This is a genomic window from Chroococcidiopsis sp. TS-821, from assembly GCF_002939305.1.
Lineage (GTDB): Bacteria > Cyanobacteriota > Cyanobacteriia > Cyanobacteriales > Chroococcidiopsidaceae > Chroogloeocystis.
Genome location: NZ_MVDI01000009.1, coordinates 1 through 115,343, shown reverse-complemented (window position 1 = coordinate 115,343; position 115,343 = coordinate 1). Strand labels below are relative to the sequence as shown.

Here is a 115,343-nt window from a genome sequence, read left to right as displayed (position 1 = left end):
CTTCGAGCGCACCACCGAAAAAATTTTAGATTTTCTCAACCAATGCGACACGAACCCACAATTGTGGCAAACAATTTCCGAGCGGGCGATTCAGCGCATAGATCGTCACTGCAATTGGCGAAATCATGTGAAACAATTACTGTTGTTTGCTAGGATCTACGGGTTTTGGGATTATATTTCGCGCAGCAGTCGAGAAGCACTGCAATGCTATCTCGATGCCTTATTCCACTTATTGTATAAACCTAGAGCCGCGCAAATTTTAGACGAGCATAAGCAGCGATAAACGGGCAGAGGAGTAAAAAATGAGTCAGGCGGTCAGTCAAATTCTAGGGGAAACTAGCGTTCAAGCACCGATACCCTCAAAAACTAACAACCTGCTGTATACCGACTGGGTTCTGATCGAGCGAGGCTTTGACCCAAACCAACTTCATGCAAGAGAAACCGTCTTCACGATTGGTAACGGTTACTTGGGGACGCGCGGCAGTTTTGAAGAAGGCTACCCGCGCGCAATGCCTGTGACATTAATTCAGGGTGTTTATGACGCGGTTCCTGTAATGTACACTGAACTCGTCAATTGCCCCGACTGGCTGCCTATAACGATTACGCTCAATGACGACCCAAGACGTAGCGAACAATTTCGCCTCGACCAAGGTGAAATATTATCCTACGAACGCCGACTTGATTTGCGCTACGGATTGTTGCGACGTTCAATTCGCTGGCGTAGCCCCAGCGGCAAAATACTCGACCTCCAATTTGAACGGTTTGCCAGTTTAGCCGATCCTCATGTTTTAGGATTGCGCTGCTTGATTACACCTATCGATTGGGAAGGGGCGATCGCCGTTCATGCAAGTATCAATGGCTACGCAGAAAACCAAGGTTTTAATCACTGGAATTTGTTGACCCAAGACCAAACGGAAACGAGTCTCCCCGAAGATCTGCACCTCGAACCTGCTATTTGGCTAGCGGCGCGTACTCGTCAATCTCAAATAGAATTAGGAATGGCAGCCAAATTAATGATTCAGGGTGTAGCGGCAACATTTCAACGCGAAAGCGCACCAGGCTATCCCACGCTCACTACATCGTATCAAGCCGTCAGGGGACAAACGGTGTTAGTGGAAAAAATGGTTACTGTTTATACTTCGCAAGAAGTCGAGCATCCCCTCAAGGCGGCGCAGAGTAAATTGATGACGTTGCCCACTTATCCAGAATGTTGGGAACATCACAAACAAGCGTGGGACTCAGCTTGGGACACGAGTAATGTCATTATTGAAGGTGATATTCGAGCGCAATTAGCAATTCGCTATAGCGTGTTTCAACTACTAATTAGCGCTCCCTGGCATCACCAGCAAGCGAGTATTCCGGCAAAAACGTTATCTGGCTTTGGCTATCGAGGTCACATTTTTTGGGATACCGAAATTTTCATTTTGCCGCTATTTACGTTGACGCAGCCAGAACTAGCCCGCCGTCTACTGACCTACCGCTATCACACGTTAGAAGGCGCGCGGCGCAAAGCCCGCAGCTACGGCTACAAAGGTGCAATGTATGCTTGGGAAAGTGCGGATACAGGCGATGAAGTCACGCCCCGCTGGGCATTACCCTCCGATCCGTATGCGAGCGATATCCGCATTTGGTGTCGCGATCGCGAAATTCACATTAGTGCCGATATTGCCTACGCGATTTGGAATTACTGGCAAGCGACGGGCGACGATCTTTGGATGCGCGATTATGGTGCCGAAATCATTCTGGATACCGCCGTATTTTGGATGAGTCGAGTAGAGTGGAATAGCCAATTTGAACGCTACGAACTGCGCGAAGTGATCGGCGCGGATGAATACCACGAGCATCACGTGAATAATAATGCCTTCACCAACCGCATGACGCAGTGGCATCTAGAAAAAGCGATCGCTGTCTACGCATGGCTAGAACGCACATTTCCCGAACATGCTGCGGCACTCGCCCAAAAACTCGAAATCACGCCTGAACGTCGGCAACGCTGGCAAGATATCGTCGATCACCTTTGGATTCCGTATCGCTCAGAAACAGGTTTCATCGAGCAGTTTGAAGGCTTCTGTAACTTAGAAGATATTGACTTACAAGACTACGAACCTCGCACTCAATCGATGCAAACGATTCTGGGCATTGATGGGGCAAATAAACGACAAGTTTTGAAACAGCCTGATGTTTTGATGTTGTTATACTTAATGCGGCAGTTGCAGGAGTTTCCTTACAATCCGGAGAGTTTAAAAACGAATTGGGACTATTACGCTCCCCGCACTGATATTACCTATGGCTCATCGCTTGGACCTGCAATTCATGCAATTTTAGCTGCCGATTTAGGTGATAGTCAAACTGCGTACAAACACTTTTTGCAAGCTGCACTAGTAGACTTAGAAAACACGCGCGGTAACACTGCCGAAGGCATTCACGGTGCTTGTGCCGGAGGCGCGTGGCAAGCGATCGTTTTTGGCTTTGCCGGGATTCGCTTCCAAAACAATCAACCCGTCGCTACCCCCCACCTTCCCCCTCACTGGACGCGACTTGCGTTTAAGCTGCACTGGCGCGGAACGTGGCATCCCTTTGACATCACTCATTCAGCAACTGAAATGAATTCGCACCATCCATCCCCATCACCAGAAATGCACGAAGCTTCTACCATTAACCTACGCGGCGCGATTTTTGACCTCGATGGCGTGTTAACCGATACCGCAGAGTATCATTACCGCGCTTGGCAACGTTTAGCCGACGAAGAAGAATTACCCTTCGATCGCCAAGCGAATGAAGCATTACGCGGTATTTCTCGCCGCGAGTCGCTGCTTAAAATTGTCGGCGATCGCACCTATAGCGAAGCCCAACTCGAAGAAATGATGGAGCGCAAAAATCGCTACTATCAAGAATTCATCGAGTCAATGTCACCCAATGACTTACTACCAGGAGTCGAATCACTACTTACCGAACTTCGCCAACAGCAAATAAAAATTGCGATCGCCTCGGCAAGTAAAAACGCGCGCACTGTTATTGACAAACTAAACATTACTGAATTAGTGGATGCGATCGCTGATGGATACAGCGTAGAACGCCCTAAACCTGCCCCCGATCTCTTTCTCTACGCCGCGAATCAACTCAAGCTTCCTCCTACTGAATGCGTTGTGTTTGAAGACGCAACCGCAGGTATTGAAGCCGCCCTCTCCGCAGGTATGTGGTCAGTCGGTCTAGGTCCTGTAGAACGCGTCGGAAACGCTCATGTTGTGCTACCCAATTTCGCTGACATCTCTTGGTCAGATATTCAATCCAAACTCAATCAGCACCTGAGTTAATACCGTTTCATAAGGCTTGAACTGCACGCAATCTTTATTTTGCCAGTGCAAGAATCCTTTGAGCAGCAGCTTCATCCGCAATTAGCCCTGTAATTAACTTGCCACGCAGCGCAGCTAAAATAGCTTCTGCCTTTTTTGCACCACCCGCCACACCAATAATCAGCCGCTGCGCGGGTTGTTCGAGTGGTACGCTTGCAACACGACGATTCGTACCTTGTTGCAGTATCTCCCCGTCGCGATTGTATGCCCAACCTGCGACTTCCCCAACTGCTCCGAGTTCTAGTAACTCAGCGACTTCTTCATCATTGATAAAGCCTTCTCGATGCAATGGTGCATTCCAAGCAATGTCGCCAATTCCGACAAAAGTGGCTTTAGCTTGTTCTGCAAGCGTCTTTACTGTTATGAACGATCGCTGCGTCTGCAACAGTTCGCGTTCTTCAATACTCGTTGCAACAACCGGAGTTGGTACAGGATACGCTTGCGAACCGACGCGATCCGATAAATGGATGACAACCTCGTTGCGTCCTGCACGCCCGCAATGCGACATATTGCCAATAATTGAGACAATTTTATGCTGCGGTTGGTTCATCGCAGGAATTTGCTCGACCATTAATCGCAATGTGCGTCCTGAAGAAAACGCTAGTATTGTTGGGGTTTTTGCCATTAGGTAGGTTTCTAAATGCGTAGCAGCACACACGCCGATTCCGTCGAAGGTGTCATCCGTTGGCACTATTTCACACAAAGACAGCGCGAACTTGTCGCGTAACGACTCAGCCAGCGCAATGCATTCACTTAAAGGATGATCGAGGCGAAATTTAATCAGTTTTTCACTCACGGCAAATGCAACTAACCGTTGCGCAGCTTGTCGAGAGACATTAAGCTTTACAGCAATCTCTTCTTGAGTATTTCCGGCAATGTAATACAGCCAAGCAGCACGGGCAGCAAGATCGAGTTTGCGATCGCGCCGCTCTACTAGAGGTTCTTTCATATCGTACCTTGACGTAAGAAAGCAGAGGAGCAGGGGGAAATTGTTTGTATCGCTCGTTGCGTGAAGTGTAACTACCAAAAGGATGATTTATTTTTTAAGCAAATGCTCACAAAATTATATATTGCTCAGAATTTGAAAAGCGATCGCGCTTTTATTGCCCGCCAGTAATCTCTAGATTAAATCCTGTAATATAACTTGCCTCTTCACTCATCAAAAACGCTACGCCATTTGCAACTTCTTCTAAGCTTCCTAAACGACGCATTGGCACTGAGTTAATCATCTGCTGCTCAACCACCTTCGGGTCGCTATCAAAATACTGCGATCCTACTGCTGCTTGTAATTCCGTCTGGCGCGTCCACATAAAACCAGGACCAATCAATGAAGGCGATAGCGCATTGACGCGAATACCATGAGGGGCAAGGTCTTTTGCTGCGGTTTGAGTCATGCCAACAACTGCAAACTTAGAAGCCGCGTAAGCTAGCATATTCGGTGGACCTACGACCCCTGCGAAGCTTGCCATATTAACTATCGCGCCTCCACCGATATCGCGTAGATGCTGCGCCGCAGCCTTAAGAATGCGAAAAACACCGACAACGTTGATATCAATAACTTTTTGAAAGTCATCTTCAGGATACTCGTCAGTCTTGGCAAACGCGCCTTGATACCCTGCATTGTTAAAAACATAGTCAATCTGCCCAAACTGCGCCGCAGCCTCCGCAAAGGCTTGACGAACGTCGTTAGCAGACGTAACGTCACAGCGAAATGTACTCACTCGAACGTCATACTCTTTGAGTTCTTCAGCCACCTTCGTCATTCCCGCTTCATTGAGATCGAATAGCACGACACCAGCACCATTAGCCGCAAAACGGCGGGCGGTCGCCTTGCCAATTTCTCCCGCACCACCGGTAATCAAAATCGTTTTACCTGTAAAGTCATAAGTTGCTTTTGCTGTCATCATTTTCACCTTGTATTGAAGAAATGTTGCAAATTCGCATGAACTTCTCAGTTTTACAACAAAGCCAAGTATGATTTCTATTATCGAGCTTTTGCCCAAAATTAGAGCATAAAATCAAAAACTTAATGTATTTTGTTAACAATTAAAAGGAGCCATGCGATGCGTATCCCCCGCTTCGCTAAAGTGCTAGCGGCATTTCTTGTAGGAGTGACGCTAGTGCAATTGCTACACGCCTGTGCGCCTTCGCAAGCCGTACAGAAAACGCGACTGACGATCGCCACCGTTAATAACGGTGACATGGTAGTTATGCAGGATCTTTCGCGCCACTTCGAGGCAGCAAATCCTGATATCGAACTGCGATGGGTTGTTCTCGAAGAAAACATCCTGCGCCAACGCACAACTACAGATGTTGCCAGCCAAGGCGGACAATTTGATGTTTTAACGATTGGTTCGTATGAAACACCGATTTGGGCAAGACGCGACTGGCTGCTACCCTTACAGCTTCCTGCTAGCTACGACGTAGATGATTTACTCACACCGATCCGCGAGGGACTTTCCCACGAAGGTCAACTGTATGCGGTTCCCTTCTATGGCGAAAGTTCGATGCTGTATTACCGCAAAGACTTGTTTGAAAAAGCAGGAATTGCCGTACCCGAACAGCCAACGTATGCGCAGATTCAACAATGGGCAAGCCAAGTCCACGATCCGGTGAATGGAGTTTACGGTATTTGCCTGCGCGGTAAACCTGGTTGGGGAGAAAACATGGCATTTCTCTCGACGTTGGTTAACACCTTCGGCGGACGCTGGTTTGACATGGAGTGGCAACCGACGATTAATACTCCCGCATGGAAAAACGCAGTTAGCTTTTATATCAATTTACTCAACAACTATGGTCCCCCAGGCGCGAGTTCCAATGGATTCAACGAGAATTTAGCATTGTTCTCAACAGGTAGATGCGGAATGTGGATCGATGCTACCGTTGCTGCCGGATTGTTATCGAATCCGAAAGAATCGCAAGTCGCCGACACCGTTGGCTTTACCCGCGCGCCGATCGCCGAATATCCTAACGGCTCAAATTGGCTGTGGGCTTGGGCACTCGCCGTTCCTAAAACCTCAGAATCACCCGAAGCAGCGCAAAGGTTCGTTGCGTGGGCAACATCCAAAGAATATATTCAGTTAGTCGCCAACGAGAATGGTTGGGTTGCAGTACCGCCTGGTACGCGAACATCAACTTATGAAAATCCTAACTATCAACAAGCTGCACCGTTTACAGAAATTGTGCTGCGATCGATTGAATCGGCGGATATTACGCGCCCAGCAGTTGAACCGACGCCTTATACGGGAGTGCAATACGTTGATATTCCAGAATTTCAGGCGATCGGCGCGCAAGTAGGACAAACGATTGCAGCCGCATTAACTAACAACATCAGCGTAGAGCAAGCGTTAGAACAATCGCAGCGATCGACAGAACGCTTCATGCGCCACACCGGATATATCAAGTAAAACTCTTATCACTTCTTGAGGCTATGTCTTCTACACTCGTTGTCAAGCCCCGCCACAAAACGCCACGCCTTAAGCAACGCAAACGACAGGTATCGACCTTACCGCTGGTTGCACCTTCGGCGATCGCCTTGTTGCTGTGGATGATTGTGCCGCTGGCAATGACAGTATGGTTTGCTTTTCAGCGGTATAACTTGCTTAATCCTGATGTCCGTGAATTTATCGGTATTGAAAACTTCACGTTTATTTTGACCGATCCAGGGTTTTGGAGTTCGATTGTCACAACAGTGATTCTCGTTGGTGCAGTTTTAGCAATCACGATTGGGCTAGGAACTTTACTCGCGGTACTGTTTGACCAAGACTTTTTTGGGCGAGGCGTTGCGCGGGTACTCGCAATATCGCCATTTTTTGTGATGCCGACGGTCAGTGCGCTGATTTGGAAAAATATGCTGATGCATCCCGTTAACGGGCTATTTGCGCAGATTACCACAGGCTTGGGATTGGGGGCGATCGATTGGTTTGCCGATTTTCCCTTACTGGCAATTATTATTATTGTTTCTTGGGAATGGTTGCCGTTTGCGTTGCTGATTCTCCTTACGGCAATTCAATCTCTCGATCGCGAACAGTTAGAAGCAGCCCGCATGGATGGTGCGAATCCTGTGGCCTTATTTCGGTTTGTCATGTTGCCACATCTTAACCGCGCGATCGCAGTCGTGGCAATGATCGAAACAATCTTCTTTTTGACGATCTTCGCCGAAATTTTTGTCACCACAGGTGGTGGTCCTGGATTAGCAACCACGAACTTGGCGTATTACATCTTCCTCAAAGCTTTGTTGGAATTTGACGTCGGCGGTGCCTCTGCTGGAGGATTAATTGCCGTAATTCTTGCCAACATTGTGGCGATCTTTTTGATGCGTAGTGTTGCTCGTAATTTGGATATCTAAATCATGGCAAGTAATTCTCGTCGTTGGCTATTTACATTACTCGGCTGGCTGGTCGCCTGCATCTTGTTTTTCCCAATTTTCTGGATGTTTCTGACCAGTTTTAAAACGGAAGTTGCGGCAGTGGCAACGCCTCCGCAGTTGTTTTTCCAGCCGACTTTAGAAAACTATGTAGCGATTGAAGCGCGGGCAGATTATTTCAATTATGCGTTTAACAGCATTGCTGTATCGTTGGGTTCAACAATTCTAGCACTGTTACTCGCGATACCTGCGGCATATGCGATGGCGTTCTTTCCCACAAAACGTACCAAGGGAACTTTGTTGTGGATGTTATCTACCAAAATGCTACCGCCAGTTGGCGTGTTGGTACCAATCTATATCTTGTCGCGCAACTTTGGGTTATTGGATACGCGGATCGGCTTGATCGTCATCTATACGCTGATTAACTTACCGATCGTCGTTTGGATGATCTACAGCTTTTTTAAGGAAGTTCCCAAAGAGATTTTAGAAGCCGATCGCATGGATGGCGCAACCACGCAACAAGAACTCGTTCACGTTTTGTTACCTCTTGCCTTACCTGGAATTGCTTCGACGGCGTTACTATCGATTATTTTGTCGTGGAATGAAGCTTTCTGGAGCCTGAATTTAACCACGGCAGATGCTGCGCCATTGACGGCGTTTATTGCTTCATTTTCAAGTCCGCAAGGATTGTTTTGGGCGAAACTTTCCGCAGCTTCAACGATGGCGATCGCTCCGATTTTAATCTTTGGTTGGTTAAGTCAACGGCAATTAGTCCGAGGTTTGACGTTTGGTGCGGTGAAGTAATGGTTCTGCTGGATTTGGGAGAAACGGAAACACAAAGGAGGGATGTCTAGGGGTTTTTGTGTTGAGTTTGAGTTGATTATTTACACAATGGAAGCTTTTTATGTCAACAGTTGCTTTAAAAAATATTCACAAAACGTATGCGGATAGTGAGGTTATTAAAGGTATTGACTTGGATGTAAATGACCGCGAATTTGTTGTTTTTGTCGGTCCATCCGGTTGTGGCAAGTCTACTTTACTCCGCATGATTGCTGGACTTGAAGAAATTACTGCTGGTGAATTGCTGATTGATGGCAAGCGAGTGAATGATGTCCCGCCGGATAAACGCGGTTTGGCGATGGTGTTTCAAACGTATGCGTTGTATCCACACATGACGGTTGCGGAGAATATGGCATTTAGCCTCCGACTTGCTGGTGTTCCCAAAGCACAACGACTGCAACGCGCGCGTGATGTTGCTCGCATTTTACAATTAGAGCCGCTTTTAAACCGCAAACCACGCGAACTATCGGGAGGACAGCGCCAGCGGGTAGCGATCGGTCGCGCCCTCGTTCGCAATCCTAAGGTGTTTTTGTTTGACGAACCACTATCTAACCTTGATGCGGCGTTGCGGGTGCAGATGCGTATTGAACTTGCGAGTCTGCATGATAGTTTGCAATCAACGATGATTTACGTAACGCACGATCAAGTTGAAGCTATGACGCTGGCGAATAAAATTGTCGTGTTGCAAAACGGTATTGTCGAGCAAGTAGGATCGCCACTCGAACTGTATCATCATCCGCGCAATCTATTTGTTGCTGGCTTTATCGGTTCGCCGCGGATGAACTTCATATCAGTGACAGTTGCAGGTGTTAATGATTCGGGTACGACTGTGAGACTTCCTGATGATGTGAGTGTGACGATTCCCGTCAAACCTGGAAGTTTAGCCGTTGGCGATCGCGCCACGTTGGGAATTCGTCCTGAACATCTCCGCTTAGACCGAACGCAAGCAACTATCAATGGCGAGGTGCTAGTTGTTGAACGACTTGGTGGTGAAACTTATCTCTACGTCAAGATTGCCAATGGCGATACTCTGATCGTGCAAACCGATGGAGATAACACCAGTCAGTTACACGATCGCGTTCCGATTCATATTAATGGCGAGCTGTGTCATTTGTTTAACCAACAAGGCGAAGCCATTCCTAAAGTCCGTCGTCATCACCTAACTCTTAATTAAGACTATGAGCAATATCAGTACCCGTTCAGCCATTAAGCTGAATCAAGCCGCTTTATCGCGTTTAGCAAATCGCGTTCGCGTACCGAGTTACGATCGCCAGCAAGTTACGAATGGCATTGTCCATATTGGTGTTGGTGGATTTCATCGCGCGCATCAAGCGTTGTATCTTGACGATTACTTGCATCTCAATTCTACAAATGAATGGGGAATCTGCGGTGTGGGGCTATTGGAATACGATCGGCGGATGCGCGATGCACTACATGCGCAAGACTGTTTGTATACGCTTGTTGAACGATCGTCAGAGGGCGATCGCGCGCGGGTTATCGGCTCAATTACGCAGTATCTATTCGCACCAGACAATCGACAAGCCGTCATTGACGCTTTAGCAAATCCTAACTGCCGGATTGTAACGCTGACGATTACCGAGGGCGGTTACTACTACATTGAAGGTAGTGGCGAATTTGATGTCAATCATCCCACAATTCAGCAAGATTTGCAGCATCCTGACCAACCAATTGGTGTCTATGGATTTTTAACAACTGCGCTCGATCAACGCCGTAAACAGGGCTTAGAGCCATTTACCGTGTTATCGTGTGACAACTTGCAAGGTAACGGTAATATTGCTCGTAAAATGTTAACGAGTTTTGCCGAATTGCAAAATCCTCAATTAGGGCGTTGGATTGCTGAACGCGTCACGTTTCCCAACTGCATGGTCGATCGCATCACTCCCGCGACAACTCCACCTGATATCGCAATGGTAGCAGAATTTGGTATTGACGATGCTTTCCCTGTTGTGGCAGAGCCTTTTATTCAGTGGGTTGTGGAAGACGATTTCTGTGCTGGTAGACCGAACTGGGAAACGGTTGGCGTCCAAATGACGGATAACGTTCATCCCTACGAAATGATGAAGATCCGGCTACTCAATGCGAGTCACTTGTTAATTGGCTATCTCGGCTCTTTGGCAGGTTACACCTACGTTCATGAAGTCATGGCAGATCCATTATTCAAGCAAGCCGTCATTCATCTTATGGAAGAGGTGACGCCTACGCTAGAACCTGTACCAGGAATTGATTTGAGTGATTACAAACAGACTCTTGTCGAACGATTTGCCAACCCCAAAATTTGCGATCAACTGCCGCGTCTTTGCCTCAATGGTTCTGCAAAAGTGCCAAAATTTATTCTAGGTTCGCTCCGCGATAAACTTGCGCAAGGTGGCGCGATCGACTATATAAGTTTAACCATTGCTGCTTGGTTCCGCTACTTGAACGCACAAGACGATCGCGGTAATGCGATCGCAATTGACGACCCGATTGCAGATATTCTGACTCAACAAGCCCGTAGAGGTGGTTCTGATCCGCAACCGTTGCTCAGCTTATCGGAAATTTTTGGCGACTTATCACAGTCATCGCATTTTGTTGCAGCGGTTCGTAATCAACTAAACAACTTGTCGACGCTTGGTGCTAAAGGAACACTCCAGCAGTTGTTGAAATCTTGCTAACAATAGCAGAGGTCAGGTCTACGATAACAGCTACAAGACAATGCTTCTATGCTTCTATTTAAGATGCTTGTGGATCAATTCTAGTCACCCTTTACCACTTTTATCATCACAAGTCAACTAGATTTAGTCTGACTTTATTCAATTACTTTTCTTCGCGTTGCTTTGATGCGCGATCGCTTACTTTTACTATCAAGGCGTTTTTGCTGAGAAAGATACGACGGCTTAGTTGGTTTGCGCTTCTTAGGTACGATTGTCACGCTTTGAATCAACTCTTGTAAGCGTTTTAATGCTTCCTCGCGATTTTGCTCTTGGCTGCGGTGTTCTTGGGCTTTGATGACAATTACGCCTTCTTTGGTGATGCGTTGATCGTTGAGTTTCAATAGCCGCTGTTTATAGATATCAGGTAATGACGAAGCAACAATGTCAAAGCGTAGATGAATCGCTGTTGCCACTTTGTTGACATTTTGACCACCCGATCCTTGAGAACGAACCGCGCTGATTTCAATTTCGCGATCGGGAATGGCAACTGTTTTAGAAACCTGAAGCATAGTTCTACTTAGCAGTTCGTCTTACTATATCCTCCCCTAAGCAAGTTAACACGATTCATCAAAGGACGAGAAAAATAAAGTTAAACTAGCGTTGTGCTAATCTCAAGTGATACAGATATTTCAACTATAAATACAGTTGGCTCAATTCTTAATATTGGTTCTCTTAATATTGGTTCGTACGAAATCTATCTTTATTTCATAATCCATAATTCGTAATTGATTAGCAATACGACCATGACAGTTGACCTGAACCCTGCTATAGCAGGCATTATAAAGCCCTAGCATAATGCCAGGGCTTTGGTTGTACATATTAAGTTCAGTATAGAGTTTAGATAAGCAAGGCGATTATAACGCCTATACATATATCGGTCTAAGAAGGAAGAATTATGCAATGAGTTATCTAATTATTCAGAATATTTTTAGGCAAACTTGAGATCCTCTAGTGACTTGCCTAGGGGCGCCTTGCCTTTAACTCTGATCTCCGATTTTTGAACCCTGACTTCTATTATCATGCAGTAACTGGACAATTTCCTTGACTAGCACGTCAGGTTCAATCGGTTTAGTAAGATGTCGTTGAAAACCAGCTTGCAGCGCTTGTTTTTGGTCAAACTCGGCAGCATATGCCGTTAGTGCGATCGCTAAAATATGTCCTCCTTGTTCTGGTGACAGCGCGCGCACTTTTCGCATTAGCATATAGCCATCAATTTCTGGCATGCCAATATCACTCAAGAGAATTTCTGGCTGAAAAGATGCTAGCGTTGCTAAAGCTGCTGTGGCATTCGCCACACTTATAACTTCAGCACCCGATTGCTTAAGCACAAAACTCACCACCTCGCGCATATCTGCATCATCATCGACAACAAGCACTCGAATTCCTGTCAATTGCTCCTCGCTTGTGGTAAATAATGACGGTTGAGGTGCCTTCGGCGCTGTTGCTGTTGATAATGGTAAACGGACAGTAAAGGTGGCTCCGCGTCCTTCTCCTGGGCTATCTGCGGTTACTGTACCGCCGTGCAGTTCGACTAAGTGACGCACGATCGCAAGTCCCAACCCCAATCCACCAAACTGCCGCGTTGTCGCACTGTCTTCTTGGCGGAAGTAGTCGAACACGTGTGGCAAAAACTGCGACGCAATCCCTTTACCCGTATCGCTGACGCGAATTTCCGCTTGAGTTCCAACGCGAGTTAAGCATACCGCAACCTGCCCACCGGAGGGAGTAAACTTCACCGCATTAGAAACAAGGTTCCACACCACTTGCTGCAAGCGGTTTGGATCTCCTGCAACTTCTATGTTGGCATCGCAAGTTGTTTGGATTGCAATTGCTTTGGTAGTGGCGGCTAAACTCACAGTTTCGATCGCAGCTTCTACTACCGACACTAAATCAATAGGACGAATATTGAGCGTAAGTTTGCCTTGGAGAATCCGCGACACATCGAGTAAGTCATCGATGAGTTCTGTTTGCAGCTTGGCGTTGCGTTCGATAGTGGCGAGTGCTTGTGCGGTTGTATTCGCGTCGAGTTTACCTGATTGCAGTAACTTTGTCCAACCAAGAATTGGGTTAAGTGGCGATCGCAACTCGTGCGAAAGTACAGCCAGAAATTCGTCTTTGATGCGATTTGCTTTTTCTGCTGCTTCGCGTGCGGCTTGTTCTTGTTGCAAAATTCGTTCGCGATCGCGCTCTAGTTGGACGCGTGCCGTAATATCATTGGATATCCCAATCAACCCAATAACTTCACCAGCTTCGTTGCGGTAAGGCACTTTTATCCCTAGAAACGTCCGCACTCCATCCGGAGATTCTTCGACAACTTCTGTTTTTCCCGATTCCATAATCCGTTGGTCGTTATCGGTGACGATTGCCCCTAGTTCAGGCAAGGCGTATAATTCGCGATCGCGATAGCCGATGACTTCCGCAGCCGATTTGTTCAATACTGCCAGCGTAGCTGGATTGGCGTAAATAATGCGTCCTTGGCGGTCTTTGACAAAAATTGGTGTGGGCGCTAATTCGTTAATAACATCTAAAATTGCATTTTTTTGCCGCAGTTCGGCTTCAGTGCGTTTGCGCTCAGTAATATTAGTACAAAGATTCACGATGCCATCAGGAGTTGGATACACGCGGTTTTCAAACCAGCGATCCCAAAGCGGATAGTAATATTCAAATTGCACTGGAACGCGATCGCGCATGACTTGATGCAGGCGATCGTAAAATGGCGTCCCAACCAAATCGGGAAATAGCTCCCACATATTCTTATTTAAAGCATCTTCCCGCAACATTCCCAAGTCTGTAGCAGCTTGCTCGTTAAGATAGACAATTCGCCAATCGCGGTCAAATAAAACAAAATCTTCGCGAATGCTTGCTAAAACCTCTTGCAGTTTAGATTCCGCAGCTTCAGCAGCCGAGCGTAAGGCTTGTTCGCGTTGCAGCAGTTGCTCGCGTTCTATCTCTGCGTGTTTGAGCGCGGTAATATCCATTAACACCCCCCGCGCTGCCAGCAGAGTGCCACTTTTGTGATGAGAACAATCACCCTTTGCTAAAATCCAACGCACGGTACCATCTGCCCAAAGCGTTCGATATTCAACTTCTGTATGTATTTGACCTGCTTGTAACGCATTCATTACTTTTTGGACGCGATCGCGATCGTCAGGATGCACTGCTTCTAGAAAAACCTGCATCGACATTTGAGTATCCGCAGGCAAACCAAACATAGCTTTTGCGCGGTCTGTCCAAGTCAGCGTATCGTTGGCGACATCCCAGTACCACATCCCCAAATTGGCACCTTCTGTCGCTAGTCGTAGGCGTTCTTCACTTTCCCTTAAAGCTTTTTCAGCTTGCTTGCTTTCGGTAATGTCTTGATAAATCAGTAAAATCTTGTTGATGCCTTTGCTGTCCTCATCGAAAGGAGCCGCCGAAATGCTAACGGCTATATGCGAGCCATCGCGTTTGCGGCGATAAGTTTCGATATTAGTAAACGTGTCTCCATGGAGAATTCCTTGGCGGATTCGATCGCATTCATCCAGTTTTTCTTCTGGTACAATCGGCAGTGGTTGATTCAACACTTCTGCTTCATTCCAGCCAAATAACTGCTCTGCCGCTGGATTCCAAAGCTGGATAGTATAGTTTGTATCAAGTACAACGATCGCTAAGGGTGATGCGGCAAGAAGCGTTTGCAGCGTTTGGTTTTTGCGTTGCAGTTCTGCTTCGATTTGTCTGCGATCGCTAATATCAACAACACAACTAATAAATCCTTGAAGTTGACCATCCGCGCCAAACGAAGGATTTGCGACATTGATTACCCAACGATATTGACCATCTTGACGGCGCAAGCGGTACTCGATGTGAAATGCCTCACCGCGTTTGCTGGCGTCGAGAAAAGCAGTTTGAGCAGCACCGCGATCGTCGGGATGCACTGCATCGAGCCAGCCGAATCCTAAACTTGTCTGTTCGGTTAAACCAGAAAAATCGTACCAGGTTTGGCTTAAAAAGCTACAGTAGCCAGTGAAATCTGTTATCAAAACGATCGTGGGAGCATAATTTGCCACGTCGTCGTGCCAGCGTTTCTCGCGATCGCGCTTGCAGATAATATTGGCAACTTGAGCGCCGAACCTTGCTAGCTGAACTTCCCAATCACTCGGCGTCCGCGCTGCGTTGCAGCACAGCATAAAAAACCCTAGTGGTAAATTATCATTACCTAACACAGGTACAGAATGATACGCTAAAATACCGTGCGCTCGGCATAAATCGCGCCAGTTTGCTGTATCGTTACACAGGTCGTGAATTGAAGTATTTTTGATTCCTTGCGCGAACGACGGTGGCAAATCTGGAGCGATCGCACTCTTAAATGCCTGTTGCGCATCAACGAGTAAAAAGCAAGCGCGTGTATTTGGATTGAGCTTGGGTACACTCGCACACAGCGCGAAGAGACACTCTTCTAAGGGACGTCCTAAAGCAATGAGTTCTAGCAGCTTTTTCTGCTCAACTAGCAGCAGTTCTGCCTGTTTGCGAACGGTGATATCACTCAGAACAACCGTTAGTGTTGGTGAAGGATAAATGCGATGCTCGTACCAACAATTCCAAGGCGAGTAAAAATAGTCAAACTGAAGCGGCGTTTGTTCGCGGATTGCGTGCTGGAATTGCTCGTAAACATCCGTGTTAACGGCATCTGGAAATAAATGCCAAATGTTCTGTCCTAGCAGCGATGACTGCGGCATTCCTACCATTTCACAGTAGCGATCGCTAACGTAGGTAAATCGCCACTCAGGATCGAGAACATAAAATCCATCACTAATACTTGACAAAATCGTTTCAATTTGCCTATTTGCTATTTCAGCTTCTAGTAGCGCCTGGCGATGCTGCGCTTCTTGCTTAGACAAAACAGCCGCCAGTAATCCAGAACCCAAGCCGATGAAAAACAAAAGCATTGAGGCGAAATGAAGCTGCGAATTCAACAGTAAGGTTAGCCCTACGGCAACAGTAACAGCACCAATCGCATGATAGGGAAGTAGTTGAACACCGCTGAAAACTTTTCTAGTCATTCCCTCAACGCTCACGTTTTTGCTCTCCTGCCATAGAATATGTTGAGAATAACAACTTGCTTGAGTGCCAAACGTGTTGGTGCAGCGTCTTTCTGCCAACTATTACTCGTATATCGGCAAATTTTTCCTGAAACAGCTTTATTGCTCGTCGCAGTTCTCGAATCAAATTGTCTTTCTCCAAACAGCTAGAAAACCCTACTCAAGCTATCTAGTACTTTACCCACTACCACCATCAATTTTTACGGCGCTAGAACGCTTTATGTTTTAAGCTCAAAAGCACGGCTCTTTGTTAAAAATAAGCTAAGTCCATCGTTAATCATTAATTACAAGAAACGGTCTTTCTCCCAAGTGCGCGATCGGGAATTTTACAGACCTTTACAACATCTCTCATTATTGATCGCGTTCTGCACTGATGACTAGCAAATTGCCTGTGTTACTGCTAAAAAGCGTACTTGTACCTATTTAAGAGAACCGCGATCGCTTCAGACGTGGTGCGTAATTGCCTCTAGAAATCGTCTTCATTCTGAGTGAACTAGGATCGAAGGGTGGATGCTAGTCGAGGTAATGATGCAATTGTTAGCTCAAGATCTCATGCTTCTAGCACTCGATAATGAAAAAGGACGCGTTGTTTCGTCTGCTGCTGCATCTCTTCCTTACGGTTTAATTGGCGCAGCGCAGTGCTGAAGCACTGATTAGCTTGATTAAAGCTTGTCACCTAACGCAATATCTATTTGGACGAGCAGAACGACGCGAAGCGCGGCGGCGAATTGCAGCGATCGCCAAAGGCGAACAAATGGGTAAAGCAGTTTCTGATACGGTTGTAGATGTACAAACCGCAGTTAATGCAGGAATAATTAGTGCGATCGCCGCCTCTACAGCTTCAACCTCCTCGAATTCCTAGAATTGTAGATGTCCAAAGATTTAGTACTATTCGCGATTGTCAGGCGTCAAAATCGCTGGATCGATGTTATAGGCTAAGCAGCGATCGTAAATTCGGCGGTAGTAGGGTAAGAAAGTTTGTACCGTTGCTTCAGAAGATTGAATCGCGGGTAAGATTTGATGGTGTACTTCGCAGATTGCTGCAATCAAAGCTTGCTCGTTCACTTGAGTCAACTTACTGTCACGCATCACAGCAACGCCATCGACAACAACTAAATCAACAGCAGCACCTGTTTCTGCATACACGAGTTGTCGTAATGGATGATTCAACGGTACAAACGATAGCGCATCGAGTCGGTAGCCGACAAAATCAGCTTTGTAGCCTGGGGCAATTTTTCCGAGTTGCGCAACGCCAAAGGCTTTAGCCCCACCTACTGTTGCCAACTCAAACGCTTCTTCGGCAGAAATCCAGTGTTCTGGAGCGGTTGTCGGTGACTTATTGAGCATCGCCACCGCCTGTACGACAGAGAGCATATTGAGACTATCTCGCGATCCGCAGCCATCACTCGCAAGCGCAATATTCACTCCTGCATCTTGAATTGCCCGTACCGCCATTCTACCGCTACCGAGTTTGAGGTTAGATAGTGGATTGTAAACAACACTCGCTCCTGATTCAGCAATCAGTTCCACGTCATGTGGTGTTAGCCAAACACAATGCTGCAAAGCAACGCGATCGCTTAAAAAACCCAAATCGGCTAAATACTCGGTCATCGAACGCTGGTAAAATAATTGACCCGTAACCGCTTGCAAACGCGTTTCGAGTAAATGCAGCATGAGGGGTAAATCGTACGTTTTTGCAAGTTTTTCAAGCTCAACGAGAAAAGATTGACTACAACGCTGCGGTGCTGAAGGTGCAACGATATACCCGACTCGGTGTTGATTTGGATGGCGCGTTTGTGCTAGGTGTTGCGCAATATTTAATAGGCGATCGCGATTCGGTAACGCTTGGCGATCGAGTTGTTCGCGCAGATGCACTGGCATTTCTTCATCAAAGAAAGGTACGGTACGGTAAAACGGCAGATCGTATAAACTCACGCTCACTAATGCGCGTAGCCCGATATCTTCATAAGCTTGAAAAACCGCATCAATACACTCCATAGAATAATGAGGAGCGTGATTGACATCATCAACAACAAACGTTGTTCCTGTGCGAATTGCTTCGATCGCGCCGATCGTCGTTCGCAGATACACTTGCTCTGGTGTGAGTGGTGGCGGTGCAATTGGCGGACGCACAAAGTGCATCCACAACTCAAGCGGTAAGTTGTCAAATCGTCCTTTATGAAAATGTTCGTGCGAATGAAAGTGTCCATTAATCCAACCAGGAGCGATTAATAGCCCTGTTGCATCAATGACGGTACAGCCTGGAGGAATCGCTATATTCGTAGCAACGGTGACAATCGTTCCTTTGTCAATTAAAATATCTGTCTGCGATCGCGCTGGTGCATCCCCTGATGCTAGTACCAAAGCATTTTTAACGAGCAATTTATCCGTTTTTGGCGTGCTCATTAGTTAAACCACAACTTCACGGTTGAAGCGTTCAATCCACGTTGGCAAGTTTTTACTGATTGTTTGCCAATCAAGCGGCACAAGCTTATCAACAACTGCTTCAGTTGTACTACCTAGTCTTTCAGCAATGAAACCAGAAATTTGAGCTTTGCTATTCGTTGGTACAAAATAATAAGGTGCTGATGCCATTTGCGTTTGTACCTCTGGGCTAATGGCTGCATCAATGTACGCAGCAGCGAGTTCGCGTTCTCTGGGATTCCTGACAATGTGCATCGACGGGCTAATCAAAAGCGCGCCTTCTTGCGGAACAACCCAATCAACTGGAGTTCCTGCGGCTGTAAGCGGAGCCATATTGTTTAAATAATGCGGGGCAATATCAATTTCACCTTGCTGAAACAAAACCGAAAGCGCACCAGGATTAGACGCAACCGCAGCAACGTTGGGTAAAATTTCGCGAATTGCCTCAAAAGCAGGTTCAATATTGTTTTCCCCACCACCGCGCATCCGCGCAAGTTGCACCATAAAAGCTGTTCCTACGGTACTTTGCATGCTCACAAGCCCAAGACGACCTGCGTATTCTGGCTTCCATAAATCTTCCCACGATGTCGGCGGTGTAGAAATGCGATCGGTGTTGTAGCCAATGCCAATTGCTTGCACAGCTATTGTCGGTCCCCATTGATCTGCTTTTGTTTGATACTCTGGTAACAGATCTTGAAAGTTTTCACTCAGGTCAACGGGAAAAGGTTGTAAAATTTGCTCGACTGGAGCATTGCGAAATGGTCCTTCATCTAAGAGCGTCACGTCGTACGGCGGGCTATTTGCTGATGCTGTGAGTTGTGCAACTTGGTCAATCGCTAGTTGTGGTACTAAGTTGACTGTAGCTCCCATTTTTTGGGTAAAATAAGGCACTAAAATCGTTCGGTGTGCTTCTTCCCAACTTCCGGTAAAAGTTGCGGCAACAAGTCTACCACCGTTGCCTTGCGAGGCTTCGTTTCCACCACAACCTTTGAGTAATAAGCTTGTTCCTGCAAAAAGTCCAGCACCCAAAAGAGCGCGACGCGACATCCGTATTAAATCAGACATAAGTCGTTTTCTGAGCGTTCCAAAGTAAGCATGAAGATACAGCTTGGCAGCAGGAAAGTTAGTAAAAATAACGACAGTATGGCAATCAGATTCTTTAATGTGTCCAGAGACAATTTGCTATAGCAATTGATATTCACACTTCGTTATTGCTGTAGACTGTATGCAATTTGTTTATCGCTCAACAACGCTGAAAATTTTGTTGTCTGTGATACATCATGCTTTTTTGTATACAGTATCCTAGTCAATCATTAGTTTAATATTTCTGTTGAACGAATACACAATCTGCACAAAGTAAGATGTCGAATTATTGCAAATTATATTGCGACGCTGATATAAACCCTACTTAGTGTAAATAAATCATGGAATCGGTAAAGCATATTGACTTAGTCACCAGCCCTGTTCCAGTTCAATCTCGTGAAGTCTACTCTGGTCATAGCTTAGCGCTTGAGGAGATCGTGCATCGTTTTGGAGACATGGTGGCGCTGCAAGATATTCATTTGAATATTCAACCAGGTGAATTCGTCTCCTTACTAGGTCCAAGTGGTTGTGGTAAAACAACGCTGCTGCGAATTATTTCTGGCTTTCTCAAACCAACTTCTGGCAGAATTCTGATCGATGGTCAATCGGTAGGCGCACTTTCACCCAAGCAGCGGGGTGTAGGAATTGTCTTTCAAAACTACGCCTTGTTTCCCCACATGAGTGTTTGGGACAACGTGGCATATGGCTTGCGTGCTAACCGCGTGCCGCGTGGTAGAGTTGCCAATAAAGTTGGCGAGATGCTCGAACTTGTGCAACTCGGTCATCTTGCCAAGCGGTATCCGAGTGAATTATCCGGCGGACAACAACAGCGAGTTGCGATCGCGCGGGCTTTAGCCGTAGAACCGAAACTGATGCTCTTAGATGAGCCTTTCAGCGCATTGGATAAAAATCTGCGCCTTGATATGCAAATTGAAATTCGTCGTTTATTCAAAGAACAAGGAATTACAGCGATTCTGGTGACTCACGACCAAGAAGAAGCCATGAGTATGTCGGATCGCATTGCAGTTATGTCGCAGGGAACCATTCATCAATTTGGTACTCCAAGTCAAATCTACGACCAACCTGCCACACTGTTTGTCAGTACCTTTGTGGGTACGTGTAACCTTCTACCAGGTAAACTTGTCGAACGCGATACTTCAGATTGCGTGGTAGAAGTTCCAGGCGGCGGAAAACTACGAGTTGCCAATCACGATACATTACAATCGCATAACGATGTCTTGCTCGCAGTCCGACCAGAAAACTTGCGAATTCAAACGCAACCTAGTACGCATTCTCTACCAACCATCGTCGAAATGTGTTTACCGTTAGGGGCTGTGATGGCATACGAGGTGCAAATCGCACCTAACACCAAAGTTAAGGTGACACAACCGCGCCTTCCTGGATCGCGTCCGCTGCAACAAGGACAACAAATTTATCTGGAACTCGCATCGCCGCACGCTTGTGCATTGTTTCCCGCAGTGAGTTGAGCGTAGCTATACATTCTTAGTTATTCAACTGAAATCTATGAATCATCTCTAGACGCAAGTTTCATGGCAGGTATGGCGATGACAGGATAAGGAAGCAGTAATTCATTGCCGGTAACTGGGAAGATGCCCACCAAAGTATTTTAGTACCAGTTTGACGAGTACGAAACGTTTATCTATCAAGATGGGGCAACGTCTCAACAGCGATCGCAATGGATTGAGCGCTTTAACCGAGAAGTTACAGTTGAAAAACCATGCAAAACCAGAGAATGCTCGTCATGAGTCGTCGAGCCATGCTAGGAACAAGTTTGTTTGCAGGCGCAAGTTTACTGCTTAAAGCTTGCGGTGGAACAACGACAACAAGTGATAGTAATACAAGTAGCAGAATTATTGCGACGTGCTTCGCTGGTAGCTGGGAACAGTTTTATCGCAATGTTCTGATTCCGGCTTTCACTCAAGCGCATGGCGGCGAAGTGAGCTTAGTGCCAATGGTGTCGCTAGAGCAAGTCGCGCAACTCACTGCATCGCCTAACAATCCGCCGTTTGATGTTGTTTTACTTGATGAAGGACCGTTTAATGCTGCACCACAAGAACAGTTATTTGTCAAGCCTAACGTTAATTTAATTCAAAATTACGCTGATGTTTTACCAGAGTTGCAAAATCCTGATGGGTGGGCACCAACGACAGGCGTTCAAGTTATGGGTATTGCCTATAATCCTAAAACGGTAGCAACGCCGCCGACATCTTGGGAAGATCTGTGGGATTCTCAGTATCGCAATCGCGTATCTATGCAAGGAATGCAGACGACTCAAGGGACTTCTTTGATGGTGCAAATTGCGAAAATGCGCGGCGGAGATGAAACTAATATAGAACCAGCGTTTGCTGCACTTCAAGACTTAAAACCAAATTTAGCAGGAATTGCTGCGAATGCAGGGGCGTTAGCGACACTTTTTCAGCAAGAGGAAATTGATTTAGCACCGCACGATTTGAATAACGTTGTAGCGCTGCGATCGCGCGGTGTCAATATCGATTGGGTAATGCCGCAAGAAGGCGGAATTGCTTTACGTCCCGCGCAGCAAATCGTCAGAAATACAAGTGTCGAGCCAGAATTAGCAGCGGCGTTTATTGATACTGCGCTGAGTACTGAGGTACAAACGGCGATGGCATCGGAGCCTTACTACTTTTTACCTTCTAATCGCAACGTTGTCTTATCAGGGGTGTTGGCAGAAAAACTAGGTAATAGCTCAGCAGAGGTTTTAGATAAATTAGTACTCCTTGATTGGAACGCCATTAATAAACAGCGTACAGCTTGGATTGAGCGTTTTGACCGCGAAGTGCAAGTTTGACGTGAAGATAGCCTGGCGACTGAAGTCGCGGCTGAAAAACAAAGTCCACTTGCGCGGACTCATGAAATCAAGGTTGTATAAGCCGAAAATTCATCCATTCGTACTAACAATAATTAATTGTTCCTCTGCTCCTCTGCCCCTCTGCCCCTCTGCTCCTCTGCTCCTCTGCTCCTCTGCTCCTCTGCCCCTCTGCCCCTCTGCTTCCATCTACTGAAAACACTATGTATCACAGACCTACCACTAAAATGACTCGCCGCGCCGTGCTTGGTGCAGGACTTTTTATTGGTTCTAGTTTGATATTAAAAGGATGTCAAAACGCAACAGATTCGGTATCAAGTACGCAAGAATTAATTGTGACAACTTATGGTGGTTCTTGGGAAGAGGGGCATCGTCGCGAACTTGCAAGTTCATTTACAAAAGCGCATAACGCGAATGTGCGCGTGATTTCTGAACCAGGTTTAGAAGCTGTAGCTAAAGTGATTGCCGCGCGGACATCACCGCCGTATGACGTGATTTTGATTCCTGAAGGACCAATGTTTACGGCACAAGCAGAAGGCGTTCTGCAAGAATTTCCGCAAGATGCAAGTCAAAATTATGCCAGTATTTTGCCGCAGTATCGCAATCAAGGATTAGCCCCAATGGTGGCGTCGCAAGTTTTGGGAATTGCTTATAATCCCGAACGAATAAAAAATCCACCGCGATCGCTATTAGAACTTTGGCATTCAGAGTATCGCGATCGCGTCGGGATTCCTTCGTTAGAAAGCGGGTTGGGAACGACGTTTTTTGTCGAACTGGCGCGCTTAGAGGGGGGAAGTGAAAATGACGCGGAAGGTGCCTTTCGCAAGTTAACGCAGCTTCGTCCGAATCTAGCGGCGGTTGCGCCCAATCCAGGAAGTTTAGCAACGTTGTTACAACAGGGTGAAATTGATATCGCGCCGCATTGGTTCGACTATGTAAGCGGTATTCGTAGTAAAGGAGCCAGTGTCGAGTGGGTTGCTCCTACCGAAGAACTAGCTTCATCGAGTTCCTCATTGCAAATTGTGAGAAACTCCGGCGCGACGGAACTTGCAGCAGCTTACATTGATACAGCACTTTCGTTAGAAGTGCAAAGTGCGATGGCGCAGCCACCTTATAACTTTGTTCCCACGCACCAAGACGCGCCGATTCCAGAAGAACTCGCGCAAAAATTGGGGAAAAGTCCGAGCGATCGCTTAGATGAAGTGGTCTTTATTCCAGATTGGCAAGCAATTAACCCTAATCGTTCAGCTTGGATTGAGCGTTTTGATCGAGAGGTAAAAATATAATATGACTGCAAAGTTATTTGCCCCACGAGAATGGCAACTAGCACTACCACTCGCCATTTTCTTACATTTATTCTACGTCGCGCCTTTGGCTGTTTTACTGGCATCAAGCTTTCAAACCGCGCCTGATGTCCCTAGCTTTACTTTGGCGCAATATTGGCAATTCTTCCAAGATGCTGTAAATCGCAAGGTTCTACTCGATACGTTTTGGTTAGGAGTGCAAGTAACACTTGCTTGTTTGTTGTTTGGCTATCCTGTCGCGTATATTTATGCAAATGCACCCGCGAAGTGGAAAGGACTTTTGACTTTTTTGATTCTGTTACCGCTGCTTACCAGTTCGGTAGTGCGGACTTTCGGCTGGGTTGTCATTTTAGGAAGACAAGGACTCGTCAATTCGCTGCTACAAGGCATAGGGTTCATCGAAGACCCAGTTAGGTTACTGTTTACGCATCAAGGAGTCGCGATCGCCATGACGCAAATTCAGCTACCTTTGATGATTTTGCCCATCGTTGCATCGCTAGCACAAATCGACCCGCGACTCGCCGCAGCATCAGCAAGTTTAGGTGGCGGCGCTTGGCGGACATTTTGGAAAATTACTTTTCCGCTGACATTACCTGGAATCATTTCCGGTTGCTTGCTTGTATTTGCCATTACCGTCAGTTCGTTCGTGACTCCCTCGATTATTGGTGGCGGGCAAATTATGTATATGCCAACGCTGATTTATCAGCAAGGTGTTGTGCTGTTAAACCGCTCGTTTGCAGCAACTATCTCTGCAATTTTACTTGTCATGGTCTTAATTGTTGTCTTTGGACTCAGTAGTTTGGGTCAGAAAAGTCGTGATTACGTTCGCTAGGAGTTAACCTGTGTCAAATACCACAACAGTACGCGCTTCCTCAAGTCAGGCTGATAAATTAGACCGCGTATCTTTTAATTGGGTCATGTGGGGCATTGCGATTTTTAGTCTCATTGTTCTCACAATGCCAACTTTAGTTGTCTTAATTGCTTCATTTAGTTCAGCGCAAACGTTACGCTTTCCTCCCACAGGTTTTTCATTGCAGTGGTATATCGCGTTGTTCGACTATCCAGAATTATGGTCGGCTGCGATAACTAGTTTTCAAGCGGCGTTGTGGACAACGTTAATTTGTATCGTACTCGGTGTTTGTGCTTCTTTAGCAATGGCAGGCAGTCGCGCCCGCTGGGTAGCCGCAATGGATGCACTCGTGATGTCGCCTTTGGCGTTACCTGGTATTGCCGTAGGCTTGGGAATTCTGACTTATTTCAGTTTACTGGGAATCAGACTTTCCTTAATTACGCTTGTGATTAGTCACGTTGTCATTTGTATTCCTTACTTGCTGCGCACAACACTCGCAAGTTTGATTCAACTGGGAACATCGCTGCGCGAAGCTTCAACTGTACTAGGTGCAAGTCCCGTGTATACCTTCTTTCACGTCACGCTACCGCTGATTAAACAAGGGGTGATTACAGGCGCATTTATGGCATTTTTGACTTCGTTTGACAATATTACGGTTTCCTTGTTTTTATCCGATGCGCGTACCGAAGTTTTACCAATTCGGATGTGGTCAATGATTGAAAATGATTTAGATGTCCGCGCCGCCGCGATTTCAGGAATTTTAATCGCGATCACGGCGTTGTTGATGGTATTGATGGAGCGGGTTTCGGGTTTATCTAAGTTCTTGGTTAAGTCTTAAAGGAAGAGGGAATAGGTAATGAGTAATTGGTAATTGGTATTACAAGACTTTACCATTCACTCAGCAACTTCGCAGTAAAGCAATCCTTTTCTCTACTAATTCATTCTTCTTGAAGCGCTTTTATGGCTGGTGGAATTTCAATTCATGTTGTTGATGTGACGCGGGGATTACCGGCGGCTGGAATGGTAGTGGAGATTTTTAAAGTTGGTGGCGATAAGATTGCGGCAGGTGTGTTATCGCACCAAGGCGTGTTAGATCATTCTGTGGTTCGTGGTGAAAATGTTGAGCCTGGTAACTACGAAGTTGTCTTTCATATCGGTGAGTTTTACCATCAGCTTGATTACGCTTTATCTGAAGAATTTCCATTTTTAGATGTTCGTTTCGCTTTGGCGTTAGTGACGTTGAGCAACATTATCATCTTCCACTTAAATCACCTTGGGGTTTTTCGCTGCTTCGCGGTGGATAGTTAATGTCGTTTTTACAAGTTGTTTAGATTAAACATATGTCAAGGTTATTTGCTCATCAGTTTTCGCGTCGTACTGTCCTCGGTGCTGCTATGTTTGCAGGAGCAAGTTTATTGCTCAAAAGTTGTGCTACTGATACAGCTACGGATACATCGTCACCCACTCAAGGTGGCGGACAGTTTGTGACAGCAGCGTTTCCCGGGACAACCGAAACATTGACTCGCGAAAAAATCGTCCCTGAGTTTACTGAGGCTACAGGAACGCAAGCAAGTATTGTACCGTTATTAGCATTTGAGCAAGTCGCGCGTCTCAAAGCATCTGCAACGAATCCACCGTTTGATGTGGTGTTGCTAGATGATGGACAGACGAATATCGCCATTAGCGAGGGTTTAATTCAAAAATTTCCCGCAGATGCGAGTGAGAATATTAAAAATATTGAGTCTGCGTTTCTGAGTCCTGAAGGTTTTGCGCCTATTTTTTATGCGCAAGGAGTTGTGCTGGCTTACAACACAGAAAGAATCCAAACTCCACCAACATCTTGGGAAGCTTTGTCGAACAGCAATCTTGCTGGTAGTGCTGGCTTGGTGAGTATGAATAGCGTACTTGGAACGAGCTTTATGGTCGAGTTAGCACGCACGCGGGGAGGCGGTGAATCGAATATTGAACCCGCGTTCGCTATGCTCAAAGAAATTTTACCGAATGTGAATGGTGTTGCCGCAAATCCTGGCGCATTGTTGACGTTGTTTCAACAAGGAGAAGTTGACATTGCACCGATGTGGCATAACGATGCTGCGTATTTGAAAACTCGTGGTATACCAATCGAGTGGACAGTTCCCGAATCCGGACTTGTTGGGGCACGTTACAGCATGAACGTTGTGAGCAATCCCCGATCGGGTCTAGATGTAGCGGTTTCGTATATTGATGTAGCGCTTTCTGACGAAGTGCAGTCGTATCTTGCGAGTAGTCCCTATTTCTACGTTCCGGCAAATAGAAATGTACAGTTAGCACCTGAGATTGCTGAACAGCTACAAGCAAATACATTAAGTGAGTTTATGCAAAGGGTAAGTATTTTAGATTGGAAAACGATTAATACGCAGCGATCGGCGTGGATTGAGCGGTTTAATCGAGAGGTACAGGCATAATGATTTCTTTTGTGCCTGAAGAAATGGAGCCTCGCGCTCCTTATCATTTACTAACTAGCATTGTTGCACCGCGTCCGATCGCATGGGTGTCCACAATCAGTAAAGATGGTAAACCGAATCTTGCCCCTTATTCGTTTTTCAATGCGGTTGCGGGTTTTCCCCCTACAATCATGTTCTCGGTTTCGTATCGGCAAACAAAGGAACCTAAAGAAAAAGACACGTTGCGTAATGTACGCGAAGTTAAGGAGTTTGTTTGTCATATTGTCGATGAAACAATGGCAAACGCGATGATTGAAACCGCTGTTGATTTACCTTATGGGGTGAATGAATTTGAAGTGGCAAAACTCAATACTATTTCTGCAACTGACGTGCAGCCGTTACGGATTGCTGATGCTGCGGTGGCGATGGAGTGTCAAGTCACGCAGATTGTTCCTGTGGAAGGTGCTACGAATGTTATGGTGTTAGGTCGTGTTTTGCGCTTTCACGTACGCGAAGATTTGTATCGTCCTGAAATGGGATTAGTTGATACTGTTCGCATGAAGCCGATTACGCGGTTGGGCGGTGCGGTGGAATATACCAAGATTGGTGAGTTGTTTTTCTTGGGGAATCATTGAAAAGCAGAGGGAGCAGAGGACGCAGAGGACGCAGAGGAGAAATTATTTGTATTTTTGACTTTGTGAAGTATTACGATCGCCCACATTATGACAGATTACCCAACTGCTCAAACTATTGTTGAAGAGATGCAGCAGGGTAGTGCTGTCAAAGTTCTTGAAGCATGTTTGGCGCGGATTCGCGAACGAGAACCTGTAATTGGGGCTTGGGAATACCTTAATCCTAATGCGCTTGTGCAAGCTCAATATTGCGATCGAGTGCGATCGCAAGGTAAAGTATTAGGGACACTGCATGGTGTTCCGGTTGGCATTAAAGATACGTTTGCAACCGTTGATATGCCGACGGGATGGGGAACGCCAATTCATCAAGGACGCCAGTTTGGGTATGATGCAGCAGTTGTTGAACGCCTCAAAGCAGCGGGTGCGGTAATTGTGGGGAAAACAGTTACGACGGAGTACGCGATTGCTCGCCCGAATAAAACTCGCAATCCTCACAACCCCGAACACACTCCTGGCGCAAGTTCAAGTGGTTCAGCAGCAGCAGTGGCTGATGGAATGGTGCCGATCGCAATTGGTACGCAAATGGTTGGTTCCACATTACGCCCTGCGGCTTACTGCGGAATTTTTGGTTTCAAACCTAGTTTTGGCGTGATTTCACGTTATGGTTTGATGCCAAGCAGTCGCGAACTCGATTGTGTTGGTATTTTTGGGCGTAGTATTGCAGACATTGATTTAGTATTGAGTGTGTTAGCTGGAATTGATCCGCGCGATCCTGATTGTTACGGTACGTTGATTACTCCACCACCACGCAAGAATCATCTTAAGTTTGCACTTATTCTGAGTTCACAATGGTATCAAATCAAAGACGAAGCAAAACAAGTACTTTTCGATAGCGTCACAACACTGACTGCGGCAGGTGCAACGGTTTCACAGGTAGATTTACCGTCAGAATTTGATGCGTATCTCGATCGTGTTGATATTCTCTGTGCGACAGGTATTGCGGCAAATCATGGCGCAGATTACGATCTTTATGCGCAGAAGATGTCTTCTAAGTTGCAGCAACTAATTGTTAGAGGACGAAACGTAGATGCGATCGCATACTCTCAAGCTCGTCATGCTGTTGTTGAATACAACATCACACTGGCAAAAATTTTCTCAGAATTTGATGCTATTTTGACACCAGTGACAACGGGTACTGCACCCTATGGACTAGAAAATACTGGTTCTCCCGTCTTTTGTGCCTTATGGACATTGTGTGGATTACCTGCAATTAGTATTCCAGTAGGGATGAGTAACGGTTTGCCTTTGGGTATTCAGCTGGTTGGAAAACGCTTGTGCGATCGGGAATTACTTGAAATAGCCCAGTTTCTTCACTCGCTTGCCTAATTCTAAAGGGTATCTGGATCGATTCCCCGTTCTTTTAATCTGGCAATCAGTTCCTCTGTCTTGCGTCGCTCCTGTTCTAGCTGCTGATAAGCTTGTTCTGCCCTTTCATCTGGTGAGGGCAATCGGTTTCCCTCTGAATCATACCAGTACAACCACTCGCGATTCCACCCCCGGTATGTTCCCTGCGCTCTACCAATCCCTAAACCAATTTCCGGCATCCAAAATGGTTCGCCCGATTGCAGTACATACGTCCCATGCACTAAACGATACACCTCAAAGGGACTATGATTGTGACGAATGTAATACTCTGGGTTGTAAACTGCGTAGTAGGTCACGCCAAGATTTGCATAATCATCTTTCTTCGTGTCGTACTCTCCGCCGTAAGTTTTAGACACATACTCTAGGACGAAAACGGGAATTTTACCCTCTTGCCAAACTACATAACTTAACCTACCGCCTTGCTTTACCAGCCGCTCAACTCCTAAGCATAAAAAGCCATCTGGGACAATGGGCGGCTTTTGCAGGTCATAGTAGACACCCATGTTTATACCCCAAAACCAGTCTGTGCGGTGACGGAAGACCCAGGATAGAATATCATCTAGCAGGGAAGCAATCAGAACTTGGAGTTGACTATCCACAGGCTTATGGTCAGTTTCAGGCAGTTCTTCCTCGGTGGGAAGGAATTGTAACGGGTTGTACTGTACCATAACGACCCTCTCTGAAGACGAACTGCTCAGATCTTAACGTGCGCCACTGTAACCCAGAAACAGCAAATTCTGGATTACTGTCTAAAGTGGGTGTGCATAGTTAAATATCACATACAATAATTGTCGGGTAATGGGTAATCGGTAATGGAAAATAGATATTCTTACCAATTACCAATGACCAGTTACCAACCCTTAAGTATTTATTTGTCTTGAGCAGATTTTACCCAGCGAATAATTGTATTATGATTCACACCTGTGATTCGCTCAATGTCGCGAAATCCCATGCCGTTGTTGTGTAAGGTTATGCACTTCTGTTGAATTTCTGCTGAGTAGCGCGATGATTCATAGGTAGCAAGAAACTGCCGTCTACACTGTTTACAAATATAACCTTGTTTACCCATGCGCCGTCCGTTGCGGCTTACCTCAAAAGATAAGCACCGAGGGCATTGTAGCGCTTCTTGTTGAGGAATCGTTTCTGCTGACGACGTTGTTAAATGCGATCGCTCGAATATTTCTATAATTCGCTGCTGGCTTGCTGTGAGATGATGCGTGATGTATTTTACGGCGGCTGGTGCATCGCGATGGGCGATCGCTTCATACACTTGTCGATGTTCGCTGTGGATGTTTGTAATGTCGGGTTCAGTTTGTAATGTTTGAGTTCTGAGCAGTCGAGTATGATTTGATAGACGATCCAATAGCGGTACTAACCAAGGATTATCTGAACTTTGGGCAATTAAACGATGAAAGTCAAAATTCAGATCGAGTAGTTTGTCTTGCAATTGCTTGTGTCCTTGCTGTGCTAAACTTTCAGCTTGGACAAGTGTTTGCTCAATTGCTTTTAACTGTTCGGTGGTAGCGTTTTCACAGGCTCCTACAACACTTAGCTGTTCTAGCGCAATTCGGCAATCGTAGAGTTTAATGGCATCGTGTAACGAAAGCTTAGTAATGTATAGTGCCCCATCACCATCCGACGCTAGTAAGTTTTCTTGCTGCAAGCGGCGAATTGCTTCGCGTACTGGAGTTCTACTTACTTGAAAACGTTGTGCAAGTTGACTTTCGATGAGTCGCTCATCTACAGAAATTTCACCTGATAAAATTGCTGAACGCAAGGCTAAATACGTTTGTTCGTATAGCGGCTTACTACGTTGTGGCAATTGCGAAGTCAATCTTACATCTCCTGTGTAGCGGATAGCCTTCTTTTAATTTAACGTCCATGATGTCTACTGTATTTACACAAAGCTTCTCGCCCCCTAAATCCCCTAATTTTAGGGGACTTTGAACTTTATGCGGTTTGCTAGGAGGAGTAAATAATTATGAATTGATTAAATGTAGTTTGGAATACAGTTTCTATCATTATTTTTGTATACAGTAATTCGATAATTTCATGTATTGTTGTGCAAAAAAATCAGGTTATTTTCGTAGTAAGTAGGCGGGCATAATTAAACATTACACTTGACATTTGTTGAGTAATGGGTAGTCGGTAATGAGAAAAAAGATATTTACCAATTACCAGTTACCAACTACCAGCCCTTAAGTGAGATTTATTTTTACCCACTTATTTACACTTTTGAGCATCGCATCAGTGTACTGTTTTCGATTTATGCGAGTCATGCATGGCTAAGCGAATTCTGTTAGGAATGCTTACTCCTTCTTCTAACACTGTTCTCGAACCAATAACGAGTGCAATGGTGAGTAGCTTGCCTGAAGTTTCAGCACATTTTGGGCGGTTTCGCGTGACAGAGATATCGTTGCAAGAGCAAGCGTTACAGCAGTTTGACAACACGCCACTGGTTGATGCTGCGCAACTTTTAGCTGATGCTAAAGTGGATGCGATCGCCTGGAATGGCACATCCGCAGGATGGTTAGGATTTGAGGCTGATATACAACTGTGTCAGCAGATTAGAGAAACGACAAAAATTCCGGCAACAACTTCGGTGTTAGCACTTCTAGAAATTTTGCGATCGCGCCACATCACCAAGTTTGGACTTGTTACGCCATATCTTACTGATGTCCAAGAACGAATTATCGTCAACTTTGCCGAAGCAGGGTTTCATTGTATTGCTGAACAACACCTCAATTTATCAGTTAACTTTGATTTTTCGGAAGTTACCGCAGATAAGCTAACTTCAATGATTCGCACTGTAGCGGCACAACAACCACAAGCTATTTTGACTTTTTGTACTAATTTGCGGGCTGCACCATTAGTAGCTGAATTAGAACAAGAACTTGGGATTCCAATCTACGACACTGTTGCAGTAGCCGTTTGGAAATCGCTTTGTATTGCTGGCGTTGATGCTAGCCGCGTTGAGGGATGGGGTAGTTTATTCTCGCACTCAATTGGTAAGTAGGGGATATGACAGAATTTGATTTAGTCATTCGTAATGGCAAAGTAGCAACAGCAGCGGATGTGATGAATTGCGATATTGGCATTCGTCAAGGACAAATTGTCGCACTTGCAGCGGAACTTCCCAAGGGAACGCAAGAAATTGATGCTACCGATAAACTCGTTTTACCTGGTGGTGTTGACGCGCACTGTCATATGGATCAACCGATGAATGACGGATCGGTGATGGCGGATGATTTTTACACTGGTACTCTCTCAGCCTTGTGTGGTGGTACGACGACGGTGATTCCCTTTGCGTGTCAAATGAAAGGAAATTCTCTTTTAAAAGCAGTAGAGGATTATCATCAACGTGCCACTGACAAAGCAGTCATTGATTACGCGTTTCACTTGATTGTCACCGATCCTACACCACAAGTTTTAGATGAAGAACTTCCTGAACTTATTGGGAAGGGTTATACGTCATTCAAAGTCTACATGACTTATGACGATCTGAAATTGAGCGATCGCGCTTTACTTGATGTCTTAGCTGTAGCGCGTCAAGAAGGTGCGTTTGTGATGGTTCACGCCGAAAACAGCGATTGCATCGCTTGGATGGTACAGCGATTAGCACAACTCGGTAAAACCTCTCCACGCTATCATGCTACAGCCCGTCCGCAGGTTGTCGAACGCGAAGCAACACATCGGGCGATCGCCTTAGCCGAACTTGTAGACGTACCCATTTTAATTGTTCATGTTTCTGGTGCAGAAGCTGTCGAGCAAATTCAATGGGCGCAAAATCGCGGATTACGCATCTATGCAGAAACTTGCCCGCAATACTTATTTTTAACCGAAGCTGATTTAGATCGACCTGGCTTTGAGGGCGCGAAGTGCATTTGTAGCCCCCCACCACGCGACAAAGCAAATCAGCAGGTGATTTGGAATGGATTGTGCAATGGTGTCTTTCAAGTCATTTCCTCAGATCACGCACCATTTCGTTATGCCGATCCGCAAGGTAAACAAATTTGCGGTACGCACGGTTCGTTTCAATACGTTCCTAATGGTATTCCTGGCATTGAAACTCGATTACCGTTACTATTTTCGGAAGGTGTAAATCAAGGACGGATTGATTTAAATACTTTTGTTGCCCTCACTGCAACGAATCCCGCCAAACTCTACGGGTTGTATCCGCAAAAAGGCACGATCGCAATTGGTTCGGATGCCGATCTTGTTATTTGGGATACGCAGCGACAAGTCACAATCGCAAATGAGATGCTGCACCACAACGTAGACTATACCCCTTACGAAGGTATGTCACTGCAAGGTTATCCTGAAGTGACAATATCGCGGGGTGAGATTGTATATCAGCAAGGGGAAGTCATGGTGCAAAAAGGGCGTGGTAAGTTTTTACCGTGTGGTTTATCCAGTTTCGCCCGTCCTAAAGTTTAGCAGAGAGGCAGAGGGGCAGAGGGGCAGAGGACGCAGAGGGGCAGAGGGCGCAGAGGACGCAGAGGGGCAGAGGGGCAGAGGACGCAGAGGAGAATAATAATTACGAAGTACGAATTATATGATTCATCGGTTAACGGCGACAGAACTTGTGCAAGCAATTCAAAGTAAGCAGATTCGAGTTGTTGAGGCAGTTGCTGCGTGTTTTGAACAAATTGAACAACACAACGATCGCCTTAAAGCAATGATTACAACTTGCCGCGATCGCGCCCAAACAGAAGCAAAGCAAGCTGATGCTGCGATTGAACAAGGGCAAACTCTTGGAATTTTGCATGGTGTTCCTTTTACAGCAAAAGACTTGACACCAACTGCGGGAGTGCGCACAACGTTTGGTTCAGTCATTTATCAAGATTATGTTCCCCAACACGATGAACTGTGCGTTGCGCGATCGCGTTCTTGTGGCGGTATCTTACTTGGTAAAACAAATACGCCTGAATTTGGTTTAGGCGCGCATTGTACGAATTCACTGTATGGACCAACGGCTAACCCTTACAACCCCAATTACACATCGGGCGGATCGAGTGGCGGTGCAGCTGTCGCTGTCGCAACGGGGATGTGTTACTTAGCCCAAGGCACTGATATGGGTGGATCGGTACGAACTCCGGCAAGCTTTTGTAATATTGTGGGATTGCGTCCTTCGGCTGGGCGGATTCCGCGTCGTCGCAAGATGTTGCTGTGGGATTATCTAGATACCGATGGAATATTGGCGCGTACGGTAGAAGATGCTGCATTGATGCTAGCGGCGATCGCCGGTGAAGATTGGGGCGATCCAATATCGGTAGGTAGTCAGTGGCATATACCAGACTTTTCACCGCAGATATGCGATCGCTTATCGAAAAGCGTGCGAGTTGGCTTCAGTGCTAATTTAGGAATTGCTACGATTGATGCTGAAGTTGAGGCAGTTTTTCAACGGGCGATCGCCCAAGTTGCAAGTTTATGTCCTCAGGTAGATGCTACACATCCTGATTGTTCGATGGCACAATTTGCCTTTGAAACACTACGCGCCGCAACGTTGTTACACAAACAAAAGCATCATTACGCAAAGTATGCCAGTTTACTTTCAGAAAGTGTGCGTTGGAATATTGAACGCGGTCAGGGAATTTTAGCAGCGGATCTTTTACAAGCAGAAGCCGAACGCGATCGCCTGTATCTTAACTTCTTAAACTTCTTTGAAAAATACGATATTCTTGCAACTGTCAGTGCTAGTATTCCACCATTTCTACACGCGCAACCAGAGATTTTAGAAATCAATCGCACTCCACTGCGTAATATTATTGACTACTTGACAATTACCTACACAATCTCATTAACTGGTTTACCTGCGATGTCAATTCCCTGCGGTTGGACGACATCAGGTTTACCAATTGGAATGCAATTAATCGGCAAACCAAGAGGAGAAGCTGAGTTACTTCAATTTGCCTATTTACTCCAAGAGCGATTGAACTTTCGCCATCGTTGGCTTTAGCAAAAATGCCTATCTAACGAAAAAATACTGTTGCAAATTAATAACTTGTTTTATCTGATACAGTTTTTTGATGAAAAGACTTTTAGGCTAAAAAATAGCTTAGCTTGGCGTGGCTAAAGCTTATAGGTAAGGCGTCTGAGAACGCTAGCGCAACACCCCTGATTGAAGCCAGCCGTCGAGCTACTATGAGGAATTCTATAAAATAAGCAATTAATATTGACAACAAAAGAAGAAATCAAAAAGATTTGAGTTCATTCAATTTCTTCTTAGCAAGACTAGCCAAATCTTGAGCGTACTTCAACAATTGAATTGACAAAAGTCTTATGGACTCATCATTAATTCGTGGCAAATATGTAATTTGCAAAGCACTGAGTAGAACTGATGTTGAAATTATTGAAGACGGCGCTATTTTTCAACAGAATGGCAAAATTATTGAAGTTGGAAAATACACAGATCTCATCGAGAAATATCAACCCAATCAAATCATTGGTTCATCCGAAGATATTGTTTTACCTGGATTAATTAACTGTCATCATCACGTAGGACTGACACCATTTCAACTCGGTTCGCCTGATTACCCTTTAGAGTTGTGGTTTGCAAGTCGCCTGGCAGCGCGAAATGTCGATCTTTACCTCGATACCCTCTACTCTGCATTTGAGATGATCGAGTCAGGAGTCACTACGGTACAGCACATTCATGGTTGGCGTCCAGGTCCTGCATCAACGTGGTTGGGAATTGCGGATCAAGTGTTGCAAGCATATCAAGATATTGGGATGCGATCGTCTTACTGCTTTGCAGTCCGCGATCAAAATCACTTTGTTTACGAAGCCAATGAGGAATTTGTCAAAAAGCTACCTGCGCATATTGCCCCAGAAATGGCTGCAATTCTCAAAGTGCAAGAAGTACCACTACAAGATTACCTCGACTTTTTCGAGCATCTCTGGCAAAAATGGAACCGCAGCGCAGATGGACGCATTCGCATTCAACTTGCACCAGCTAACTTGCATTGGTGTTCAGACGAAGCTTTAGAAAAACTGCAAACTTATTCTTTGAAGTATGACGTCGGGATGCATATGCATTTACTGGAAACACCATACCAGAAAGTTTATGCTCAAAAACGTACTGGTAAAAGTGCCGTTCGTCATCTTCACGATTTAGGCATTCTCGGATCGCATCTTACGCTAGGACACGGTGTTTGGCTTAGCGAAGACGACATCGATTTGGTAGCAGAATCAGGCACAATGATTTGCCATAACGCGAGTTCTAACCTGCGGTTGCAAAGTGGAATTGCGCCTCTAAATCATTACGTCAAACGCGGTGTCACCGTAGGTATGGGGTTAGATGAAGCCGGAATCAACGACGATCGCGATATGTTGCAAGAGATGCGCCTCGTCTTAAAGTTGCATCGCGTTCCTGGAATGGATGAATTCGTACCAACATCACCACAAGTCTTTCAAATGGCAACCGAACACGGGGCAAAAACAACCGGATTTGCACATGAAATCGGCACGATAGAAGCAGGTAAAGCAGCAGATATCGTCATCATGAACTGGCAACATATTGCCTATCCCTATCTAGATAAGGCAATTCCCATATTAGATGCCGTACTCCACCGCAGCCGTACTTCAGGAGTAGAGACAGTCATAGTTGCAGGAGAAGTGATTTACAAAGAAGGCAAATTCACCAAAGTCGACAAAGCCGAAGCACTAGAAGAATTAGCAAACTCACTCAAAGTCCCTCTAACTCCCGCAGAAGAACGTCGTTGCGTACTAGCGCAAGCAATTTTTCCTTATGTCAAACAATTCTACGATGGTTGGCTAGACCACAGCCATTGCCATCCATTCTACTGTCAAAACGCCCGACATTAGAGTACTCAACTTTTTTCAAGGTTAATACGTATGGGTAGCAAGGGAGCAGAGGAAGCAGGGGAGCAGGGGAGAATCAATGATGATAAATGAATCTGTTGACTCGCTCAAAACTCATCGCTATTCACTAGTCACTAACTACTCGCTCCTATTCCCTTATTGTGACCTCACACAAGAACTCTCCAAAACACTTCTTCCTTTGTGTCCTATGTGTCTTTGTGGTTCGTTTAAATCATCAAACATTCAGTTAATACAGCAAAAACATTATGCTAGGAGTCATTAGCCATCTACCATTGAATATTCGCCCCAACCGCCGCCGCTTCTTAGGAATGGGAATAGCAGCAGCGATCGCCCCCATCTTACTCAATGCGTGCAGTAACAATCAAACTAACACAGGTAATCGCACCATTAGATTTTCGCACGGTAGCGGACTTTGCAACTTACCCTTGTTCTACGCTTCCGAAAAACAACTCTTCGAGAAATACGGTTTTAGTGGCACAACCGCCTTAACACCTTTTAATGCAGACATTGCCGCACAGCTAGCCACAGGACAAGTCGAAATGGCAGTCATTCCCTTTACAAATGCGATCGCGGCTTACACGCAAGGTGCATCTTTTCAAGTTGTTGCTGGAAGTGGTATTGAAGGCTTAATTGTCGTCGCTAAACCAGAATTCAAAAGTTTCCAAGACCTCAAAGGTAGAAAAATCGGTACATTTCAAGCCGATACTTTAGACATCATTGTATACGATTATCTGCAACGCGAAAACATGAGCTACAGCGATGTAGAAATGGTTTACTTTGGCGATTCAACCGAAGTTCTCAATGCTTATTTAGCCGGACAAGTTGATGCTATTAGTAGCATTGAACCTTATGCAACTAAAGCTAGAACATCAACCAACGGTAATGTACTCGGAGACGGAACCGATATCTACGGTGCTGGATATCCTGATTGCGTAGTAGCTGCACGAAATGAACTGATTCAAAACGAACCAGAAGTTGTTAAGAACGTCATTCGCACTTTTTTTGAAGCGCAATATTTAATCGAAAACAACTTTGAAGAAGCAGCACAAACAACAATTGATAAATACTATAAAACAGATATGGCAAGCTTACTGCAAGCCGCACAAGCGCAACCCCCTGGCGTCGATATTCGTGGCAAACGCGATTTTATGTATTCGCGTGCAGAAAGTATGATGGCGTTGAACTATATTAATCAAAAACCGGATGAAAACTTTGTGAATTTTTCTTTGTTAGAGCAAGTTATTCAAGAAAGTCCAGAATTATGGCAGCGCGTGAGAGTGAAAACAGAAGCAGCTTAGGGGGAGCAGAGGACGCAGAGGGGCAGAGGACGCAGAGGGAGCAGAGGGGCAGAGGACGCAGAGGGGCAGAGGGGCAGAGGAGAATAATAATTACGAATTAGGCGTTGTTTCATATGAATTGATAATAAATTATGTTGAAATCAAAACAAACTCAAGCAGATACTGATAGTCAATTTACAATAAAAAATAACTCAAATAAACCGCGTTCTAAACTGCGACATAATTTAAAAGAATTCGCTATTAATGCTGGATGGTGGATTCTTTCTATCGGGTTATTTATTGGAATTTGGGAACTGTTAACACTAATGGGGCTAGTTAATACGCTGATCTTGCCACCACCGCATCAGTTTTTAGCAGAAATTGGCAATCAACAACAGTTTTTGACACCAAGAATTGGAGTAGAACGCACAGGCGCTAATTTTGTTGCCTTAACTGCGATCGCCGCCACCCTCAAGCGCGTACTTATCGGAATTTCGCTAGGCTTTGTTGCTGCACTTGTTTTTGGTTGTCTAGCGTCTTACTTCCAGATCTTTGGTAAGCTAACGCTCCCAATTATTACCCTTCTTGCCCCAATTGCGCCGGTTGCATGGATACCCTTAGCAATTCTGGCGTTTGGCATTGGTGATAGTGCGGCAATTTTTGTTGTTTTCGTGGGGATTTTCTTTATTCTCACACTCGGTACGATTAACAGCATTAATAAAGTCGAGCAAATATACATCAACACGGCGCGGGTACTCGGTGCAAATCGCAGCCAAGTGATGCGTCACATTATCATTCCGGCGATTATTCCTGATTTATTTGTGATTCTGCGGATGAACTTATTTGGTGCGTGGATGGCGGTACTAGCCGCAGAAATGGTAGGCGTCAATACCGGATTAGGTGCGATCGTCATGGTAGGGCGACAGATGTTTAATGCGCGACTCATGTTTTTGGGAATGGCAATGATCGGGATTGTCGGATACCTGCTAGATACCGGATTTGCGCAAATTCAAAAGCGCGTGCTGTGGTGGAAGAGTAATGCTCAAATATAGATGAGGAAAACACCAATGGGTGAAATTGTCTGTCAGCACGTTAGTAAAGCGTGGGGAATGGAAACAGATGAAGTACTCGCACTTGATGACATTAGCTTTTCTGTCGATTCAGGCGAATTTGTCGTCATTATTGGACCAAGTGGCTGTGGCAAAAGTACGCTACTATCAATGATTGCTGGCTTAGAAAAGCCTACGAGTGGCACGATTCTGCATAATGGCGAACCCATCAAAGCACCACAAAGCGATCGCTCGTTAATTTTTCAGCAACCTTCACTATTACCCTGGTTGTCGTTAATTGATAACGTTGCTTTTGGACTTACTTTAAAAGGAATTAACAAAAAAGAACGCTATCGACGCGCGCAACACTTTTTAAGCGAAGTGGGTTTACGTCACTTTGCGAATAAATACCCGCATCAACTTTCGGGTGGAATGCAACAACGTGCTTGCATCGCGCGGGCTTTATGTTTAGAAGCTGATATTATTCTCATGGATGAGCCTTTTGCCGCTTTAGACGTGCAAACTCGATACAATATGCAAAAGTTTTTGCTCGATATTTGGCAAGGCACAAACAAAACTGTCATATTTGTAACGCACCACATTGATGAAGCCGTTTTTTTAGCAGACCGCGCGATCGTTCTCACAGCGCGTCCAGGCAGGGTGCTAGAAAGTGTCAAAATCAATATGCCACGTCCGCGAGATGTCATTAGTGCAGAATTTGAACGTCATCGCGCGATGTTTGTCGAACACTTACGTTCAGAAGTTACTAAAGCATTCGCCGAACAAGAATTAGCTGAAATGCTCGATACTCGAATTAAGTAGTGGGTAGTTATTTAATTACAGAAACTATAAAATTGCAGATGCAAAAATCACTTCAGTTACTACAAGACGTTGCTAAACGAGTAACAGGACTTACACTTACAGAAAAACCAGCGATTGATATTTGGCAATACGCTGAACCTGCGCATGAAGAACCAAATCCACAAAAACGCAATATCTTGCAATGGCGGAGGTTAATTACCTCAGTCAAAGATCCCTTAGAAACATTTCCTGGCGAACCCGTCGATCTCATAGGATTCGTACAGCAAACAACATCACTAGAGCAATTTATTCTCGCACGCCACGTCATTCGCTGCTGTTTAGCCGATACAGTACCCCTTGGATTACCTGTATATACACCCCATGCAGCAACCTTCACTCCCAACTCCTGGCTGCGGGTACAAGGTAACTTCGCAGTTCAAAACATCCAAGCCAAACCAACTTTAGTCATTATTCCCAAACAAATTAAATCAATTTCTCAACCCAAAAAAAAATACATCAACGGCGTATTTTAAATATTGATTTTAGAAATACGCACAGCGATCGCACAAAATTACAGTTGCACTTAGTACGCCATAGAAATTACTTTTTGGTTTGCAAGATCGCACCTTGATAGTAAACTTTTGCCTATGTATAGCTACAATAATTTGTGCTGTACCTTACTTGGTCAGGATTACCAATCTTTAGTCAAGGCATTGTAACAACAAATTGCTTTTTATCTTCAGCACAAATTTGTTGAATGATGTTCCGCCCTGACATTGCTACAATCGGTACGCTGCCACCTGGTTCAACCCATTGACCAATCATGTAGAAGTTGCGTAACCTTGGTAATGTTTTGGGAATCCCTCGAATCATCAACGGTAGTGTTTTTTTTGTTAATAGCCATCCGCAGTTTGAACCCTGCCAGTTGCCCGTATACCTTTCGTAGGTCAAGGGTGTTGCAACATCGACAAACTCAATATCGCCTTTGATACCAGGGTAAAAATGCTCTAGCTGGTCAATCAAAATGCCAGACTCTTGAATCTGCTCTGTATGGTAAACCGATCTTCCATAAATTCGCTGCCAATAGTCGTAGGGCGTAGACAGCATCACGGTCAGTACCGACTTACCAACTGGAGCCAAGGTAGGATCGTAGCAGTAGTGCTTGACGTTGATCTCATGTCGTTCTTCACCTGCAATAAGTAGAGGGCGATCGAGCAGGTAGGTTGTCCAGTGGGGTGTATGAGATAAATTACGCTTGACACCTAGCGACACTTGAATTTGAGAATGGGTGGGGAGATGCCCATCATATAAACGCTTGATGCGATCGCCTGCATAATCGGGCAGTAGATTGAACAACACCCCTCGACCATCACAAGCAGCAATCACCCGTTGAGCGTAACATTCCTCATTGTTGTAGAGCCGTACACCAATTGCCTGTTGTTTGCTAAGGTCAGATTTAACGAGAACTCGTTCAACTTGAGATGAAAAGTGAATTTTGCCGCCCAGATTTAAGTATCGTTGGGCGATCGCACGCGCAAAGGCAAGGGAACCACCGACTGGCACACCTGCATTACGGTTATGAGAGTAAGCCAGCAACGACATCCCTACCATGAGTGGAATATCCTTCCAAGCAAACATTTGAGGAATTGCTCGTCGAAGAAAGGGATCTTGGAACTGCGCGCCAAACTCTTGGGCAGAAATATTTCCCCACTTTGCTAGATGTCCTACAAAAGGCAACAGCTTGAACCCCAACCGCAGCCAATCTCCTGCTCCCATTAACACCTTTGGTTTTTGGTAGAGCAACGACATATCGAAACGAGTAAATCCCCGAATGCCATCGCACAGATCCTCAATTAGCCAGCAATCAATTGGAGAAAGTCGTTTAAGGTGTTGTTCGAGGCGATCGGGGTTGCTATACACAATCAAGGTTTGCCCAGTAGGCTCCTTAACTCTGATGAACTCATCGTGATGGATAAACTCTCTATCTTGAATGGTTCCCAACTCTTCCCAGAGGTGATGGAAAGGTTGTCCTGTTCCAGAACCAAACAGATAATAGAGGCAACCATCGAAGATATATCCTTCGCGTTCCCAGGAGGTACATAGTCCGCCAGGTAAGTTATGTAACTCAAAGATTTGGGTGCGATAACCATTCATCTGAGCGTAGCATCCCGCCGCCAGTCCAGCAATGCCTGCACCGATAATAATGATGTCACTAGATGAGTCAGACATAGCTGCAATGATCGTGGTTGAGGTTGATTATGTAAACTTAGGGGAATCAACAGTTGCAGGACGACGAGTGTCATATCCATTTAGCTTCAAGCAGGTTAAATTCTACTAGGCAGAATCCTCCGCAGCTTTGTGGCAATTAAAGGAGCAAGTGCAACTAAGACTAAACCAAAAGGCATTAAACCACCTTGTATCAGGTTATAATCCGCTATAATTCGACTCCAGGAATAACCTAGAATAAAGCGTCCTAGACAAATTTCAAACCCAAGAGTCAACACGAGCCAGAGTAATCCAACTTGGATCAATTGAGAACGTGAGGCATGAAGCCAGGGGATAAACAAAGTGGCGATCGCCAGTATCAGAATTGAGGCGCTCATAAAAGCGACTTGATGCGCTCGAATGTCACCCAAAGCAGGCACCAACCAAAGCTCGCGAATCACCCCATTTAGGCTCTCAGCAGTAATAAATATCAGCCAAATGACAATCGCTTTGAAAAAAAGCATGGTTAACTCCGGTGAGATTTGTCAAATTTTGAAGGTTTTGGTGACAAGCGTCGGGTCAAGATCGGGAGGCGCAGGCATCATATCGAGGGGGCGAGGGGAAATCGTTTTTCCTGGAATGTCGGGTAGTCCGTAGGAAAGATCCTGAACAGTCAGTTGAATTGGTTGGGGCGATTGAATCGTCAATGTAATATCAATACCCTCTTGGGGTAAGTTGTAGTAGGAAAATGTTAGGCGATCGCGTTGCTGTGGAGGTAAAAAACTTAAATCCATTACCTCACCGTTGACAGTAGCGGATGTAATTTCAGCACGGGTCACGATCTGCATCCGAGCGTTGATAGCTTGACGAGGAGAGAACATCCGTAGGCGAAGATTGCGGATATTGCCGTTGACAGTATCACTCATTATCCTAACTTCGGGTGCAGCCAGCGCCACAGGCAACGCCGAACTCGTGAATGCTTGCGATCGCCTTCCTGGGAACGATTCATGTTCACTTCTATGCGCTGGCGTGGAAAAGAATTGGGCAGTCCAAGAATCTAACTTTGCATCTGCGCTGACCCAGGTAGCTTTACCTGTATCTGCATTTAGCTCATAGGCGATGCGATTGGGTCTGGGATGGTTAGCATCAAAACCTGACATAGCTGTAGCAACACCCAAAATTAGCAAACTGATGAGCGCCAATGTTCCAGGCAAATACCATCGGTTACTCTGGCGTGTTTGACGATTAGGATGGTGGTTGAAAGTATTAGTCAGGAAATCAATATGCGGAATGAGTAAGCCCATCAGCAACGCGATGAAGATTAATGCCAGTGCTAAAAAAGGCAGATTTGTAAATGTCTCGAATCGAACCATCCAGGCTAAATTAGGGTAAAGCATGGCTGGAATTAATAAAAAAATTCCTGGTACTGCGGCAAACACAAGCGCAACGACGTAAGTCCAGGAACCGAACAGAAATTCCCGCTTCAGCATCATCCAACCCAACAGCAAAAGGTTAAATAGCAATGGAATGGCGAGTAGGTAACTAGCTCCTGGCATTGCTGCACTACTGAAAAACATTAAAACAGTCCAGACGAGCAACGCACCAGCCATGCGATTCGTTAAGCTGACTTTCCTCTGCAACCAGAGGTGAAACACAACCATGAGAGTCATTGTGAAGAACACCAACCCCAGAAAGTAGGGCAGTGTCTTGTAATGCCCTACCATGAATACCTGTAAGTTGCTGTTGAAGGTTCTGATGCCCCACCAGACTAGGGCTGTCAGTAGGACAGAGGCGATCGCACTAAAACTGAAGGCAATTGCTCCTACTCCAATCCCCTGCAATGTCAATTGCCGTCGCCGTAATCCCACTCCAGCCACTCCCAGGTATAGCAGACCTACGGCAAGCGCAAGTGGTAGTACCCAGCTAGTAGGATAATAGAGCGTCAAATTTGGTAAAACGTTGAAATAAACGGCACCCTGAGACGATTGCAGCGCGTTCAGATTCTGATTGCCGAAGTAACGTGCCAAAGCAAGCGCATAGGAACCGTGATGTTGAATGCTGCGGCGATCGATCTCCTGCACTCGATCCAGACGGGTATGATAGCCAACGGTGTTACTGGCGATGACAAACCCCAAACCTGGAATGTCCCGATCCATATATTCTTCAAGATCGCAACCGCCTCGCTGTGCCGGAAACAACCGAACAAAATCTGATGCAAACGAAGAGGCAAGTGGATAGGGAGAGGCATGGACAAAGCCTGCAATCATCGGTAGATTATTACGATTGGCACTGTATAGAACACTGGCACCCCGATTTCCAGTCGCCTCAAAATTGAGCGCCAAACGCACGTCTTTTGCCCAGGGGTGCTGGGTAACAAAGGCACGCGCCCCCAAATCGCTGTTTTCTTCACCATCCGAAAAGACAAAAATTACGTCGTTTTGCAGCGGAGGACTCGCCCGCAGCGATCGCACAGTTTCTAGTAATGTGACAACACAAGAACCGCAGTCTGCTGCACCGTTTGCCGTAGAGCCAGAGTCGTAATGCCCGTTGAGCGCGATCGCCCCTGTACTCTTCGTACCAGGTAGACGCACTAGCACATTCTGTACTGTACCAACCTCAAAGCGAGTTGAACCCTGCCATCGCTGTACAACAGTCGTCGCTTGTACCTCTGGTTGGAGTCCCATTGCTTCAATTTGTTGAATGAGATACTCTCTCGCAGCAGCGTGACCTAGAGAACCCATTGCGCGAGGCTGACTGGCAATGATTTCCAGCGACTGCATGGCGCGATCTGCGGAAAATTCTGTAGTGGGTGCGGTTGCGGGATTAACTTTGGGGGGCACTAGTTGAGCCAATGCCAGCAGGACAAGCAGGACAAGAAACCCAATCAATGTCAAGGTTTTAACTTTTCTAGAATTGGGTCTGGCAATTTGGTTGACTTGGCGTTTAGAGGTAACTGTCATCAAACGTCATTTTCAAATGACAAAGCGATCGCTTTACCTCTTACCTTAGATAACAAAGTTGAGGAGAATATGAGGGTGAGAATGTCCTAACGCTATTGACTAGGGCTATAAAATGTTGCCCAAACAATCAGTCTCCCTAGCTAGTAAATAGCCGATTAAGCTCTTTTCTATTGAATTTTAGGAGTATTTATTTAGTTGCTATATCAAAAATGGAGCTAAGCGGATTCGAACCGCTGACCCCCTCAATGCCATTGAGGTGCTCTACCAACTGAGCTATAACCCCTTGAGCGTATCGTATTATCACTGAATAATGCTGATATTGTCAAGTTAGCACTTGTCATGAGGCACTCAACAGATACGTCATACAGTTACCCATGAGAAAATAGACTACCAGCATCGCTGCTGCGGCAAGCGCAACTAAAGTTCCTGCCAACATCAAAGAGAACTCTTTGTGGTAGAACGCTTCTTCCATCAAATGCAGTGACCAAGCCACTAACGCTACGTCGAATATGAGAATTGGTATCAGCATTTTTGAAAAAATTAATTCTTATTCATATATCTTAACAAGAAAATTTACAATGTGTCCGAATAGAAATCTGAGTAAATTGTTAAGCTGCTAAGCGGATAGGACAGCCGCGATCGCTTAAGTAATCCTTAATTTCCCGAACACTCAACTGACCGTAGTGTAACAACGATGCAAGTAACGCAGCTTCCGCTTTTCCTTGAGTCAGCGCTGCATGGATATGTTCGCAGTTACCCGCACCACCAGAGGCGATAACAGGAATTTCAACCGCTTCCGCGATCGCCCGCGTCAATTCCAAGTCATATCCCGCTTGCGTCCCATCCGCATCCATACTCGTTACAAGTAACTCACCCGCCCCCCGCTGGGCAACTTCTTTCGCCCAAGCAAGCGCATCGATGCCAGTATTTTCCCTGCCACCACGTACGTACACATCCCAGCCAGGGTTAGCTGCATCTTGCCTCCGTCGTGCATCTATAGCAATGACTATACACTGATTGCCAAAGCGATCGCTAGCGCGGTCAATCAAATCAGGTTGCCTGACAGCAGCCGAATTGATACTGACTTTATCGGCTCCGGCTCTTAACAAACTTTTAATTTGTTCTAAGGATTGAATCCCACCACCCACTGTCAAAGGCATAAACACTTGCTCCGCAGTACGATAAACCACATCGATAATAATGTCGCGGTCTTCATGCGTTGCGGTAATATCGAGAAACACGAGTTCATCCGCCCCCGCTTCGTTGTAAACTTTGGCAAGTTCAACCGGATCGCCCGCATCTTGTAGATTGACAAAATTAACTCCTTTAACGACTCTCCCTGCTTTGACATCCAAACAAGGAAGAATTCTTTTTGCTAGCATTGTCTGCTCCTGTGTTAGTAGTGTAACGATCAAAGCACAATTAATTTATATGACCGATTTTTAATTTTCTAATCATGGCGATAATTTCTTCTAAGCAATCTCACTCGGAACCCGAACGCCGCAATCCTCGAACCACACGCCCGCGTGAGGAACTTTTACAACCAAAAGCGATGGTAGATGAGCATGGTAAACAAGAAGAAAGCATTCGCCCCCAAAGATTTGCTGATTACATTGGTCAAAAAGACCTAAAAGAAGTTCTCGATATTGCCCTAAAAGCGGCAAAAGCTAGAGGTGAAACGCTCGACCACTTGCTATTGTATGGTCCCCCTGGGCTAGGAAAAACCACAATGGCGCTGATTTTAGCCGCAGAAATGGGTGTCAATTGCAAAATCACTAGTGCGCCAGCCTTAGAACGTCCACGAGATATTGTAGGGCTTCTTGTCGGGTTGCAGCCAGGCGACGTGTTATTTATCGATGAAATTCATCGGCTATCGCGCATGGCAGAAGAAATTTTGTATCCGGCGATGGAAGATTTTCGCGTCGATATTACGACAGGTAAAGGTGCGAGTGCCAAATCGCGCAGTATCCCCTTGCAACGGTTTACTTTAGTGGGGGCGACAACACGCGCTGGTTCGCTATCATCTCCATTACGCGATCGCTTCGGATTAGTGCAACGATTGCGGTTTTATCAACCCGACGAACTCAGTCAAATCGTTTTGCGCACCGCACAGCTACTGCAAACAGCAATTACCGAGGATGGGGCGCTAGAAATTGCCCGGCGATCGCGCGGAACCCCAAGAATTGCCAATCGCTTACTCAAACGCGTCCGCGACTACGCTGAAGTAAAATCTGCGGGGACAATCGACCAAAATGTTGCAGCCGAAGCTTTAACGTTATTTCAAGTCGATCCTTGCGGTCTCGATTGGACAGATCGCCAAATGCTTACCGTGATGATTGAACAGTTTAATGGAGGACCTGTAGGAATTGAAACAATGGCAGCAGCAACGGGAGAAGATACGCAAACAATTGAGGAAGTATATGAACCGTATTTGATGCAAATCGGTTATCTTCAGCGAACACCTCGCGGTCGAGTTGCTAGTCCAGCGGCTTATCAACACTTGGGTTTTAACCCACCCAACGAGCAGCTTTCTTTACTACCATAAGCATTGATATAAAGCGTGGTAATAGGTAATTGGTGCTTAAATTGAATTATCCACAAAATGCTTGTCATAAGACTTCTAAAATGAATTTAGCGTTTGTGGGATAGGCATCTTGCCTGCTCAAAGTTTAAATTGGTTCTTTCGCCAGAGATAGATTATTCAATACCGATAACTTTTAGATGATACGACTCATTGTAATCTTCTTAATACTTTTGTTTGGGGTAACTGAGCCAGTATTAGCGCAATCCCAACCACAAATTACAGCAGAACAATTTCAACAACTTGACAGCTTAGCCCAACAAGCTTTAAATGCTACGAATAGCGGAGATTTTGCCACTGCTGAAACTTACTGGACGCAAATTATTGACTTGTTTCCTGATAACCCTGCTGCTTGGAGTAATCGAGGAAACGCGAGAGTTAGTCAAAACAAGCTTGAAGAAGCGCTAGCCGACTACAATAAAGCCGTAGAATTAGCCCCAAATGCACCCGATCCTTACTTAAATCGCGGAACGGCGTATGAAGGCTTAGGACGATGGGAACTGGCGATCGCCGACTACAATCGCGTTCTCGAAATCGATCCAAATGATGCAATGGCGTACAACAATCGCGGTAATGCTGAAGCTGGGTTAGGACAATGGGATCTGGCGATCGCCGACTATCGTAAATCAACCGAAATCGCGCCTAATTTTGCCTTTGCTCGTGCCAATTATGCCTTAGCGTTGTATCAAGTTGGTAAAAAAGACGAAGCCATCCGTAATATGCGTAATATTGTCCGCAAATATCCTAGCTTTGCCGATATGCGTGCTGCCTTAACTGCGGCGTATTGGGAACAAGGTAAACAAGGCGAAGCCGAAAGTAATTGGGTATCAGCTGTAGGACTCGATCGACGCTATCAAGACATCAACTGGGTAGCAAATATACGTCGTTGGCCTCCCGTTATGGTAGCCGCATTAGAGAAGTTTCAAAAATTGAAATCGTAAAAAAAACTCATTTGGTAATAGGTATTTGATTCAATGTCCGATTACCAATTACCAGTCACGATGAAGTATTAAATTGACATGACGCATTTTGGTCTTCTTTGCCCTAGTTCTCCTGGACATCTCAATCCGATGACGGCGTTGGGTAAGGAATTGGTGCAACGCAAACATCGTGTCACTTTGATTCAGGTTCCCGAACTCGAATCGCAAGCATTAGCCGCAGGGTTAGAGTTTCAAGCAATTGGGGAAAGAGAGTTTCCCCCTGGAGTACTCGCACAAAAATTTGCACAACTTGGTCAACTTAGTGGCTGGCGGGCGATCGCGTTTACGCTCGATCTAATCAAACAAGGTGGCACAATTATTTTGCGTGACGCTCCAGAAATTATCGCATCAACTGGCATTGAAGCACTGTTAGTCGATCAGGTGTCGCCAGAAAGCGCAACTGTCGCAAAATATTTAAATATTCCTTTCATTACGATCTGCAACGCGCTGATTCTCAACCAAGAACCTGGAATTCCGCCGTTTGTGACACCATGGGAACATAACACGGCTTGGTGGGCATTACTCCGCAATGGTATCACTTATGCAGTGTTAGAGCGCATAGCACAACCTGTGCGCCAAGTATTAGATGAGTATCACCATAAGTGGAATTTACCGCTTTACAAAAAGGTTGCTGATTCGTTATCTGATTTAGCACAAATTAGCCAGCAACCCGCAGAATTTGAGTTTCCTCGAACGCGCTTACCCCAATGTTTTCACTTTGCTGGACCTTTTGTCGATCCCGCAGGACGTAAACCAATCCCGTTTCCGTATGAGAAATTAACCGGACAACCATTGATTTATGCTTCAATGGGAACGTTGCAAAATCAACAGCAGAGAATTTTTCAGGCGATCGCTACTGCGTGTGCAGACTTAGACGTTCAATTAGTGATTTCCCTCGGCGGTGGAAGTACTCCCGAAACCTTACCTGCACTTCCTGGAAAACCGCTGGTGGTACAATATGCACCGCAACTCGAACTTTTGCAGAAAGCAACATTAACAATCACGCACGCAGGATTAAATACGGCTTTGGAATCATTGAGTCAAGGCGTCCCCATGGTTGCGATACCAATTACAAACGATCAACCAGGTGTTGCGGCGCGGATTGCTTGGACAAAAACAGGAGAATTTGTACCGTTATCAAGGTTGAGTGTTCCTAAACTCAAAGCTGCAATACAACAAGTACTAACAGAAGTATCTTACAAACAAAACGCACTCAAACTACAACAAGCCATTCAGCAAGCGGGTGGAGTGCGTCGCGCTGCGGATATTATTGAACAAGCGATCGCCACTGGAAAACCTGTAGTTCGTCACACCAGTTTTTGAATTTCACGAGGAGTTAATTGCTGTACATTGTCAAAAATAACTTTCGCGCCTGCAACTTTGAGCGTTTGTGCATACGCATCGCGCCGTTGCGGTGATTCTTGAACGTGTGGCGGTAAGACCCCAACACCTATCCAAACGCGATTTGGCGCAAGCGATCGCGCTTTTTCTACTGTGTACATATCTGCAACTGTATCTCCCACGTACACCACAGGAGTAGAATTGTCAAGTGTATTGTTTGTGAGTTGTTGCACTGTGGCGATTAACCCTGTGGGATCGGGTTTACTCGGTGCATCTTCCATCGCGATTAAAACCGGAGATTGCAAACCTAAGCGCTTTTCTAACACGTAATTTGCCGAACCTCGCGTCGCACCACTAAAAAATCCCCAGGCGATACCGGCGCTACTTAGTTCGTTTAGATAATGACTTTGTAGTAGCAGCGGTTCATTACAGATGTACCCTGTCCAATTTTCGGGGTCGGAACCGCGGTAACGAGATTGAAAGAATCTAACAATTTCTTGGTAATCTAGCGCTAGCGAATTGCGTGGTTGTCCTTGCGCCTCAAAGTAACGATAAATCAACTCCTGCGACGCTTCCCAATCATTATTCCAGATACCTTCGGATTTGAGTACGTCAATATCAGCTAAGGAGGGACGATACGCGCCTTGCGTGAATTGTTCTACAGTATCTGCGATCGCCCGTCGATAGGAATTACTGACATCGCGTACCACGCCATCAATATCAAAAACAACAATTGCGGAAACGAGTAATTGAGATTGTTGTGTCATCGTTATCCCGTTTAGGGATTATTCCCTTGTGAGCCTCATCATTTTACCTTATCTATATCATCCTCCAGTTGTACAAAATTCTGACGCCTAACCTTTGACCCCTTTAAATTCATTTCAGCAGATGTTATAGCATTGCGTTAATATAAATGGTTGCACAGTTAGTAATTTTTGCCTGGTACTGCCTCGGAGGTTTGATTGTCAAAGTTTATTTTAAAAGTTCTCTGGCTAGACGAAAATGTGGCGCTTGCGGTCGATCAAGTTGTAGGTAAAGGCACAAGCCCTTTGACTCGTTACTTTTTCTGGCCTCGTAACGATGCTTGGGAAGAGTTAAAAAACGAGTTAGAATCAAAAAACTGGATTACCGACCAAGAACGCGTCGAGTTGCTCAACAAAGCAACCGAAGTCATCAACTACTGGCAAGAGGAAGGCAGAAATCGCCCAGTTGCTGAAGCACAGGCAAAATTTCCGGAAGTCACCTTTACCGGAAGCGCCTAGCACTATTCGTGCAAACTGGCAAGATTTTTTGCTCAAAAGTTACAGTAGAACAAACCATCCTTGTAAGATTATCATCAAGGGTGGCTTTTCAATATTTTACCAGCATCATATCTCGTCTTGCTTTAACTAGGCGATCGCAGTAGCTATCTGTTTTAGTCATAGAAGCTATTCATATAAGATTTTGTTTACTCATCCGTCCGTTGATATGCTGCTAAGAAAAATATCAACAAAGAATGGATTTAATCGCTGCTATTTTAGTTTCTTTTATTTGCATAATATTTAGCATCACTCAAGGTTACTTTATTGCCTATCCCCTGATAATTTCTTTAATTATATTTACCATCATCCTTTGGCGTAGAGGATTTGCGTTAAAAACTTTATTGTCTTTAGCGATAGCTAGTAGCAAAAAATCTTTTTCTGTTATTTACATTCTCTTGCTTATTGGTGCAGTGACAGCCGTTTGGATGGCAGCCGGAACAGTCCCTGCACTTGTGTATTATGGCGTTCAATTTCTTCATCCTCGGTATTTTATTTTAGCAGCCTTTACTTTAACTAGCATAGTTTCTGTACTCCTTGGCACTTCCTTTGGAACTGTGAGTACTATTGGTGTTGCTTTAATGATTATGGCAAGAGAAAGCCCCGTTAATACGCACTTAGTAGCAGGTGCGATTATCGCTGGGGCGTATGTAGGCGATCGCGCTTCTCCCATGTCTTCTAGCGCAAATCTAATTGCCACAATTACCAGCACTAAATTATATGTCAATCTCAAGAATATGGTAATAACTGGCTGGCTGCCTTTACTTGTGGCTAGCATTATTTATTTAGGGTTATCAATTAGTAATCCTGTAGGTGTTGCTAACAGCACTTTAACTACCGAAATGCCACTTTTTTTCGATCTTAGTGCTTATGTATTATTACCAGCAGTTGTTATTTTAGTACTTTCCTTCTTACAAGTTGAAGTTAAGCTGACTTTACTATTGAGTATAGTTGCAAGTTTAGTAATTGGAGTAACTCTGCAAAACTACTCGATATTTCAAATTACTAACTATGCTGTATTTGGGTTTGAATTAGATGAGACAACTGCTTTAGCTTCTATCCTCAAAGGAGGCGGTATTGTTTCTATGCTTAAAGTTTCAATAGTTGTTATTATTTCTACAGCTTTAGCAGGAATAATTGGTGGAACAAAAACTCTAGAAGTGATTGAAAGATTTCTCCGAAAGGCACGCACAAGAAGTCGATTATTTTTTGGCACAATTCTTGTAGGAACTGCGGCAGCAGCTTTTGGTTGTACTCAAACTATCGCGATTCTGCTAACGCAACAAATTGTACAAGAAAGCTATCAGCATAAAAAGCTAGATAAGTATCAACTAGCAATCGATTTAGAAAATACAGTTGTTGTTCTATCTCCTTTGATTCCTTGGAATATTGCAGGGCTTGTACCCGCAACAATTTTAATGACTGATGTAGGATTTATTCCCTACGCATTTTATTTATATTTGTTGCCACTTCTGTGCTTGATTAAATTTGATAGATGGTAAGTTTTCAATTCGATTGATACCAGCACCGCAACCGAGCGCAGATTAGTTAACGGTACTGGTATTGCTATCAGCTATAGTAGCTACCTTAGGTAACTGCTGAAACCTTAGACAAACGCAAAAGCAGGAGCAGTAATAGTTAGATCGGCGGAAACGTTAGATAAGATACCAATAAGTTCGCCTCTTTCCGTATCACCAGGATCGTAAATTAAAGCAGCATTGATCGTATTATCAACTGTGAAAAAGTCTAGGCTATACTGCTCAGCTAAGCCATGTAATTGAATAGAATCTTGGCTAGCGTTGAAGTCGGCGATTAAAGCATAGTCAGATTCTCCTGTAGTGACAGGATTGTTATCGCTGTAGAAGACGCGGTTTTGATCTCCTAAAACAAATACATCGCCGTCTCCTGATCCAGCAAGAACATCAATTTCACCTGTACCGAAACCACTAGAGGTGTCAACACCAACTACGCGATCGCTTCCCGCACCGCCATTGAGCGAATCGTTACCCAAGCCACCAAAAAGACTATCCGCACCAGCTGCACCCAAGAGCGTATCGTCTCCTCGTCCACCAAAAAGACGATCTAAATTAGCACCGCCGTTAAGGTAATCGTTACCTTCTCCACCATCAAGAGTATCGTTGCCATTTGCACCATTAATTGTATCGTTGCCAGCTTCACCTAAAAGGCGATCTAGACCGTCGCCACCATTAATCGAGTCATTACCGTCGCCACTGAGGATGCTATCGCTACCACCTTGACCTAATAAAATATCATCGCCATCGCCACCGAAGATTCTATCGTTACCAGCGCCGCCTTCAACGCTATCATCGCCTTCGTCAGCAAGAATCAAATCGTTACCAGCACCGCCAAAAACTGTGTCTTTACCTGCTAATGCTTGAATAACATCATTACCAGCAAGACCGAAGATGCGATCGCGTCGATTAGTACCTGTAATGACATCATCACCTGCAGTACCAGTAATTTCATTCGGCGGTCCTAGTTCGCTAAGGGCTAAAGGCATTAAGCCGACCGTTGGCAACGACTTTACCATCTAACGCAGCCAGTGGATCGACATTTAACAGTAGTTCTTTGACTTCTTGCGTGCTGAGGCTAGGGTCTTCTGACCATAGTAAACTCGCAACTCCTGCTACGTGAGGTGTCGCCATGGATGTTCCGCTGTAGACAGCATACCCATTTCCAGGAACCGTACTGAGAACATCTTCTCCTGGTGCTCCGAGATCGACTGTTGTTGCTCCAATATTAGAAAAATAGGCTAGTTGATCGTTATGGTTAGTTGCAGCGACGGAGATGACGTTATCGAGGTCGTAAGTCGCAGGATAAAAAGGATTTGTGTCATTGTCGTTACCGTAGCCATTACCAGCAGCTGCGATAAATAATTGTCCTGCTTGACCTGCGGCGGCGATCGCATCATACAATCCTCGGTCGTAGCCACCACCACCCCAGCTATTGTTAGTGAGATTAATGTTGACTCCGTGGTTTTTCTTCATCAAGGTGGCGTATTCTACTGCTTGAATCGCATCGAAAGTATAGCCCCAACCGTCATCGCTTAGGAACTTCAACGCCATGATTTTGGCATTCCAGTTTACGCCGACAACACCTTGATTGTTGTTCGCTTCAGCAGCAATGGTTCCAGAGACGTGCGTTCCATGACCGTAGACATCCATCGGATCGCTGTCTTCATACACGAAGTCATAACCGTAGACATCATCGACGAATCCATTACCATCATTGTCAATGCCATCTCCAGCAACTTCGCCTGGATTCTTCCACATGTTGTCGTTGAGGTCTGGATGAGTATAATCGACGCCTGTATCGATAACTCCCACAACGACATCACTTCCTGTTTGAGTATCCCAAGCTTCAGGAGCATCAATATCGGCATCTACCTTACCACCTGTTTGTCCTGTATTGTTGAGTCCCCAAAGTTCGTTAAAGCGCGGGTCGCTAGGAATTGTTGCTGTGGTACGAACGATAAAGTTAGGTTGGATGTACTCTATGCGCGGATCGTTACCAAAACTCTCGATCGCTTGTCTGACACTTGTTCCGGAAATCGACCAGCGTTGAATTCCTAGGGTTTTAGTTGTTTCTAGAACTTCTGCACCTAGTTTTTCGCGTAGCGTATTAGCTTCGCTGCTACTGACTCCAGGGTTCAGCTTGATAATGACCTCGCCTTGTGCATAGTCTCTTCCTTCTATCAATCCCTCTAGTTGGACTAATGGGTTCGTATTTTCAGGAATAGGACTTTCACTTGTATCGTCATCTACGATGGGTTGTGCAGCAAGCGTTGTCGCAGTTGCGGTGGGATTAGGCGCCTTTCCTTGTAAAATTGCGATCGTCTCTCCCCTGGCTGTCACGCCTGGATCGTAGATCATCGCTGCATCTACTCGTCCTTCTGGAGTAGTAAAGTAGTCTAGTTTATACAGATTATCTGCACCATAACGTTCTAGAGTATCTTCGCTAGCGTTGTAATCGGCAATCAAAGCGTAGTCAGATTCTCCTGTGGTTAGTGGATCGCCATCGTCGTAGTACACGCGAATGTTATCACCAAGCACAAAGGTATCGTTTCCTGCACTGCCAGATAGGGTATCGATTTCACCAGTACCGTATCCAGAGGGAGTACCAGCAACAACAGGAAGGTGAACGCCAACAAGGCGATCGTTTCCGGTTCCACCATCAAGGCTATCGTTATCAAATCCACCTACAAGCGTATCTGCGCCCGCATCACCGCTGAGACTATCATTACCTCTACCACCAACAAGGCGATCGCTTCCGGCGCCACCAAAAAGTAAATCTACGCCATCTCCACCGTCAACAATATCATTGCCGCCTTGACCAGCGAGCGTATCATTGCCTGCTTGTCCGAGTATGCGATCGCTTCCGACTCCACCCTCAACTGAGTCATTTCCCTCACCACCGAGAATATTGTCGTTTCCTTCATTTCCCAGGAGGATATCATTACCGCTATTGCCAGAGATCGTATCGTTACCCAGTCCACCTTCGGCTCGATCTTTACCATCTCCGCCAGTAATGAGGTCATTACCACTGCCACCAAAAATCAGGTCATTGCCACCCAACCCTTGTAAAATATCATCACCACCAAAACCAGAAATTGTGTCGGGACCTCTACCACCCGTTAGAATATCATCTCCCTCTGTACCATCGAGTTTGAGACCTGGCGGAATCTCATAAAGGTAAATTTCGTAGTCTGAACCATCGTATCCGCTCCAAACAACCTTATTACCGGAGATTTGGGGGCTGTAATCGTAGGTATTATTATCAGTTATTTGGGTAATATCGCCATCATAGAGATAAATTTCGCTATCATTACCTTCGTAGCTTGACCAAACTATTCTATTGCCATCTATCTGTGGGTCACTTTCATAAAAATTATTGTCAGTAATTTGGATGGTTTGAGTGCCATCGTAGAGATAGATTTCATTATCATTGCCGTCGGACCCTAGCCAGACTACATTGTTACCAGAAATCTGTGGGCTGTAGTCGTAGGTGTCATTATCTGTTAGTTGAATGATTTGAGTGCCATCGTAGAGATAGATTTCATCATCATTGCCGTCGTAGCCTGACCAAACTATTTTGTTGCCATCTATTCGCGGGCTATAGTCTGATTTGTCATTATTGGTGATTTGAATAGTCTGCGTGCCATCGTAGAGATAAATTTCATCATCATTGCCGTCGTAGGCATACCAAACTACATTATTACCTGAAATCTCTGGACTATAAGCTGATGTATTACTGTTAGTTAGCTGGATAATTTTAGTACCATCGTAAAGATAGACGTTACTATCAGTAAAATTCTGATTATAGGCATACCAAACAACTTTGTTACCATCTACCCTTGGGCTATAGTCATAGTTCTTATCTTTAGTAATTTGGACAGTATTTGTACCGTTGTAGAGATAGATTTCATAATCATAATCATCACTACCATCATAACCCGACCAAACTACGTTACTGCCTGAAATATCCGAAGGATACTCGTAGTAATTGTTATTAGTTACTTGAATAATCTTTTGACCATTATAGAAGAAAATTTCCGAATCCCAATCCCATTCAGGATAATAGGCATACCACGTAACTTTGTTACCCGATATTAATGGACCATAATCATCATAGTTATTATTGGTTAATTTGGTAACATCATTAGCTGGAGAGTTCTTATCCATAGTTTTGAATCTCCTATTTAAAGTAAATTTAAACTTTTTGCACGAAAAAATAACAGAAATCTCTTGTTCCTGTATTAATAGGCTTATTACTATCAGCAAAACTACTCTGACAGGAAGAGGGTTAGATTATTGTTAAAAGATCTGAAAACTATTGCATAATATGGTTTTTCCTTATTGCATAACTAATTTCTATAGGTTATAGAAAGTCTTATTTAAACAATGTAGTATTGTACTGTTTTCAGGTTATGAGAAGATTGTGAGGAAGTTGTGAGGAAAATAATTAACATTTTGACATAGTTTATAGAAGAAACTATTGTTTTACTTACTAGCTCTTACATCTGTAGATAAGATAATAGCAGTACATTCAATTTTTAATGTTTTCTTAATAAAATAATTGACGATTTTGTTTTCAATCCTTAATCTAACTACTGCAATAAAATAAGTATTTTTAAGAAGAATTGGGTTGTAGATTTAACATGAAGAAAATCAGTATTATAGGGCGATCGCCTCATTTATATAGGTGGGTTATAAAAACCTATATTTCTTCGCTTCTGTATTAAACAACTACTACAAACATTAGTTTGATACTGATGTACTTAGGTGCGTAAACTTCTCACACATGCTCTAAATTACGTTGTTAGCTATGAGTCAAGAACTATTCGATTTAACAGAGAAAGTAGCAATTGTAACAGGTGCAGCAAGAGGATTGGGTAAAGCGATCGCGCAAGGATTAGCTGATGCTGGTGCGGGTGTAGTTATTGCCGATATTGACTATACAGAAGCTGAAGCTACAGCGCGAACAATAGGCAATGCATTAGCTTTGGGTGTTGATGTTACGATACGCGAAGCGTGTCTGCAACTAGTAAATCAGACAGTAACGCACTATGGCAAACTCGATGTTATGGTCTGCAATGCTGGAATTGACATTATTAAACCAGCAGAAGAGTTAACAGAGAATGAATGGGATGCAATTATTAATGTTGACTTGAAAGGTTATTTTAACTGCGCTCAAGCAGCCGCCAAACAAATGCTACAACAAGGCACAGGTGGTTCAATCATTATGAATTCATCAATTGCCAGCGTTGTCGGAATTCATGGATTAGTCGCTTACGCAGCAGCTAAAGGAGGTGTAAATCAGTTAGTAAAAACAATGGCAGTTGAGTGGGCAAATAAAGGAATTCGCGTTAATGGTTTCGCTCCAGGCTACTTTGAAAATATCATGCAAGGCGCGGGTGATGTTCACGCTGATCTTAAAAAGCAAGAACAAATTAAAACGTTTACACCGATGGGGCGTCGAGGAAAACCTGAAGAACTCGCAGGATCTGTAATCTTTTTAGCTTCGCAAGCGTCTTCTTACGTTACAGGTACTATCTTAATGGTTGATGGTGGATATAGCGCGATGTAAATGATCGCTTTGCAAATGAATTCGCAGCTAAATAAACTTTATCCACATTTGCAGACTATAAAACATACGTTACCTCCTCAACACTCCTATAGGTAGCCGCGACTTTAGTCGCAAGGCTTTTTAATAGAAATTGTAAGTGGATACGTCCTCGAGGAATTGAAATGTATGTAGATTACCTAAATCAGATGGTAAACAAACTCAAAGAGCAACGTGCTATACACTCAATTGAAGTAGAAAATGCCTTTCGCAAAGTTCAACGCCATAGATTATTAGAAACATTTTATCTTCCAGGTGACTTGCAACCGATTGCACATAACCCATATAACCCAAATCCAGAACACCTAGATCTAATTTATTCTGGCAATTCTCTTGTCACTCGTACAAGTGATGGAAAACCATCAAGTTCAACGTCCGAACCGATGTTAATTGCCTATATGCTAGAGTTGCTGGCACTCACTCCAGGGCTTAAGGTTTTAGAAATTGGAGCGGGTACAGGTTATAACGCAGCTTTGATAGCAGAACTGGTTGGCGACCAAACTCTAGTCGTTTCTGTAGATGTTCAAGAGGATGTCATTGTTCAAACTCAAAGGTTACTCGCTGATGCAGGCTACCCAGACATTATTTTGGTGTTGCGTGATGGCTTTTATGGTGTTCAAGAAAAAGCACCGTACGAGCGAATTGTTGCAACAGTTGGATGTAAAGATATCTCACCTTACTGGGTAGATCAGCTTTCACCTTCGGGCTTTATGTTGTTACCACTAACTCATGGAGGCTGGACTCCCTTGGTCAAAGTTTGGCTCCAAGAGGGTACGCTTCAAGGAAAAATAGTTGGTTTTTCTGGTTTTATGCTCTTTGAATATCAAGAGTCTGTAGATGACCCTTGGTATATTTCTGCGATAGCTTCACTTGGGCTTGAAGAGGCTGAGGAACTTCCCGTTTTTGAGGGGATTGAAGTTGAGCATACCCGTAGCCCTCTCATGTGGTCTGCTTTTCCAGTTAGCTTCTACTATTTTATGGCAATGAAAGACTGTCGTGCCTTTTGGAGTCTCACTCCTCCAGGTTATGGTCTTTATGACCCACAACGTGACACAATTCTCATCTACCCGCAAAAGAATTGCATACTCCTCAAAGGCGATCGCGAACTATACAAACAACTGCAAACAATATATGAAGCTTGGACACAGTTAGGTAAACCCAGCCCCTTCGACTATACAATTGAGTTTGTCCCACGTACGCAAGTAATGTCATCACCTCAGCCAAGCTGGGTAATTGAGCGTAAGTTTTATCGCCAGGTTCTGTCTTTATGCGAGCATTAGTCAATTCTATTTGCACTCATCTAGATAACAATGACAGTCGGGCTTTTCTATTAACGATTCTGCCAAAGCATTGAGTGCGACTGCTGCAAGTAATCCACCACCTAGCGTTCCTTCAGTCGTAATAAAGGGAATACGCGATCGCATTAATCTACGTTTAGCTGCGGGCGCATGACTAAAACCTATGGGCATTCCGATAATCAACGCGGGTTGTATGCCATTTTCTACCGCATCACACGCTGCCATGAGTACCGATGGTGCGTATCCTACAACTAAAATACATCGATCTTCAAGTTGTTGTAATTTGCATTGATGTTGATTCCAGAAAATTTGTTCAGCGTCAGCCGCACTGGTAATGTGAGGATCGTCAATAAGTGTTGTTACTTGACAGCCGAGATGTTTTAGACGGGTACGATCGAAAGCAGCAACGACAGCAGGAACATCGCCGACAACTTGGCAATTTGATGATAGAGCATTTCTGGCAGCCGCGATCGCTTGATTTCCCAACCGCACAAAGTTGACTAAACTCACATCACCGCACGCTAACACCAGCTTGGAAAGTAAGTCGGCTTCAATTTCAGAACGATTCGACAAATCGGGTAACAATCGCTGTAACGATTCAGTAAAGGCTTCAGGATGATCGTGCGTTGCAGCATCCCAACTATCCCACAACTGTTCTAATTGTCCTAATCCATCTTGCGTTTCGACTTCTAAAAGTCGCAGTTGGGCAATTGCTTCGGCTTGCAAATTTTGACACGCGCGATCGCGCCCTAATAAACCTTCTAAGGCGGCGGCGGTTTGGCGCAACCGTGCTAATTGTTGCATCACTGACTGATATTGTTGTTGTAGTTGCGTTGTCAGCGTATTAACTTCTGATGCAGAATCAGTTTCGAGTAACTGGCGAATGTGCGATAGTTGAAAGCCTTGTTGTTTTAGTGCAACTATGCGCCGCAATTGTTGAACGTCTTGTTGTGTATATAGACGGTAGTTGCTGTGCGATCGCATCGGTTGTGGTAACAAACCCAGTTGATGATAATGCCGTACCATGCGTGGCGTCATATTACCACCCACAGTTTCGGTAAGTTCTTTGATTGTTAAATACTCATTTGCCATTTTTGCAAAAAGATGCTAATTACACTTGAGCTAAAACTTGAAGATATTGACAAAAGATTTGAATATCCTTTCGTAAATTTTGATAACAATCGGGCAACTGTTTTGCTAAGTCTTGAATTCTTTCTGGCTTGAGTTCAAATGCATATAAGTGAGAGGCAACGTGCCGAAAACCTCTATAATCTGTATCTAACATTCGATAAGTTTCACTTGATAAAACCGAAGGACGTACATCTCCATTTTCTAGTACCATTTGTTGGAGAAGTTGTTTATGCCAGTCTGAACCACTGGGTAAGTATGCATCAATCTCTCTAGCAATATCTATAAATAGGCGTTCTGCTCCCATATAAAACTTTTGTAAGTTCAAGGTTGCAGCATCATAAAAATCGCTATCTTGAGTTATTTGAGCTTTTTGAATTTGCTGTGCAACTTTTTGAACTGTACGGTCAATATTAGCAAGCTCTTGATTGAGTCGAGCAATCAATAAGCTGTACTTGCTCATAACTCGATTCCTTGTGCGATCGCGCTTTTGATATACGAATAGGAATTATCAGTTTCTACCAAATCTACAGCAAAAGTAGAATCAATTTCCTGTAACCTTGCAACAGCCTGAAAGTAATATTTAGAGTCTAATCCCCAAACAGCTAAATCAACATCAGATTGAAGATGCATGCGTTGCTGATCTAACAATGATCCAAACACAACTACGCGCTCAGCCCCAAACTCCCGCTTGAGAATCTCCGCCGCTTCCCGCGCCACTTCCCAGCCACGCTGATAACGTTGTACCATTTGCTCAGCCAATAGCTGTTGTTGCTGTTGAGCATTACGAATGTAGGCTTGCATTCGTTCATTGGTTATGCTGGGAATTGAAGAAAGTTCTAACAATTCCTCTGCTGTACCAATCCAGCCTGCTGCTTTCAAGCGTTGACACTTCGCTAAATCCATTGTCAAGACTCTTTTTCTAGATTTCGTCATACCGCTTTTTATATATTTTTACACGAGCAACATCACGATTATGGAATGCAAAGCTTGACATTGACATTAATGTTAAGGTTTAGCGTAGGGTAGTCACCTGATTCGATGACTACTGTGATGGTTCATTCGCTTGCAATTCCTCACCTCAAAACATTGAGAGAACATCCCGATGCACTCGCTGCTGTTGCTTGTGGCGTTCTTTTATTTTGCGGTTGGTTGTCGTTGTACTGGGGTTGGTTGGGTTTAGGATTGTTACTTCTGTGTGCAGCCTATGTCATTGGTGGTTACGAAAGCGCGCGTGAAGGATTGACAACTTTATGGCAAGAAAGAGAACTCGATGTTGACTTACTGATGATTGTCGCCGCGTTAGGCGCAGCAGGATTGGGTTTGTGGCGACGGGAGTATTACTTGATTGTTGATGGGGCGGTATTAATCTTGATTTTTGCGATCAGCGGTGCGTTAGAAGGTTATGCAATGCAGCGTACCGAACGCGATATTCGGAGTTTGATGAGTTTAAGTGCCGATACTGCAAGAGTATTGTTGCACGGACAAGAACAAATGATTCCGGTGGCAAAATTACAAGTAGGCGATCGCATTCTGGTAAAACCTGGAGAATTGATTCCTACAGATGGCATCATTATTGAAGGTTACACGACGCTTAACGAAGCTGCAATTACAGGTGAATCGCTACCCGTAGAAAAGACAGTTGGAGATGAAGTTTTTGCAGGTACGCTGAATGGTTACGGTGCATTGCAATTACGAGTTCATCAGCCACCAGAAAGTAGTTTAATTCAGCGCGTCATTCAACTTGTCAAACAAGCCCAAACCGAAGCCCCGCCATCGCAGTTATTTATCGAACGTTTTGAACGCGGATATGCAAGGGTGATTGTTTTATGTGGGATTTTGCTGGCGATTGTACCACCGTTGATTTGGAGTTGGAATTGGGAAACGACGATTTATCGCGCTTTGATTTTTTTAGTTGTAGCGTCACCGTGTGCGTTGATGGCGGCGATTATGCCTACTTTACTATCGGGAATCGCCAATGGGGCGCGTCAGGGGATTTTGTTTAAGAGTGGCGCGCAGTTGGAAATGATGGGAAAAGTAAAGGCGATCGCGTTTGATAAAACAGGAACTTTGACGACGGGGAAGTTGCAGGTTATAGCGGTGATTCCCGCAAAGGGAGTAACAGAAGAGGAAGTATTGCACTTAGCGGCGGCGTTGGAGGCTTATTCGGAACATCCAATTGGGGAAGCGATTGTTAAGGCGGGGAAGGAACCACAGCATACACAACAAAGAGTAGAAAATGTGCGTTCGCATCCTGGATTGGGAATTAGTGGAGAGGTTAATAATCAGAAAGTTTTAGTAGGAAAAGCGTCGTTCGTGTGTGAGAAAAGTCTTCTTTCCCAAAGGTTGAGGGAATTCAGTCAGCAACTTGAAGCCCAAGGCAAAACTGTGGTGTGGGTAGCGAGAGAAAATCAAGTGTTGGGAATTATCGCGGTAGCGGATACGGTGCGATCGCAAGCTTTTCAAATTGTGGCGCACTTGAAGCATTTGGGTGTTGAGCAGGTTGTGATGTTGACGGGAGATAATGAACGCACAGCACGTAATATTGCCCAAGATATTGGTATTGATCGAGTTTATGCGGGGCTTTTACCGGAAGATAAAGTGAATGTGATTCGCGATTTACAGAAACAATATCAAACTGTGGCAATGGTGGGTGATGGTATTAATGATGCACCCGCACTTGCCCAAGCATCGGTAGGAATTGCGATGGGGGCTGCTGGAAGTGATGTGGCGTTGGAAACAGCGGATATTGTATTAATGGCGGATCGTTTGGATAAGTTAGTTGCGGCGATTCGATTGGGAAGGCGATCGCAGGCAATTGTTAAGCAAAATATTGTGTTTGCTTTGGGGTTTATTGTATTACTATTAATTGCTAATTTTGCGGGTAATATTACGCTACCTTTGGGCGTGATTGGGCATGAAGGTTCAACTGTTATTGTGACACTAAGCGGTCTGCGGTTACTGCGGAATTAGCTGCTTCTGGTTCATCTTGCATATTGTCTAATACGTCTTTTAAACAACTTGCTAAAGGTACAGCAACAAGTAATCCTAATAGCCCTGCCAGTTTTGTGCCGATAGCTAATGCTGCAATAATTCCCACAGGGCTAAGTCCAGTGAAACTTCCAAGTAACCGAGGTGCAACAATTTGATCGATAATTTGATCGACGACAAGCGCGACAGCTAAGGTTTTCACGCCAAGCCAAAAATCGTGCGAAGCAACTAACAAACTCACTAAACTAAAACTCAAAACATCGCCAAAAGGAATGAGAGTCAGAATTCCTACACCTAAACCAAAAATTGACCCGAAAGGAACATCTAAAAAGAAAAATACTAATGTCATAGCAATGCCAACAATGATTGCTAAAGCGATTTGCCCAATGAAGTAGTTTTGAAAATTCTGTTTTAAAGATTGTTGTAAGGCAATACCAAAACGTGGTGGAAATCTTTTAATAATCCCTCGCCAAATTCGTTCGCCATCTAAAAGAAAATAGAAGCTAATTACTACTGTTACAACTACTTCCGAAACGCTATCAATTGCCTCTATTGCTAATCCTAAAAATTGTTTTGCAAGCGACTCTAGTTCGTCAGGAAGACGGGCGGTAATTTGACTTGCCAGTTTAGTAAAATTAATAGGTAAATTTCGCGATGCTGCCCATTCATCAACTGTATGAAGTTTTTCACTACCTGAATCAATCCATTGTGGTAGTAGTTTAGCACTTTCATTTAATTCTTCTAAAAAGATCGGAATTAAAGTAATACCTAAACCAACTAAAACGAATAAAGCTGTGATAAAGACAATTCCAACAGCATATTTACGTTCTACTTGACGTTGTTGCAAAAAATCAACAGGATAGTTTAAAATAAAAGCTAATATAGCAGCTAAAATAAATATGCTCACTAATGGTTGAAAATACTCAAAAGCTTTTAGCAGTAACCAACCATTTAAGATAACTAAAGGAAATGGTAGTCCAAGTGATAACCATTGCTGTACTTTATTTTTATGTATATCAGTCATAACAAGAGTATTTTTGAAGATACAAACATTATCCTATGCTACGTAATCATGGCTTAAATTACATGGCAGTATACTAAGTACGTATTTATACGCAGTTAAACTAAGACATCGTTGCAATCTATAAGCAGAGTAGCTCTTATTATAAAACCGTTAGTACGAGAAACTTAGAGGTTTACGCGAATGAATTTAGTCAATTGACAAACTGCGATCTAGTGACTAAGCGTGGAATTTGTCGTGTTTCCCAAGAATGAACTTTAGCTTGGATTGAAAGGCGCGATCGCTATATTTAATATCTTGTCGCGATTGATCCTGATTTCCTTTGAGTCTAATATCCAATTCTCTTGAATTCCTGCTGCTGCATATATGGGCTGCTTCTGTTCTAAGTCTTTAGTTAAACTCGAATGAGATATTTCGATTACTAATATAGATGTCATGTGCTCCAGGGTGACGATTTAAAGGTTGGTAATGGGTAATTGGTAATAGGTAACTGCTACACAGATACATACTATCAATTCTTGATTTTCTACTACCCAACCTTAAAAAGTGTGGCATTTAATAGTGTTTATTCGATTTAAACCAGACTTACTGGGTGATAAAATAATTTTTAGTTAAATTTCATTACCCATTACTACTTACCAATCACCAATTACCACTCATAAATAAAATTAAGCAAACGCTGAAAATCCCAAATCAGGTGGAATATCCTGTAACCTACCTTGTCCAACAGCTTGAATCGCACTTTTGAGTGAAATATCTCCAGTGTATAACGCACGACCAACAATCGCACCGACGACTCCTGAGGGTTCAAGAGCAAGCAAGCTCAATAAGTCTGTAATAGAACTGATACCGCCAGAAGCAATAACCGGGATTGAAATTTGTGTTGCGAGTTCTCTGAGCGCTTCTAAATTAGGTCCAGATAGCGTACCATCGCGGTGAATATCAGTATAAATTATTGCAGCAGCACCCAATTCTTGCATCTGCGTTGCAAGTTGCGTTGCTGACACTTCTGATGTTTCTAGCCAACCGCGCGTTGCAACTTTGCCATTACGCGCATCAATGCCAACAACAATTTGCCCAGGAAACTCTTGACACAAATCGGCGACTAATTGTGGTTGTTCAACAGCAACGGTTCCTAAGATAACACGCTGTACGCCTAAATCTAATAGCTGTGCAACGCTGGTACGATCGCGTAATCCTCCACCAACTTGAATGGGTACTGCTACCGCTGTAATAATTGCTTCAATCGCAGCTAGATTGACAATTTTACCTTGCTTTGCACCATCAAGATCGACAACATGGAGGCGCGTTGCACCTTGTTCCACCCATTGCTGCGCCATATCTGCGGGGTTATCGTTAAAGACTTGCGATCGCGCGTAGTCTCCTTGATATAACCGCACGCATTTGCCTGCAAGTAAATCTATCGCTGGTATAACTTCCATAAGGGTAATTGGTAATTGGTAACTGGTAATGCGCTGATATTAACTTTTAGCTTCTCTTTCTTTGATGGCTTGTCGGAAGCCTAGCACGACCAAAATATTAGAAAGTGTTAAGAAAAACTCTGCACTTCCGTGTAACCAATCAACGTTTGCTAATGATTCACCATAGTGAACTTGAGCGTAGATTCCTGCTGGAATTGTTACGCCAACAAATACCAGAGTACAGTAAAAGCCAATTAAGGCTAAGCGTGGCATTTGCGGAGTACGCGTGAGAAACCATAAAAAACCCAAGTAAGGAAACAATGATAAAGCAAATAAGGTTTCTTTGGAAGGATGCAGAATAAACGAGACATCTTGAATCATAGTTTTGCCTTTTGGCTGACACTAGAAGTCACTTCAGGGCTTTTCCGTTCGGTTGTAGAACGCCAAATTAACCATGCAGCAATTAACAGCGTGAAGTTACCCACAACAGTCATTGTCGCTTGAAGTGTCACTAACCACTCTAACGATTTTGCATTGTCGAAAAAATGCCACGTACAAGCACACATTGCACTTACAAGTGCAGGTAACATCGCTAGCGATAATGCCCACCAGCTACGATTACGAGTCACTTCACCATAGATCCAGATTAACCAAATCGCGGCAATCCATTCAATCACACTAGAGACGTGAATAATCCAAGTTGGAATTGAGAGGGCGTGCATAAGCAGTGATTAGTGGTTAGTTGCTAATGGCTAGAGATTGGTACCGAGCAATATAAACTCAAAAGAATCTAAACAGACGCTTTTTTATGGTACTGCTCAGATTTAGTTAATGGCTGACAATCTCAGATAGAGTTTTTGTTAGGTTATCTGAGGTAATAAGTGCGGAAGATGCGAGTAGTTTTGTGTGGCTATTATGGTAAAGGCAACGGTGGCGATGAGGCTTTGCTTGCAACCTTGTTGCAAATGCTACCAGATCGGGTGACACCGATTGTGCTTTCGGGCAATCCACAACAGACGCGCGATCGCTATCATGTGGAAGCGCGCGATCGCATGAATTTGTTCAGTGTCGTGCAAACTTTGCGCAAATCGGATGCGTTTATTTGGGGTGGCGGAAGTTTGATACAAGATGTCACGAGTGCGATTAGCCCATTGTACTACGGTGGATTGATGACTCTAGCGCAACAACTCGGGTTAAAAACGATCGCTTGGGCGCAGGGTATTGGTCCACTAAAGCGCGATACTACGATTAAGCTAGCGCGGCAGACTTTTGGTAATTGTACCGCAGTGAGTGTCCGCGACCAGGGTAGTGCGGCTTTATTATCAGAATGGGGAATTCCATGTACTCTCGCGCCCGATCCAGTGTGGGCTTTAGAATCTTCGCCTGTACAAGGGTTATGGGATTTACCCGCGCCGAGAGTCGCGGTAACGTTGCGATCGCATCCCCAGTTAACTGCGACTCGCCTCGATCGTTTCACGCGGGCGCTGATTGATTTTCAAAAAGCAACGCAAACTTGTATTCTGCTTGTGCCATTTCAGCAAAGTCAAGATTTGGCGATCGCCGAAGCCATTGCTGCACAACTTCCTGGCGTTCGTAAAGTTTTTTGCCTTGAAGATCCCCAAGCTTTAAAAGGACTTTTTTGCGGTGTTGAAATGGCAATTGGTATGCGCCTCCACAGTTTAATTATGGCGGCTGCTGAGGGATGTCGTTGTTTTGCCTTGAGTTACGATCCTAAAGTAAGTAAATTGATGGCAGAAATTGATTTGCCAGGATGGAATTTAACTGAAATTCCAGACGATTGCCATGTAATTTATAATACATTGCTCGAACATTATGCAAATGGCAATTCTCTTACTCCGGAGCAACGGCAATCTTTAGTAGATCGCTCTTTAATGCATCAAGAATTGCTACATCAAGTTTTATCTTCCTAGATAAATCAAGTACTTTATGCTCCAAATAAACCAGCATTTATCGAGATTTTGAGTTGCTCTAAAAGTAGTATTCAAATTATAATCTATCTAAAGATAGATATCAAGCTATGTTCAATAGCTAAAATTTAGTCAAGAAAAGCTAATATAGTCGATTTTAGCGTGTTTTTTCCCGGTATTGATAGTTTGCAAATGAATAGTAAGCAACTAACAAATTAGCCTATAAATCATACATCATAATAAATCAAAACCGCAAGTTAATATAATAAGATTTCAAATAAAAAAGTAACATCAATTTAGTTTGAACTTACTTTTTCACCAGAAAATATCAAGTAAGGAGGAAAATAAGTGTTTAGTTGGAATATACCAACAACTTTGCTAAGCTCGCACAACTACATAGCACAAACCGTAGTTGTACCAGAAGGTACAATTATGGAAAATCTACTAACATATTCGCCAGTACAGCACCAATTAATATCACATTTACTAACACTTGGTGTAAGTGCAATGGCGGTAGGATTTGTTTATTTTATTACCACAAACGAACGCTCCTCACCGCGCTTTCAACCATCGTCAACGCTGTCAGCGGTTGTGATGGTATCTGCTTTTTTGATCTTGGGCTTGCAACTACTTGAATGGCTATCATCGTTTGCTTTTGATGGTACAGTATGGGGATTGGGTGTCGGTACTGAAGGGAGATTTACAGAAAGCACCTTCTCGAATGGCTTTCGTTATCTCAATTGGTCGATCGATGTACCGTGTTTGCTAACTCAAATGTTGTTCGTTATCGATGTAACGCCAGGTCGTTTCCGAAAGTTACGGTTTCGCTTCATTACGGCTGGCTTATTAATGATTTATACCGGATATATTGGGCAATACTTCGAAATTACAAACACAGGTTGGTTTCTTTTTTGGGGAGCAGTCAGTACAGTTTTCTATGTTTATATTCTTTATATGGTAGGGAATTTAATTTTCAAATCGCGCGAAAATTTACCACACCAAGCCTATAAAACTATGGGAACTATTTGGTGGTTGATTTTAATTTCTTGGACGCTTTATCCGTTAGCATACTTAGTTCCTTGGGCTTGGAAAACGTTTCCCGCTTGGGGAGCGTGGGCAGCCGTAACGCGACAGTTTCTTTATACAATGGCAGATATCTTTTCTAAAGTTATTTATGGTGTCTTGCTATCGAGTGTCGCGCAAGCTCGTAGCGCCGCAGAAGGATATGAACCTGCCATTCAAGTTCAGATTGATGGTGGTGCAGCGAGTAGAGAATATCTTGAACGCAACACGCATCGCGAGTCAACGAGAGCTGAGTAGGTTAATGATCGCTCAAACATAATTATTTCAGTATTTTTCCCCCTTGCTCTCGCTATTTTGTACATAAGATTTATGAAGGATGCTGAGATTAAGTGAGGTTGTGACAGGTTATTTTTTACACGCTGAGCAAGCAAATGAAAGTAGGAAATAATTATAATATGGTGCGAGCGATCGCATTATGTTAACAATGCCTGTAGTAGCGGTTTACACTGCCCACCTAGCGATTGCAACGCATTATCTGTTATCTGTAAAAGATTATAAGTTTACTAGAATCTGGACAATTTCCACGCATCGAGCAACAGCTTACTATAACGGTGGTTGAACGAGTTTCGCTATTTTTGGCAAATGCGGCTGTGCGATCGCAAGCCCTGTTATATCGTAATATTACATAATTGCTCAAGCAGTAGATAGCTCCTCTATAATTTTAAACAACTATATAAAATCCAGGTCATTGTAAAATTTAATACTTATTTAATTGACTAAACATCAAAAAAAGTTAACAGGCTGAAATTGTCGTTGCAGCTTACTCGCGGCGAGGAGTGCGATCGCTACAAGGACATCAAGCTGCTGTCAATCGTGTTGCGTTTAGCCCGAATAGCAAAATCGTTGCCTCTGCTAGCAAAGATGCTACGGTGAAATTGTGGTGTGTTGATGGTAAATTACTTAACACGCTGCTGCAAGGATATAACGATGCAGTTAGCGATGTTAGTTTCAGTGCTGATGGTCAACTTCTCGCCTCAGCAAGTGTCGATCGTACGGTCAAGCTGTGGCGTCTCGATGGTAAATTAATCGCTACATTACAAGGGCACAGTGGCTGGATCAATGATGTCAGTTTTAGCCCTGATGGAAAGCTTATTGCTTCAGCAAGCGATGACTCCACAATCAAACTGTGGAATATTCGCGGTCAACTTTTAGGCTCTTTTTCAGTAAAAACACAGAGTTTATGTGTAATATTTACTACTAACAGTAAAAATCTCATTGCAGTTGGTAATAATAGCGCTGTGTATCAGTGGAGTCTCGATTTGAATCATTTAGTAGCGCAAGGCTGCAATTAGTTAAGTGATTATTTAACGACTAATTCTCATGTTAATGCGAGCGATCGCCACCTTTGCAAAACCACAAATTAACTGTACTATGCTCCGTCTTCATCAAATAATACTCGCAACGTGCCTACTTTTCGGAGTTACTACTGCATTAGGTGAAATCCCGACTACCTATGCGCAATCGCCACTCGCAGCAATGAGTGCTGAAGAATATTACCATCAAGGAGTTTTTAAAGATCAACTCGAAGGCGATAAACAAGGCGCGATTGAATATTATACGCACGCAATTAAGCTCGATCCAAATCACGTTGATGCTTACAACGATCGCGGTTTAGCCCGCTTAGCATTAGGAGATCCGTAAGGCGCGATCGCCGATTACACCCAAGCGATAAAGATTAACCCTCTACTTGAAGATCCCTACCTCAACCTGGCGCAGCTTTATCACCAACGTGGCTTGAACCGCGAACATAGTGGAGATATGGTAGGAGCCATTTCAGAATATACTCAAGCTATTCAAGTTATCAACCAAATGCCATCTGCGGTGCGATCGCGACTGCGAGGTAATCGACAAGGTGCAGTTTACAATTTAGCAATAACTTACTATCATCGCGGCTTGACTCGCTACAACAGCGGAGATAAACCAGGCGCGATTAATGATTTACAATAAGCGGCGGAATTGTTTCGCACTCAAGAAGATCCTAATAACCACCAATTAGCTATTAGCAAAATCAGAGAAATTCAGCGCTAGCAACTAGCGCCTAAAACCAATTAGTCATTCCTAACTCAAGTTGAAATTCATCTTGAACTACCATTGTCCTATTAGGGATCAGATATCAGTAGAAGTTGTATTTTTACCCAAGAGCTAAAGAGCTTTTCATTTGAGCTAAATTCAAACAGTCAACAATATATACATTTAAGCTTTGTTAACCAATATTTTTCACATTCTTAGCAATAAACAGTTAAACATAAGTTAACTCTTGATAAACTTTTCATACAACTTTCGGTGCTTTCTACAGCTAACTTCTACAGCAATGTTAATTATTCTGAAATAGTCAAGCAGATGAGTTAGCAAAGGAAAAACGACGATCTTTGAAAAAGAGATTAATGAAGTCAAAACAGTAGGATTCATTACCTCTTGCATAACTACAGTCATGGTAATCGCCACTTGGATTTAGTGCTTGCAAAACATTGTTTAACTAGCTACCAGCTTTGATTTGTAATGCTTTCAGCTTTCTAAACCGCCTACAAACACTCGTCTCACACAGGATGAAGGGTTACTGTCTAAAGCGCCAAGCGCTCTGAGTTTTGTGCTAGCCTAACAATCAGAAAGCGCTGCAAAAAGAAATCAGTTTCAAATAAAAACAGTCATATTGACTATTACGCATTTAACTTGCATGAATGTTTTGCCAAAATAATTGATTTAACTTCTGTATAGCTTTTGGAATTTTTAATTTAAAAATTCATTTATACCAGCTACCTTCTTCACATTATAAACGCCTCTAGAGGTAATTCCCTAAAGGCGTGTAGTTCGGTATATAAAGTTTAATTTAGTTATCCCTGAATATGCTTATAGCATAACCAAATTACAGGCAATTTATTATAAAAATATTGTGAAAATTAGCTAAGAAAATGCAAAGTATCCGTTAAGTGTAGATTGCATATGCTTTTTAGAAATCCACAGCTTCGGTTATTACTGATAAATACTGATTGATTTTCAGTAAATTATACAGGAAAAGCTCAGGAAAATGAAATACTATTTACTGATAATTCCCGACCATTGAACTTTTTTTTGCTGGTCGCGACGGTAAGAAAAGAAACACTCAGGCTGTTGATAAGTACAATGAGGTGCGATCGCTACTTGTTCGGGGTGAATTCCTAAATGTTCTAACTGAAGGGCAATCACGCGCCGCACATCGAGGCGCACGCGTTCTGGTTCAGGGTCGGGAAGAATTGGTGCTTTGGGCAAGCGCTGTAGGGCATTGATAATTAACTCATCAGCACTAGCAGTATATATCGTAGCTCCGACTTGAGCCGCGACTTGAGTCGAAACTTGGTAAACTGCACCTGAAATTGCAGGTCCTAAGGCAATGCGCAAATCGGCTAATCGACTACCTTGTGCTTGCAAACGCGCGATCGCCACTGGCACAATTTTCGCTGCGGTTCCACGCCACCCTGCATGCACTGCCGCGACTTGCCCAGTTTGAGAATCCGCAATCAATACTGGAGTACAATCGGCACTAGCAACCCACGCTGATTGCAAAGCTTGTTCTGTGACGACACCATCAGCTGGTGGTAACGAATCATTTTCGGCGTTAATTGCTGCTTTAATTTGAGAAGGCGTCAAAACAATATTGCCATGTACCTGTTTGACTCGATAAGCTTCTACAGTTGGATGCAGTACCTTAACAAGTTCTGCGGGAGAACGCGACCAAAACTGCTGAGTAAAAAAACCATGCAACCAAGGTTCTAAAAGACTACAAGTAAGATACGGTAAGCCTTGCCAAGTTTGCCAGTGCCAAGTATGCATTGATAATTAGGTAGATAGGTAGAAATAAACGTAATTTAAAGGCTGGTAAGGGGTAACTGGTAATTGGTCGCAGACTCGACTACATACCCATTACCGATTACCCAACACCAAACAGTTCAAGCCATTCTAACAGCTACAGACACTGTAGTAGGAGTACTACTTGCGCCTGACCCTCTTTCCTGACGCGAGACAAACCAGTATAATCTTCCACCAAGGCGAATCAACAGCAACTGAGAGGAATGAATGAAACAGGGAAACGAAAACGCCAGCGCGCCTTCATCCTATTTTGGGCGGCGTTCGCTGCTATTACCAAGCTTGACGTGTCTTGGTGTAGTTAGCCTCCTCAGTCACCAACCAGCATTGGCACAAGCAAGTATCGATAGCATCGTTGTACCTATTAAGGAAGACACAACTCCTTCCCCAACCAATTCAAATGATGCGCATCAAGCCAGAGTGGAAAGATTACGCCAAAAACTTGCGACTCCAGCAGTTCCAGTTAAACCAGAAGCATCACAACAAGTCGCTACTCCTCAAAAACGCCCGCAGACAGTTCTGCCAAATACACCTACAGCGCAAAAACCGCAAGCAACTAACCCGACACCAGACTTCAGCAGAACGCATATCGATCCGACAAACTATAGTATTGGTGCGACTAAAACTTATGAGCCGCCTAGTGCGGTTGTCCTATCAGAACGTTCTACAGGATGTCGCGCCGTTGTTCGCAACGGGCAAGGTGCTGCAAGTGCTTGTCCGACGGTACCCCAACGTACGAATGTTGCTATTCGTAACCCGCGATCGCGTAGCGCGTTGACACGAATACCGACAAGCAATCAAATCGCAAGTGTATCGCCAGTGCGTGGTAGTAGCGCTAGTTATATAAAAACAAGTGGTGCCAAAGAACCGCCAGCATACATTCAACAAGCGATCGCACTTGTCAATCAAAGCGTCTCGCCTAGCACGCAAGCTTACTACAACCGGATGCAGCAGCAAGGAGTGAGGATTCGCAATACAGGCTTACTCTTTCCCTTAACCATCCCTGCACCAATTACCTCTTTATTCGGCTGGCGCATTCATCCAATTACAGGCGATCGCCGATTTCACGCGGGAATTGATTTAGGTGCACCTACAGGAACGCCTGTATTGGCTGCGTATACAGGAAAGGTTGCGATCGCTGACTTTCTGGGCGGCTACGGGTTAACTGTTGTCCTCGAACACGAAAAACTCGCCAAGAGCTCTGACAAAACACCGCTAGAAAATACTCCGCCACAGCAAACGCTCTATGGTCACTTATCCGAGATCTTTGTGCAACCAGGCGATCGCGTCAAACAAGGAACCGTCATCGGACTTGTAGGAAGTACGGGAAATTCCACTGGTCCCCATTTGCACTTTGAAACGCGGCATTTAACGCCCGAAGGCTGGGTCGCAAGCGATCCTGGCTTTGAGTTGGAATATGCTTTAACGAAGCTTGTAGAAGCGCTAAAAACCGCTCAAGCAGAAGAGTCAGAGAAGAGTTAACTTAAGAGAAATCGAGGCTCAAAGATCGCGAGTTTAAAAAATCACCCTAACTCCCAATTTCTTCGTTAAAATAAACTCGATCTTTGCTCAGGCTTTTCTCTATCCCTAACCCCTGACCTCCGACCTCTGACCCCTCTTTAATGCGGAACTTTTTCAAACAAACCTTTGCCAGTATCGTCGGAACCATACTAGGACTGTTAATCTTTATTGGTGTCGGTACTGGCGGATTACTGTTGTTACTTGTAGCAGTCGCATCGAGAGATACAGGACCACAACTCAAAGAGCAATCTGTCCTTGTTTTTGATTTGTCCTTGGATATTACAGATACACCGCCAAGCTCAAGCCCTGGAATCATTCTACAACAAGCATTAACCGGCGAAGAAAGCAATCGCGTTAGTTTGCGTACAGTGCTGGATGTTTTAGAAAGAGCGCGGCAAGATAACCGGATTGTTGGCTTGTATCTTGATGGGAGTCGCACTACCGCCCAAAGTAGTGCTGGCTTTGCTACGCTCAAAGAAGTGCGTCAAGCATTAGAACGTTTCCGCGCCTCAGGAAAAACAATAATTGCCTACAATACAGACTGGCGGCAAAAAGACTATTACCTCAGTTCGGTCGCGAATACAATCGTTGCGAATCCTTTGGGAGCGATGGAACTCAATGGATTGAGTAACCAACCTGTATTTTTCGCTGGGGCTTTGGAAAAGTTCGGCGTTGGTGTCCAGGTCATTCGCGTTGGTAGATTTAAGGGAGCAGTGGAACCGTTTACGCGATCGCAATTAAGTCCCGAAAACCGCGAACAATTACAGCGCCTATTAGGTGATGTTTGGGCAGAATGGCTAAATGCAGTGAGCAATAGCCGTAACGTAAGTACGTCACAACTGCAAGCGATCGCGGATAATCAAGGAATATTATTACCTGATGAAGCGCAAAAAAGTGGTTTAGTCGATCAAATTGGCTATTTTGATGAAGTTTTAGCGCAATTAAAGCAACTAACTGGAGAATCACAAGAGAGCCGTACTTTTCGGCAAATTAGTGTACCAAGTTATGCGCAGCTAGAACGGGGAACGCGGACTGCACGCAACTCACGCAATAAAATTGCGGTTGTTTATGCCGAAGGAGCAATTGTCAACGGACAAGGAAGCGCGGGACAAGTGGGAAGCGATCGCTTTGCCCGCATCTTGCGTACGCTGCGTCAAGATAATCAAGTTAAAGCCGTTGTCTTACGAGTGAATAGTCGTGGTGGTAGCGCGACAGCTTCTGAGGAAATTCAGCGCGAGTTGCAACTCACCCGCCAAGTTAAACCTGTTGTCGTCTCAATGGGCGATTATGCAGCTTCTGGCGGTTACTGGATTGCGACGGATGCTAACCGCATCTTTGCTGAACCGAGCACTATTACAGGTTCTATTGGTGTCTTTGGACTGCGCTTTAATATCCAACAGCTAGCTAACGATAACGGAATTACCTGGGATAGCGTTAAAACAGGTCGTTACGCCGACAGTCAGACGATCGCGCGTCCGCTATCAACTCAAGAACTGACGCGATCGCAGCGCACTGCCGAACGATTGTATAATATCTTTCTCAATCGAATTGCCCAAGCACGCAAACTTCCTTTACCGAAGGTAGCAGAAATAGCCCAAGGGCGAGTTTGGTCAGGTGCTGCAGCCAAAGAAATTGGCTTAGTCGATGAAATCGGTGGACTTGATGCCGCAATTCAGTACGCAGCTGCGCAAGCTAAGCTAGGTAACGATTGGCAATTACATGAGTATCCTGAAGTACGAACTTTTGAAGCCAGACTTTTAGCCCAGCTAGCCAGCGGAATTCGTTTAATGATGCAAGATTATCCGCTTGAGCGTTCGTCGCTACCAGTCCCGCTGAAATCAGAATTGGAGAAACTGCAAGCCGAAATCTCTGTCTTACAGGCGATGAACGATCCTTTAAATGTCTACGCTCGCTTACTGTTTGATTTAGAAATTGATTGAAATTTTAAATTTCAGTGGTAAATTAAGTAGAAGCCACCGACAATTTACTATTTTTAGCATCTATCTATGGATAGAAAAGTCAAGCGCCTCGTATTATTAGTTGTTTCTTGCAGTGCAGCGGGAGTTATTTTGGGAGGAACTGCAAGTTGGGCAGAAAGCAAACAGTGTTTAAAAGCTACTCATGTCACAAGCGAGTGTTTAACTCAAGATCCTGTGATGAATACCCTGCAAGGAATTAGTACTGGTTTTATCGCAGGTGCAGGTGCAGCATTTGGTGCTGCATGGCAGTTGCGTCACGAAGAATAGAAGAGAGGTCAGAGGGGTCGGAGGCTGGGGATTATAGCGGCTAGATTGTAGTTATTTCAATCGTTCTGAGCCTCTATAATTACCCTGACTACAAATTAGACCTCAAACTTCAAACTCTATACTTGAGGTAGCCCCGCAGGGAGTCAGAGGGCGTTTGTGATTCATTCAGGAAGTCTATTACGCGACAAAAGCTAAATTCTAAAAATTTGCTGATTTCTGACCCCCGATCCCTGACCCCTTTTCTACACTCCTGCATGACCCAATGCTAATCCAGTTACGAGCATGCCTAGAACAAGAAAAGGTTGCGCGCTGGCTTGGTACTTAACATCATTTTTGATGGGATCGCGCAAGAAGTACATATCCTGAAACGTAATTTGCGGAATCAACAACAAAAGTAAAATTGCCCCGTAGAGGTTTTCGCCTATGCTGATTAAATAAGCCGCAATTCCTGCTTGAAATAAATCAATCATAGCGACACAAATCCACGCGGCGGTGTTGACGCCAAACATCACCGGTAGCGACTTGAGTCCTAATTGGCGATCGCCTTCCACACTTTTGAAGTCATTTACAACTGCAATTCCCAATCCAGCCAAGCTGTAAATCAACGTCAGCATCGCGATTGTCCAATTCAAATCCCCAAATAACGCATGACCCGTCCACCAAGGTAAAGCAATGTAGCTGGCACCCAAGGCATAATTACCTAGCCAACCATTGCGCTTGAGTTTCAATGGCGGTGCAGAGTAGATATACGCTAAGAATGCGCCGCCCAGCGCCAGCGTTGTGATTGTGGGAAAGTCGTGACCAACCCAGCGGTCGAGAACAAACGCTAAAGCGATTCCTGCAGCAAGTAAGAGTAAGATTTGAGACACAACTTGCGGGATGGAAATTGCCCCTGAAGGAATTGGGCGGTAGGGTTCATTAATCGCATCAATTTCGCGATCGTAAAAATCATTGAGTGTTTGCGTATAACCCGTCAGTAGGGGTCCTGCGAGTAACATACAAGTTGCAGCTTTCAAGACATTTTCTAACGTCCAGGTGTATTCTCCCGACGAAGCCGCGCCACAAACGACACCCCAAATCAGGGGAATCCAAGTAATCGGCTTCATCAGCTGCAAGCGGATTTTCCAAATCGATGTTTCTCCTGAAGCAGCACCTTTCATTCCTAGTAGTTGCCGCGTTTTGGCACTACGGTCGGTGGGTGCGATCGGCGCTGCGGTATTAGGGTTGATATTGACCGCGTCTGGAGTTTTGTTGAGTGCCTCATCAGCAGGCTGAAACGGTGGAGGAGTTGAGTTCGACATAGTAATTTACTTGACAGCTTCTAGAAAGATATTGTCAAATAGTTGTTTTGAAATTTGGCACCAGCGATTTGTTTGCCACTCAAACCAGGAGGTAAAAAGATATTCCGCCGCTGATCGCCTGCTTCTACGGTAACTTCTGGACCTGATTGCGTTAGTTTAACTTGTTTTTTATCAAATCCAGGCAAAAATAGGCGGACTTGACCTGTAGCCACGTCAATTTCGATTGGTTTAGGGGCTTGCTGCGCCTGCTGTACAAAATTTGGCAAGGCGTTCATCAGCTGCTCGTCATCAAAAGTACTGCCAGTGACAACTGTAACCGGTAAAGGGTCAAATTCATTCGATAAACTCGCAAGCGTCGTATCCGCTGAATGTAGTATAACGCCTCCCACGATTAAACCAATTTGCTGCGCGCTACCCCATAAATAACGCACACTCGCAATGTCTAGCGGGTCATTTGTTGTCACCAAAAACGCTGCAACGCGCTTCGGGTCAGCTAGTGCGGCTTTGCCTTGGTCGAGGATGTTGTTAATTTGATTGGTAGGTTGAGCAAAGTTATCCGCTGTCCAGTTAACATTGAAAAAACTGCTAATCAACGGTTGAATAAACGGCGATTCCGCGATCGCTTTACCCAAATCAGAATTCGCAAACAATTGCCGAAAACGCCTTACGTACCAACTCAAGCTTTCTGCCATTCCTAACATCCGCAGCGTGGTCGAGTCACCACTACTGTCATAGATGATGACGTCATATTTACCGCTAGCATCGTATTCGCGCAACGCATTGAGTTCCAAAGCGCTGTCCATACCTGGTAAAACTGGTAATTCTTGCCCGTAGACATCTTTGAGGATAGGTGTTCGCAAATACTGCGCCTCGAGTTTTTTGACCTCTTCCCAGCTACGTTCTAGCAAGCCGGAAGTTTTGAGTTGCACCGCTTCGAGATTGGGAGATACTTGCTGCGGTGCGGAACTTATCGAGGTATTGAGAAGTAGACTCAACCCAGGTCCAGTATCTCGTCCAGCTAAGAGGACGCGTTTACCTTCGGTTGCGAATTTTTTGGCAGCAGCGATCGCAATTTTTTGGCGATCGCTACCACTTTTGCCTAAAAAGGTCAGTATCAGCGCCATTACAATTTTTCCTAAGCAGTTTTTATGTTCGGGGGTTAACTTTTAGTTATGTATAGCTAGGGACAGCTACCCCCAGTATCACCCCTACTGCATAACTTTGAGTTCGTCTTCAAAAAACCAAGTTGCGAACTGGTCTTCAAATTGAACGACGACGCCAACGCTACTTCCGTCAAGCATTTTGAAGCCTTTAACCGTGCCAATTTTGCCGAGGCGTTTGACAATCAGTGGTGATACTCGATCTCTTAAACGGCAGACCTTAACTTGTTGTCCGATTTCCATTCCAACTTACTACACAAGTGAACCATGACTCAGTGTAGCGGAATCTTAGGTGACAAGCGCTGTTCGTCGCTAGATTTTGATCGTTTTACCCCTGAGTACGTCAGCATTTGCCAAAATATCAATACTTCTCCTAAACCCCGACCTCCGACCCCTGACCCTTTTCAAGCGCTAGATATCTTAACGAAGTATTGCGTTATCGAAAATTTCCGATACAATCTTGTGCTTAGTAGCACCTAAGCGAACTACCTGATTTATTTAGGATAAGAGGTAAGCTAAATCAAAATTATTTCAAAATATGGCTCGATAGCCTAACGTCAAATACGGTGTGTCGGTAGTGGGCGAGGATGTGAAAATTGCGACAAACAATCAAAGGCGTTGTCCGAAAAGCGGGCGCTAGTAGCTTGCTTTCAGCGAGTAAGCGATGGTGGGCAAGGTTAGACCTACTGCGATCGCTTGTCCAGCGAGACCTCGATGCAAAATACAAAGGTTCTATTTTAGGCAACTTATGGCCTTTATTAAATCAATTATCGCAGTTACTCATTTATACTTATGTTTTTTCAATTGTGCTGCGCGTGAGGCTGAGTGTCCAAGGCTTGCCCGACAATAATATTACTTTTGGGTTGTGGTTGTTTGCTGGGTTATTACCTTGGACAGCTTTCCTTAATGGTTTTTTTCCGGCTGCTACCTCGGTGATCGCGCAGCAGAACTTAGTTAAAAAAGTTGTTTTTCCTTTGTCATTATTACCTTTAGTGCCAATTTGTTCAGCTTTTATCGAAAGCTCGCTGGGACTTGTCGTTTTAATTTTATTAGTGGGAATAGCATCACAAGTCGTTCATAGTACGCTTTGGCTATTGCCGATTGTTTGGATACCACAGTTATTACTCACTGCTGGACTAGGATATCTCGCGGCTGGTTTGACGGTTTTTTTAAGAGATGTACCGCAAACCCTTGGATTAATCATCAACGTGTGGTTTTATGCTACGCCGATCATTTATCCAGCGTCGTTGATTCCCGAAGCGTGGCGCGGATGGATTTTTTGGCTCAATCCGATGACAGCGATCGTCGAAGTTTATCGCGACTTGGTTTTAGTCGGAGAATTAAGACATGGAGGCGAATTAAGCGTGGCGGCGATCGCTTCTTTTGTCGTCTTTTGTTTTGGCTTTGCTGTCTATCGGCGACTGCGCCCAGCGTTTGCTGATGTTCTCTAAGATCGTGGAAACCAACATAATCGTTATTGACTGTTTTCGTTGCCATTTTTAGGCATGAATATCATGGGTGAAATCGCAATTTCGCTAAACAACGTCTCCAAATGCTTTAAACGGTACGCACGCCCAGTCGATCGCTTGAAGGAAATATTGCTTCCTCATCAAAGTGCGGCTGATGAATTTTGGGCATTACGGGATATCAACTTGGAAGTCCCCAAAGGGCAAACCTTAGGTGTTGTGGGGCGCAATGGTTCGGGAAAAAGTACATTACTTCAGATTCTCGCTGGTACACTACAACCAACTACCGGTCAAGTCACGGTGAAAGGGCGAATTTCGGCGCTTTTAGAACTAGGAAGTGGCTTCAATCCAGAATTTACTGGACGACAGAATGTTTTTTTTAACGGGCGCTTGTTGGGTTTGAGCCATCAAGAAATCGAAGCAAAATTTGATGAAATTGCTGGGTTTGCAGATATTGGAGATTTTATCGACCAACCTGTTAAAACTTACTCTAGCGGAATGTTCGTGCGCCTAGCTTTTGCGGTTGCAGTGAATGTTTATCCGGAAGTCTTGATTGTAGACGAAGCTTTAGCTGTCGGTGATGTTGTTTTTCAACACCGCTGTATGCGCCGGATGCGCGCTTTGATGGATTCTGGCGTGACAACGCTGTTTGTTTCGCACGATTCGGGCGCTGTCAAAACTTTGTGTAACTCTGCAGTTATGCTGCATGAAGGCAGAATTTACGCGACAGGTTCGCCTAATGCTGTGATTATCGAGTACATGAAACTTGTCACGCAAGAAGAACTGGGATTGCTCAACGAGACGGAACAACCCACGCTGCTAGAAGAAAGTCACGATGCTTTTGATGCGAGCGATCGCATTGCTGGCGAGACACCTGATACCCCCAATATCGCGCACCATAACGGTAACAATGGCAAACCACATAGACGCGGAAATCGCAAGGCTTTAATTCAAGATGTGAAAATTTTAAACTCTTTGGGAGAATATTCTAGAGACAATTTAGTTTTTAACTTTAATGAAGAGGTAACGCTCGTCGTAGACTTAGTAGTTTATGAACCGTTGCAAGGATGTATCGTCGGTTTTTTTGTGTGCGACAAAAATGGCAACGAAATTATTGGTAGCAATACGTGGGAGGAAAATCTCCAAATCGGCAAGTTATCTCCAGGCGAGAAACTGACAGTGCAATTTAAATTTAGACTACCATTAAGACCTGTTTCTTACAGTGTCACTGTTGCGGGTTCAGAAGATTATACGTCGGTAACTTTTGATTGGATAGACAATGCCCTCGTTTTTCAAGTGTTACCTCCGGACACGGGTAAAAATATCCATGCGTTAGTCGATTTACCAATGTCAGTTGAGGTCAGCCGCAATTTATCTAATGTATCCGCCGTGCAAGTATGAGCCAGAAAAATGTATGAATTTAACTCATAAAAACTATCCTACTGCTGAGAACATTACGATAGAAAGTCTAGATGACAATCATAGCTTAAAAAAAATCTACCATTTAGTTGGAGCAAACAAGCGAGTTGTCGATTTTGGTTGTGCTACAGGATATCTTGCACGATTACTACAACAGCAAGGGTGTGAAGTTACAGGCGTTGAAATCAATCCAGAAGCAGCAAAAATCGCCGAACATTACTGCAAGCAAGTTGTTGTTGCTGATTTAGATATTGTTCGCCTTGCGGAAATTTTACCAACTCAAAGTTTTGATGTCGCCGTTTTTGGCGATGTTTTAGAACACTTGCGCGATCCGTGGAGAGTGCTGAAAGAAACTCAGAATTTGTTAAGTCCTGACGGATTTGTTGTGGCTTCGATTCCCAACATTGCGCACGGCTCAATTCGGCTAGCTTTGCTGCAAGGTAAATTTGAATATACAGAATTAGGAATTTTAGACAATACTCATTTACGATTTTTTACAAAAAAAACGGTAGAAGATTTATTTGAAAAGACAGGTTATGTTATCGATGTCATAGAGCGGACAAAATTGCCAATCTTTGCAGAAGCACCGTTAATTCCGCAGTTAAACAAAGCAGATTTCAGTAGCGAACTTATTCAAAAATTAGAACAAGAAGAAGAAACAGAAACACTGCAATTTATTTTACGCGCTTATCCAGGCGATCGTAAAAGTAAATATACCGAGTTAAGCAAACAATACTCGCAACTTGTTGTACAACTGGAGTTCACTCAAACACAACTCGAAAATTCGCAATCGCAACTACAGCATATTCAAGTGGAACTAGAAAGTTCGCAATCGCAGCTAGAGCAAGCACAATCAGAAGTTGAAAAACTCCGAATCCAACTGCAACAAAAACAAGTTCAACTAGAAACATCGCAATGGCAAATCGAGCAATTGCAAGCCGAATCAGCTCGCGCGCGATCGCAATTGCAGCAAAAGCAAGAAGAATTAGAACACTCACAGCGACAACTTGCGCAAACACAAGCCGAGCTAGAAGCGTCGCACTCGCAGCTACAACAAACACAAGCCGAGCTAGAAACGTCGCACTCGCAGCTACAACAAACACAAGCTGATTTGGCGCGATCGCGATCGCTTATCGATGCAATGGAGAGTAGTAAATTCTGGAGATTGCGCAATCTGTGGTTTGGCTTCAAGCAACTTATCCGCACTAATAGTCCACCGAATATGCAAACTACCACCCTCGTACCAACCAATCGTGCTGAAAGCGGTTTTAATCTCAATCTCAAAGAAATCAAATTCAACGCTACGCCAAAAACGCTAAACGGCTGTTTTGATAGCATTGATGGTGTCAACCCTACCGCGATCGCAGTACCTCAGGAAAAACCAGTGATTGCTAGAGGCTGGGCAATTTTACCAAATGAAGAAAAAGTAGCAGATTGCGTTATTATTACCCACGGTAAAAATCGTCAGTTAGTTGCGGTTGCTCCGGTTAATTCAGAAAGACCAGACGTAGCACAAGCTTTCAGTAATCCTGCTTACCAAAAATCTGGTTGGAGTGCGATGCTGAATCTTGCCAATTTCCCCGTCGGAAAAATTCAGCTTCAAGCCTGGGCATATAACGCAGTGCTTCAAGAAGCAACGCTACTCAGCTTTCCCAGTGCCAACGTTAAACCAATCAGTTTGTTATCGCGACTGAAACACTATTATACGGTGTTGCGGGTTAAAGGTACGCGGTATGCGCTCTCACAGGCTGCGAAGAAAATCTACTACAAGCTTGATACTTCACCTGCAGCAGTTGAAGTCGGAACGATCGCCGCACCGCATCAAGAACAATACGCGCGCTGGTTAAGCAAGAATTTTCCTAGAGAAGCTGATTTAAAAAAAATGGCTGAGACAGTGGAAATTTTCCCCTACAAGCCTACGATCAGCGTGATTATGCCTGTTTTCAATCCCCCAGAGCCATTTTTGCGAGCGGCGATCGCGTCTGTTTTAGAGCAAGTTTATCCGTATTGGGAATTGTGTATTGCTGATGATGCTTCGACTAAACCGCATGTTAGGTCAGTACTAGAAGAGTACGCGCAGCAAGATGCTCGAATTAAAGTTGTGTTTCGCCAAGAAAATGGTCATATCTCGCGAGCTTCTAATTCGGCGCTAGAGTTAGCAACAGGAGAATTTATTGCTTTACTCGATCACGATGATTGTTTGACGCCAGATGCATTATATGAAATAGCTTTGCTGCTCAATCGCCATCCCGAAGCAGATATGATCTACTCGGATGAAGATAAGATAGATCGACAAAATCGTCTTAAAGATCCATTTTTTAAGCCTGATTGGTGTCCTGATTCGTTTCTATCGCGAATGTATACGTGTCATCTAGGGACTTACAGGCGATCGCTAGTTGAGCAAATTGGTGGTTTTCGCGTTGGTTACGAAGGTAGCCAAGATTACGATTTAGTTTTACGGCTAACCGAAAAAACGACAAATATCTTTCACATACCCAAAATACTTTATCACTGGCGAGTTCATCCCGAATCAACCGCAGCTGGTGTCGCCAGTGTTAAATCTTATGCACATATAGCTGGCGAAAAAGCGATCGCCGAAGCATTAACGCGACGCAATGAACCAGGAAAAGTGACCGGAATTCCAGAATTTCCAGGAAACTATAGCGTACGGTACGAAATCTCCCACTACAAGCGAGTTAGTATCATAATTCCCACGCGTAACCTCGGTACGATTTTAAATCATTGCCTAGAATCGATTTTTCAAAAAAGCACCTACCCCGACTACGAAGTGATTGTTATCGATAACGGTAGCACTGAAGAAAAAACCTTAAAAATCATTGCGCAATGGTTAGAAAGACAGCCAGAGCGATTTAAATGTTATCCGCTTGATATTCCTTTTAACTATTCTCATCTGAATAATTACGCTGCGAGTAAAGCCAAAGGAGATTACTTACTATTTTTAAATAACGATACTGAAGTCATCACACCTGACTGGATCGAAGCGATGGTAGAACAGGCTCAAAGAGCTTCAATTGGTGCAGTAGGCGCGCTTTTGTTGTATCCAGATAATTCGATTCAACACGCAGGTGTCGTATTAGGATTAGGCGGTGTTGCAGCGCATAGCCATCGTCACTTTCCAGCGACAACACCAGGTTACGTATGTCAGGTAAAAACGATTAATAACTATTCAGCAATTACTGGTGCGTGTCTAATGTGTCGGCGCGAAGTTTTTGAGGAAATTGGAGGATTTGATGAAACTTTAGCTGTTGCTTACAACGATATCGATTTATGTCTAAAGATGAGTAATTTAGGCTACAGAAATGTTTATTTACCGCATGTTGTATTATACCACTACGAATCTAAAAGTAGGGGCTATGAAGATACTCCCGAAAAAATGGCTAGACTTCGCAAAGAGGCGGATTATCTCCTGAGCAAATGGCAAAAATTTATCGATAACGATCCTTGTTATAGCCCTAATTTAACGCGCGATCGCGAAGATTATAGTATTAATATCTAGCACGCTGTAAACCCACTGACAAAATTAAGTCTCAATTTCAGTTATCGTGCTTGGCAGCAGTCTCTATGCTAACCACTTAATAAAGTCGAGTCATCAATGAAACTGAAAGTAGTGAATAGCTCGGTTAGTACATTGGCACGTAAGCTTAACTCGCTTTTACCTAATAAAAAATTAGCAAGCGATACATCTAGTGTAGACAAGGAGGTACGTTACCGAATTGCTGCTAAATACTTAACTGGTAAAGGTATTGAGATAGGTGCTCTCCATTCTCCCTTACCCGTTTCCAATTCAGTAGATATCCAGTATGTTGATAGATTTACTATCGCTCAGTTAAGGCAACAATATCCAGAGTTAGCAGCTTACAAACTAGTCGAACCAAATATAATCGATGACGGGGAAACTCTCACTTCTATATCCGATGCGTCGCTAGATTTTGTCATTGCTAATCATGTTATTGAACATTGTCAGAATCCAATATTTTCTTTAGAAAATTGGTTAAGAGTATTAAAAGTTGATGGAATATTATATATTGCTGTACCCGATAAACGCTATACATTTGACTGCGATCGTCCTATAACGCCACTCGAACACGTCATTCGCGACTATGAAGAAGGCGGAAGTTGCTCAGCGCCATGTCACTACGAAGAATGGGCTAGACTTGTTGAAAAAGCTAGGGATAGCGACGTCGCAATCAGAGCCAAAGAATTACTTGACATCAACTACAGTATTCATTTTCATGTTTGGACACAAATAGAATTTTTAGAATTACTACTATACTGCCGAAATTCTTTATCTCTGCCGATTGAAATTGAATTACTGCAAAAAAATCAAATGGAGTTTATTGTAGTTATCCGCAAGTCCATCAAGTAAGTAACTAAATTATAAGTATATCTTATTTGACATGCGAAAAGAGAATTGTAGCAGTTTATGTAGTAGACTTTTTAGCAATCTAAAACTACAAGCATTTTTTACACACCTAATCAACGTTGGCAGCTAATTGAAAAATGATTCGGATCGTCGTTTTCTATAGCTATAACCAAGTTGGTAGGTAGACAAGGAAATCATGATTAAAATTCAAAAGTCGCTACATGTCACTTTTTTAGGCGCGAGCGCAACTATTATCTTAGTCGCTTGCGCTCCTGCTAATCAAACAACAACACCTCCTGATACAGCTAGCCCACCACCACAACAAACAACAGAACTACCTGCTGGCGTTAGCATTCCTGGAGTAAATAATGTAGGAGAAATCAATTTTAGAACAACTTCCATAGGTGCTCAAGGCTTCTTTGATGGTGTTAATGGTTCCAATGCTGCGCGAATAGAAGTCTCTGGAACTGAACCAATAAATGTCTATGGTTGGGCTATTCTTGCCCACAAAGGAAGACCAGCAGATAACGTTATTATTACATATGGAGACAACAATACTGTAGTTGCCGTTGCTCCCGTGAATGTAGAAAGACCAGATGTTGCTAAAGTTTTAAACAGTTCTGCGTTTGCTAATTCTGGCTGGAATATAAATCTTGATGCTTCTAGCTTACCAGAGGGAGTGGTAGTTCTTAAAGCGTGGGCTTATGACTCAGAAGCTAGAGAAGCTACGCAGTTAACGACTACCCGTGAAGTAGTTATAACTCGGTAATAATTTAATAAATAGAGTGAGTCAGTAGATGTGTGTACTACTCTCCTAACCTTATTAACAACAGAGTGAAGATTGTCACCTGTTTTTTGTTCTAATTTTGAGAAGCGATCGCCAAAAAAATATTTATATAAATAATGTTGAAAACGTTTCTTTACATACTTTCTATTACTTTAGTTTGTTGGTGGTTTTTATTACCTATCACCAACTCACTAAATCTCCCACTAGGTAATACATATGGAATTATTTCCAGAGTGGTCATTCAGGAGAGAAATCCTTTAACTGACTTTGCAGTTTACTTGATTTTGCTACTTATACCTAGCTTAATTGTTCTACTTATTGAGTTTCTTAGAACAAAAAATGTCAAACTTTTCTCGACCATCCACAACATTCAAATAGCTTTAGAAAAATTTATTAAACACAATATTTATTTTCCTAGTTTACTTATTTTGTTGATTGTTAGTTGGATTATTAACTTAACTCAACCGATGCTTAGATCTGGGCTAGCAGTTATGGTTCAGGATGGCTTTCATTATGGAGAACAAATCGGTTTATCACTAACTTTTTTAAACAATCCTAAAGAGTTTTTTAATCAAGCTTACTTGATGGTTAATGGTTTTACCCTAAATGTCCTTCCAGGAGCAATTGGAAATCTTTTAGGTGGGAACAATTATGACATATCTTTTTCTTTAATCATTTTTTATATTCTTTCTATTACACCAATCTTCGTCTCATTTTTTGTTCTTTTTGAATTAGCAGCATACATATCAATTGCTAATAAATGGCAAGTCTTTTGCTTACTACTTTTCATTTACCTCCCTCTCTATAATTCTATATTTATGTTTTTAGATAGAGACGGAGTATTTTTAATTCAAACTTACATCTCAGTTCGTTTGCTTCGTATCCTTACTATAGCAAATACTGAGGAATCAGACTCGTGGAAAGTTAAGTATGTTTATCCAAGTCTAATAGGTATTTCGATACCTATTAGCCTTCTTTATACATATGATAGAGCTACATATTTTGCTTTACTATTTTGTTATCTACTTCTTGTTATTGCAACTACTAAACAAAAGCAACTCTTTATTAAAATTGCTTTATCCAGCTTATTAAGTATAGGAGTAACAAGCTTATTTTTAATGATTACGTTGGGAATCAACTCTTTATTGGTTCCTATATCGCATATTTTATATTGGTCAAAGTATAGTGGGCTATTTACTTCTTTGCCTTATCCTCAAATTAATCTTTTTCAGTCCGAGATATTAGTTTGGCTACCTATATTATTTCAATCTCTATTTATTAGCCTTTTACTCATTAAATTTCAGAGTGAATGCATTATTCAAAAGAAAAACTGGCGCATTTTTCTATCAGAAGTTAGTGCTCCTCTATTTATCTTTTTGTGCGCTGTTATGTATATGCGCATTGCACTTGGTAGAAGTGATACTGGACATCTTATGTCTCCAGGTTTTTTTGCAATTTTTGCCTTGGTTATCCTTATTGGAAAACAATTAGCCACAATACAAAGTATTAAGTTTTCTTGGCTTTCTACTTTGGTTACTTGTCTGATTGTAAGTAGTATACTCAATTCTGCTTCTGTCAATGCAGCTATCAATATTTCGAGTATTTTAGAATATCCGAAGTTAGTGAATTCTTTGTTAACCAAGCGTAATTCTGATTTAGTCACTCCCCAGTATCTTGATACTGTAGAAAAAATGCAAGACGAGCTTACAGGACAGTCTTGCTTCTACACACTGACTTCTGAAGGCATTTGGTATAGACTCTTTCGCTTAAGTCCTTGCTCTAAGTACTGGTATCTGATCTACTCGACATCAACAGCAAGTCAGCAGGAACTCATCAATGATCTACGGCAGACAGCTCCTAAGATTATACTTTATTCAAATCAATCACTAGGCAATGGTATAGATGGAGTCAGAAAAGAAACTTCTCACTTACCGGTACATCAATTTGTCTGGGCAAATTATCGTCCATATAAATATATTCACGATCACTGGTTTTGGATTCGTAGAGAAACTGAAGCATCAGTAGCGAATTTACTCGTACCTGATCATAGACAGATATCAGGTTCTTTTGATACTTTAATCCCTGGAGAACACTCAGATGTTATCGCTACTGGCTGGGCTTTTTCGCCAGCCAATCAGATACCTCACGAAAATGCTGTATTCTTAACTTACAGCTTAGCTAATAAACCTAATGATATTCAACTGTTGAGTATTGGTTCTACTGGTATTGAACGACCTGATGTTGTAGCTGCTACTAATAATCGTGATGCGCTTAACTCAGGTTGGAGTATTACTTTTAACCGATTAAATCTACCAACAGGACAATTAGTTAATGTTAGAGCATGGGCGTATAATGCAACAGATCAAAAACTTTATGAAATTCCAACTCCTTCATTGAAGACTATTGAAGGAAAGTAGCTATTACTTATTTAATAAAGTGTGAGGAGATAATCGCATGAAAGTTGCTTTAGTTTTTGTTACCAAAAATGAAGAGGCTGGATTAATAACTACTTTACCTAAAGTAGATTTGAGTCTTTTTGACGAAGTTTATGCAATTGACGGTCATTCAAAAGATAAAACTTGTGAGGTTTTTAGCTATTACAATATACCTGTTTTTCAGCAATCTATCCCTGGCTTAGGTGGTGCTACTCTAGCAGCAAGAGCGCATTGTAAAAGTGATGCAATGGTATTTTTTCATCCTGATGGCAATGAAAATCCTCAAGATTTATCAAAATTTATTGATGCTCTAAATATTGGTTATGAATTTGTCATTGCATCGCGCATGATTGCAGGAAGTTATAACGAAGATGACGACAAAGTTTTCAAGTTTCGTAAATGGGCCAACTTATGTTTTGCTTTTATTGCTAATACAGCTTTTGGAAGCCGTAGGTGTCGCGTAACAGATGTCGTTCAAGGATTTAGGGCAATTACTTGTGAAGCCTTTGATCGCTTACGCCTTGATAAAACAGATTGTACTATTGACTATCAAATGGTCATTAGAGCCTTAAAAGCAAGGCTCAAAATTACGGAATTTCCTACTATTGAAGGTAGGCGAATTGCAGGTAATACGAATTTTGCTTCTATTCCTACAGGAATTGCGGAAGTCAAAATGCTATTGCGGGAGTTTCAAATCGGTAATTCATTTTTACATCAAACTAATCCTAATGATCTTAGATCTTCTAGCCAAGCATCAAATAGCACAACTTCTTCGTCTTTCACAAAGTGATGTTGATGTAGATGTTGCATTACGCCAGTAAAATCTTGAGAGTGAGAGGTATATTCAGTTAGAACAGTAATCAGTTCTTCCGTTCTAGTATAAAGGTCGATTTCCTCGATGAAATCATGCAATAATTTGTGATAGTTTCGTTCTTGGTAAACGCTAGCATTACAAAACAATACTCCCTGGGCCTTCTGATGTAAAAAGTGTTGCGCTATATAACCTCTCCAGATATCTGTAAGTCTGTTGAAGACAAAAGCAGGAAGATACATATATTGAAAAGCATCTGGATACCAAAGCGTATTTTGTGAGTTGAAAGGGCAATAAGTACCAGGTGCTAAAAATACTGGTTTGCGTTGAGAAAATTTCACTTCTTTACCAATTGTGAGTCGATAAATGGCATCGACATCTGGATCGAGGTCTGCCAAACCCTGCTGTACAGGAGCTGATACAAAGTCATTTGCTATTTGCACTTCTGTTAAACTATGAATTGCTGTTAAAGGAAATCCCCTAGGCCAAATATTTGCTTCACAAAAAGAAGAGTATGCATTAAAAAACTTATTTGAACTTGTATATGCTTGAGCTTGAAGCTGAACCGGATGAAAATCATGCCATGAATCGTAGGGAATATTGTCATCATCAGTTTCGTAAATTAACTCTGCTCCCTGCAACATTGCATAAAGATAGCCAATATTTTTGCGCGCGTAATGATTCCAAGGTAAATATTTAAGAATGGTAAAAGGAAGCGTCTTTTGCTCTTCTACTGATAGAAATTTTACGTTCTTTAATTGCCAGTCTTTAGGCGTTTTCAAATCAGCTACTAAAACGACTTGCCAATCTGGCATGAGGCTAAATTTTTTGAGAGCTTCTGTAGGAGGATTTATGGATGTAATGACAATAAAATTTTTTGGCATAAAATTTTAACAGCAAAAAGATTCCTATAAATTTAACAAACCTCCTGTTAAAAATGAAGCTTTTTATTGCTAATAAAGGATAATTTTTGTGTATTATTTTTAGAGGGCATGCAAATGTCATCAAAACTTTACTGCAAAGTTGAAATAGTAATGTAACTTCGGTAACAATTATAAGCATTACTATTACTCAATATATTCTCAGCATTAAGAGCTGATGTATAAAGAGAATCTAAAAAGAGTGCAGCATCGCTTTGAGCCAATTTTAGGCTAGGAACAGATGAATAGTTAGCCGACCGATGACTGGTCTACCCGAAATTGCAAACCCTCAACGTAAACCTTATTCGAGCGACCTGAGTGATGCGAAGTGGGCAATCTTGCAACCGCTTTTGCCTCAACCCAAAGGGTTTGGACCTCCAGTCGAGGTCGATTTCAGAGAGATTCTCAATGGCATCTTTTATGTTCAACGAACGGGATGCCAGTGGGAAATGCTGCCCCATGACCTGCCACCTTACAGCACCGTGTACCGCTACTTTCAAAAGTGGCAACGCAAAGGAGTCTGGCAACAGATGCATGACCAAGTGCGTAGGCAGTTACGCAAACAACTGGGCAGGGACGAACATTCAACCGTTGCGATTGCCGATTCTCAATCGGTCAAGACAACGGAAAAAAGGGGGAGGTCTACGGTTTCGATGGTGGCAAAAAGGTTAAGGGACGTAAGCGGTATATCATCGTCGATTCGCAAGGATTCTTGCTTTGAGTCCTGGTGAGTGAAGCGAATGCCTCAGAGCGATTAGGGGCAATTGCAGTGCTCGATGAATCAAGGAGAAGTTTGCCAAATGAGAGGTGGTTTGGGTAGACCAGGGGTACTCAGGTAAGAAGTTTGCCCATACCGTCAGGTTGGTGTGTGGAGAGCAGGTGCGAGTGGAGGTGATTGAGCGCATCTCTCCAACCTTTGAACCATTGCCGAAGCGCTGGATTGTGGAGCGGACTTTTGGATGGATCAATCGATTCCGACGCTTGAGCAAGGATTATGAGTTGTATTCGGAGGTAAGTGAGGCAATGATTTATAGTTCCTTGATGCGTCTCATGCTGAAGCGATTAGCTTCTTTAAGATTTGATTTATAAATCAGCTCTAATTAGCTCAACTTGAATTTCACAGTAAGCTATTAAAGGCGATCGCGTAACAGGTACAATACATCTTTTCAGCAGCTACGCGGAATATATTTTATGCCCTACAAACGTAGACTTGCTCGCACCGTTGCCTTGAGCGTGATTTTGCTACCTGCTGCCTATATTTTTTACTGGATTATGCAGTCGGGCGAAATTTCCACTGATGATTACTGGAATATTATTAGTCGTTTTTATTCAATCGATGGCTTTTCATCACATCCTACCGACTGGTTAGTACGCGCAAATGAACACCTAGTTTTCATTCCAGCAATCCTTTACGCCGTCAACATGATGGTGACAAAAGGTTCAAACATCGGTTTATCGTGCATCACCTTTTCGTTTGCGTGCGTGCAAGCCATACTCTTAGCAATGCTGCTACCACAGAATTTACGGCGATCGCGCAGTTTATTTTTTGGTTTACTTTTGTGTATCTCGTTCTTTTGCTTTACACCCGCAGCTGCACATAATTGGATGCGAGGCTTCAGTGGTGTTGCTTGGATAGGAGCAAATCTGCTTGTTACTGCCTCGATATTTTGCTTATCAAAACTTGTTCGCTCCCAAAATATAATATGGGCAATCAGTGGCTTATTTTTTGCTGCCCTTGGTGCATTAACTTATAGTACTGCGCTTGCTGTATTACCTGTTTTGTGTGCTGCTGTCGTACTGATGCGTTTACCAATGCGCATAGTGCTACTGTATCTAGCAGCAGCGATCGCGATTGGCGGTACATACGTACTGACTTACAAGACTCCTGAGTATCATCCACCTGTGTCGTTGAATATTCGCGATCTCCTCGCATACATTCCAACGTATTTAGGTGCAATTTTTACACAGAACACTTATGCTGCCTTTACGATCGGTGCTGTAGGTTGCGCGATCGCCATATGCTGTATGGGCTATTGGCTAACACCGCAAGGAAAGTGGGTTCGCGTTGCTTGGCTACCCTGGCTAGCTTTACAAGGATATGCTTTGGGAACTGCATTGATGGCGGCGATGAGTCGTTCAGGATTTGGCGTTATATCTGCCATGCAATCGCGCTATGCTTCGTTACCTAGTTTATTTTGGCTGAGTTTGACAGCGATCGCGGTCACAGGGTTGCAAAATTTTCGACTAAATGATAAAAGTTATTGGCAACTACGAATAACCCTACTCGCAGGATTGACCGTTTTAATCCTGTCGATGTACAGAGTTGGAACAGAAGCCGCTCAAATGATTGCACGCACAGCTTCCTTACAACCGTTGGTCACTCTGTCAGTTCAACTAGGTGTTACTGATGCAGATGTTGTCCAGCAAATAATTAGTCCCGCTCCCGATCAATTTTTCAACTTAACGACTGCGCTCAAACAACACGGTTTCGTTCCATTTCATCAAACTTTCAACAATAGTTTTTGTATAGGGAGCGAGCAGCTTAGCTCTCCAGTACTCAAGCCTCTAACACCAACAAACACATTGCCAGGTTTTTTTGATAGTCTTACCAAGCTGACACCCAACGTCGCTAGAGTAGAAGGCTGGGTAGGCGTAAGCGATCGCCATAATCATCTTGACTGCGTTGCTATTTTCAATCAAAACAATATCATACGTGGTTTTGCGCTTATAGGGTTTCCTCGTCCAGACGTTGCTCAAGTTTTCGGAACGTCTTACGCATCTTCTGGGTGGAAAGGATACGTCAATTTATCACCAGAAGATGAAACCTTATTTGCTTATACTCGCACAAACCAAAAAGAGTGGATTGGGCTACAACAACATACTTACAAGCTTAATGAACACTATTCAAACAACTAAATTAATATGTCAATTGGTATCAGCTTTGTAATTCCTGTATGTAATGAAGAAGCGACCGTTGTTACTTTGTCAGAAAAAATTCAAAAAGTAATGACAAAGGAAAGGCTAAATAAATACGAAATTATTTTCATTGACGACGGAAGCAGTGACAATTCATGGTTTTATATTAAAGATTTAGTTCATCAATATCCCACACAAATAAAGGCAATTAAATTCCGGCGCAATTTCGGTAAATCCGCTGCGCTTTTTGCTGGGTTTAAACGCGCAAAAGGCAAAATTATTTTTACAATTGATGCCGATCTCCAAGACGACCCGGCTGAAGTTCCTAAATTTTTACACAAGCTAGAAGAAGGCTTCGACCTTGTTTCAGGCTGGCGTCAACGCCGAAACGATCCCATTTCAAAAACTTTACCTTCACAAATATACAACAAAGTCACTGCCAAAATTGCTGGTATTCCGCTCCATGATTTTAACTGTGGTTTTAAAGCCTATCGTAAGGAAGTTTTAGACTGTATTAAACTCTATGGCGAACTCCATAGATACATTCCAGTACTTGCGCATAGTTTAGGCTTTCGAGTTGGAGAGGTCGCCGTTTGCCACTTTAGCAGACAACATGGCAAGTCTAAATATGGATGGGAGCGTTACTCGCGTGGTTTGATTGATTTGTTAACCGTTCTAGTGATTACTCGTTACTTGTATAAACCAGGACATTTATTCGGTAAATTAGGATTATTCTTTGGGCTTTTAGGCAGTGGAATTCTTATTTATCTTGTCCTTTTATGGTTTCTAGGTCTAGGTCCTATTGGTAATCGACCACTTTTATTTTTTGGCATACTATCTACGATTTTGTCAGTTCAATTAATTTCTTTAGGCATACTAGCAGAACTATTAACGCGTTACTCGCACTCAGACTGCATGGAACAACAAGTTGCCGAAGTACTTGATGAAAATCTACCATTGTTTCGTTAGTATTAATATTGAACATGAATCAAAATCGTTATTTGCCCCTTATTGAAGACGGTATAGTTGTTGGGACTGGATCGAATAAGTATGAAATGCGAAATCCAGTAGGAAGATATCTACTGTACCAATTCGATCGCGCGATTACAGAACTTGTCAACCAAATAAATCCTCAAAATATTCTCGAAGTAGGCTGCGGTGAAGGTCACGTTACTCAAATACTGAGTCAGACAAATGCTGTATTGCATTGCATTGATATTTCAGACAAAATCCTCGAGATTGCCAAAAATAGAGTTAATTATTCTCGAATATCTTTTGAGAAAAAAAGTATCTACGATCTGCATGAAATCGACCGAGCTGATCTAGTTGTCTGCTGTGAGGTGTTAGAACATTTAGAACACCCGGAAATAGGTTTAGAAAAGCTTGCAAGTGTCGCCACACCTTACTGTATTCTTAGCGTTCCTAGAGAACCGATATTTAGAACACTTAATTTTTTACGCGGTGCTTATTTAGCTGAGTTTGGTAATAGTCCTGGACATATTCAACACTGGTCGCGTCGAGGTTTTATCAAACTGGTAGAATCAAAATTTGAGGTTTTATCGGTGAAAGCATTGTTGCCATGGACTGTGATTTTAGCTCAAACTAAATAACAAAATGGTTGTTCGTTTAGTCCGTAGTAAAAAAGCTTGGAGTATCGTTTTTACAATCTTCTTAATCGCTTTATTAGGAAGTATTTTAAATCCTTCTGATATTTCATCAGCGTTGTATCAAGTAGGTATATTAGGTATATCAAAAATATTTTTATTAGTCGGAATTACTCAAGCATTAAGAGCCTTACGTTTTTGGGAACTACTTTCAATTAAAACAAAAACTTCATATTTACCGATTTTTAAGATTACTTGCGTATATCAGTTTCTTAATCATGTCTTACCAGTAAGATCTGGCGAACTAAGTTTACCTATTTTACTGAAGCGTTATTCAAGTTATCCTTATATTAGCTCTGTAGCATCGCTATTATTAACGCGTATTCACGATGCTTTAGCCTTAGGAACTATAGTAGCCTCAGGTGTAGGATTTGCAGTAATAAATGGGAGAATAGCTAGCGATTGGCTAAATTTGTTAATTTTAGTTTTACTGGCGATCGCCCTACTTGCAGGTTCATTTACTTTACTTATTTCAAGAAATCAACAGCTCGCCCAAGCTTGGCAAGGAATCGCTACATCTGGAAGAATCGGTAGATTACTGTTTAAACTTAAAACTCTCATCAAAAACTTTTATCAAGAGTTGCTCATTTATCGCGACGCTGCACTGCACTTAAAACTTTTTAGCTACTCAATCTTATTGTGGTTGACAATATTTATCTTATTTTGGGTGGTCTTACAGTCGCTTGGCTTCTCAATGTCTTTATCCGAAGTCGTCTTAGGTTCGAGTTTGGCTAATTTAACTCAGCTACTACCAGTAGGGACATTAGGCAACATTGGAACTCTAGAAGCTGGTTGGGTATTTGGTTTTACTTTATTGGGATATGATTCTTATCGCACGCTGACTGCTGGTATTGTAATGCATGTCATAGTTATTCTCATTGCAGGAATCTATGGCGTACTTAGCTGGGTTAGTTTGTTTATAAGCAGTGCAAGAAGATGAATATATTGCCGACTGAGATACCAGATGTTTTAATTATCGAGCCTCGGATCTTTGGCGACGATCGCGGCTTCTTTTTTGAAAGCTACAACGAGAAAGTTTTTGCTGAGAAAGTAGGAATCTCGCTGCACTTTGTTCAAGATAACCATTCGCGTTCGGTACAAAACGTCTTGCGAGGTTTACATTACCAAATTCAGCAACCTCAAGGTAAGCTAGTCCGCGCGATCGCCGGTGAAATTCTGGATGTCGCGTTAGATATTCGCAAAAGTTCTCCTACTTTTGGTCAATGGATTCGTTGTATCCTGAGTGCCGAAAATAAACGTCAGTTATGGGTTCCTCCAGGTTTCGCCCACGGCTTTCTAGTTCTCTCTCCTGTTGCTGAAGTGCTTTACAAAACGACTGACTACTACGCACCACAACACGAACGCTGTATTCTGTGGAATGACCCAGATATTGCCATTGATTGGTCTATTTCTACCCCACCTATCCTTTCACCGAAAGACCAAGCAGGTCAACTTTTTCACAAAGCTGAAGTTTTTGCTTGATGATGTCATCAAAGAGTTTAGGTCAGTAAGATCAATGCTTTTGTGTGAATCCACGTAGGTGGACTTAGCCTTTGAGCCCCGAATTTATTTGCCAAGCGATTGATATTGAGGCGGACGTGGTATAACATCTCTACACAATCCGCTATGATATCCGCATTGCCAGACTGTTGTAAATTAACTGCATGACACCGTCAATTTTACTGATTGGTAACACAGGTCAATTAGGTCAAGAACTACAACGCTACCTTGCACCTCTAGCAGATGTCACTGCGGTGGGACGTCCAACAATTGACTTAACTCAACCTGATAGCCTGCGTCAGATTATTCATAAAGTTCACCCGCAAATCATCATCAACGCCGCAGCATACACAGCGGTAGACAAAGCCGAAACAGAGCCGGAAGTCGCAACCGCGATTAATGCGATCGCCCCTGGTATTTTAGCCGCAGAAGCACAACAATTAAATGCGCACCTAATTCATATTTCCACAGATTACGTATTCGATGGTCGTCAAAGTCATCCATACCAAGAAACCGATGCGACAAACCCGTTAGGCGCTTATGGACAATCGAAACTCGCTGGCGAACAAGCAGTTCAAGATAACTGCGATCGCTACATTATTCTGCGGACAGCTTGGGTGTACGGTAGTCACGGTAATAACTTTGTCAAGACGATGCTGCGACTTGGTGCAGATCGCGAAGAAATTCGTGTCGTCGCCGATCAAATCGGAAGCCCAACATGGACAGGCGATATAACTCGCGCGATCGCGCAATTACTCGAAATCATCCCAATTCCAACGGGAATTTATCACTATACCAACAGTGGTGTTGCTAGCTGGTACGATTTTGCCGTTGCCATTTTTGAAGAAGCACAACAATTAAGCTTTCCTCTCAAAATTCAGCGGGTGATTCCGATTACAACTCCTGAATATCCGACTTTGGCACAAAGACCTGCGTATTCCGTTCTCGCGTGTGGGAAAATAACCAAAGTTTTGGGAACTCCATCGTCGCACTGGCGACAAGGACTTAGGAAAATGCTGGCAGAACTTTATACTAATACTTATGAAAGCGCTGATTCTCTCCGGCGGTAAAGGGACTCGCTTGCGTCCTCTGACTTACACTGGCGCCAAACAACTCGTACCCGTCGCCAATAAACCAATTCTGTGGTACGGTATCGAAGAAATTGTTGCCGCTGGAATTACTGATATTGGAATTATTATCAGTCCAGAAACAGGACGCGAGGTCAAAAATAAAACCGGAACCGGCGATCGCTTTGGTGCCAATATCACGTATATTCTGCAAGATAAGCCTGCTGGTTTGGCTCATGCAGTTCAAATTGCCCAGCCTTTTTTGAAAGACGACCCTTTCATTATGTATCTGGGTGATAACTTAATTCAACAAGGAGATTTAAGTTACTTTCTCCAGCAATTTACCCAAAAACAACACGATGCGTTAATCTTATTGCGTCCCGTGTCGAATCCCACTGCTTTTGGTGTTGCCAAAGTTGATGAATGCGGACGTGTTTTAGAGTTAATCGAAAAACCACAAGTTCCCCCTTCCAACCTGGCGCTAGTTGGCGTTTACTTCTTCTCGCCCGCGATTCACGAGGCGATCGCGTGTATTCAACCTTCTGCTAGAGGAGAATTAGAAATAACCGACGCCATTCAATGTTTAATCGATCGACAAAAACAAGTCTCAGCTTGTCAACTCGAAGGTTGGTGGTTAGACACAGGAAAAAAAGACGATCTCTTAGAAGCAAATCGCTTGATTCTCGATACCTACCTGAAAACTTCTAATTTTGGTGAAGTCGATTCACACAGTCAAATTATTGGGCGCGTGCAAATTGGTTCTGGTTCCAAAGTCATTAACTGTACAATCCGCGGTCCTGTCGTCATTGGTAGCGACTGCTATTTAGAAAACTGTTTTATTGGTCCTTACAGTAGTATTGCCGACCAAGCAACAATTATTGAAACAGATATCGAACACAGTGTTGTTTTACAAGGGGCAAAAATTGACCGCATTCACCAACGGATTATTGATAGTGTCATTGGACAGCGCGCGCAATTAACAGTAGCAGCAAGACGCCCTAAAGCCCTGCGATTCCTAATTGGTGATGACTGTCAAATTGAACTAGCGTGATTTATTTTTTAACTGTTAATTATTATTCGACATCGCTCATAACGAAGTTAATTGCGTCAATTCACAATAATTTCCATACACTTAGTAAAGTAGTAATTGTTAATAATTCAGTTGACGATCTTGCTATTCGTTCTCTCCAATCCCAAGATATTACTATCCTCGAACCAGGAGAAAATATTGGTTTTGGAAAAGCTTGTAACCTAGGATTGCAATGGATTTACTCTCAGAATCAAAATGCAATTATTTGGATTATTAATCCTGATGCTTATTTTATAGAAAACATTCAGAAAAAAGTGAATTGTTTTTTTGCAACTTATCCAGAAGTTTCAATACTCGGCACAATTATTTACACGCCCAACAACGACATTTGGTTTGCTGGTGGTTGTTTTCGTCGCGCTACTGGTACTATTTCAACGCAAGATATTTTAAGTAGTTCAGATGCAGCATATGTTCAATGTGATTGGGTTTCTGGCTGTAGTTTGATTCTTAACTGTAATAATTTTAGCGAATGTCCGCAGTTCGATCCAATCTATTTTCTTTATTACGAAGACTTCGATTTTTGCCAAAGATACGCTCAACAGGGACATATTGTTGCAGTCACAAAACTATTTCGAGTTATTCATCAACCGTCTTCAATTACAAGTCAAAATATATTCAATAAAATTAAATATAGTACATATAGTTATCTCATCACCTTAGAAAAATATGCAAATCTTTTTATATTCTTTTTCCGTTTGATGCGCTTAATTTTATATGCTGTTATTCTCATGCTGGTGAAACCTCAAGTAGCCTTTGGTAAAATATATGGAACATTACTTTATTTAAAACACTTGCTATCGTTTTGCAAAATTCATTATTAGTTAACCTTTCGTTTCTTGCCCAAAAACCAACAGGAATCACAACCTACGCGGCTAACTTATTTCCACATTTACAGCCACTGCAACCCACGCTACTGATTTCCTCAGAGGCGCGTCCAAAAGCCTTAGACGCTGACTACTACTTAGTTCCACCGAATCTCACACCCGATTATGGCAGCTTGGGTCATTTTCGTCGTTTATTGTGGACGCAACTGCAAATTCCCAAAATATATAAAAAACTGCGATCGCGTCTTTTGTTTTCCCCTGTACCCGAAGCCCCGCTACAGACAAATTGTCGTTACATCGTCAATGTCAACGACTTAATTCCCTTGCACTTTCCCTCACGTTCGCCGCTAACGTTTTACTTTCGCTACTACGTCCCCCAAGTGTTAGCGCAAGCTGAACACATTCTTTGCATCTCCACCGCCACTGCAAAAGATCTCACGCACTTTTACAACATCAATCCAGATAAAATTACGTCAATTTTATTAGCGCACGACGCTGAGCATTTTCGCTTTCTCGATCTACCGACAAGTAACTATTTCCTCTACATTGGACGCCACGATCCTTACAAAAATCTGCATCGGGTCATCGCTGCTTTTGCTGCATTATCACGCGACTACGAACTATGGCTAGCAGGACCATTCGATCCGCGTTACACGCCTGCATTACAAAAAGTTGCAGCCGAACTTGATATCAGCGATCGCGTCAAAATTCTCGACTACGTGAAATATCAAGATTTACCGACAATTATCAATCAAGCGATCGCCCTCGTGTTTCCTAGCTTATGGGAAGGATTTGGATTACCTGTATTAGAAGCGATGGCGTGTGGAACTCCTGTGATTACCTCCAACCTTTCCTCCTTACCTGAAGTTGCAGGAGACGCCGCGCTATTAGTCGATCCTTACAATAGTGCAGAAATTGCCGCCGCCATGCAAGCTGTTGCAACTGAATCAGGATTGCGATCGCGCCTTTCCCAGCAAAGTCGTGCAAGGGCAAATAATTTCAGTTGGGCGAAAACAGGACAAGCTACTGCTGAAGTTCTCGCACGCTATCTCTAACTTTTCCAAATCACGAGAATGACGCCACAAATGATTAATCCCAGCCCAACTAATCGACTAATAGGAATTGGTTCGCGAAAGATAAAGTATCCAATCAGTAAGGAAAAGACGTAAACTAACGCCACCGCAGGACCAGCAACGCTGAGTTTAACTCGCGTTAGCACCAAAATATAAACAATCGCGCCCACGGCATAACACGTTAATCCAGCAAGTAATTCTGGAATCGCAATCATACCTAACACGTGGCTAACAACATTACTCGCATCCACTCTACCTAACTTTAATGCTCCTGCTTTGAGTAGCCATTGCCCAGCCACGCTCGCTAGGATCGAAATGAGAAATAAGCCAAACTCTGGTAGCGTCACAAATTTATGCCTGCGATCGGTAACTCGGTTTTCTAGTTTACAGCCAGCAAGGTTACTATCAGCGCTAGTATAGTTTCGGAAAATTATTTTTAAGTATTGTTACTATGACAAGCGTTGTCAAATCTCCTTATACTAACGAACAAGTCGTCGCTTGGTTGCGAGGATTACTCTCTGTTGCTTGGGCAGATGGTGACTTCGATCCTCAAGAGCAAGACATTATTACAGCTTTAACGCAAGAACTTACTATTGATACAAAGTTAGAGTCCTTTGACAAAATCAGCCCAGAAGAGCTAGCAAGTGTTCTCAAAGACGATTCCGTTGCAGCAGAAAACTTTTTACGAACGGCGGTGATGGTTGCGATCGCTGATGGAACATACTCCTCGGTCGAAGACAGACTTTTACACCAATTCTGTCAAGCCCTGGGATTACAGGAGACAGCACTCATATCGTTGCGCCAAACGTTGTGCGATCTTCCTACCGAAGAATTAGATTCTGTATCCGCCACGTCCTCCACTGACGAGGAACCGCAGATTGACGTGTTGCATCCTGTACGCGAGTGGCTTGATGGACTCGACATTCATGACCCCAAAGTTGCCCGCTTTTTGTGCAAAATGATTCCGCCGCAGTGTCCATTTGAGCGCGACGTTACGCTATTTGGCAAGAAGATAGTTCACATTCCCCCACTGTGCAAGCTTAACCCACTTTACGAGCAGCTTGTCGGATTGCGCTTCCGCGCATTGTCCTATCTTGCTGATGAGTGTCACGAAGATATCAGCGAATATTGTTAATCATTAACACTGGTAATTGGTCATTGATAAAAATATTCTCAACAATTACCTATTACCCTTTCCTAAAAACTATGCAATTTATCGACCAAGCAGAAATTGAAGTTGAAGCAGGTTCAGGAGGTGATGGAATTGTAGCCTTCCGCCGCGAAAAATACGTGCCAGCTGGAGGACCCTCTGGCGGAAATGGCGGACGTGGTGGTTCAGTCATTTTAGTGGCAGTAGAAAATTTACAAACGCTACTCGACTTTAAGTATGCGCACCGTTTTCAAGCGGAAAATGGCGCGCGCGGCGGACCAAACAATCGTACAGGTGCTGCAGGTAGCGATCGCATAATCGAAGTTCCCTGCGGTACAGTTGTTTACGATGCCCAAACAAATGAACTTCTAGGCGATTTAGTCGTACCAGGACAAATGCTATGCGTCGCCGTTGGTGGTAAAGGCGGATTGGGCAATAAACATTTCTTAAGTAACCGCAATCGCGCCCCAGAATATGCCCTTCCTGGCTTACCAGGAGAAAAGCGCTTGCTACGTCTTGAGTTAAAACTATTAGCTGAAGTCGGAATTATTGGACTTCCCAACGCAGGTAAATCAACGCTCATTTCTGCGCTTTCCGCCGCCCGTCCTAAAGTCGCTGATTATCCTTTTACAACTCTTGTCCCTAATCTAGGGGTCGTCCGTAAACCAACAGGTGATGGTACAGTGTTTGCCGATATTCCTGGTTTAATCGCTGGCGCGCATCAAGGCGCAGGGTTAGGACATGATTTCTTGCGTCATATCGAGCGTACTCGTTTGCTATTGCATTTAGTAGACATTACCACTGCAGATCCTATTAGTGACTATCAAACAATTCAGCAAGAATTACACGCCTACGGACGCGGATTACCCGACCGCCCGCAAATCTTAGCATTGAATAAAATTGACGCCGTTGATGAAGATACTGTAACCGCGATCGCCCAGGAACTGGCACAGCGTCATGGTAACAAACCTTTTCTCATTTCTGCTGCAACTCGCCAAGGGTTAGAGTCATTGCTGCAGTATACGTGGCTTGTTTTAGATAATGTTGATACACCACAACGACTAAGATAAGCGGCAGCAAGCGACCTTAGCACCCCTACCAAGATCTTCTAGCCGTCCGCTTCATCAACTTGTTATACTACGCTGTTACATAACCAACTTCTCAATTGTTTGTTTAACCACTAATTCTGATATTTGAGTAAAAGCAGTAAGGCTGTTTTAGGTTGCACGATCGTCCTTCGGTGCTAATTGTCTCGCTTGATTGCTCAATTAATCCACAAATTTTCCCACCATAAGAAGTTTCAGTTGTGGTATCGTAGGCATCAGTAAGCAAAGATTCTATTGCCTCGTATCGGCTAGCTAATTCTTGGCGAAATGCCAGCATATCACAAATACGCCGAGCTAGTTCATCGAGATGTTGCTTTACCATACGTTTGAGAGCTGAACAGGGAGGTGTCCCGCTCGTCCTAATCTCGATCAATTGTTTGATTTCATCCAGCGATAGCCCAAACTGTTTAGCTTTTTGAATGAAGCGCAGTCGTTCCTCGTCATCTGTTCCGTAAACGCGATACTGCGATTCAGTCCGTTTGGGTGGGTTAAGCAGTCCTAACCGCTCGTAATACCGGATAGTCTGGGTAGAGAGATGCAATCGCCGACTTAACTCACCGATCAATAAACCTTTGTTCATAGTCACATTAATACTCAATAACAGGAGAGATTTGTCTCTCCTGCGCTCTTGCTTTAGTTTTGCCCAATGCCAGCGGTCAATAGTGCTTCACGAGAAATCGGCTGTTGATTTTGACAACATTCTGCTAGCTTGCCATTAACTACGACTGCCGGAACGCGATGAATTCCGTATTGACTTGCTTTCTCACGGCATTCATTAGTTGCACATCCTTCACGCAAATCCCATACCTGAATCTCACAATTGTCACGCGCCAACTCTCTTACCAAGCTGACAGTTTCATCACATAATGGGCAACCTGCTGTGAAAACCTCAACTAAACGCTTCGTCATCTTAAAGTTCTCCTCAAGTGTTGACTTCAGTGTAAACCTTATAGCTGACTTCAAGGTCAAGAGGTAAAGATTATTGTGACTGCATCAAAGTCTCAGACTCGCCCCTTATATCGCCTTACAGCTACGTTCTAGCCAACAACTCAAGCCGTATAGCAGGTCGTTAATCTTAAGTCATCAGCTATGAGCATAAAACTTGAGTAAAACCAAGCTTGATATTAGGCTACCCAGTGACAAAAAGCCCCACACAGGAACTAATGTCGCCTCTCCAACACCAGCTTGTGTGGCAGATATTGTAGCAGCAGTTAATGCGAGCGTATAAACAGCACCCTTAACGTTTGCTATAACTCCCAACACATATCCCCAAGGAAGACGCTGCCATAGCCATATTCCACCTAAGGCAAACACCGACACCACCATCGATAAATCTAAAGCCGCAATAATGTTGGTGTAGCCATCTACGGTAATGATGATTTCGGGAACTTGCCCAGTTAATACAAAATTCAACGATTGCAAAATCCAAAACCCACCGAGCGCGATCGCGACAAACAGCATATACGTACCGATCGACTTTACAGGTGTTTTAGTTTGAAATTTCTGACTAATTTCCTTGACGTCAAGCCCCACTAGCCCAAAAATCAACGCAAAAATAGACAACGTAAATAACGCTACATAAATTAGAAAAAAGCGATTGTAAGCTGCACCAAACAGATAAAACGCGAAGTTATAAAGCGTGTAGTTCACCATTCCTAACCACACAAGTTGCGATCGCTGTGAACCGCGTGCCGATAGCATTAGAGCTATGACTAAAGTAGGCAATCCTACAAACAATGTCACTAAGTCATTTCCGAACCATCCAGCCGTCACAAACAAATTGTCTCGATATAAATTTTGAATAACAAGCCCACCTGTAGCGGCAACAAATGTCAAAATTGCAATAATGAGCGAAAGTAGGTAAGCAATTTTTAACTTATTTGACATCTATTACTCCTTTATTTTAAGCAATATTCTCTTACCTGCATAACTAAATTACACAATTGCTGTTTAAGTAATAATATTTCTATAATTTCTGATAACAGAGCGGCGCTCCAAAAATTGTTAACTACAAACTACAAATTACGAATTATGAATTAGTAGAATATGCTACTTGAAATAGGATTGCTGTTTATTACCCATCTCCTTCTTCCTGCTATTTTTCTCTCTTGGTTATGGAGAGGTGAAGCAAAGAGCAAAGTTGATTGGTTACTCAATAATTAGTTGATACACTCTACATTTTTTACATTTTCCTCATAGGAAGATTGGTTGAGTTACTACTTAAGGTTTATTCTTATCATTCATTTTGTCATAGCAGTAATTAATTCATATAATAATAAAGTGCAACAATTACCCTTTTTGGCAACAAAAAATTATAAAAATTTATTGTCTTTAGATATTAACTATTTTGCAATAATATTATTTGCCAATCTCAATTTTTTCGCTTTGCAAGGCTTTTCGTTTCATAACCACCCTGTTGAACTTGCTTTTCCACTAAAAAATGGAACATATTATGTAGCTCATGGTGGAAATAGCTCGCTCGTCAATCACCACAATACAGATCGCGCTCAACAATATGCATTGGACATTGTAAAACTTAATAGCTTTGGTACTAGAGCCAATGGACTTTACCCCAGAGAACTAACAAAATATGCGATTCAAGACACTGTCTATAGGTGCTGTCAATAGTTTTCCTGACTTAGTTCTACCAGAAACAGATCGACAACATCCCGCGGGAAACTATGTTTTAATCGCCTGCGATCGCGTTGAAATAGTAGTTGCTCATTTGATGAGGGGAAGTCTTACTGTCAATCAAGGAGAGATAGTTAGCGTAAATCAATCGATCGCCCAGGTAGGAAATTCAGGAAATACCACTGAACCTCATCTTCACATTCATGCGCGACAAAAAATATAGTGGAGAAGCAATTTTAGATGGAATAGGCGTTCCCGTGACGTTTTCTAGCAGGTTTTTGTTGCGAAATAGTTTGGTCTATTGAGAAGTAGGAGATGGCTGATTGCCATCAGTCGTTGCTGCAGAAGATTCGTTTGTAGCTGCTGGGTTTTCCACTGGGACAGTAGTTGTTGTTACAAAAGGTGTTGTCCGCAAGATTTGATCGACGTTTGGTTTACTTAATTCTTGATAAGCAGCACGCGAAATTTGCCGAATGAGTTCTTGAGCGCGACCGTCATTATGCGGACGTTTTACCATTGCGACTGCGATATAACGCTTGCCATTCGGCATATCCACTAAGCCCACATCACCAACTAAAGAGCCGATATCACCTGTTTTATGCGCAATTCTGGCACCTTCACCTAAACCGCGTGGTAGTAAAGTATTAGTTACTGTGCGTCGCATGATATCTAACAAGCGATCGCGCGATCGCAGGGACATCAACTTGCCATCATCGACTAACGCCATTAAATGTGCTAAATCTCTGGGGCTTGTTGTATTTGTTCCTTCTAAATCTGGGAGTAGGTTCCGAATTTGTGTTGCTGGCAATCCCCAACTCAGAAATCGTTGATTTAATGCAGCAGCGCCACCCATACGCTCAATGAGTAGATTCGTTGCGGTATTATCGCTGATTGTAATCATCTTGGTGGCTGTTTCTAGCGCGGTGAATTGCGTTCCCAAGGGCTTGTATTGCATATCTCCCGAACCACCGCCCACTAACTCTTTTTTTAGCGTCAGCCGTTCATCCAAGCGAATCTTACCCGCATCGACATCTTGGAAAAAAGCAACTAGTATGGGCACTTTGATCGTGCTTGCCGAAGCAAAAGTTGAGTTTCCATTAATTTCTAAGTACGCTCCCGTGTCTAAATCTAGGAAAAAGACGCCTGGAAGAAGATTTTTTTGTTTCGCTGCTAACTGTTCTACCGTTGTTTTTAACGAACTCATTTCTTGCGTCATCTGCAACGCCGAGCCTGGAACAAATGCAACTTCTTTCACTTCCTCTTGTGCTACCGAAGATTGCGGATCTTCAGCTTTGATGCGATTGGTAGGATCTAATGCTGACAATACAGTTCCGGCGATCGCGGCGACTCCCACACCTAAAATCACTATCCTTGATGCATATAGCAACGGTTTTGTCAAGTTACGAAGACCGTGACTGCGGCGTTTTTCGCGTAGCGGGCGCGGTGCTATCACCGTGCGCTCAATAATGCGTTGCTTCTCACTCGTTTCTTGAGATAGAGGTATCTGTATTGACGGTCGGCGTCCCGCATTTTGAGGAGTATTTCCATTTCTGTAATTGGGCTGGCGTGCCCTAGCATTTTGATTCGCGATTTGCGGACTCAAAGGTAAGTCAACAATTTTGCGTGCTTTCCCATGGGCTGTTGATGCTGAGCCTGAAGTGGATTGACTCCTTTTATTGAAGACTTTTTGCTGGCTGCTATCCGAGAAGTGATTTTCCCGTCGTACTGTAGTTTTACCCTCGGAAACTGGGGTTTTTGATACCTTTAACTCTGTAGCAGACAGTTGTTTCACGTCTAACTCCTCAAGCACCCTAGATATGTGGCGTTGGCAACTTAGTTTATACCAATCTGTGAATAAATGGCGATCAATTACAGCTTAAAATAATGCGAAATAGTTCATTTGTACTGATAAAAGCGTAAATTTAGCTTTTTTCTTGGGTTTTCTGCTGCAATGCCCATTGTATTTGTGATAAAACTCCTCGCAACATAGCAACTTCAGATGCCGTCAGTTGCGTACGGTTGAACACTTGGCGAAACTTTTGCATTCGACTTGCAGCAGTGTGCGGGTAAAGATAACCAATGTCGAGTAACACTCGCTCTAATTGTTGATAATAGCCCTCTAACATATCCAATGAAGCAGCATCAGAATCGCTCGGTAAAGCGGTTGGTGTTGACTGCGTTGCACGCTGAAACAACTCATAGGCACAAATTGCAACAGAGGTAGCAAGATTGAGCGATGGATAGCGATCGCTTGTCGGAATGCGGACAAAGCGTTGTGCGTATTTTAATTCTTCGTTACTCAAGCCGCGATATTCTGGGCCAAAAATAAGAGCAGTGTTTTGTTGCTCGATTAACCATGGTAGTGCTGTACGTGGATGTTCGAGGGTAATTGGTATGTCGCGATCGCGGGCGGTGGTTGCGATCGCGCGCGTACAGTCTACTAGGGCTTCTGGTAACGTTGCGACTTGAACTGCATTTTCTAAAATATCTACAGCGTGAACCGCCATTTGCTGCGCTTCCTTAGATAGCGGATCGCACTGCGGATTCACTAAGACAAGATGTTCTAGCGCTGAATTTTTCATGACACGCGCGATCGCCCCAACATTTAAAGCCCCTGCTGGTTCGACTAAAACTATCCGTACTCCAGCTAAGGCGGTTTCTACCATAACTTCGTTCTCGTAATTTTTCTTAAAATTACATTAGCAATGTCTTAATTATTCAACATGGCACGAACTCGCGCTAAATCAGATTTACCTACCAAAATTTGTCCTGTTTGTCAGCGTCCCTTTACTTGGCGGAAAAAATGGGCAGATTGTTGGGATGATGTAAAGTATTGCTCTGAACGCTGTCGGCGGCGGCGCTCAAATGTAGATTAATGTGGTAACACAGGGTAATAGGCAAGAGATATTAAAAGCTCATTACCCATGACCAATTACCAAACTTCATAGCGACAAAATTTGAGCATTATTCACCATACATTACTAAATCCTTTTTATAGATAATCTAAAATCTAAAATCACAAATCTAGAACTATAGGATGACGAGTGCAACCAAAGTTAATTATTCATGGCGGGGCGGGTAGTTCCCTGAAAAGTAAAGGCGGAGTAGAAATTATTCGGCGATCGCTCTACTCAGTTATCGAGGAGGTCTATGCACTATTACTTGCAGGTGCACCAGCTATGGAGGCTGTTGTTCGTGGCTGTCAACTACTAGAAGACGATCCGCGCTTTAATGCTGGTACAGGTTCGGTGCTGCAATCTGACGGTCAAATTCGCATGAGTGCGTCGCTCATGGATGGTGTTTACCAGCGCTTTAGTGGCGTGATTAACGTCTCGCGGGTACAGCACCCAATTGATTTGGCGCAAAATTTACAAAATTCCGCAGATCGCGTGCTATCTGACTATGGTGCAGCCGAATTATTACGCGAATTGCAAATTCCTAGTTACGATGCTTTGACGGAGTTGCGGTTGCAAGAGTGGCTTCAGGAGAGACAAGATAATTTTGAGAAAAAAATGGCGGGGGTCGTTGCCGAAAAAGAATTAGTCGAATCGAGTAATGCTAGACGCGGTACAATCGGCGTTGTCGCCCTCGATACGCAAGGACACTTAGCGGTTGGTACTTCGACGGGCGGTAAAGGTTTTGAGCGGATCGGGCGCGTAAGTGATTCTGCAATGCCTGCTGGTAATTATGCCACAGCCGACGCAGCAGTGAGTTGTACGGGAATAGGTGAAGACATTATTGACGAATGTTTAGCGGCGCGAATTGTTGTCCGCGTCACCGATGGTTTAGCTTTACCGGAAGCGATGCAACGTTCGTTTACCGAAGCATATAATCGCAAACGCGATTTAGGCGCAATTGCCATTGATGCAACTGGCGCGATCGCTTGGGGAAAAACGAGTGAAGTGCTACTTGCTGCCTATCATACTGGCGAGCAAGTGGGCGATACACTGGAATGGACGGGCGAACTGACAAGCTACTGCTGAACTAAAGCGATCGCCTGCGCCAAAATCATTTGCTTATCAACCATACTTTCCAATTCCTCAGCCTCAAAACGCCCTTCAAAGGCTTCAACAGAGGCTCGTTTGAGTGCCATTTGATACCCCTCTTGGAGAATTTCACGTAGTTGCGCTGACGATAAATAACAACCACCCGCTTTGCGGCGTTTATTGAGTTTTTTGAGTTCTCGCGACGCATTTTCAATAGAAATCTCCCAAGAGCGGGTTGAGCGTTTTTCTGCCTGCTGTTTGATCAGATGAACGAGTAATATCACGCCATAGCTATCAATTTTATTAATTTTGTCACTCAGGCTGATGTCTTCCAACTCGTCCACCAACAGCAAAGCTTCATCAACCTTGCCTTGCTGCAGTAGTTTCCGAAGCTCTAGTAGTTCTTCCATCCCAAATCGACAGCATATAGCTTCACTACTACTTTAAACGAGAGGCATTCTACTTTTCTTCCTGACCTCCAACCTTTGATCCCCGATCCCTGTTTTTTAACCGCCAACCTGGTTTAATCACTTGACGCGCTCGACCAATTACTAAACAATCATCAGGAGCATCTTCTGTGACGGCTGAACCTGCTGCGATGTTGACATCGTTACCAATTGTTATTGGTGCAACTAAAACACTGTTTGCACCTGTTTTAGAGCGATCGCCGATCTTTGTCGGATGCTTTTGGACGCCGTCATAATTGGCAGTTATCGTCCCCGCACCTACGTTAACTTGCGTTCCGAGCGTAGCATCTCCAAGATACGATAAATGCGCCACATTCGTGCGATCGCCGAGTTGACTGTTTTTCAACTCAACAAAATTTCCAATCTTACACCCCGCACCTACAACCGCATGACCGCGTAAATGCGCATAAGGACCAATTCGCGTATTTGCGGCAACGCTACTATCAGTTACAACCGAATACAGCACGCTCACATTCTCATCTAGACGGCTGTTTTCGACCAAACTACCAGGTCCAATCCGACATCCTGATTGAATCACCGTCTGTCCGCGCAGATGCGTTTGCGGTTCGATAATCACATCAGGTTGAATTTCTACCGTATCGTCAATTGTAATGCTCGCAGGATCGACCAGCGTGACACCCGCAGCCATCCACTTTGACTTGATTCGTTCTTGCAATATACTATAAGCAGCCGCAAGTTGCTGTCGGTCATTAATTCCCAAAATTTCTTGGTAATCTTCAACGTCAACTGCCATGACAGGCTCTAAGAAACTGACAGTATCGGTCAAATAGTATTCTTTTTGGTTATTATTCGGTTGCAATCGCGGTAAGACTTCAGCTAGGTCTTTCCAGCGAAAGCAATAAACTCCAGCATTAATGCGACAGTTTTGTTTCTGTGCTGGCGAACAATCGCGGTCTTCCACAATTTGCTGGACAATATGACGTTCGTCACAAAATACGCGTCCATAGCCTTGGGGGTTGGGTAACTGCGCAGTCAAAATTGTTGCAGCATTTTGATGTTTTTTGTGCGTTTGCAGCAGATTTTGCAGCGTTTCTGGTCGTAATAAGGGAACGTCGCCATTAAGTACGAGTAAATCATCCGTAAAGTTCTCTAAATACGGTACAACTTGTTGAATCGCGTGACCTGTTCCTAATTGCTCAGTTTGCTCGACAAACTCTAAGGGAATCGTCAGCTTAGATGCTACCTTAGTAAGCGATGCTTTGACTTGCTCTGCCTGATAACCAACAATCACCAGACACCGCGTTGGTGAAATTTTATGTAAACTTTGGAGAACCTGCTCAACGATCGACCTTCCTCCTAAAGGATGTAACACCTTAGGTAAAGAGGATTTCATCCGCGTACCGCGTCCTGCTGCTAAAATTGCTACCGCTACCATAATCAGCTATCAAGCTTTCGTCGGGTTAATAATATCAGCTAATTGCTCCAAGTGCCGCAAAAGCGATCGCTACTGTTCGTCACGCGATTGAATAAATTCCATAAACTGTTTGACAAGTGTAGGATTGCGCCATCCCTTTGCAGTTTCTTCAGCAATCACTTCCAATGCTTCTCTGCTCGACAAAGCACGTTTATAGGGACGCTCGCTCGTTAGCGCATCGTAAATATCAATAATTTGAAATACTTGCGCGAGATACGGAATGCGATCTCCTACTAACCCATCAGGATACCCCGAACCATCCCAGCGTTCGTGATGATGGCGAATAATGGGGATTACGCCGCGCATTGAACGTAAAGGCAAGCAAATTTTTTCCCCAATAAGAACGTGCTGGCGCATTGTTTCCCATTCGTGTGGTGTTAATTTTCCAGCTTTAAGCAGTACTGCGTCAGGAATACCAACTTTACCAATGTCGTGTAGATAGCTTCCCCACTGCAAATTGCGCATTTGCGTGCGTGAAAGCTGAAGATATTCACCAAAAGCTGTGCTTAACTCTACCAATCTTTCACAATGATTGCCTGTGTTAGGATCGCGGCTCTCAATTGCTTGCGCGATCGAAAATAAAACTTGTTCAGCATGATCTAAATCTTCGTTTAAGCATTTTTGTCGTACTAGCGATTTGACACGCGCTGCTAGCTCCAGTCGATCGAAAGGTTTAGAGAGAAAGTCATCTCCTCCGGCTTCAATTCCGCTGATGCGCGATCGCCGATCGTTCAAAGCTGTGATAAAAATAACAGGAATCAATCGAGTTTGTTCGTCCTGTTTGAGTTGACGGCACACTTCAAACCCATCCATGCCAGGCATCATGACATCGAGTAAGATCAAATCTGGCTGACTGCGTGTCACAAGATCTAGCGCTGCTACACCACTATCCGCTTCTAAAACCTCGTACCCTTCTACTGCTAACAATGCAACTGCAGTCATCCGACTCGCTGCATGGTCGTCCACAACTAAAATCTTCGGCGGTTCTGAATCAAAATGGTTCACCTGAGAACTTTCTGTTTTGTACAACGGCGAGATCATGAATTGCAAAAAATGAACGATCAAACTCCCTGGCAATCACTACTTAACTCAAGCTTTGTATCACTCAAAACATTACATTGAAAAGCTATTATTGCCCTAAAAGCTAAAATTTCGCCCAATCACAGCCAACGCTCATCGCTGTGTATCTCAATATTTTGAAAAAATCATACAAGCTCTTCTAGCTAAATCAGTGTTCACTAAAGTAGTGTTGACACTTACAGTATCCTCAATTCTAGAGCAGAGGAAATCAGTTTTTCTACGTAGGTTTGTTTCGTTTTATGCAAAATGATAGATAAATGTGATATACGTTGCAAATTGTTGGTTACAAAGCTTACAATGTCTAAACGAGGTATGAAAATTAAAAAAGCTTCTTTGTCGCTAACCTTAGCGACCGACTGGTGTCAATAATCAAAAAAGATGCGACAACGATATAGAAGCACCTCGAAAAAATAATACGATCGTTTCTATAAAATTTCGGGATCGCTGCGATCGCACCAACAGCAACATTAAACTCTTTACTTTCAATCTAATTCTCGTCTACCTTCAAGTGCTCTAGCAAGTGTAACTTCATCTGCGTACTCCAAGTCCCCTCCTACAGGTAAACCAAAAGCAATGCGCGTTACGCGCGTAAATGGCTTCAAAAGTTGACCTAAATAGAGAGTGGTTGTCTCTCCTTCTACGCTAGGACTAATCGCCAAAATCACCTCTTTAGGTTGTTGCTGGCTGACTCGTCGTACGAGTGCTTGAATAGTCAACTGTTCTGGACCAATACCATCCATCGGCGAAATCACACCACCCAAAACGTGGTACTTACCGCGATACTCTCGCGTTCTTTCTAGTGCAATCACATCGCGGGAGTCACTCACAACACAAATCGTATGATTGTCGCGGTTAGTATTCCGACAAATTTCACATACTGGTTCAGCCGACAGATGAAAACACACAGAACACAAACCAACCTGTTGCTTTGCATCAATCAATGCTTGTGCTAAAGCTCTTACCTCAGTTTCTGGTCTTTTTAAAATATGTAAAGCTAAGCGCTGGGCAGTTTTAGGACCAACTCCAGGCAAGCGCTGTAGTTGTTCAATTAAACGCGCTAAAGGACGTGCGTAAACCGTTGTTGTCCTCCTTCTCCTTGGTCACTCTATACACTATCCTATCTGTTCTAGGCGTCCTGTGACAGGATAAAAAGAAAAACGCCCCTTTAAGAAAGGAGCGCTCGTTTATTAATACTATTCGATTGTCGAATTAGCCATGAATGCTAGGAGCAGTGAGGGCAACAGGAGTAGCGTCGCCAGCAGCTAAGTCGAGGGGGAAGTTGTGCGCGTTGCGCTCGTGCATCACTTCCATGCCCAAGTTGGCGCGGTTGAGCACGTCCGCCCAGGTGCCAATCACCCGACCCTGCGAGTCAATCAC

102 protein-coding genes, 1 tRNA gene and 4 pseudogenes (1 of these 107 running past the window's edge) are annotated in these 115,343 nt (G+C 43.7%); 66 read left to right on the top strand and 41 right to left on the bottom strand.

Annotated features, from left to right (window positions below):
• A protein-coding gene (locus B1A85_RS19085; RefSeq protein ID WP_104548321.1) for a sucrose synthase crosses the window boundary here: on the top strand, positions 1-283 show its final stretch. It extends 2,123 nt beyond the left edge of the window; 283 of the gene's 2,406 nt are visible here — the last part of the coding sequence; its start codon lies off the left edge, out of view; the stop codon is at positions 281-283.
• Positions 284-302: 19 nt separating this feature from the next.
• Positions 303-3,314, top strand: coding sequence for a beta-phosphoglucomutase (gene pgmB / locus B1A85_RS19080; protein ID WP_210404590.1), 3,012 nt, complete (start codon positions 303-305; stop codon positions 3,312-3,314).
• Positions 3,315-3,348: 34 nt separating this feature from the next.
• On the opposite strand, the gene B1A85_RS19075 is transcribed toward pgmB, so the two are convergent.
• On the bottom strand, positions 3,349-4,302 hold the full coding sequence (locus B1A85_RS19075; protein WP_104548320.1) for a sugar-binding transcriptional regulator: 954 nt from the start codon (positions 4,300-4,302) through the stop codon (positions 3,349-3,351).
• A 151-nt stretch (positions 4,303-4,453) separates the two neighbouring features.
• Complete coding sequence (locus tag B1A85_RS19070) at positions 4,454-5,257, bottom strand: SDR family NAD(P)-dependent oxidoreductase (RefSeq protein WP_104548319.1); 804 nt, start codon at positions 5,255-5,257, stop codon at positions 4,454-4,456.
• Between the two features lie 159 nt (positions 5,258-5,416).
• Here B1A85_RS19070 and B1A85_RS19065 point away from each other — a divergent pair, with 159 nt between their 5' ends.
• The 5 genes from B1A85_RS19065 (at position 5,417) to B1A85_RS19045 (ending at position 11,231) form a co-directional block, all read left to right on the top strand.
• The gene (locus B1A85_RS19065) at positions 5,417-6,760 is read left to right on the top strand and encodes a sugar ABC transporter substrate-binding protein (protein WP_104548318.1); all 1,344 of its coding nucleotides are present in this window, start codon (positions 5,417-5,419) and stop codon (positions 6,758-6,760) included.
• Positions 6,761-6,783: 23 nt separating this feature from the next.
• Positions 6,784-7,701 carry a carbohydrate ABC transporter permease gene (locus tag B1A85_RS19060; RefSeq protein ID WP_104548317.1) on the top strand — a complete coding sequence of 306 codons (918 nt, stop codon included), beginning with the start codon at positions 6,784-6,786 and terminating at the stop codon, positions 7,699-7,701.
• 3 nt (positions 7,702-7,704) lie between these two features.
• Entirely contained in the window at positions 7,705-8,523 is an 819-nt protein-coding gene (locus B1A85_RS19055; RefSeq protein ID WP_246841470.1) for a carbohydrate ABC transporter permease, read from the top strand.
• A 100-nt stretch (positions 8,524-8,623) separates the two neighbouring features.
• Positions 8,624-9,733, top strand: coding sequence for an ABC transporter ATP-binding protein (locus tag B1A85_RS19050; protein ID WP_104548315.1), 1,110 nt, complete (start codon positions 8,624-8,626; stop codon positions 9,731-9,733).
• A 4-nt stretch (positions 9,734-9,737) separates the two neighbouring features.
• Entirely contained in the window at positions 9,738-11,231 is a 1,494-nt protein-coding gene (locus tag B1A85_RS19045; protein WP_104548314.1) for a mannitol dehydrogenase family protein, read from the top strand.
• A gap of 134 nt (positions 11,232-11,365) precedes the next feature.
• On the opposite strand, the gene arfB is transcribed toward B1A85_RS19045, so the two are convergent.
• Positions 11,366-11,779, bottom strand: coding sequence for an alternative ribosome rescue aminoacyl-tRNA hydrolase ArfB (gene arfB, locus B1A85_RS19040; protein WP_104548313.1), 414 nt, complete (start codon positions 11,777-11,779; stop codon positions 11,366-11,368).
• A gap of 468 nt (positions 11,780-12,247) precedes the next feature.
• Positions 12,248-16,309, bottom strand: coding sequence for a PAS domain S-box protein (locus B1A85_RS19035; protein WP_104548312.1), 4,062 nt, complete (start codon positions 16,307-16,309; stop codon positions 12,248-12,250).
• A gap of 39 nt (positions 16,310-16,348) precedes the next feature.
• Between B1A85_RS19035 and B1A85_RS24045 the strand changes: the two genes are divergently transcribed.
• The 3 genes from B1A85_RS24045 (at position 16,349) to B1A85_RS19030 (ending at position 17,210) form a co-directional block, all read left to right on the top strand.
• Positions 16,349-16,498 (top strand): hypothetical protein, encoded by a 150-nt coding sequence (locus B1A85_RS24045; RefSeq protein WP_168192438.1) that lies wholly within the window; start codon positions 16,349-16,351, stop codon positions 16,496-16,498.
• 360 nt (positions 16,499-16,858) lie between these two features.
• Positions 16,859-16,993, top strand: a complete 135-nt coding sequence (locus B1A85_RS25340; RefSeq protein ID WP_146087203.1) for a hypothetical protein — start codon at positions 16,859-16,861, stop codon at positions 16,991-16,993.
• Positions 16,974-17,210 carry a GPP34 family phosphoprotein gene (locus B1A85_RS19030; RefSeq protein ID WP_104548311.1) on the top strand — a complete coding sequence of 79 codons (237 nt, stop codon included), beginning with the start codon at positions 16,974-16,976 and terminating at the stop codon, positions 17,208-17,210. Before B1A85_RS25340 ends, B1A85_RS19030 begins: the two co-directional genes overlap by 20 nt.
• A gap of 26 nt (positions 17,211-17,236) precedes the next feature.
• Here the strand turns inward: B1A85_RS19030 and B1A85_RS19025 are convergent, their stop codons facing one another.
• Both B1A85_RS19025 and B1A85_RS19020 read right to left on the bottom strand, forming a co-directional pair.
• Positions 17,237-18,754, bottom strand: coding sequence for an amidohydrolase family protein (locus B1A85_RS19025; protein ID WP_104548310.1), 1,518 nt, complete (start codon positions 18,752-18,754; stop codon positions 17,237-17,239).
• A 3-nt stretch (positions 18,755-18,757) separates the two neighbouring features.
• Positions 18,758-19,837, bottom strand: a complete 1,080-nt coding sequence (locus tag B1A85_RS19020) for an ABC transporter substrate-binding protein (RefSeq protein ID WP_104548309.1) — start codon at positions 19,835-19,837, stop codon at positions 18,758-18,760.
• 359 nt (positions 19,838-20,196) lie between these two features.
• Between B1A85_RS19020 and B1A85_RS19015 the strand changes: the two genes are divergently transcribed.
• The 9 genes from B1A85_RS19015 (at position 20,197) to B1A85_RS18975 (ending at position 29,298) form a co-directional block, all read left to right on the top strand.
• Positions 20,197-21,342 (top strand): ABC transporter ATP-binding protein, encoded by a 1,146-nt coding sequence (locus B1A85_RS19015; protein ID WP_104548308.1) that lies wholly within the window; start codon positions 20,197-20,199, stop codon positions 21,340-21,342.
• A gap of 251 nt (positions 21,343-21,593) precedes the next feature.
• Positions 21,594-22,685, top strand: coding sequence for an extracellular solute-binding protein (locus tag B1A85_RS19010; RefSeq protein WP_104548307.1), 1,092 nt, complete (start codon positions 21,594-21,596; stop codon positions 22,683-22,685).
• A 245-nt stretch (positions 22,686-22,930) separates the two neighbouring features.
• Positions 22,931-23,989, top strand: a complete 1,059-nt coding sequence (locus B1A85_RS19005; RefSeq protein ID WP_168192437.1) for an extracellular solute-binding protein — start codon at positions 22,931-22,933, stop codon at positions 23,987-23,989.
• Position 23,990: 1 nt separating this feature from the next.
• On the top strand, positions 23,991-24,839 hold the full coding sequence (locus B1A85_RS19000; protein ID WP_104548305.1) for an ABC transporter permease: 849 nt from the start codon (positions 23,991-23,993) through the stop codon (positions 24,837-24,839).
• A 10-nt stretch (positions 24,840-24,849) separates the two neighbouring features.
• Complete coding sequence (locus B1A85_RS18995) at positions 24,850-25,695, top strand: ABC transporter permease (protein ID WP_104548304.1); 846 nt, start codon at positions 24,850-24,852, stop codon at positions 25,693-25,695.
• A gap of 122 nt (positions 25,696-25,817) precedes the next feature.
• A complete protein-coding gene (locus tag B1A85_RS18990) occupies positions 25,818-26,165 on the top strand; it encodes a hydroxyisourate hydrolase (RefSeq protein ID WP_210404589.1) in 348 nt (115 codons plus the stop codon).
• Between the two features lie 32 nt (positions 26,166-26,197).
• Positions 26,198-27,301, top strand: a complete 1,104-nt coding sequence (locus B1A85_RS18985) for a PotD/PotF family extracellular solute-binding protein (protein WP_104548303.1) — start codon at positions 26,198-26,200, stop codon at positions 27,299-27,301.
• A complete protein-coding gene (locus B1A85_RS18980) occupies positions 27,301-27,915 on the top strand; it encodes a flavin reductase family protein (RefSeq protein WP_104548302.1) in 615 nt (204 codons plus the stop codon). The genes B1A85_RS18985 and B1A85_RS18980 overlap by 1 nt, the downstream gene beginning before the upstream one ends.
• 87 nt (positions 27,916-28,002) lie before the next feature.
• Positions 28,003-29,298 (top strand): amidase, encoded by a 1,296-nt coding sequence (locus tag B1A85_RS18975; RefSeq protein WP_104548301.1) that lies wholly within the window; start codon positions 28,003-28,005, stop codon positions 29,296-29,298.
• A gap of 2 nt (positions 29,299-29,300) precedes the next feature.
• On the opposite strand, the gene B1A85_RS18970 is transcribed toward B1A85_RS18975, so the two are convergent.
• Complete coding sequence (locus B1A85_RS18970) at positions 29,301-30,005, bottom strand: Uma2 family endonuclease (protein ID WP_104548300.1); 705 nt, start codon at positions 30,003-30,005, stop codon at positions 29,301-29,303.
• Positions 30,006-30,205: 200 nt separating this feature from the next.
• Entirely contained in the window at positions 30,206-31,171 is a 966-nt protein-coding gene (locus B1A85_RS18965) for an FCD domain-containing protein (RefSeq protein ID WP_104548299.1), read from the bottom strand.
• A 447-nt stretch (positions 31,172-31,618) separates the two neighbouring features.
• Here B1A85_RS18965 and B1A85_RS18960 point away from each other — a divergent pair, with 447 nt between their 5' ends.
• From B1A85_RS18960 to B1A85_RS18925, 8 genes are all read left to right on the top strand, one after another.
• A complete protein-coding gene (locus tag B1A85_RS18960) occupies positions 31,619-32,353 on the top strand; it encodes an aspartate/glutamate racemase family protein (protein ID WP_104548298.1) in 735 nt (244 codons plus the stop codon).
• Between the two features lie 5 nt (positions 32,354-32,358).
• Positions 32,359-33,774 (top strand): dihydropyrimidinase, encoded by a 1,416-nt coding sequence (hydA, locus tag B1A85_RS18955; RefSeq protein ID WP_104548297.1) that lies wholly within the window; start codon positions 32,359-32,361, stop codon positions 33,772-33,774.
• A gap of 118 nt (positions 33,775-33,892) precedes the next feature.
• Positions 33,893-35,296: an amidase gene (locus B1A85_RS18950; protein ID WP_104548296.1), complete on the top strand. Its 1,404-nt coding sequence runs from the start codon at positions 33,893-33,895 to the stop codon at positions 35,294-35,296.
• Positions 35,297-35,619: 323 nt separating this feature from the next.
• Positions 35,620-37,164, top strand: coding sequence for an amidohydrolase family protein (locus B1A85_RS18945; protein ID WP_104548295.1), 1,545 nt, complete (start codon positions 35,620-35,622; stop codon positions 37,162-37,164).
• Between the two features lie 263 nt (positions 37,165-37,427).
• The gene (locus tag B1A85_RS18940; RefSeq protein WP_104548294.1) at positions 37,428-38,480 is read left to right on the top strand and encodes an ABC transporter substrate-binding protein; all 1,053 of its coding nucleotides are present in this window, start codon (positions 37,428-37,430) and stop codon (positions 38,478-38,480) included.
• Between the two features lie 131 nt (positions 38,481-38,611).
• Entirely contained in the window at positions 38,612-39,511 is a 900-nt protein-coding gene (locus B1A85_RS18935) for an ABC transporter permease (protein ID WP_104548293.1), read from the top strand.
• A 15-nt stretch (positions 39,512-39,526) separates the two neighbouring features.
• On the top strand, positions 39,527-40,330 hold the full coding sequence (locus tag B1A85_RS18930; protein ID WP_104548292.1) for an ABC transporter ATP-binding protein: 804 nt from the start codon (positions 39,527-39,529) through the stop codon (positions 40,328-40,330).
• Between the two features lie 38 nt (positions 40,331-40,368).
• Positions 40,369-40,842 carry a TIGR03943 family protein gene (locus B1A85_RS18925; RefSeq protein WP_104548367.1) on the top strand — a complete coding sequence of 158 codons (474 nt, stop codon included), beginning with the start codon at positions 40,369-40,371 and terminating at the stop codon, positions 40,840-40,842.
• 172 nt (positions 40,843-41,014) lie between these two features.
• Here B1A85_RS18925 and B1A85_RS18920 read toward each other — a convergent pair whose 3' ends face one another.
• The 6 genes from B1A85_RS18920 to hisF form a co-directional block, all read right to left on the bottom strand.
• Complete coding sequence (locus B1A85_RS18920; protein WP_104548291.1) at positions 41,015-42,538, bottom strand: NAD(P)/FAD-dependent oxidoreductase; 1,524 nt, start codon at positions 42,536-42,538, stop codon at positions 41,015-41,017.
• A gap of 95 nt (positions 42,539-42,633) precedes the next feature.
• Complete coding sequence (locus B1A85_RS18915; protein ID WP_104548290.1) at positions 42,634-43,038, bottom strand: hypothetical protein; 405 nt, start codon at positions 43,036-43,038, stop codon at positions 42,634-42,636.
• Positions 43,039-43,059: 21 nt separating this feature from the next.
• The gene (locus B1A85_RS18910) at positions 43,060-45,474 is read right to left on the bottom strand and encodes a M28 family peptidase (RefSeq protein WP_104548289.1); all 2,415 of its coding nucleotides are present in this window, start codon (positions 45,472-45,474) and stop codon (positions 43,060-43,062) included.
• A 210-nt stretch (positions 45,475-45,684) separates the two neighbouring features.
• Positions 45,685-45,757: transfer RNA gene (locus tag B1A85_RS18905), tRNA-Ala, on the bottom strand.
• A gap of 54 nt (positions 45,758-45,811) precedes the next feature.
• Positions 45,812-46,003 (bottom strand): hypothetical protein, encoded by a 192-nt coding sequence (locus B1A85_RS18900; RefSeq protein ID WP_104548288.1) that lies wholly within the window; start codon positions 46,001-46,003, stop codon positions 45,812-45,814.
• Positions 46,004-46,082: 79 nt separating this feature from the next.
• Positions 46,083-46,856, bottom strand: coding sequence for an imidazole glycerol phosphate synthase subunit HisF (hisF, locus tag B1A85_RS18895; protein ID WP_104548287.1), 774 nt, complete (start codon positions 46,854-46,856; stop codon positions 46,083-46,085).
• A gap of 74 nt (positions 46,857-46,930) precedes the next feature.
• On the opposite strand from hisF, the gene ruvB reads away from it, so the two are divergent.
• The 3 genes from ruvB to B1A85_RS18880 all read left to right on the top strand — a co-directional run bounded on the left by ruvB (position 46,931) and on the right by B1A85_RS18880 (position 50,358).
• Complete coding sequence (ruvB, locus tag B1A85_RS18890) at positions 46,931-48,019, top strand: Holliday junction branch migration DNA helicase RuvB (protein WP_104548286.1); 1,089 nt, start codon at positions 46,931-46,933, stop codon at positions 48,017-48,019.
• 176 nt (positions 48,020-48,195) lie between these two features.
• Complete coding sequence (locus B1A85_RS18885) at positions 48,196-48,996, top strand: tetratricopeptide repeat protein (protein WP_104548285.1); 801 nt, start codon at positions 48,196-48,198, stop codon at positions 48,994-48,996.
• A gap of 78 nt (positions 48,997-49,074) precedes the next feature.
• Positions 49,075-50,358 carry a glycosyltransferase gene (locus B1A85_RS18880; RefSeq protein WP_104548284.1) on the top strand — a complete coding sequence of 428 codons (1,284 nt, stop codon included), beginning with the start codon at positions 49,075-49,077 and terminating at the stop codon, positions 50,356-50,358.
• Here B1A85_RS18880 and B1A85_RS18875 read toward each other — a convergent pair.
• On the bottom strand, positions 50,343-51,143 hold the full coding sequence (locus B1A85_RS18875) for a TIGR01548 family HAD-type hydrolase (protein WP_104548283.1): 801 nt from the start codon (positions 51,141-51,143) through the stop codon (positions 50,343-50,345). The two genes, B1A85_RS18880 and B1A85_RS18875, sit on opposite strands and share 16 nt — an antisense overlap.
• A gap of 195 nt (positions 51,144-51,338) precedes the next feature.
• Here B1A85_RS18875 and B1A85_RS18870 point away from each other — a divergent pair, with 195 nt between their 5' ends.
• Together B1A85_RS18870 and B1A85_RS18865 are read left to right on the top strand one after the other, a co-directional pair.
• Entirely contained in the window at positions 51,339-51,638 is a 300-nt protein-coding gene (locus tag B1A85_RS18870; RefSeq protein ID WP_015190535.1) for a 30S ribosomal protein PSRP-3, read from the top strand.
• 449 nt (positions 51,639-52,087) lie between these two features.
• Entirely contained in the window at positions 52,088-53,176 is a 1,089-nt protein-coding gene (locus tag B1A85_RS18865) for a Na+/H+ antiporter NhaC family protein (protein WP_210404588.1), read from the top strand.
• A gap of 104 nt (positions 53,177-53,280) precedes the next feature.
• Here the strand turns inward: B1A85_RS18865 and B1A85_RS18860 are convergent, their stop codons facing one another.
• Positions 53,281-54,225 (bottom strand): calcium-binding protein, encoded by a 945-nt coding sequence (locus tag B1A85_RS18860; protein WP_146087202.1) that lies wholly within the window; start codon positions 54,223-54,225, stop codon positions 53,281-53,283.
• Positions 54,179-57,376 carry a S8 family serine peptidase gene (locus tag B1A85_RS24040; protein ID WP_168192436.1) on the bottom strand — a complete coding sequence of 1,066 codons (3,198 nt, stop codon included), beginning with the start codon at positions 57,374-57,376 and terminating at the stop codon, positions 54,179-54,181. The genes B1A85_RS18860 and B1A85_RS24040 overlap by 47 nt, the downstream gene beginning before the upstream one ends.
• A 643-nt stretch (positions 57,377-58,019) precedes the next feature.
• Between B1A85_RS24040 and B1A85_RS18845 the strand changes: the two genes are divergently transcribed.
• Positions 58,020-58,781 carry an SDR family NAD(P)-dependent oxidoreductase gene (locus B1A85_RS18845; RefSeq protein ID WP_104548280.1) on the top strand — a complete coding sequence of 254 codons (762 nt, stop codon included), beginning with the start codon at positions 58,020-58,022 and terminating at the stop codon, positions 58,779-58,781.
• A 161-nt stretch (positions 58,782-58,942) separates the two neighbouring features.
• On the top strand, positions 58,943-60,097 hold the full coding sequence (locus tag B1A85_RS18840; RefSeq protein ID WP_104548279.1) for a protein-L-isoaspartate(D-aspartate) O-methyltransferase: 1,155 nt from the start codon (positions 58,943-58,945) through the stop codon (positions 60,095-60,097).
• A 6-nt stretch (positions 60,098-60,103) separates the two neighbouring features.
• On the opposite strand, the gene B1A85_RS18835 is transcribed toward B1A85_RS18840, so the two are convergent.
• The 3 genes from B1A85_RS18835 to B1A85_RS18825 are packed head-to-tail and all read right to left on the bottom strand — an operon-like array spanning position 60,104 to position 62,149.
• On the bottom strand, positions 60,104-61,207 hold the full coding sequence (locus B1A85_RS18835; RefSeq protein WP_104548278.1) for a precorrin-8X methylmutase: 1,104 nt from the start codon (positions 61,205-61,207) through the stop codon (positions 60,104-60,106).
• 19 nt (positions 61,208-61,226) lie between these two features.
• Positions 61,227-61,706, bottom strand: coding sequence for a hypothetical protein (locus tag B1A85_RS18830; protein ID WP_104548277.1), 480 nt, complete (start codon positions 61,704-61,706; stop codon positions 61,227-61,229).
• On the bottom strand, positions 61,703-62,149 hold the full coding sequence (locus B1A85_RS18825) for a nucleotidyltransferase family protein (protein WP_210404587.1): 447 nt from the start codon (positions 62,147-62,149) through the stop codon (positions 61,703-61,705). Before B1A85_RS18825 ends, B1A85_RS18830 begins: the two co-directional genes overlap by 4 nt.
• Positions 62,150-62,296: 147 nt before the next feature.
• Here B1A85_RS18825 and B1A85_RS18820 point away from each other — a divergent pair, with 147 nt between their 5' ends.
• Positions 62,297-64,216, top strand: coding sequence for a heavy metal translocating P-type ATPase (locus tag B1A85_RS18820; protein ID WP_104548276.1), 1,920 nt, complete (start codon positions 62,297-62,299; stop codon positions 64,214-64,216).
• On the opposite strand, the gene B1A85_RS18815 is transcribed toward B1A85_RS18820, so the two are convergent.
• The 5 genes from B1A85_RS18815 to B1A85_RS18795 form a co-directional block, all read right to left on the bottom strand.
• Positions 64,176-65,258, bottom strand: a complete 1,083-nt coding sequence (locus B1A85_RS18815) for an AI-2E family transporter (RefSeq protein WP_104548275.1) — start codon at positions 65,256-65,258, stop codon at positions 64,176-64,178. The genes B1A85_RS18820 and B1A85_RS18815 overlap by 41 nt on opposite strands.
• A gap of 254 nt (positions 65,259-65,512) precedes the next feature.
• The gene (locus tag B1A85_RS18810; protein ID WP_104548274.1) at positions 65,513-65,692 is read right to left on the bottom strand and encodes a Uma2 family endonuclease; all 180 of its coding nucleotides are present in this window, start codon (positions 65,690-65,692) and stop codon (positions 65,513-65,515) included.
• Between the two features lie 231 nt (positions 65,693-65,923).
• Positions 65,924-66,697, bottom strand: a complete 774-nt coding sequence (hisA, locus tag B1A85_RS18805) for a 1-(5-phosphoribosyl)-5-[(5-phosphoribosylamino)methylideneamino]imidazole-4-carboxamide isomerase (protein ID WP_104548273.1) — start codon at positions 66,695-66,697, stop codon at positions 65,924-65,926.
• A 39-nt stretch (positions 66,698-66,736) separates the two neighbouring features.
• The gene (locus B1A85_RS18800) at positions 66,737-67,057 is read right to left on the bottom strand and encodes a DUF3593 domain-containing protein (protein WP_104548272.1); all 321 of its coding nucleotides are present in this window, start codon (positions 67,055-67,057) and stop codon (positions 66,737-66,739) included.
• Complete coding sequence (locus B1A85_RS18795) at positions 67,054-67,398, bottom strand: DUF2499 domain-containing protein (RefSeq protein ID WP_104548271.1); 345 nt, start codon at positions 67,396-67,398, stop codon at positions 67,054-67,056. The genes B1A85_RS18800 and B1A85_RS18795 overlap by 4 nt, the downstream gene beginning before the upstream one ends.
• Positions 67,399-67,566: 168 nt before the next feature.
• Between B1A85_RS18795 and csaB the strand changes: the two genes are divergently transcribed.
• From csaB to B1A85_RS18770, 6 genes and pseudogenes are all read left to right on the top strand, one after another.
• A complete protein-coding gene (gene csaB / locus B1A85_RS18790; protein WP_104548270.1) occupies positions 67,567-68,607 on the top strand; it encodes a polysaccharide pyruvyl transferase CsaB in 1,041 nt (346 codons plus the stop codon).
• A gap of 345 nt (positions 68,608-68,952) precedes the next feature.
• Entirely contained in the window at positions 68,953-69,924 is a 972-nt protein-coding gene (locus tag B1A85_RS18785) for a bacteriorhodopsin (RefSeq protein ID WP_104548269.1), read from the top strand.
• 539 nt (positions 69,925-70,463) lie between these two features.
• Positions 70,464-70,979, top strand: coding sequence for a WD40 repeat domain-containing protein (locus B1A85_RS18780; protein WP_168192435.1), 516 nt, complete (start codon positions 70,464-70,466; stop codon positions 70,977-70,979).
• Positions 70,980-71,058: 79 nt separating this feature from the next.
• Positions 71,059-71,328 (top strand): tetratricopeptide repeat protein, encoded by a 270-nt coding sequence (locus B1A85_RS18775; RefSeq protein WP_168192434.1) that lies wholly within the window; start codon positions 71,059-71,061, stop codon positions 71,326-71,328.
• Positions 71,329-71,334: 6 nt separating this feature from the next.
• A pseudogene (locus B1A85_RS26295) lies at positions 71,335-71,409 on the top strand (hypothetical protein); the annotation flags it as partial.
• A gap of 36 nt (positions 71,410-71,445) precedes the next feature.
• Positions 71,446-71,634, top strand: coding sequence for a hypothetical protein (locus B1A85_RS18770; protein WP_104548266.1), 189 nt, complete (start codon positions 71,446-71,448; stop codon positions 71,632-71,634).
• A 1,086-nt stretch (positions 71,635-72,720) separates the two neighbouring features.
• Here B1A85_RS18770 and pgeF read toward each other — a convergent pair.
• Positions 72,721-73,494 carry a peptidoglycan editing factor PgeF gene (gene pgeF, locus B1A85_RS18765; RefSeq protein ID WP_104548265.1) on the bottom strand — a complete coding sequence of 258 codons (774 nt, stop codon included), beginning with the start codon at positions 73,492-73,494 and terminating at the stop codon, positions 72,721-72,723.
• Positions 73,495-73,737: 243 nt separating this feature from the next.
• Here pgeF and B1A85_RS25825 point away from each other — a divergent pair, with 243 nt between their 5' ends.
• From B1A85_RS25825 to B1A85_RS18750, 3 genes are all read left to right on the top strand, one after another.
• Positions 73,738-75,009, top strand: a complete 1,272-nt coding sequence (locus B1A85_RS25825) for a M23 family metallopeptidase (protein WP_210404584.1) — start codon at positions 73,738-73,740, stop codon at positions 75,007-75,009.
• 140 nt (positions 75,010-75,149) lie between these two features.
• A complete protein-coding gene (gene sppA / locus B1A85_RS18755; RefSeq protein ID WP_104548264.1) occupies positions 75,150-76,988 on the top strand; it encodes a signal peptide peptidase SppA in 1,839 nt (612 codons plus the stop codon).
• Between the two features lie 66 nt (positions 76,989-77,054).
• A complete protein-coding gene (locus B1A85_RS18750) occupies positions 77,055-77,294 on the top strand; it encodes a hypothetical protein (RefSeq protein WP_104548263.1) in 240 nt (79 codons plus the stop codon).
• A gap of 242 nt (positions 77,295-77,536) precedes the next feature.
• On the opposite strand, the gene chlG is transcribed toward B1A85_RS18750, so the two are convergent.
• The 3 genes from chlG to B1A85_RS18735 all read right to left on the bottom strand — a co-directional run bounded on the left by chlG (position 77,537) and on the right by B1A85_RS18735 (position 79,998).
• Positions 77,537-78,595 (bottom strand): chlorophyll synthase ChlG, encoded by a 1,059-nt coding sequence (gene chlG, locus B1A85_RS18745; protein WP_104548262.1) that lies wholly within the window; start codon positions 78,593-78,595, stop codon positions 77,537-77,539.
• A gap of 20 nt (positions 78,596-78,615) precedes the next feature.
• Entirely contained in the window at positions 78,616-79,719 is a 1,104-nt protein-coding gene (locus tag B1A85_RS18740; RefSeq protein WP_104548261.1) for an ArsA family ATPase, read from the bottom strand.
• 84 nt (positions 79,720-79,803) lie between these two features.
• Positions 79,804-79,998 (bottom strand): DUF2862 domain-containing protein, encoded by a 195-nt coding sequence (locus tag B1A85_RS18735; protein WP_073549899.1) that lies wholly within the window; start codon positions 79,996-79,998, stop codon positions 79,804-79,806.
• Positions 79,999-80,363: 365 nt separating this feature from the next.
• Here B1A85_RS18735 and B1A85_RS18730 point away from each other — a divergent pair, with 365 nt between their 5' ends.
• From B1A85_RS18730 to B1A85_RS18700, 7 genes are all read left to right on the top strand, one after another.
• Entirely contained in the window at positions 80,364-81,206 is an 843-nt protein-coding gene (locus tag B1A85_RS18730) for an ABC transporter permease (RefSeq protein ID WP_104548363.1), read from the top strand.
• Positions 81,207-81,269: 63 nt separating this feature from the next.
• Positions 81,270-82,622, top strand: a complete 1,353-nt coding sequence (locus B1A85_RS18725; RefSeq protein ID WP_210404583.1) for an ABC transporter ATP-binding protein — start codon at positions 81,270-81,272, stop codon at positions 82,620-82,622.
• A 13-nt stretch (positions 82,623-82,635) separates the two neighbouring features.
• On the top strand, positions 82,636-86,157 hold the full coding sequence (locus B1A85_RS18720; RefSeq protein WP_210404582.1) for a glycosyltransferase: 3,522 nt from the start codon (positions 82,636-82,638) through the stop codon (positions 86,155-86,157).
• A 96-nt stretch (positions 86,158-86,253) separates the two neighbouring features.
• Complete coding sequence (locus tag B1A85_RS18715; RefSeq protein ID WP_104548258.1) at positions 86,254-87,027, top strand: methyltransferase domain-containing protein; 774 nt, start codon at positions 86,254-86,256, stop codon at positions 87,025-87,027.
• A 193-nt stretch (positions 87,028-87,220) separates the two neighbouring features.
• Positions 87,221-87,793 carry a hypothetical protein gene (locus B1A85_RS18710; RefSeq protein WP_104548257.1) on the top strand — a complete coding sequence of 191 codons (573 nt, stop codon included), beginning with the start codon at positions 87,221-87,223 and terminating at the stop codon, positions 87,791-87,793.
• Between the two features lie 251 nt (positions 87,794-88,044).
• Positions 88,045-90,228, top strand: a complete 2,184-nt coding sequence (locus B1A85_RS18705) for a hypothetical protein (RefSeq protein ID WP_210404581.1) — start codon at positions 88,045-88,047, stop codon at positions 90,226-90,228.
• A 37-nt stretch (positions 90,229-90,265) separates the two neighbouring features.
• Complete coding sequence (locus B1A85_RS18700) at positions 90,266-91,036, top strand: glycosyltransferase (RefSeq protein ID WP_104548255.1); 771 nt, start codon at positions 90,266-90,268, stop codon at positions 91,034-91,036.
• Here the strand turns inward: B1A85_RS18700 and B1A85_RS18695 are convergent.
• Positions 90,961-91,941 carry an STELLO glycosyltransferase family protein gene (locus B1A85_RS18695; protein WP_104548254.1) on the bottom strand — a complete coding sequence of 327 codons (981 nt, stop codon included), beginning with the start codon at positions 91,939-91,941 and terminating at the stop codon, positions 90,961-90,963. The two genes, B1A85_RS18700 and B1A85_RS18695, sit on opposite strands and share 76 nt — an antisense overlap.
• A gap of 296 nt (positions 91,942-92,237) precedes the next feature.
• On the opposite strand from B1A85_RS18695, the pseudogene B1A85_RS18690 reads away from it, so the two are divergent.
• From B1A85_RS18690 to B1A85_RS18645, 10 genes and pseudogenes are all read left to right on the top strand, one after another.
• Positions 92,238-93,066, top strand: a pseudogene (locus tag B1A85_RS18690) (IS5 family transposase).
• A gap of 102 nt (positions 93,067-93,168) precedes the next feature.
• The gene (locus B1A85_RS18685) at positions 93,169-94,893 is read left to right on the top strand and encodes a hypothetical protein (RefSeq protein WP_104548253.1); all 1,725 of its coding nucleotides are present in this window, start codon (positions 93,169-93,171) and stop codon (positions 94,891-94,893) included.
• 6 nt (positions 94,894-94,899) lie between these two features.
• A complete protein-coding gene (locus tag B1A85_RS18680) occupies positions 94,900-95,862 on the top strand; it encodes a glycosyltransferase family 2 protein (protein ID WP_104548252.1) in 963 nt (320 codons plus the stop codon).
• Positions 95,863-95,876: 14 nt separating this feature from the next.
• Positions 95,877-96,503, top strand: coding sequence for a bifunctional 2-polyprenyl-6-hydroxyphenol methylase/3-demethylubiquinol 3-O-methyltransferase UbiG (locus B1A85_RS18675; RefSeq protein ID WP_104548251.1), 627 nt, complete (start codon positions 95,877-95,879; stop codon positions 96,501-96,503).
• Positions 96,504-96,507: 4 nt separating this feature from the next.
• Positions 96,508-97,497 carry a lysylphosphatidylglycerol synthase transmembrane domain-containing protein gene (locus tag B1A85_RS18670; RefSeq protein ID WP_104548250.1) on the top strand — a complete coding sequence of 330 codons (990 nt, stop codon included), beginning with the start codon at positions 96,508-96,510 and terminating at the stop codon, positions 97,495-97,497.
• Entirely contained in the window at positions 97,494-98,039 is a 546-nt protein-coding gene (gene rfbC, locus B1A85_RS18665) for a dTDP-4-dehydrorhamnose 3,5-epimerase (RefSeq protein ID WP_104548249.1), read from the top strand. Before B1A85_RS18670 ends, rfbC begins: the two co-directional genes overlap by 4 nt.
• A gap of 182 nt (positions 98,040-98,221) precedes the next feature.
• Positions 98,222-99,127 (top strand): dTDP-4-dehydrorhamnose reductase, encoded by a 906-nt coding sequence (rfbD, locus tag B1A85_RS18660; protein ID WP_104548248.1) that lies wholly within the window; start codon positions 98,222-98,224, stop codon positions 99,125-99,127.
• Entirely contained in the window at positions 99,099-100,175 is a 1,077-nt protein-coding gene (locus B1A85_RS18655) for a glucose-1-phosphate thymidylyltransferase (RefSeq protein ID WP_104548247.1), read from the top strand. The genes rfbD and B1A85_RS18655 overlap by 29 nt, the downstream gene beginning before the upstream one ends.
• On the top strand, positions 100,172-101,035 hold the full coding sequence (locus tag B1A85_RS18650; protein ID WP_104548246.1) for a glycosyltransferase family 2 protein: 864 nt from the start codon (positions 100,172-100,174) through the stop codon (positions 101,033-101,035). The genes B1A85_RS18655 and B1A85_RS18650 overlap by 4 nt, the downstream gene beginning before the upstream one ends.
• Positions 101,017-102,093, top strand: a complete 1,077-nt coding sequence (locus tag B1A85_RS18645; RefSeq protein WP_104548245.1) for a glycosyltransferase family 1 protein — start codon at positions 101,017-101,019, stop codon at positions 102,091-102,093. Before B1A85_RS18650 ends, B1A85_RS18645 begins: the two co-directional genes overlap by 19 nt.
• Here the strand turns inward: B1A85_RS18645 and B1A85_RS18640 are convergent.
• A complete protein-coding gene (locus B1A85_RS18640; protein WP_210404580.1) occupies positions 102,090-102,458 on the bottom strand; it encodes an EamA family transporter in 369 nt (122 codons plus the stop codon). The genes B1A85_RS18645 and B1A85_RS18640 overlap by 4 nt on opposite strands.
• Before the next feature lie 104 nt (positions 102,459-102,562).
• On the opposite strand from B1A85_RS18640, the gene B1A85_RS26290 reads away from it, so the two are divergent.
• Together B1A85_RS26290 and obgE are read left to right on the top strand one after the other, a co-directional pair.
• A complete protein-coding gene (locus B1A85_RS26290) occupies positions 102,563-103,246 on the top strand; it encodes a Mo-dependent nitrogenase C-terminal domain-containing protein (RefSeq protein ID WP_104548244.1) in 684 nt (227 codons plus the stop codon).
• A 71-nt stretch (positions 103,247-103,317) separates the two neighbouring features.
• Positions 103,318-104,331 (top strand): GTPase ObgE, encoded by a 1,014-nt coding sequence (gene obgE, locus B1A85_RS18630; RefSeq protein WP_104548243.1) that lies wholly within the window; start codon positions 103,318-103,320, stop codon positions 104,329-104,331.
• A 103-nt stretch (positions 104,332-104,434) separates the two neighbouring features.
• Here the strand turns inward: obgE and B1A85_RS18625 are convergent, their stop codons facing one another.
• From B1A85_RS18625 to B1A85_RS18615, 3 genes are all read right to left on the bottom strand, one after another.
• The gene (locus B1A85_RS18625; RefSeq protein WP_210404579.1) at positions 104,435-104,947 is read right to left on the bottom strand and encodes a heavy metal-responsive transcriptional regulator; all 513 of its coding nucleotides are present in this window, start codon (positions 104,945-104,947) and stop codon (positions 104,435-104,437) included.
• Positions 104,948-105,000: 53 nt separating this feature from the next.
• A complete protein-coding gene (locus tag B1A85_RS18620; RefSeq protein ID WP_104548241.1) occupies positions 105,001-105,276 on the bottom strand; it encodes a thioredoxin family protein in 276 nt (91 codons plus the stop codon).
• A gap of 174 nt (positions 105,277-105,450) precedes the next feature.
• Positions 105,451-106,254 carry a hypothetical protein gene (locus B1A85_RS18615; RefSeq protein ID WP_104548240.1) on the bottom strand — a complete coding sequence of 268 codons (804 nt, stop codon included), beginning with the start codon at positions 106,252-106,254 and terminating at the stop codon, positions 105,451-105,453.
• A 703-nt stretch (positions 106,255-106,957) separates the two neighbouring features.
• On the opposite strand from B1A85_RS18615, the gene B1A85_RS18605 reads away from it, so the two are divergent.
• Positions 106,958-107,221 carry a M23 family metallopeptidase gene (locus B1A85_RS18605; protein WP_104548238.1) on the top strand — a complete coding sequence of 88 codons (264 nt, stop codon included), beginning with the start codon at positions 106,958-106,960 and terminating at the stop codon, positions 107,219-107,221.
• A 75-nt stretch (positions 107,222-107,296) separates the two neighbouring features.
• On the opposite strand, the gene B1A85_RS18600 is transcribed toward B1A85_RS18605, so the two are convergent.
• Together B1A85_RS18600 and B1A85_RS18595 are read right to left on the bottom strand one after the other, a co-directional pair.
• The gene (locus tag B1A85_RS18600; protein ID WP_104548237.1) at positions 107,297-108,790 is read right to left on the bottom strand and encodes a serine hydrolase; all 1,494 of its coding nucleotides are present in this window, start codon (positions 108,788-108,790) and stop codon (positions 107,297-107,299) included.
• Between the two features lie 130 nt (positions 108,791-108,920).
• A complete protein-coding gene (locus tag B1A85_RS18595) occupies positions 108,921-109,664 on the bottom strand; it encodes an RNA methyltransferase (protein ID WP_104548236.1) in 744 nt (247 codons plus the stop codon).
• Between the two features lie 57 nt (positions 109,665-109,721).
• Between B1A85_RS18595 and B1A85_RS18590 the strand changes: the two genes are divergently transcribed.
• Both B1A85_RS18590 and B1A85_RS18585 read left to right on the top strand, forming a co-directional pair.
• Positions 109,722-109,874, top strand: coding sequence for a DUF2256 domain-containing protein (locus B1A85_RS18590; RefSeq protein WP_104548235.1), 153 nt, complete (start codon positions 109,722-109,724; stop codon positions 109,872-109,874).
• Positions 109,875-110,042: 168 nt separating this feature from the next.
• Positions 110,043-110,981: an isoaspartyl peptidase/L-asparaginase gene (locus B1A85_RS18585; protein ID WP_104548234.1), complete on the top strand. Its 939-nt coding sequence runs from the start codon at positions 110,043-110,045 to the stop codon at positions 110,979-110,981.
• On the opposite strand, the gene B1A85_RS18580 is transcribed toward B1A85_RS18585, so the two are convergent.
• The 5 genes and pseudogenes from B1A85_RS18580 to B1A85_RS26285 form a co-directional block, all read right to left on the bottom strand.
• Positions 110,972-111,394 (bottom strand): DUF29 family protein, encoded by a 423-nt coding sequence (locus B1A85_RS18580; protein ID WP_104548233.1) that lies wholly within the window; start codon positions 111,392-111,394, stop codon positions 110,972-110,974. The genes B1A85_RS18585 and B1A85_RS18580 overlap by 10 nt on opposite strands.
• A gap of 49 nt (positions 111,395-111,443) precedes the next feature.
• Positions 111,444-112,847 (bottom strand): bifunctional UDP-N-acetylglucosamine diphosphorylase/glucosamine-1-phosphate N-acetyltransferase GlmU, encoded by a 1,404-nt coding sequence (glmU, locus tag B1A85_RS18575; RefSeq protein ID WP_104548232.1) that lies wholly within the window; start codon positions 112,845-112,847, stop codon positions 111,444-111,446.
• 69 nt (positions 112,848-112,916) lie between these two features.
• Positions 112,917-113,927: a two-component system response regulator gene (locus B1A85_RS18570; RefSeq protein ID WP_104548231.1), complete on the bottom strand. Its 1,011-nt coding sequence runs from the start codon at positions 113,925-113,927 to the stop codon at positions 112,917-112,919.
• A 521-nt stretch (positions 113,928-114,448) separates the two neighbouring features.
• A pseudogene (gene recR, locus B1A85_RS18565) lies at positions 114,449-115,048 on the bottom strand (recombination mediator RecR); the annotation flags it as partial.
• Positions 115,049-115,175: 127 nt separating this feature from the next.
• A pseudogene (locus B1A85_RS26285) lies at positions 115,176-115,343 on the bottom strand (photosystem II q(b) protein); the annotation flags it as partial.

What these genes read in the sequence shown, in the direction of transcription:
- B1A85_RS18825 (WP_210404587.1), bottom strand. Translation starts at nt 62,149, where the DNA reads ATGGATTTAGCGAAGTGTCAACGCTTGAAAGCAGCAGGCTGGATTGGT.
- B1A85_RS18625 (WP_210404579.1), bottom strand. Translation starts at nt 104,947, where the DNA reads ATGAACAAAGGTTTATTGATCGGTGAGTTAAGTCGGCGATTGCATCTC.
- B1A85_RS18930 (WP_104548292.1), top strand. Translation starts at nt 39,527, where the DNA reads ATGGGTGAAATTGTCTGTCAGCACGTTAGTAAAGCGTGGGGAATGGAA.
- B1A85_RS18885 (WP_104548285.1), top strand. Translation starts at nt 48,196, where the DNA reads ATGATACGACTCATTGTAATCTTCTTAATACTTTTGTTTGGGGTAACT.
- B1A85_RS18655 (WP_104548247.1), top strand. Translation starts at nt 99,099, where the DNA reads ATGAAAGCGCTGATTCTCTCCGGCGGTAAAGGGACTCGCTTGCGTCCT.
- sppA (WP_104548264.1), top strand. Translation starts at nt 75,150, where the DNA reads ATGCGGAACTTTTTCAAACAAACCTTTGCCAGTATCGTCGGAACCATA.
- B1A85_RS18960 (WP_104548298.1), top strand. Translation starts at nt 31,619, where the DNA reads ATGGCTAAGCGAATTCTGTTAGGAATGCTTACTCCTTCTTCTAACACT.
- hisF (WP_104548287.1), bottom strand. Translation starts at nt 46,856, where the DNA reads ATGCTAGCAAAAAGAATTCTTCCTTGTTTGGATGTCAAAGCAGGGAGA.
- B1A85_RS18820 (WP_104548276.1), top strand. Translation starts at nt 62,297, where the DNA reads ATGGTTCATTCGCTTGCAATTCCTCACCTCAAAACATTGAGAGAACAT.
- csaB (WP_104548270.1), top strand. Translation starts at nt 67,567, where the DNA reads ATGCGAGTAGTTTTGTGTGGCTATTATGGTAAAGGCAACGGTGGCGAT.
- B1A85_RS18735 (WP_073549899.1), bottom strand. Translation starts at nt 79,998, where the DNA reads ATGGAAATCGGACAACAAGTTAAGGTCTGCCGTTTAAGAGATCGAGTA.
- B1A85_RS18925 (WP_104548367.1), top strand. Translation starts at nt 40,369, where the DNA reads ATGCAAAAATCACTTCAGTTACTACAAGACGTTGCTAAACGAGTAACA.
- B1A85_RS18810 (WP_104548274.1), bottom strand. Translation starts at nt 65,692, where the DNA reads ATGACATCTATATTAGTAATCGAAATATCTCATTCGAGTTTAACTAAA.
- B1A85_RS18700 (WP_104548255.1), top strand. Translation starts at nt 90,266, where the DNA reads ATGAAAGTTGCTTTAGTTTTTGTTACCAAAAATGAAGAGGCTGGATTA.
- B1A85_RS19005 (WP_168192437.1), top strand. Translation starts at nt 22,931, where the DNA reads ATGACTCGCCGCGCCGTGCTTGGTGCAGGACTTTTTATTGGTTCTAGT.
- B1A85_RS19075 (WP_104548320.1), bottom strand. Translation starts at nt 4,302, where the DNA reads ATGAAAGAACCTCTAGTAGAGCGGCGCGATCGCAAACTCGATCTTGCT.
- B1A85_RS19020 (WP_104548309.1), bottom strand. Translation starts at nt 19,837, where the DNA reads ATGTCTGATTTAATACGGATGTCGCGTCGCGCTCTTTTGGGTGCTGGA.
- glmU (WP_104548232.1), bottom strand. Translation starts at nt 112,847, where the DNA reads ATGGTAGCGGTAGCAATTTTAGCAGCAGGACGCGGTACGCGGATGAAA.
- B1A85_RS19070 (WP_104548319.1), bottom strand. Translation starts at nt 5,257, where the DNA reads ATGACAGCAAAAGCAACTTATGACTTTACAGGTAAAACGATTTTGATT.
- B1A85_RS18910 (WP_104548289.1), bottom strand. Translation starts at nt 45,474, where the DNA reads ATGACAGTTACCTCTAAACGCCAAGTCAACCAAATTGCCAGACCCAAT.
- B1A85_RS19050 (WP_104548315.1), top strand. Translation starts at nt 8,624, where the DNA reads ATGTCAACAGTTGCTTTAAAAAATATTCACAAAACGTATGCGGATAGT.
- B1A85_RS18845 (WP_104548280.1), top strand. Translation starts at nt 58,020, where the DNA reads ATGAGTCAAGAACTATTCGATTTAACAGAGAAAGTAGCAATTGTAACA.
- chlG (WP_104548262.1), bottom strand. Translation starts at nt 78,595, where the DNA reads ATGTCGAACTCAACTCCTCCACCGTTTCAGCCTGCTGATGAGGCACTC.
- B1A85_RS18570 (WP_104548231.1), bottom strand. Translation starts at nt 113,927, where the DNA reads ATGATCTCGCCGTTGTACAAAACAGAAAGTTCTCAGGTGAACCATTTT.
- B1A85_RS18900 (WP_104548288.1), bottom strand. Translation starts at nt 46,003, where the DNA reads ATGCTGATACCAATTCTCATATTCGACGTAGCGTTAGTGGCTTGGTCA.
- B1A85_RS18580 (WP_104548233.1), bottom strand. Translation starts at nt 111,394, where the DNA reads ATGGAAGAACTACTAGAGCTTCGGAAACTACTGCAGCAAGGCAAGGTT.
- pgeF (WP_104548265.1), bottom strand. Translation starts at nt 73,494, where the DNA reads ATGCATACTTGGCACTGGCAAACTTGGCAAGGCTTACCGTATCTTACT.
- B1A85_RS24045 (WP_168192438.1), top strand. Translation starts at nt 16,349, where the DNA reads ATGTTGAGAATAACAACTTGCTTGAGTGCCAAACGTGTTGGTGCAGCG.
- B1A85_RS18970 (WP_104548300.1), bottom strand. Translation starts at nt 30,005, where the DNA reads ATGGTACAGTACAACCCGTTACAATTCCTTCCCACCGAGGAAGAACTG.
- hisA (WP_104548273.1), bottom strand. Translation starts at nt 66,697, where the DNA reads ATGGAAGTTATACCAGCGATAGATTTACTTGCAGGCAAATGCGTGCGG.
- B1A85_RS18840 (WP_104548279.1), top strand. Translation starts at nt 58,943, where the DNA reads ATGTATGTAGATTACCTAAATCAGATGGTAAACAAACTCAAAGAGCAA.
- B1A85_RS18770 (WP_104548266.1), top strand. Translation starts at nt 71,446, where the DNA reads ATGGTAGGAGCCATTTCAGAATATACTCAAGCTATTCAAGTTATCAAC.
- B1A85_RS18860 (WP_146087202.1), bottom strand. Translation starts at nt 54,225, where the DNA reads ATGGTAAAGTCGTTGCCAACGGTCGGCTTAATGCCTTTAGCCCTTAGC.
- B1A85_RS18915 (WP_104548290.1), bottom strand. Translation starts at nt 43,038, where the DNA reads ATGCTTTTTTTCAAAGCGATTGTCATTTGGCTGATATTTATTACTGCT.
- B1A85_RS19055 (WP_246841470.1), top strand. Translation starts at nt 7,705, where the DNA reads ATGGCAAGTAATTCTCGTCGTTGGCTATTTACATTACTCGGCTGGCTG.
- B1A85_RS19045 (WP_104548314.1), top strand. Translation starts at nt 9,738, where the DNA reads ATGAGCAATATCAGTACCCGTTCAGCCATTAAGCTGAATCAAGCCGCT.
- B1A85_RS18795 (WP_104548271.1), bottom strand. Translation starts at nt 67,398, where the DNA reads ATGCACGCCCTCTCAATTCCAACTTGGATTATTCACGTCTCTAGTGTG.
- B1A85_RS18880 (WP_104548284.1), top strand. Translation starts at nt 49,075, where the DNA reads ATGACGCATTTTGGTCTTCTTTGCCCTAGTTCTCCTGGACATCTCAAT.
- B1A85_RS18940 (WP_104548294.1), top strand. Translation starts at nt 37,428, where the DNA reads ATGCTAGGAGTCATTAGCCATCTACCATTGAATATTCGCCCCAACCGC.
- B1A85_RS18985 (WP_104548303.1), top strand. Translation starts at nt 26,198, where the DNA reads ATGTCAAGGTTATTTGCTCATCAGTTTTCGCGTCGTACTGTCCTCGGT.
- B1A85_RS18975 (WP_104548301.1), top strand. Translation starts at nt 28,003, where the DNA reads ATGACAGATTACCCAACTGCTCAAACTATTGTTGAAGAGATGCAGCAG.
- B1A85_RS19000 (WP_104548305.1), top strand. Translation starts at nt 23,991, where the DNA reads ATGACTGCAAAGTTATTTGCCCCACGAGAATGGCAACTAGCACTACCA.
- B1A85_RS19025 (WP_104548310.1), bottom strand. Translation starts at nt 18,754, where the DNA reads ATGAGCACGCCAAAAACGGATAAATTGCTCGTTAAAAATGCTTTGGTA.
- B1A85_RS18710 (WP_104548257.1), top strand. Translation starts at nt 87,221, where the DNA reads ATGATTAAAATTCAAAAGTCGCTACATGTCACTTTTTTAGGCGCGAGC.
- B1A85_RS19060 (WP_104548317.1), top strand. Translation starts at nt 6,784, where the DNA reads ATGTCTTCTACACTCGTTGTCAAGCCCCGCCACAAAACGCCACGCCTT.
- arfB (WP_104548313.1), bottom strand. Translation starts at nt 11,779, where the DNA reads ATGCTTCAGGTTTCTAAAACAGTTGCCATTCCCGATCGCGAAATTGAA.
- B1A85_RS18720 (WP_210404582.1), top strand. Translation starts at nt 82,636, where the DNA reads ATGAATTTAACTCATAAAAACTATCCTACTGCTGAGAACATTACGATA.
- pgmB (WP_210404590.1), top strand. Translation starts at nt 303, where the DNA reads ATGAGTCAGGCGGTCAGTCAAATTCTAGGGGAAACTAGCGTTCAAGCA.
- B1A85_RS18605 (WP_104548238.1), top strand. Translation starts at nt 106,958, where the DNA reads ATGCGATTCAAGACACTGTCTATAGGTGCTGTCAATAGTTTTCCTGAC.
- B1A85_RS18815 (WP_104548275.1), bottom strand. Translation starts at nt 65,258, where the DNA reads ATGACTGATATACATAAAAATAAAGTACAGCAATGGTTATCACTTGGA.
- B1A85_RS18980 (WP_104548302.1), top strand. Translation starts at nt 27,301, where the DNA reads ATGATTTCTTTTGTGCCTGAAGAAATGGAGCCTCGCGCTCCTTATCAT.
- B1A85_RS19065 (WP_104548318.1), top strand. Translation starts at nt 5,417, where the DNA reads ATGCGTATCCCCCGCTTCGCTAAAGTGCTAGCGGCATTTCTTGTAGGA.
- B1A85_RS18675 (WP_104548251.1), top strand. Translation starts at nt 95,877, where the DNA reads ATGAATCAAAATCGTTATTTGCCCCTTATTGAAGACGGTATAGTTGTT.
- rfbC (WP_104548249.1), top strand. Translation starts at nt 97,494, where the DNA reads ATGAATATATTGCCGACTGAGATACCAGATGTTTTAATTATCGAGCCT.
- B1A85_RS18875 (WP_104548283.1), bottom strand. Translation starts at nt 51,143, where the DNA reads ATGACACAACAATCTCAATTACTCGTTTCCGCAATTGTTGTTTTTGAT.
- B1A85_RS18835 (WP_104548278.1), bottom strand. Translation starts at nt 61,207, where the DNA reads ATGGCAAATGAGTATTTAACAATCAAAGAACTTACCGAAACTGTGGGT.
- B1A85_RS24040 (WP_168192436.1), bottom strand. Translation starts at nt 57,376, where the DNA reads ATGGATAAGAACTCTCCAGCTAATGATGTTACCAAATTAACCAATAAT.
- B1A85_RS25825 (WP_210404584.1), top strand. Translation starts at nt 73,738, where the DNA reads ATGAAACAGGGAAACGAAAACGCCAGCGCGCCTTCATCCTATTTTGGG.
- hydA (WP_104548297.1), top strand. Translation starts at nt 32,359, where the DNA reads ATGACAGAATTTGATTTAGTCATTCGTAATGGCAAAGTAGCAACAGCA.
- obgE (WP_104548243.1), top strand. Translation starts at nt 103,318, where the DNA reads ATGCAATTTATCGACCAAGCAGAAATTGAAGTTGAAGCAGGTTCAGGA.
- B1A85_RS26290 (WP_104548244.1), top strand. Translation starts at nt 102,563, where the DNA reads ATGACAAGCGTTGTCAAATCTCCTTATACTAACGAACAAGTCGTCGCT.
- B1A85_RS18775 (WP_168192434.1), top strand. Translation starts at nt 71,059, where the DNA reads ATGCTCCGTCTTCATCAAATAATACTCGCAACGTGCCTACTTTTCGGA.
- B1A85_RS18750 (WP_104548263.1), top strand. Translation starts at nt 77,055, where the DNA reads ATGGATAGAAAAGTCAAGCGCCTCGTATTATTAGTTGTTTCTTGCAGT.
- ruvB (WP_104548286.1), top strand. Translation starts at nt 46,931, where the DNA reads ATGGCGATAATTTCTTCTAAGCAATCTCACTCGGAACCCGAACGCCGC.
- rfbD (WP_104548248.1), top strand. Translation starts at nt 98,222, where the DNA reads ATGACACCGTCAATTTTACTGATTGGTAACACAGGTCAATTAGGTCAA.
- B1A85_RS18990 (WP_210404589.1), top strand. Translation starts at nt 25,818, where the DNA reads ATGGCTGGTGGAATTTCAATTCATGTTGTTGATGTGACGCGGGGATTA.
- B1A85_RS18620 (WP_104548241.1), bottom strand. Translation starts at nt 105,276, where the DNA reads ATGACGAAGCGTTTAGTTGAGGTTTTCACAGCAGGTTGCCCATTATGT.
- B1A85_RS19035 (WP_104548312.1), bottom strand. Translation starts at nt 16,309, where the DNA reads ATGACTAGAAAAGTTTTCAGCGGTGTTCAACTACTTCCCTATCATGCG.
- B1A85_RS18945 (WP_104548295.1), top strand. Translation starts at nt 35,620, where the DNA reads ATGGACTCATCATTAATTCGTGGCAAATATGTAATTTGCAAAGCACTG.
- B1A85_RS18725 (WP_210404583.1), top strand. Translation starts at nt 81,270, where the DNA reads ATGGGTGAAATCGCAATTTCGCTAAACAACGTCTCCAAATGCTTTAAA.
- B1A85_RS18920 (WP_104548291.1), bottom strand. Translation starts at nt 42,538, where the DNA reads ATGTCTGACTCATCTAGTGACATCATTATTATCGGTGCAGGCATTGCT.
- B1A85_RS18595 (WP_104548236.1), bottom strand. Translation starts at nt 109,664, where the DNA reads ATGGTAGAAACCGCCTTAGCTGGAGTACGGATAGTTTTAGTCGAACCA.
- B1A85_RS18615 (WP_104548240.1), bottom strand. Translation starts at nt 106,254, where the DNA reads ATGTCAAATAAGTTAAAAATTGCTTACCTACTTTCGCTCATTATTGCA.
- B1A85_RS18715 (WP_104548258.1), top strand. Translation starts at nt 86,254, where the DNA reads ATGAAACTGAAAGTAGTGAATAGCTCGGTTAGTACATTGGCACGTAAG.
- B1A85_RS18935 (WP_104548293.1), top strand. Translation starts at nt 38,612, where the DNA reads ATGTTGAAATCAAAACAAACTCAAGCAGATACTGATAGTCAATTTACA.
- B1A85_RS18800 (WP_104548272.1), bottom strand. Translation starts at nt 67,057, where the DNA reads ATGATTCAAGATGTCTCGTTTATTCTGCATCCTTCCAAAGAAACCTTA.
- B1A85_RS18830 (WP_104548277.1), bottom strand. Translation starts at nt 61,706, where the DNA reads ATGAGCAAGTACAGCTTATTGATTGCTCGACTCAATCAAGAGCTTGCT.
- B1A85_RS18590 (WP_104548235.1), top strand. Translation starts at nt 109,722, where the DNA reads ATGGCACGAACTCGCGCTAAATCAGATTTACCTACCAAAATTTGTCCT.
- B1A85_RS25340 (WP_146087203.1), top strand. Translation starts at nt 16,859, where the DNA reads ATGCTAGTCGAGGTAATGATGCAATTGTTAGCTCAAGATCTCATGCTT.
- B1A85_RS19015 (WP_104548308.1), top strand. Translation starts at nt 20,197, where the DNA reads ATGGAATCGGTAAAGCATATTGACTTAGTCACCAGCCCTGTTCCAGTT.
- B1A85_RS19010 (WP_104548307.1), top strand. Translation starts at nt 21,594, where the DNA reads ATGCAAAACCAGAGAATGCTCGTCATGAGTCGTCGAGCCATGCTAGGA.
- B1A85_RS18950 (WP_104548296.1), top strand. Translation starts at nt 33,893, where the DNA reads ATGATTCATCGGTTAACGGCGACAGAACTTGTGCAAGCAATTCAAAGT.
- B1A85_RS18670 (WP_104548250.1), top strand. Translation starts at nt 96,508, where the DNA reads ATGGTTGTTCGTTTAGTCCGTAGTAAAAAAGCTTGGAGTATCGTTTTT.
- B1A85_RS18685 (WP_104548253.1), top strand. Translation starts at nt 93,169, where the DNA reads ATGCCCTACAAACGTAGACTTGCTCGCACCGTTGCCTTGAGCGTGATT.
- B1A85_RS18740 (WP_104548261.1), bottom strand. Translation starts at nt 79,719, where the DNA reads ATGGCGCTGATACTGACCTTTTTAGGCAAAAGTGGTAGCGATCGCCAA.
- B1A85_RS18680 (WP_104548252.1), top strand. Translation starts at nt 94,900, where the DNA reads ATGTCAATTGGTATCAGCTTTGTAATTCCTGTATGTAATGAAGAAGCG.
- B1A85_RS18695 (WP_104548254.1), bottom strand. Translation starts at nt 91,941, where the DNA reads ATGCCAAAAAATTTTATTGTCATTACATCCATAAATCCTCCTACAGAA.